This is a genomic window from Lysinibacillus sp. IITD104, assembly GCF_036698265.2.
In the GTDB taxonomy this organism is placed as follows: domain Bacteria; phylum Bacillota; class Bacilli; order Bacillales_A; family Planococcaceae; genus Lysinibacillus; species Lysinibacillus boronitolerans.
Genome location: NZ_JBAHYH020000001.1, coordinates 3,012,094 through 3,111,334 on the forward strand (window position 1 = coordinate 3,012,094; position 99,241 = coordinate 3,111,334).

Sequence of the window (99,241 nt, forward strand, 5' to 3'; positions counted from 1 at the left end):
TTTTTGGTAGGGAGCTTTTTTCTGTTATTTTATTGGAATTCTGACAATAGCAGTCGTTTCTAAATGTTTTGATGAATCAATTGAAATATGACCATTATATTTCGTGACAATTTCTTTCACAATAAATAAGCCTTGTCCTCTTATTCTTCCATTCTCATGTTTTTTCGTTGAAAATCCTTGATTAAATATTTGATCAGGATACGCAATATTTGGCCCTGTATTGGTAATTTTAAATTCATACTGTGCCTCATCTGCTGTACAGCAAATTTTAATTTTACGTTGTTCCTCAGGTAATTCAACAGCTGCATCAATCGCATTATCAATTAAATTGGATAGAATCTTGATTAAATCTGTCGTTTTAATCCTATTAAAGTCATTTTGAGAAAGCGTAAAATCCATATCAATATGAAGATTTTGAGCCGTTAATTTCTTCGTTTGCAATAAGATGGACAAACCTGGATGATCAATATTTAATTTTAATGATTTAATGGCTTGAACCTCTTTCGAAAGTGAGGATAAATATTGTTTCGCCTGATCTGTTTTTTCTAATTGCAATAAACCATGTAACACTTGAATATGATTTGTAAAATCATGACGTAGTGACGACACCGAAGTAATCAATGTTTTGATTTCTGCTAAATACGTGTCCTCTGTAGCGCCAACTTCCTTCGCTACCTCTTTTTGATACCATCTTTGTAAAAAGAAAAAAGAACCGATGACTATTAAAATAAGTACACCATTAAAAATAAAATTAAATAGGTTGTCTTCGATGACTTTACCCTTGATACCATTTAGTGTATCTGCACTAATGTCAATGCCTAAATACCCGATAATTGTTCCATTATCATCTTTGATGGGTGCACCAACAGATAAATAAGACCCATGTTCAGAATCATGAATTACCTCTGTAACATAGGTTTCACCATTATAGGCTTTTTCAACATGCTTTGCAGGAACAGTACAAACCACTCCTATACCGAAGCCCTCTTTCATTTCTTTTGGCATCCCTGTAATCATGGCTATTGATACTTCAGGATTGTCCACCTTTAAGGTGTATACGAATAGTGCACCTAGTTTTATCCTTGCGTCGTTTAAATAATTTCTTACTTTCCAATAATAATCATTTTCCTGTGGATTATTTAAAAATTGCTGATAGGCATCGGTATCGATGGATGCAGCAATAGAACGGGCTGCCTCTAAACTTTGATTGGCAATCGACTCTTCAACGGTCTTTTTTATTTTTACATAGGATGTAAAGATGTTTAAACTTGTAAACAAACATAATAAAATCGTTGATAGAATTAATATTAGTTTTATTTTTCTATTTTTCATAAAAAACGGTACTTCCTCATCTATAAATATTCTAGAATATTATTATATTATAATTAACTCTATTTTTTGTTTGTAAAGCAAACATTGCTTGTATATCCTACATAAATTAAAACACAAAATCAATTTTTATTTTATTCATACCCAAAATTACACACTGTAACAAATAGTTTAATAATCCTTGACAAGAAAGTAAACTAAAAAGAAAAGTAATAACTTTTTATGTCTCATTTCCTATTTAAATGGAAAATTGAAAAAACCACTAAAGCAAAGGTATCAAAAAAAGATCAGGTATCGACAATACCTGATCTCATCACAATATGCTTATTTTTTTCTTGAAGTCCGCGTTTGATCTTGCGGCTTTAGAAAGGTAGGTCGTTTACTATAGCCCTTTGGAGATAGTCGCAATAGGGACTTACGTATATTGCCCTTTTCAAAATCGGCACTAAAGTTTACGTATGGCACTCCCAAGACTCTCATATTCGCAGTGTATAAAAGGATGAAAAACACGGATATAAAAAAACCAAATAATCCAAAAAACGCCGAAGCCATAATAATGATTAATCGAAAAATACTCATAGCCGTCACAAAGGATTGATTGACCAATGTAAATGCAGCGATGCTAGAAATGGCAATCACAACTATCATTGAGGGGCTTGTAACACCTGCTTTAATCGCTGCATCCCCAATAATTAGTCCCCCTACCACACTAACTGAGCCACTGATTGCACTAGGAAGGCGCAAGTTAGCCTCTCGAAACAATTCAAACATAAATAGCATCATTAAAATTTCTAGAATGGTTGGAAAGGGCAATCCTGACCTCGATTCTACAACCGTAGCAAGTAGAAGAAACGGAAGCTGCTCTTGATGATAAGTCGTCAATGCAAGCCAAAAACCTGGCAGTAGCATACTAATTAATATCCCTACAATTCTGAGTAATCGTTCCAATGAGCTGACAATGATTGGGTACTCATTATCCTCTGCCGATTTAAAGAGCAACATAATATTTGTAGGTGTAATTATGGCATAGGAAACACCATCAATCATTAATAGTATTCTTCCTCTAATTAATGCCTGCATAGCAAAATCAGGTCTTCCAGTATAATCATGTCTTGGAAGAATTGTCGCTGTCTTTTCGACTGTTTCCATTAATAAGTCACCATTGATAACAATATCCGTATCAATTTTTTGTAATTGAAGTTTAATTTGTTCCAGCATATTTAAATTCACAATGTCTTCCATATAAAGTATGGCTACTGTTGTTTTAGAACGCTTGCCAATTTCTAATGTCTCTACACTAAAAGAATTAGTAGGTAATCGTTTTCTTAATAAAGCAATATTAATAAAAACATCCTCTATAAAGTCATCCCTTGGCCCCTTAACCACTAGTTCGAGTGTTGTTTCTCCAGGCTCTCGATTGGGTCTTTTTGAAATATCACTAGAATAAAGTAACTGATTTTCTTCAAAATACAATAAGACATGGCCTTTATAGACCCTTGTCACTGCATCCTCTTTCGATAAAATCTTTTGTAAATAGGGAATGTGTAAATGCTGTTCGATTTCTTCCTCTAGCATGTCCTCCGTGACATTACTTAACAAAGATTGAACACGTTGAACAACCACAGTTTGAAGTATTTGCTCATTGACCATTGCATCACAAGTTATCAAATGTACTGTATATTGCTGAAAATTATATTGTTGGAAAATCACGTCAGCAGAGCGTTGAAATAGTGATTTCAACATTTTCAAATTAATCAATTGTTCCATTGATGAAATACTTCTCATCTCCTACTGAGCCAGCTCAAGATTAGTACATTTATGAAAACAATCACCTTCAATAAATACACTTAAGCATATTTTTCCCATGGTTGTTCAAAATATTCAAAGAAACAAATGTTGTGACGAGCTTTTCACTTAGTCCTTATCCAATCATTTTCTTGAGATTTGCCATCTCAATCGCAGACATTGCAGCATCATAGCCTTTATTTCCAGATTTCGTGCCTGCACGTTCAATTGCCTGTTCTATATTTTCAGTAGTGACAATACCGAAAATAACAGGTACATTCGTTGATAAGGACACATTGGCAATGCCTTTTGCCGATTCATTACAAACATAGTCATAATGTGTTGTAGAGCCACGAATAACAGTACCTAAACCAATAATAGCATCATATTTCTTTGTTTCTGCCAGTTGTTTCGCAATAAAAGGAACTTCAAAAGCCCCTGGCACCCATGCGACATCAATAGATGCTGAATCAACCCCATGACGAGTTAAACCATCCATTGCTCCATCCAATAACTTGCTAGTAATGAACTCATTAAAACGACCTACAACTACTGCAATTTTCAAATCTGTTCCAATTAATTGTGCTTCAAATGTTTGACCCATTGTTCTTTCTCCTTTTTACATAGAAATTTTAGATTTTTTTGTTGATAAGAGCTTACGATAAGCAACCAATGCTTCTATTGATATCATTTTTAAGCCATGATGTGCAGCGAATTTTGTCAGCTCTTCAAACCGAAGCATGTGTCCATCATCACCCATGATTTCGCAAATAACACCTGCAGGTATACTCTGACAAAGCGTCGCTAGATCAATCGCCGCCTCTGTATGCCCTCTTCGTTCGAGCACACCATGCTCTTTCGCAATCAGCGGAAAAATATGGCCTGGTCGACGAAAATCAGTCGGCTTAGCTTGCCTTTCTAGCATCCTTTGTATGGTTAACGCACGCTCAAAGGCGCTAATCCCTGTCGTTGTTTCTACATGGTCGATGCTTACCGTAAATGCGGTTTGATGATTATCCGTATTGTGCTGAACCATTGGATATAAATCTAGCTTTTGTGCAAGCTGCTGCGAAATCGGCGTACAAATTAAACCTCTACCATTGGTTGCCATAAAGTTGATTGTTGCTGGTGTGATGAATTCAGCGAGTGCCAGAAGATCTCCTTCATTTTCCCGATCCTCATCATCAACCACCACAATCATATTGCCCTGCCTTAAATCCTCTAGGGCTTCTTCAATTGAATGTAGCACGACTATCAACTCCTATTCTGTGATTTAAAAACCATGCTGTGCTAAATAATCTCGTGTAATCGCTGGCGTTGTTTGCCCTTTTTTTAATTGCCCTATAATGTATTTACCGACTAAATCGGTTTCGATATTAACGATAGCTCCAACTCTCTTCATACCTAAAACAGTTTCTTTGTAAGTATGAGGAATGAGTGAAATCGTGACACTATTGGCTTCAACATGAAAAAGGGTTAAGCTTGTGCCATCAATTGTTATGGAACCCTTTGGGATACAAAAGTTGGTTAGTTCTTCTGACATTTCGATATCAATATAAACGGCGTTTGCTACTGATCGTTTTCGCAAAATTTTGCCGACTCCATCAACATGACCAGCAACAAAATGACCACCAAATCGTCCATTAGCAGGCATGGCACGCTCCAAATTAACAGAATCACCTATTGCCAGCTGCTGTAAATTTGTTGCTTTGACTGTTTCAGGCATAACATCCATCGTAAACTGCTGTTGAGTAAAATGTGTCACCGTTAAACAAACGCCATTGACCGCTATACTGTCACCAAGCTTAACATCCTCCGTTATCTTGGCTGATTGAATCGTAATTTTCATACTGTCCCGATCGCTTTGCACGGCTTTTATGATACCAATATCCTCTACAAGTCCTGTAAACATTCCATCACCTACTCTACTTTATTAGCACTTCTATCCTTTACTTTTAAAGTTGATCCACCTGTTTTTGTGCCTTATCCTTCTCCCTTCTCTCGTTAGCAATAAAAAATAAAAACCCCTTTCATCAAAGGGGTTTTGGGAGTATAAGACATCAACAAATAAGCCTACTTGAAAACAATTTTTTCATAGACTGTCATCTCATTTGTTCTTCTCCCATCCAGACTATCACTGTCGGTTTTGGATTTGCACCAAATCAGCTTGCGCTCACGGACTTTGAATTGCTTCATCACCGCCGATTGGGAATTTCACCCTACCCCGAAGAACATCTTCTATTCAATTGTAGCTAAATAAAAAAACTTCCCAAAAGATGATTGGGAAGTGATGTAATAAATGCATAGTCAAATAAACCTTCTAAACTAGAATCAATTTAAAAAGTTCGCATTTTTACCCTTCTCCCATCCAGACTGTCACTGTCGGTTTTGGATTTGCACCAAATCAGCTTGCGCTCACGGACTTTGAATTGCTTCATCACCGCCGATCGGGAATTTCACCCTACCCCGAAGGATATTTTTATTTAGCTAGTTTTACGATAACACTATTTTATAATATTATCCATCCTTCTTTTTAAAATTTTTCCGCAGCATCAAATTTAAGCAGCTCTAACGAGACTTAATAAATGTAACAGACATGATAAAAATGATGACATTTAACCTGTTTATGGAACTTCTTCATCCAAAAAACGTTCCTTTACAAGTGACTATTCAGTCTAGCCGTTTGGAGGTCATTTACTTGACATTTTTAAAAAATATATCGTTTAAGCAAGGTATTTTCTATGCCCTATTAGCACTCTGTTGTGGGCTTTCAATTTTTTTCATACATCATAATGAACAATTTTATGATCGACCGATAGCGGAAATAACGCAAGTGGCTGTAACAGAATCGGAACCGATGACAGATATGTATGAAAATGAGGATTATTTGTTTACACAGGAAATCACGGCCATTATCAAAAATGGACAGCATAAGGGGCAATCCATTTACCTGACGAATGACTATTCTTCCTCTGGTGCTTTTGATCAAGAATACCATGTAGGCAATGAAATCTTTGTTACAATAGATGATCGCGCCACACAATCAGCTTTAACAGGTACCATCCTCGATTTAAAACGTGATCAAACCATGGTAATGATTGCATGGATTTTTATTTTTACCCTACTCATTATAGGTAAAAGACAAGGCTTATTTTCTATCATTAGCTTAGGTGTCAATGCTGTGATTTTATCATTCGCATTAGATCTTTATGTGAAGCATGGGAGCGTAAGCCTGTTAGTAGTCAGCGGCATTTGTGCCCTGCTATTTACGATTATTTCGCTCCTACTTATTAGTGGATTGAATACAAAAACATATGTAGCCATCGTGTCCACACTTTTAGGCACTGTTATAGCGCTTATCATAAGCTCTATTGTAATGTGGTTGACAGGTGAAAATGGCCTTCGTTATGAAGAAATGCAATTTTTAACACGTCCCTATCGTACCGTCTTTATGGCAGGTTTATTTATTGGCTCACTCGGGGCAGTAATGGATGTTTCGATTACAATGGCTTCCTCAATTTTTGCTTTATATGAGCAAGATCCTACAATCTCTGTCAAAGCACTTAAATCTTCAGGACATGAAATCGGTAAAGATATCATGGGTACGATTACAAGCATTTTATTCTTTGCCTATCTTTGTGGCTCCATACCTATGATTATTCTCTATTTAAAAAATTCCTCCACATTAGGACTTACATTGTCCTTGAATCTTTCTTTAGAATTAGCCCGTGCCTTAGCAGGGGGTATTGGTGTTGTCCTTACGATTCCTATCAGTCAGTATACCGCTATATTTTTCATTAATCGAAAGAGGGTTCAAGAATGAATGTTATCGTCTTATTAGCAGTTATTTTATTTGCGTTGATGGTGATAGTAGGAGGTAAACAGGGAGTACGCTCATTTCTTTCTTTATTCCTCAACTTTGGTGTGCTCTTTGTCACCATCTTTTTAATGACAAACCCTAAAAATAGCCCAATCATCTTGACGTTCATAGCCTGTACGATCATTAGCTGTATTAGTCTTTTCTATATCAATAAAACAAATAGTAAAACCATTACAGCCTTTATCTCAACAATGGTGACGATTGTTGTATTACTGCTATTTATTACCTTAATAACGGATAAGTCGATGATCCAAGGGTTTGGTGAAGAATCAACTGAAGAAATCAGCATCTTTTCTCTCTATATTGGTGTTAATTTTGTGCAAATTGGTGCATCAGTTATTATTATGAGTACGATAGGTGCCATTATGGATGTGGCTATTTCTATCGCTACCTCCATGCACGAGATTTTTTATCGCAACCCTTCAATTAGTAGAAAAAAACTATATACAGCTGGGTTAAGTATCGGGAGAGATATATTAGGAACCGATACCAACACGTTATTTTTTGCTTTCTTTGGTGGCTATTTAAGCTTATTAATCTGGTTCAAGGACCTCTCCTATTCGATTGGCGAGATTGTTAACTCCAAGGTTTTTAGTGCCGAAATGACAACCATTCTTTGTGCAGGTATCGGCATTGCACTCATTATTCCAATAGCCTCCTCTATCAATGCCTATTATTTAATTCGAACACGCGAAAAAACAGAAAAACTTTCGTAAACAGTTACGAGCACCTATCATGCATATGTGATAGATGCTCGTTGTTTCTTCTCTTATCACTCAAAAAATGAATGCTACGTCAAAAAAGTTTGTCCAAAATTTACGCCTGGTACTATACTTGTTGTGATTGGCCATGGACTTTATGAGTTGGGATGGTATTAGCCTCTGTCCAAACAAATACGCTGAATGCCTTACCTAGACAATGCTTTCCAGATGGTATTGCGATTACACAAACCACTCAGCAGGTATCTGGTGCAATTGGTATTGCTGTAATGGTATCGTTGTTCTCAGCAAAACAACAGCAGCTCCTAAGTGACATAACAACTAATACGCAAGAAGCAGCGGCATCAGGTTCAGCCTTTGTCTTTACTATCAGTTTTGTATTGGCAATAATGAATGTCATACTCTCTTTCTTTTTGAAAAAAACACAATAATGCCGAGGTGTCTCAATGTACTTTTGAGACACCTCCTTTTGTTGTACCATTTTCATTGCAATCGCCGCATTTTCTGATAATATTTACCATAAGATGTTTACGTACGCTCAAAATGGTTGTTATTACAAGAATACTAGATCGCCCATTCCATGTAACATTTTTTAGCATAGAACGTCAATACAACGAGATGAAAAAGGAGAAAGTTTGCAATGAAGCATATTATCTTTGATTTTGATGGGACGCTGGCAGATTCTACTGCCGTGTTTGCATCAGCATGGAATACTTTAGCCCAAAAATATAAATTTAAAGGCATTGAATTGAAGGAAATTGATACATTAAAAAAATTATCAATTTCAGAACGCAGTAAATTATTTGACTTCCCAATGTATAAATTGCCTATGATTTTACCGCAATTTTATAAATTGTATCGTCAATCATTAAATGATGTTCATCTTTTCGAGGGAATGAAGGAAGTATTAATAGAGATTGATAAAAGAGGCTATAAAATCCTGATTATTTCCTCAAACTCTAAAGAGAATATTTTAGAATTTCTTAAAATGAACGGTATTCATTGTGTAGCAGATGTACTTTGCTCCAACCGCATTTTTGGTAAGGACAAAGTAATGAAAAAGTTTTTAAAGGAAGCGAATGTCGACTCGTCTGACGTCGTATACATTGGAGACGAGCAAAGGGATATTGTTGCGTGTAAGAAAGCTGGTGTACCAATTATTTGGGTGGAATGGGGCTATGATGCCAAAGAGGTCGTGCAAAATGACGAACCGGAATACAGTGTCACAACACCACAGGAAATTTTAGAGATCATTTAATCATGAAAAGGATAATAGCACTTGTCTATTATCCTTTTTATATAACTATCCTTTGATGTCACTAATTTGCATTAGCTTTTCTGCTGTACGATTAACCCCTTTGTAGGCATCTGTTAATTCATGCATACTCGCAGCAAACTGCTGTGTAAACGCTGCAATTTGATTAGATGATGCATTGACCTGATCGATGGATTGTTTAATGTTTTCTAGTTGCACAGTTATACTATTAGCACTTTCTGTACTACTCTGGGACATTTTTTGTATTTCAGACGCGACCACCGCGAAGCCACGCCCATGCTCACCTGAACGTGCCGCTTCTATCGATGCGTTTAGACCAAGGATTCTCGATTTCATAGCTAAATCTTTTACTAAATTGACAATCACATTAATTTGTTCAATATCACCTGTCATCGTTTCTGAGAAATTAGATAGCTCTTCCAGACGATTGTAGACATCCTTACTGGCAATGGCTAATCCTTCATTTGTAGCTGTCATTTCTTCTACAGCACTTGAAAGCTCGGTTGCCAATTGACGCATACTATCCATTTTTTCGTTCGAAATAATGGCACTTACTACGCCAATAATACGTCCTCCTTCAAAAATAGGCTGGGCAGAGGCGATATAGGCCATACCAAAACCTTCTGCACTACGCTCCTCTTTCACAAATTTCCCTGAACTTAACGCTATTTCTGTTGCTGTACCTCGATATTTATGTACTGGGTCACCAACCCCAACTTTTAAATCAACCTTTTTTCCTGGTTTGTAGGCAAGCACGCTTTCCGTATCTGCCACGATGACACAAGCATCCTCTGGGTAAGTTGCTTGGTATAAATCAATCGAATCAATTGTTGCTTGTAGTTTAGGATGCATTGTCTTTTCCTCCCTAAAATTTTCTGAACTGTATCAATTTAACTATAGCATGCGATCCAAAAAAAGACACCAACGTGCAGTGGTGTCTCGATACAACATTATGATTTTTTCAATAATTCTACATATTTTTCTGCCGTTCGAATTTCAATTGTTAGAGAATTGTCCTTATAGCTTGCCTTAATTAAAAATGGTACATCATTTGAGTTTTGAAACCTAAAATCTAACGTATCATAAGAAACCGTAGCATCTCTTCCTTTTGGGACATATCCTACATCTAACGAATGATGATGGCGCTCAACATATTTGATGGGAATTTGGTCAACTGCATTAAACAAGGTGGAAGAAGTTTGACAGATTCCACCACCAATTCCCATGACTACCTTCTTATTAATAATTTCAGGTGCGGGTTGATAGCCATTTGCCTCATCTCTTGGACCTACAATTGTATTAAAAGAAAAATAATCGCCACTTCCTACGATCACATTATGAATGGCTCTGGCAGAAAGCTCTATATTTTTATTTCTTCCTAAATCAGCACGATTGAAATAAGTTGTATAAGATGCAACAACCACTTCCTCTAATAAAGGAAGATCCTCAAAATAATAGCCACTTTCTGTTATATAGAGCGGCATTTCTACCTGACCCCCAGTCGCAGAAGCTTCGATAATACGCTCCACTAGCTCACTTTCCTTTAAAATGATTTGCGGCTTCCCCTTGATCACTTGCCCGTTTTCATCCAAACGATCAAGCATCATACGCTGATCATAGCCATTTGATGTGTCCGTTCCTCTCGCCCATTCCCTTGCTAATTGCTCTAGATGTTTTTGATAGGCTTGTGGGTCTGTATCAAAGCCAAATTCCTTTGGAGATATCGTTTTAAGTACCTTACTCGTAGTTGGATCAACAACCTCTACAATAGGATCAATCATTTGTTCTTGTTCATATGTAACAGGTTGCTGTACTTCCTCACGTTGTTGAATTTCTTGTTCTAGCTTGTTATGATGGACTGCTTCTTTTTCACAACCAACTAGACCCATCATACAGATAACGCAGCATGTAGCTAACCACTTGTTTTTCAACCATAAACACCACCTCTATCTTCATACTACAGTGACATCTTATTCGTCTATTGCTCATAGTGTGTTGTTTTTTGGTTATTTTTATTTGTCAAGACAGCAAAAACTCGCTACATTATCCTTACGCCTGACATATCTCCAGATAGTTTGAGGTTTTGAAAGATGAACATCAACGTGTAAAGTTCTTTTTACATCCCAATTCCTGTACTTGACTAACACTTTAAAATTTGCCGTTGATATAGGAGGAATGATTCGAGAAAAAGAGCATCTACTAGCTATCCCAAAAGCCAATAGATACTCTTTCTTTTTCAACTCTATTTTATAAACAGACTTTTATTTTTGAATAAACATTTGTGTCCAGTAGTTACCGTCCTGTACATAGCCTACACCAATATGCGTGTAGCTTTTATTAAGGATATTGGCACGGTGCCCTTCACTGTTCATCCAGGCCGTTACAACTTCCTGTGCGGAGCGTTGGCCCTTCGCGATATTTTCGCCAGCAGATTTATACGTAATACCGAAGTTTTTCATCATTGTAAAAGGTGTACCATACGTTGGACTTCTTGTATGGTCAAAGTAATTTTTATCGTGCATATCTTGCGACTTATATTTAGCTACCCTTGATAGCTCCCAATCTTCTTGCAAAGCTGCCAGACCTACTTTTGCCCGTTCTGCATTGACAAGTTTCACAACCTCTTGTTCAACTGTTGCCTGTCCTTTTACAGGGACGTTAATTTTTTGTCCTGGAGAAATTTGATTTGGGTTGGCAAGTTGTGGGTTGGCATCAATTAATTCCTGTACACCTGTTTCTGTTTTTAAAGCTATTTTCCATAGAGTATCACCAGATGTCACTGTATAGGATTCGGCGGCCATTGCCGCAACTGGCACTAATAATGAAGTTGCTACAACTGAAGCTAGTGCTGCTTTTTTTATTTTTTTAAACATGTTAATCATCCTTCCTAATTGCTCTACCATTATCGTAAATAGTTTCTGAGCCATAATCATCACAAAATATTTGGAAGGATTTTTACAATTGTATGACAAGCTCACCATATGTTTGATTAAAGCCCTTTATCTCGCTATTCTTTACCATTCGGCTTGTCATCAAGTTGCAATATGATTGTAATTGGCATACATTACTAATAGATTCAGCGATCAATAGCTGCACAATATATCCTATTTTGCTAATTGCTTACGCTGTAATCGATAAATTAAGAGAATATAGAGCCAATCATAAAAGAGCGTTGCTACAGAAATAATGGTAATTAATGGTGTGCGGAAGTATAGATAAAAGCCAACCGCTGCAAATAATGTACCCACCATCTTACAAACTGCTATCCCCATTGATTGACCAGCTAAATTCCCTCTTTGCAATAATAAAGCAATAAATAGTCCCGACATCATAAGATTTTGGAAGAATGCTACATACTTACCTTCGAAATCTTGAAATTCATAGACTATACCTAAAATGATCAGCATGCTAAAGATTAACGTGATCAAAAAGGAGAAATACAATAGCTTTTTTGATAGCATCTTACGATATTCATTTGGAGCATAACGTAAAAATTGCATCAAAATAAAGACATCCAATACAAACCAAATCAGCGTAATATAGCGTTGGAGGTCATTTTGTGGGTAGAAAAAGGCAAAGATAAATTCCCATGAAATATTGGCACAAATAGCAACCATAGGCATGCCATAGCTTTTATCTTGCCATCCCTTATAAATAACAAGTATATATGTAAAAATCCAAAAAAGACCCATGCCTACTTGGCAAATTAATAATATATCTTGGTCACTCAACATACACGCTCTCCCCCTCTCTAGCATTCCTTCTACTATATGAGGAAATCAATTCTTTATGTCTAAAAGTTTGCTAGACGGGTAAAGGAGTAGCTAAATATTAAATGACGGCAACCTATACATTCCATAAGCAATCCTATATAGTAAAACGAGGTGATTGAATGAAAATAAAAATGTATATAGATAATGAGCAAATTATCGCGGGGACTACCTTAAAAGATGAGATGGAAGTAGAACACAATAATATGGCTTTGCATAGTTGCCATGATGTTCAAGCTATCATTGACAATCGTCAACATTTAGCCACGACATTGAACTGTGATTTGCAAAATTTTATTTGTACAGAGCAAACACATAGTGCGAACTTTCATAAAGTCACATTAGCGGATCAAGGACGTGGAGCTGCGCAAATGGATACAGCGGTGAAGGATACAGACGCGCTTTATACAGTAGAGCCTAACTTACTATTATGTAGTTTTACGGCTGATTGCGTTCCAGTTATTTTCTATAATGCTGTGAATGGACTTGTCGGTGTGATTCATTCGGGATGGCAAGGAACAGTCAAAGAAATAACACCCAAGCTGTTTCAGCATTTAATGAATGAAGAACAGTGTCGACCTGAGGACTTTCATGTTCAAATCGGGATGGCGCTGAGTCAGCAGAAATTTGAGGTAGACGCAGATGTTTATGAAAAGTTTCACAGTCTTGGTTATGCCGAAGAATTTATGTATTACAATGCAGAAACGAAAAAATACCATATTGATAATCAGCAGACAGTTAAAAGGCAATGTGAGCTTGCGGGTATTCCAGCGAATCAAATACAACTTGATGAAACCTGTACATTCCTTAGTCCCGATGGCTTTTCTTATCGTCAAGATAAACAAGCTGGAAGACATTTAAGCTTTATTATGCGAAAAACACAATAACAGCAAAGACCCTTCTTATCGAATGGGTCTTTGCTGTTATTTTAAAGTACCTGTACTAATAATGGACGTTTCTACATGGACGTTCACGTCTAATTTTCTAATAAGCTCTCTTGTTTTTTTCGATGTCCATTTTCCATGATGATACATTCTAAATTCTTCACTTAAGCCAGCTGGGTCTACCTCTGTTTTATTTAATCGCGCTAAAAATTCACTAATATCCTGTTCAAGCTGTTTATTTACATCTTTTTCTAGATCACTAATACTTTCAACTGTAAATAAATGTGATTCTCTTTCTCCCTTATATTCGCTTAGCGTACCCTTTATTTTTAAGAAAATCGTTAATTTGGGTGATTCCATATTTTTATTACTCTCTTTTTTCACACTGCTCTCGATTAAATCAATCATTACCTTTTCTTCCCCATGTCCCGCATTTAAATCAAGATGCAAAGGAGCAAGGTTTTTCTGTCCACTTAAAGCTTGAATAACTAGTGCCTCCTCAGGTTTAATTAATTCATGCATCTGATTCCCTTTAAATATGGCAACGCCTTTAATCTCTAATTTTTCCCCACGTTTTTCAACATAAGGTAATACTGTATCAACTACTGGATTGGTAATCGAATACATAAAATCATGTATATTGGTATTTGGATTAAAAGCAGTATTTATACTAGGCTCTAATAGATTGTTCAAATAGAAAGTAATACTCGGCTTATCAGGATAATCCCCTTTTAAAATCGCTTCCGCATTATCCTTCACAACAGCTATCAATACTTTATTACCTACTTCCGCATTGCGATACAAATGCTGAACGATTTTTCGAACATTCCCTTTCCGTGCAAAATCTTCATTTACTAAGACAACTCGCAATTGATTGAAGACTACTTTCTTATCGGATTGCTTTTCTATTTCCACGATGCCGCTTGATACTAAATCTGTTGTGATCGAAAAAATTTGTGTGTCTTTCTCTGCTTGTGGAGAATATTGGGGAATCGCTACTGTGAGTCTCATCTGGTCTTCATCGATATAGTCAAAAGCCATCGAGTCTACCATCCCAACATCCTCTAAAGGAACTTTTAATTCTTTTTTAGAACAGCCTGCGAGTAAAACTACAATCAAAAAAGAAATGATGCATAGACGCTTATTTTTCATATCTGCACCTGCTTTTTCCGAATAACATATATCAGGATTAAAAACACTGGCCAAATGACCAGCACATAGCCCACATAATTACTTGCCATAAATAATTTCTCTTGGAATTCACGCGAAAAGGGCATTTTTATAATAATAAAAATGATACAGGCGATGATATACAACTGATAACTTTGTTGCTTTTTCTTTTTAAGGAGGGCATCCACTCCCCGTTTTGCACACCATACATAGGCTGTGACCGAGGATAAGATGAGGAAAACCCAAAGCGTAATGCCAATGATATCGATTCGTTCAATAAAGGTAAATTCTCCTGCCTTAAATAGGTTTAATACTGAAAACTCTACATTTTTTAATTGCCACTCTGAATAATACATGACGCTAATAGCTGTTGTGATAAAGCATAAAAATATACTAATCCAAATACCGATTAAGGAATGACGAAATGCCTTTTTTTGATCGATGATATATGGAAAATAAAATAGAATTAATTCGTAACCAAGGATCGAAAAATACCCTTGCTTTAACGCTTCATAAAATTCCTTAGGCGTAAAATTAAATAGAGGCAAAAAATGACTTGGATCACCTTTTTCAATGGCCCAGCGCGTAAAATAGAATAATCCAATAGTAATAAAAAATGTCATTATACAAAACCGTGCAATAGATTTAATACCCCCACTTACAATGTAAATAAGTAGCAGTAAAAAGCAAAGGACAGGCATGGTGATGGTTTGTTCCTGCAATGCTGTACTTTGAATTAAGTGCATATAATTACTAATAATCCCTGCACTAAAAATAATAAATTGAATAATGACGAGTAGATTTATAAATTTTCCGAGCCATTTTCCCAATAATATTTCATTCATTCGAAATAAATCATCATTGGGAAACTTCGAACAAAGCCATACCATCGCAAATAGTGTCAGGCTAGCAATCACACCAAAGAGAAGAGGCATAAATGATTGTGTGTAGCCCATAGGACTTAATTTCTGAGGGAGCGAAAGGATACCGGTACCAATCATAATACTTTGCGCTAAGAAGATGACATGATAACGATTTAACACCTTTCCTTTTGTTGTATTCAAAGTTAACCACCTCATTCCCATTCTGACACTATTTTTTCTGTGCTTTTGAAATACCAGTTTTACTTCTTATATATTTAGTTGGAAATCGCATGACACTATCCAATAAATCGCTTGGCTTTCTTGGAATGGCAGGTGTCATATAATGCGTTCCTAAAGATTTGAGACTTAATAAATGGTGGATTAACCACGCAAAGGCGAGCATCTGTCCAAACAAGCCGAATAATCCTGCTGATAAGATAAAAATATAACGGATAAATCGGCTCGTATTACTCATTAAGAAAATTGGCGGTAAGAAGGAAAGTAGCGCAGAGGTAGCGACTAATACAATGAGTATGTTACTGAGTAATCCAGCTTCTACGGCCGCAGTACCAATTACAATACCTCCTACGATACCAATTGTTTGTCCGACCTTGGCAGGCATTCGGGAGCCCGCTTCTCGCAACACTTCAATAATAAGCTCGATAAATAACACTTCAATTAGTGGTGGAAAAGGTACTTTACTTCTTGATTCTTGAAGATTTAGTAATAATTCATATGGCAAAATTTCTGGATGAAAAGTTAAGGCTGATATATACATTGGTGTAATCATGATCGTTAAGAAAAAACCAAAAAAGCGCAGCATCCTTAATAAAGATGCTGTTGTCCAACGGTTGTAGTAATCCTCAATTGACACGAACATTTCAAAGAAAGATGTGGGACAGACAATAGCTAGTTGACTATTATCCATAAAAACGACGATTCTCCCATCCAGAAGATAACGGCAAATACTATCTGGACGGACTGTCATATAGTATTGAGGAAAGGGCGATAATGGATTATCCTCTATTAATTGCTTCAACACGGATATATCTGTAAATAACGGATAATCTACCTGGTCAATACGGTTTCTTAGATCATCTAAATTTTCATGGCTCACGATATTATCCATATACATAATTGATATTTTAATATTGGCTTCAGACCCAACAATTCGGTTTTCATTTTTTAGCATAGAGCTTTGAATACGTCTTCGCACTAACGAAATATTCGTTTCTAGTGATTCCGTAAATGCATCCTGTGGACCAATTACAGTTGACTCTGTTTCCGTATCCGTAATGGCCCTTGTAGGCGCACTATACGTATCAATGCTTAATAGGGCATTGGTTTCGTGGAAAAAAAGAAGGGTTTGCCCCGCATTCAATTTTTTAACGACACCCTGCACATCCTTCGGGTCAACATATTGAGCCATTTGGTGTATTTGTTTCAAATTATTAGCTAATGGAATCGTCACCATGGTTTGTAAGGTCATTTTCTCGATAAGTGAGGAGAAATAAATGACCGTCACATCCCCTTCCTCTGTAGCGATCATTTTCAGTTTTACATCATCGACTTCGTTAATCTCCTGCTTTAATTTAGCGACAATCTGCTCGGGTATCTCGTTCATTTGCGCTCCACCCCTTTGTTCCGATAAATACCAGTTCATATTATTCAGTTTTATTAGTTTGTCTTTTTTTCATTTAATTATGTAAAAATTGTGCTAGCAAAAATAGCCATACAAAAAGGATGCATCCCAATTAGAGATACATCCTTAAAGGTTATTCTATAGAATCTTTGCTGTATCGGTTTTTACCAATACCAAATACATAGTAGCTAATTGTTACGAGAATTAAGAAAATAATGCCCACTATTAATGACACGCGTGTATCATCATTGAACCACATGCCGACTAGTACCATGATTAAAAAGATAATGGTTACATAGTTTGTAATCGGTGCGAACGGCATTTTGAAAGGATGCTTTGCTAGCTGCGCTCCCTTTGCTTTTCTAAAACGAATTTGACTTATTAAAATGATGAACCATGGAATCATCCCTGGTAAAACACTTGCACTATACACATAAACAAATAAGTTTTCAGGGGCTATATAACTTAGGATAACACCCATGACTAATCCAACTAGTACACCCGCTGTTCCAAATAAAGGCACGCCATTACTAGAAAGCTTAGCGAAAAATTTTGGTGCTTGTCCATTCATAGCAAGAGTATATAACATACGTCCAGCACTATAAATTCCACTGTTACACCCTGACATTGCCGCTGTGATGACGACGAAATTAATAATACCTGCAGCAGCTGTGATACCCACCTTAGCAAATGTCGCCACGAAAGGACTACCAATTGTGCCAAGCTCATCCCAAGGATATACTGTAACAATAACAAAAATTGCCCCGATATAGAAAATTAAAATACGCCAAATAATGCTTTGGATGGCATTGGTAATCGTTTGTTGAGGATTCTTTGCTTCACCTGCTGTAATCCCAATAAGCTCCACCCCTTGATAGGCAGCAACGACTAAAGATAAGGCAAAGAAGAAGCCTGTCCAACCACCCGTAAAGAAACCACCGTGACGCCACAGATTAGATAAGCCTATTGCTATCCCATCATTGCCAAAGCCAAAGAAGATGAGTCCGACGCCTGCAATAATCATTAAAATAATTGTAACGATTTTAATCATCGCAAACCAAAATTCAAATTCACCAAATGATTTGACAGATATGAAGTTCGCCACACCTAAAATCACCATTGCAATTAAACCAGGTATCCAAGCTGGTAATTCCGGATACCAATATTGCATATACGTTCCTACTGCTATAATTTCAGACATCCCAACAATAACCCATTGGAACCAGTTACTCCACGCTGTTAAATACCCTGCTAAAGGATGAATATATTTATAGCCAAATGTGGCAAAAGAGCCTGTACTTGGCTCCATATAAAGCATCTCACCCATTGCCCTCATAATGAAAAAAATAAAAATACCTGCAATACCATAGGCAAGGAGTACAGAAGGTCCTGTCCATTGAATAGCACTTGCTGAGCCCATAAATAGCCCTACACCAATCGTACCACCAAGTGCAATCATTTGAATATGACGTGCTTCTAATCCTCTTTTCAATTCCTTATTGGCCACTCCATAACGCCTCTTTCCTGATGCAATTTCTACGTTGACTATCCTTTAAAAATCATAAACAATTATTCTAAAAAAGACAAATGTATTTTTAGGAAAAACAAAAATTAATGATAATTTGATAGTTTCAGCAAATTGCCCTCTTTTATTTCATAAAACTCCGAAAATTCACTCTTTTATATTTTATTTCACAAAAGTAATTGACCCAATTATCAAAAGGATATAGCGCCACAGATGAGACTCTTGAGCGAACGCGAGTGAAGCGGCTCATCGGATGCTGACGGAATGGAAAGCAACCCCTCTCTTAGCCAAAAAATCTTTTTCTGCTATAGACACGATTTTTTTGCTCAATCCGTCCCTTTAATACAAGGAAAACACAAAAAACTCTATTCCCAATTTAACGAAAGGAATAGAGTTTACGTCTTTATTGCAGTAATGTTTGTTCCTGTAATTTTGCAGAGAAGTATTTACGTGCATCTGCTGTTAGAATTTGTAGCAATGTCACTTCTTCTTGACGAGCAAATTCTACAAACATCCCACTTAAATTCTCGTAGACATATTTGATTTTAAAGCCACTATCTAAATAATGATCTACTTTTTGAATTTCTTCTGTGCTTTGTTGGAATTCAGACATGCCATCACCTCACCTTCTTTTGAAAATGTCTTGATGTTGTCTCTCTTACTCGGCACCCTTCATCTCTAACAGAGGATCTGGTTGCTCCACCAGTTCATCTTCATCTGGGACCGCCGTTGGAGCTGCTGGTTGGCCAAATATTTCGTCTAAATTATGTCCGACTGTAATACCTAAATATTTTGCATCGCTTGGATCATCTAGCTCAGCTTGTGGATACTTTTTAAACCACCAATACTTCGCTAATACATAATATACAATCGCCCCTACAGCGAACCCTACTAAAGAAGAGTAAGTTGAAAAAATATTGGCCACTGCACCGCCGATTACCCAGGCGATTAACCCAGCCATATTAAAGCCCTTATAATATTTAAATTGCCCGTCTAATTCATAAAGCTCTTTTACATGTACGCGCCGTTTACGAATCAGGTAGTAATCAGCAAATAAGATCCCTACAATCGCTGTTAAAATACCGCCAATGATTAATAGGACATTGACCATGACATCAAATAGACTCCAAGGCTGTGCAAGAATACCAATAATCCCTGCAATCACAACCCCTACCCAGAATGGCACTTTCGGTCCACCGATATTAGAGAAAATAGTAGCTGCTGGGACAACGTTGGCAGAGGTATTTGTCGACCATTGTGCTAATACAATCATCAGCAATAGAATCCCAAGAATAAAGCCGCTTGCACTTTGCTGTAAGGCATTAATTGGATCTGCCGATGCAACTGCCATATAGCAAACTGCACCAATTGTCACAATGAATGTATTTGTAATAGGCATGACAATTAAAGAGCCTACAAGCTGTGTTTTATTACGCTTGAACCAATTACGCTCATTTTTAGGTGCCTTAAAGAATCGGGACAAGGACGGCATATCAGCTGCTAGTGTTGCCCAAAAGCCCATATTTGCCATCACTACTACCATAAAGGCGGTAAAAGCATCGAAGCCTGTTGTTGGGGTTTCCACCCACGTCCAAATATTTTTCCCCTGAGATGTTGCATTATCTGCCAATGTGTAATACATCCAACAAGAAATTAAAATAATGACAGGGGCTGCTAAATCAGCAAAGCGCTCAATGGATTTAATACCAAGAGATGTATTAAAGAGTTGAAGCGCTGCAAACACAAGGAAGCAGATAAACCAATTATCAAAGCCAAACAATAAATTTAAAATTCCGTTTATTGCTAATGCACCAAAATACGTATTCAAACCAAACCAACAGGCAGCTGTAACACCACGTACAAGGGAAGGTATATGCGTACCGAATGTGCCAAATGGTGCGCGCATATAAACAGGGAAAGATAATCCATGCTCTATGCCGATATCACCAATTAACGTCATAAAGACTCCGATTAAACAAGAACCTACCAATGTTGCCACAATCACCATTGGTAAGGATAAATTCATGATAGCCGAACCACCAATGGCAAAAGCCGCTAATACAATTGCCATTCCTATCCAAATCACTGCAAAACCAAATGTTCCAATATTTCTTTGTTGATGTGTCACTGGAAGTAAATCTGGGGATTTTAAATAATTCCCTTCACGTTCCATAATGTTTCTCTCCTTTTTTTCTAATTTCCGTGACAACCTACTTGAAGTGCCTTCCTTCACCCAAAAATGCTGAAGGAAGGTGGAATTTCGATTTTAATCTTTATTCAAAATTGAACATAGGTGCTTTATTTTGATAGACTGCTCAGAAGTGATTGGCGTTCATTCCATGTCATTGACGGAATTGTGGATGGACGTTCAACCATTGAAATGGCGCCATCGACAGGACAAACAATTGAGCATAAATTACAGCCTACACAGTCTTCCTCACGAACCTTTAGCATTGGACGACCATCCTCCGTATAAAGGTCAATACATTGATGGGATGTATCCTCACAAGCAATATGGCATTTATTGCAATTAATACAAACATCATTATTAATTTCTGCAACAATTTTATAATTTAAATCTAAATCACCCCAGTTTGAATACCTTTGCACAGAGCGACCAACTAAATCCATGACTGAAGCTAGACCTTTCTCATCTAAGTAGTTATTCAGCCCATCAATCATATCCTCCACAATACTAAAGCCATGATGCATTGCTGCTGTACATACCTGTACGCCTGTCGCACCCATTAGGATAAATTCCGCTGCATCTTGCCAATTGGAGATCCCCCCAATGCCGGAAATCGGTACATTGACTAATGGATTACGGGCACATTCTGCAACCATGTTCAGTGCAATTGGTTTAACCGCTGGGCCACAATAGCCCCCATGAGCTCCTTTGCCAGCCACATGTGGTATGGTATTCCAAGAGTCTAAATCAACACCTGCTAAACTGTTAATCGTATTGATCATACTAACAGCATCTGCGCCACCTCGTGTTGCCGCTTCGGCCGTCACGGTAATATCCGTAATGTTTGGCGTTAGTTTAACAATGACGGGTGTACGTGCCGCTTCCTTTACCCAGTACGTTTGTTTTTCCACCAATTCAGGGACTTGACCAGAGGCAGAACCCATGCCTCGTTCTGCCATCCCATGTGGACAACCAAAGTTAAGCTCAAGACCATCAACCCCCACATCTTCTACTCGTTTGACAATTTCATGCCATTTTTCTTGCTTTGGTTCCACCATTAACGAGGCAATAATTGCGTGATTAGGAAATTTCTTTTTCGTCTCATAAATTTCTTGTAAATTCACTTCTAATGGCCGATCCGTAATTAATTCAATATTATTAAAGCCTGCCACACGTTGACCATTATAGCTAACGGCTGCAAAACGGGAAGACACATTTAAAATCGGTTCTCCTAACGTTTTCCAGACTGCGCCACCCCAGCCCGCTTCAAATGCACGCTGTACTTGATAGCCTGAATTCGTTGGTGGAGCAGATGCTAGCCAAAATGGATTCGGCGATTTGATACCCGCTAAATTAATGCGTAAGTCTGCCATATAAGTTCCCCCTCTATCCGTACTAACAATCTTTTGTCAACTGAAAGCATAGTGCCAGATACAGGCTGTATGACCACCATTTCAAAACATCGAATCATGTATTCTTTCAGATGGGGGATTAACAGCCTGTAAAAACCCGATTGGTGAATCTAACAATCAGTGGAGCCTCCACTGATTGAAGGTTCACTTTATCCCGTATTAACAGGCTGTATGACCATCATTTCAAAACATCGAATCATGTATTCTTTCTGATGGGGGATTAACAGCCTGTAAAAACCCGATTGGTGAATCTAACAATCAGTGGAGAAAGAGCCTCCACTGATTGAAGGTTCACTTTATGCAATCTCACTTGGTTTTCTTAAGCGTTCATGAATCTTATATGCTGCATCTTTTCCTTGCTGTACAGCGGTCACTACCATCGCTTCACCCTGTCCATTGCCAAAGACAACATCTCCACATGCAAATACCTTGTCATTGGACGTTTGCATTGTTGTCTCATCAATATCGACAACACCATTTGTATGAGCTAAACCAAAGGCCTCAATTAACGATACAAAACGAGTTTGCCCGATGGCTTTAATAACAGCATCCACTTCAATGATAAAATTAGAGCCCTTTACTTCTTCTGGACGTTGTCGACCATCAGGACCCGCCTCACCGAGCTTCATTTTCACACATTCAATCCCTGTCACCTTACCTGTTTCATCGCCGATAATTTTCTTTGGTGCCGTTAGCCATTTAAATTCCACGCCATCCTGCTTGGCAAATTCATACTCAAATTTGTATGCCGTCATTTCTTTTTGTGTTCTTCTATAAAGAATTTGTACATTGTCTGCGCCTAAACGTACCGCACTTGTAGCACTGTCAATCGCCGTGTTTCCAGCACCGATTACAGCTACCCGTTTCCCTACAATATCATTTGTAAGCGGTCCCATTTTTGTTTTTCGAATAAACTCAATAGCATCATGTACCCCTTCTAAATCTTCACCATCAATGCCCAGATTCGGGACAGCACCCATGCCAACAGCTAAAATCACACTATCATAGTGCGCCAAAATTTCATCAGCAGAAATATCCACACCTACAGCTGTATTCGTTAGAATGTCCACCCCGAGCTGTTCAATCTGCTCGACTTCCCAATCTACGACATCATTTGGTAATCGAAACGCTACAATTCCATAGCTTCCTAAGCCACCAGCCTTTGCTTCAGCCTCATAGATAGTTACTTGATAGCCTAAGCGACTGAGTTCACGTGCTGCCGACAAACCAGCAGGACCTGCCCCTACAATGGCTACTTTCTGTCCATTATGTGGACCTGCCTTAAATAGCTGAGCATTGGTTTCCATTGCCCAATCCGTTGCATAACGTTGTAACTCACCAATTTTAATTGGCTTTGTTGAAGAATTTAAGACACACGCCCCTTCACACAGTTCTTCCGTTGGACAAACTCTTGCACAGCTTGCACCAATTGGGTTTGCTTCTAATATAGTCGTCGCAGAACCCTTCATATTACCAGATGCAATTTTTTTTATGAAATTTGGTATTTGAATACTTGTTGGACACGCTTTAATACATGGTGCGTCGTAGCAATACAAACAACGATTAGCTTCCTCAATAGCCTCATTCTTTGTCATCTTACCTTTTAATTCTACAAAATTACGTCTAAGCTGCACGGTCATTGCATTTTCTTGAATCGGAGCCATTTCCACATCCCCCTCATGTGTTCATTTTTTCCAATACCCTAATTACGAAACCGATTGCTTTGCTCTCCAGTCAAAACAATCGGTCCTATCCTACAGGAAGCTAAATGTTTAGTGCTTCCGCAGCTACCGTTTTTAATGGACGTTTAATGTATCGCCCGCTGCCAAGTACCCCTACAAATTCTTTATTTTTAATGACATATTCCCCACGTACGAGTACACTAACAGGCTCACCTGTTACCTCCCAGCCTTCATATGGGTTATAGTCCACATTCATATGATGTGTTTTAGCCGAAATTTGGCGCTGTGCATCTGGGTCAAAAATGACGATATCCGCATCTGAACCAATTGCAATCGTTCCTTTTTGCGGGAATAAGCCAAATATTTTTGCGGCACTAGTAGAGATCATATCAACAAATTCATTGATGGAAATTCTACCTTTTGCCACGCCCTCTGAGTATAAAATACTGAAGCGGTCTTCAATGAATGGTCCGCCATTTGGAATTTTCGAGAAATCATTTAAGCCTAGCTGCTTTTTACCCTTAAAGCTAAAGGAGCATTGGTCTGAGCCGATTGTCTGAAGCTGTTTCGCCTTTAAGGCATTCCATAAATGTTCCTGATGATATTTAGGTCGAAGTGGAGGTGACCAAACATATTTGGCTCCCTCAAAGCCAGGTTGTGCTAGTGCTGATTGATCGAGCGTTAAATACGGTGGACAAGTTTCACCATAAACATCATAGCCCTTCTCACGGGCAGCGATAATTTCATCTACCGCTTCTTTACATGTCACATGCACCACATAGAGCTTCGCACCAGCTATATGAGCTAATTCGATAGCACGCTTTGTTGCTTCGCCCTCCAATTCAGCTGGACGAGTCAGTGCATGATAGATGGGTTCCTTATGTCCTGCACGTCTTGCTTCCTCTACTAGCTCATCAATAACAGAGCCATTTTCACAATGGACCATCACAAGCGCACCGAGATCCTTGGCGATTTTAAAGGCTTTAAATAGTGTACGATCTGTCGCTTGGAATTCTTTTGCATACGCCATAAAAACTTTTACAGAGGTAATGCCCTCTTGCTCCAATAGCTGCGGTAATTCGGCTTCGGTTTCAGGTGTTAAATCACCAATCATCAAGTGGAAGCCATAGTCAATAGCTGACTTTCCTTTTGCCTTGTCATGCCATTTCTCTACGGCTGTCGATAATTTTTCTTCCCCTGCTGTTAAGCAGAAATCTAAAATAGTAGTTGTCCCACCAAAAGCCGCTGCAATGGTGCCTGATTTCCAATCATCATCTGTCACCGTGTTATTGAATGGCATGTCTAAATGCGTATGGGGATCAATGCCACCAGGCAATACGTACTTGCCTGTAGCATCAATAATTTCAGCGCCAGCATCCGTTAAATTTTGTCCAATTTGAACAATTTTACCGTTATCAATTAAAATATCTGCCTCAAATACATCAGCAGCTGTTGCTACTCTTCCACCTTTAATGATTTTTTTCACTATGCCTCTCACCCTTCATCACAAAATTAGAGAATGCTTGATAGTTAATGCAGTGTATATGTTTCGCCCATACTAAACTTCGTTTGTAGCGTTAACACCGTTTCCAATAAAATATCTGCGCCCTTTACACAATCTTCAAAGGCTGTTTCCTCTTCTTCACAATGACTCTTCCCTTCAATACTTGGAACAAAAATCATCGCGGAAGGAACCATACTTGCCATATACTGTGCATCATGTCCAGCGCCACTAAACATACGATGAGATGAATAGCCAAAGCTTTGACAAGCTCTTTCTACTTCATTGCAAATCGCACTATCAAAATACACGGTATCCCTGCCCCATAACTTGACAGGCTGAATATGGCATCCGCCTGCTGTCTCTGGAAGCGCGTTGAGAATATCCTCAACCTGTTGCATGACCTCTGGTTTCTGGTGACGTGAATCAATTGTAAATGTTACCTTATTTGGGATGACAGTATGAATATTCGGGGAAACATTCATACGACCAAAAGTAAAAACAAGTTGTTCGTCAATTTTTCCTAATTGCTCATATAGCTCTGTAATGATGGTCGATGCCACAATCATCGGGTCTTTACGCATTGACATTGGTGTTGTACCTGCATGGTTTGATTGCCCACTAATTGTAATTTCATAGCAGACCATGCCTAGTACACCCTCAACCACACCAATTTCCTGCTGTTTTGCTTCTAATACTGGCCCTTGTTCAATATGCAATTCGATATAAGCAAGTGCTTCCTTCAGACGATTGGCTTGCTCTCCCTCATAGCCACTTGCTTGTAAAGCTTCTTGAAAACGTATGCCATGTTTATCTGTGGATTGTAGCATTTTTTCTTTGTCGAATTTCGAGGTGATAACGCCTGAACTCATCATGGCTGGATCAAAACGTGCCCCTTCTTCATTCGTGAAATTGACAATCGTAAGTGGAATGTCCACCTCGATGTCATTTTCCTTTATTGTTCGAATGGCCTCGATCGCTGTTAGTACACCTAACACGCCATCAAATCTTCCACCTTTTTCAACTGAATCTAGATGGGAACCCATGACAATGGGTGGCACATTTTTTTTGCCAGGGAGAGTGGCATAGATGTTGCCCATATCGTCCACCTGGATAGCCATCCCTAACGCTTTGCAACACTCACAAAAATAGTTTCTTGCTAATACATCCTCATTCGAAAGAGACAAACGTGTGACGCCACCATTTTCAGTGGCTCCAAATTGACTAAATTGTTCAATTAACTCTTGCAATCGTCTACTATTACATTTATACATATGCAAGTCCTCTCTTTCACAGTAGTTAATAAACATTCTAAAATAGATAAAATTTGTGAGATATGGATAGTAAACTAAAAAAATATGTGCAACTGCACATCATATATGGTAAGTTATGTTCATAATTAAGGGGGGGAAGTATGGGGACGATTCGTAAAATTGTAGAGGGAGTTCAATTCCCAATGCTCACATTAGTCGCTGGACATAGTGGTACGTATCGCAGAGTTACTGGTATTAATGTTGTGGAAAGCAGTGATTTAATCATGTTTTGTAGACCCAATGAATTGGTCGTCACAACAGGCATTCATTTAGATGCACAGCAAGATTCCTTGGAACAGCTTGTCAAACAGGCTTACACGAAAAAAGTAGCTGGCTTTATCATTAATACAGGACCATTCATTCCTAATATTCCAGAAGCCGTCATCTCTTTTGCCAATCAACATGATTTCCCTATTTTTCAAATGCCATGGAATTATCGCATTGCGGATCTATTAAAAACTACCTTTCAATTTATTGCCAATCACCATCAAGAGCTTTCTATCGAAGAAAAGGTTCTTTTCAATCTACTATTTCATTTCAAACAAAACGCTAACACAATGAAAGATCAACTAGCACAGCTAGGATTTCCTCAAGGAAGAGAACTAGCGATCATAACTTGTACAACTATTGGCTCTCAGGCAGCTATTGATCGTTATGAGGTGATGATCCAATTCGCTTTTCAAAATCGCTATCAACGCTTCTTAAAATTAAAGCATAAAAATCACCTCATCTTTTTAATTGATAAAGCACAAATCAATACACCTAATATACCCTTCTCAAAAGTTGTGGAAGAAATCTATGAAAAAATCACGCTAAAAAATGGTTACTTGGATATTATTATCGGCAAAGGTAACTTTCATAAAGAGCTAGAAAATGTTCGCCAAAGCTATGATGAGTCCTTAACCGTCATCCATTTAGCACAGCTTCATAACAATCGTTATTTGTATAAATACAAAGAAATCGGTGCCTATAAAATATTGATGGCTGTGAAAAATCAGCCCCTAATGAAATCGTTTAGTCAGGATATTTTAGGACAGCTTTATCGCTATGATGAACTACATGGGACAGATTATGTACCTTTTTTACGTATTTTTGTTGAGGAAAATGGCAGTACAAGCAGGATTAGTGAACGTCAATTTATACATCGAAACACCGTCCTCTATAAAATCAAGAAAATTGAAATGCTATTAGATATGGACTTAAGCAATCCCTTTACGAAGACTAATTTGTATATTGCCTTTTTAATTGAAGATGTCTTAATGCATCAGTAGCCTGTTACGCCTTTAAATTAACTGAATTTTCTTTCTCATTAAATACTCCTTCTAAAATTCTTGAAGCATACATATAAAGTACAAATGGGGTCGACTGTGCATTTTTGTTGTCCACATCTGACGAAAACATATGCATGCTAATCAACTACCTGTTCAGAAGGAGTGAAGCTTCGTGACAAATGTAACAAGTCCCAATTGGCAAGTAAAAGATGAACAATTTGTATGGCACTCTATGAAGCCATACAATCCAAAAGCAACAATGATTGTCCAATCCTCTAAAGGGGCATGGATTACCGACATTGAAGGCAAACGCTATTTAGATGCAATGGCAGGTTTATGGTGTGTAAACGTTGGCTATGGACGAGAGGATATTGCCAAAGCTGCCTATGAGCAATTGCTAGAAAATACGTATACACCCTTATCTGTTGGGCATATCCCTGCTATTCAATTAAGCGAAAAAATTAGTGAACTTTTAGGGGATGATTATGTTGTCTTCTTCTCCAATAGTGGCTCCGAGGCAAATGAGGCGGCCTTCAAAATTGCTAGACAATATCATCAACAAAAAGGTCACGTCAATCGAACAAAAATTATTTCTCGTTACCGTGCCTATCATGGTAGCTCCATGGGTGCACTAGCAGCAACTGGACAAGCTCAACGAAAATATAAATATGAGCCACTGGCACCAGGTTTTTTACATGTCACACCACCTGACACTTATCGTGCCAATGAAGACCATATTCAAAGTAAGGACCCTTGTGCATTACCATCCGTCCAAGCAATCGATCATGTCATGACTTGGGAAATGTCAGATTCCATAGCAGCAGTCATAATGGAGCCTATTATTACTGGCGGTGGTGTAATTATGCCCCACGACAGCTACTTACAAGGAGTTAAAGCTGTTTGTGAGAAGCATGGCGCACTACTCATTGTCGATGAAGTAATTTGCGGTTTTGGTCGTACAGGCAAAGCTTTTGGATTCCAAAACTACGGCATCCAGCCAGATATTGTGACAATGGCGAAAGGCTTAACAAGCGCTTATATGCCACTATCTGCCACAGCGGTTCGTCGTGAAATTTATGAGGCGTTTGCTGGAACTGAGGACTATGACTTTTTCCGTCATGTCAACACATTTGGTGGATCACCAGCTGCATGTGCCGTCGCATTAAAAAATATTGAAATAATGGAGAAGGAAAATTTATTTGCCCACTCGGCTACACTAGGTGCTACATTACTCACTACATTACAGGAGCAATTAAAGGAGCACCCGAATGTTGGTGATATTCGCGGGAAAGGCTTATTAATTGGCGTAGAGCTAGTGCAAGATAAAGTCAGCAAAACACCACTCGACATTACTCTTGTGAACAAAGTGATCACACAATGTAAGGAACAAGGGTTAATCATTGGGAAAAACGGTGTAACCGTTGCAGGCTTCAATAATGTGTTAACCTTATCTCCTCCTCTGATTATTTCCTCAGATGAGAAGAATTTCATTGTTGAAAAATTTGTGCAAGCCTTACATTCTATTAAACTGTAGGAGGAATAGTCAGATGGTAACGAATACAGACATACAGGAGTTAGGTCATTTTATCAATGGGCAAACAGCTCTAGGGAAAAGCGGTCAGTTTTCAGATGTTTACAATCCAAGCACTGGTGCTGTCATTGCTCGTGTTCCTTTGGCAACAAAACAAGAGGTACAGGAAGCAATCACTGCTGCCCAAGCGGCTTTTCCTGCTTGGCGCGCCTTATCCGTTGGTAAACGAGCTGAAATTGTCCTTAAATTCCGCCAGCTCATAACAGAAAATATCGATGAGCTAATTGATATGATCTGCACGGAGAGTGGCAAAACGATTGAGGATGCCAAGGGCGAAATTACACGCGGTTTAGAATCTGTTGATCTAGCTATCAATGCCCCACATTTACTTAAAGGAGAGTATTCTGTGAATGTTGGTGGTCATATCAATGCTTATTCTCTGAAAGAACCATTAGGCATAGTAGCAGCTATCTCACCATTTAATTTCCCTGTCATGGTACCACTAGCAATTACAAGCATGGCGGTGGCTGTAGGAAACTGTGTGATTCTGAAGCCGTCAGAGCGGGTTCCTTGCTCTGCTTTATTTTTATCAGAACTGTGGAAAGAGGCGGGCTTACCTGATGGGGTTTGGACAGTTATTAATGGGGATAAAGATGCTGTTAATGAGCTATTATGTCATCCAGCCATTGAAGCGATTTCCTTTGTAGGCTCTACGCCAGTTGCAGAAGCCATTTATGCTACAGCCTCTAAACATGGGAAGCGTGTCACAGCACTAGGCGGAGGTAAAAATAATATGGTGGTTATGCCAGATGCTGACTTAGAGCATGTAGCAAATGCTTTTTTAGGGGCTGCCTATGGAGCTGCCTCCCAGCGTTGTATGGCACTGTCAACCATTATTCCTGTTGGTGAGGATACAGCGAATAAATTAGTGGGTATTCTTGCCGATAAAATTGCCAAATTAAAAGTGGGTCCCTATACAGATGCCGAAGTTGATTTTGGACCAGTCATCACGCAACAATCAAAGGACGCCATCATTGGCTATATTGATCGTAGCCTAGAAGAAGGCGCTACACTGGTCTGCGATGGACGAAATCCGGAAATTGCCAAACAATCGAACGGCTTCTATCTTGGACCTACATTACTCGATCATGTAAAGCCTGGAATGGAAATTTATGAGCAAGAGGTTTTTGGGCCTGCACGTAATATCGTCCGCGTGGCAACCTTAGAGGAAGCTATCGCCCTTATTAATGCCCATGAATTAGGAAATGGTGTAACCATCTTTACGAACAATGGTGCAGCCGCTCGAAAGTTTACTACTGAAATTGAAGTAGGTATGGTAGGCGTTAATGTACCGATTCCTATTCCAGTAGGCTATCATAACTTTGGTGGCTGGAAACGTTCGAGATTTGGGGAGGGGCATATGTTTGGACCTGACCAAGTACGTTTCTTCACTAAAGCGAAAACCATTTCAGAAAAGTGGATAGAACAAGGGAATGACGTTACCTCATCCTTTGCATTTCCAAGTAATCAAGACTAATCATAAAAAACAAATATTCGCGTAGTCAGAAGCTACGCGAATATTTATGCTTGCTATTGAAAAAACTGACAAGCCAACAGGATCACCAATTTTTACAGTTTAACTACTTGTTCTTTTTTTTCACTTCTTTTTCTCTTACTTCAGAGAAATCTGCTTCTTCCCCAGCCTCCATGCCATAGCTAGGATTTCTATCCATACGAGTGAATGTATCCACATCCTCCTCGTCTTCAAATCGCTTTACAAGAATTGGAATCGAAATTAGCCCAGCAAGACCAACGAGTGCATAAATCCAACGAGATAAGACCGCCGTTTGTCCACCAAATAAATAAGCAACTAAATCAAATCTAAAGAATCCAATGAGTCCCCAGTTGATTGCACCTATAATAACTAATACTAAGGCGATTCTATATAGCACGCTCATGTGTACACCTCCTTTATCATCAATACTCCAAGCTATATTTCTTAGCAGGGAGGTGTCATAAAAAGCGATAAAATGACAAAGACTAGTCATTACAACCGCCGTTTTGACGGTCTTATTTTTTGCAATAACAACTTTTTTATACTGTGTACAAATGGCGTAATGACGTACTCTGATGAACGGTATTACTTGGATGGATTTTTATGTGTTTGCTCATGCTGAAGCAGCCATTCTTTGCGCCACATCCCGCCTCCATAACCTGTCAGCGTTCCATTAGAGCCGATAATTCGATGACACGGCACAACAATGCTGATATTATTTTTACCATTCGCACTGCCAACAGCCCTTACAGCTTTTTCATTGTTAATGGCAATGGCGATATCCTTATATGAAGCCGTTTCACCAAAGCCTACACTCGGTAATGCATGCCATACAGCCTGTTGAAAGTCTGTACCTTGAAATACATAAGGAAATGAGAACTCCTGGCGTACACCTAGAAAATACTCATGCAATTGCTTAACACACTCTAGTAAAACTTCAGGTGTGTCATGCTGAGGAGTGTTGACGACCTGCTCTCGCTCTGCAAAGTTAATGGCATCAATTGCTGTATCATTTCCCTCAACTTCTATAATTCCAATTGGTGATGGATAATCTAATTTATATCGTTTCATACAGTGACCTCCATAAACAAAAGGTGGCATACGCTTGCCAGCCTTGCCAATGTTTCGCGTAGTTCTTCATTTCTTCCATCGTTGGTTTTCGTTCGAATGCTAGTTGTATTTTTAAAGCATTATGCAGACCAACATCTGCTATCGGAAATGCTGTCGGTTGTTGCAGACATTTCATAAGCACATAATCTGCTGTCCATGCACCAATTCCTCGAATGTCCATTAAACTTTTTTTCATGGCTTCGTAGCCCTCTTTTTGACATAGCAAATCTTTTGTCAATTGACCGCTTGCTATACTTTTGGCAATATCAATAATGTATTCTGATTTCCTCCGTGTAAATTGGAGGTTTCTCAAATCATCTACCTGAATAGCCGCTATTTTCTCTGGCGTTGGAAACAACCAATAGCTTTGCCCTTCAAAGTAAACATATTCTCCAAAATGCTCGACAAATCGCTTTTTTAACGTATAGGCAAAAGTTAAATTTATTTGTTGACCAATTATCGCCCAAGCGATTGCTTCAAATAAATCAGGAATCCCGATTAACCGTAATCCGCTATATTTTTTCACAAGTGGCTTTAAGATTTGATCGTTTTCAGCCATCTGGTAATACCCCTGCAAATCCGTTGTTAAATCAAACCACTCTGCGACATATTGTGCGATGATTGCCTGTTCATGGCTAGATGGCTGTTTCATTGGAAATGTGACTATTATTTTATGATCTTGCTCAGTTATTTCACATAAAATAAATTGGTCATTCATCTTCAATAATTTGTAGAGCACATCATCCTTTATATGATGAAGAATTTCGTGAGGTGAACGCTTTAAGAACTGCAAACACTCTCTATAATTAAATGCTTGTGGTAACTCGATAACTAAATAACCACCTTTGTTCGTCCATTTCATATCATGTCCCCCTGCTACGATAGGTTACGATATTCTGTAGGTGAACAATTTTTCAGTCGTCGAAAAACTTTATAAAAGTTGGATGGACTTTGAAAGCCTGCTTCATAACAAATTTCTAAATTTGTATAGTCTGTATGTTTTAATAGATGGGCAGCCTTATCAATTCGAATTTTTTCTAAATATGTTCGGGGCGTCTCAGCTGTCTCTTGTTTAAATAGTCGTTCTAGATGAAAGGGACTGAGGCCAACATGCTCCGCCATATCCTGTAAAGTCACTCTTTGCTTATATTCGTTAATGATAAAAGTTGTGACACTTTTAATTAATTGCGTATGTGGGGAATGTTCGATTTCAGGCTGACATCGTTTACATGCCCGATAGCCAGCCGCCTCCACCTCTTGGATATCTTGTTAAAATTCAACATTCATTTTTTTCGGTTTTCTGGATTTACAGGAAGGACGGCAATAAATCTTAGTAGTTTTAACCGCTGTATAAAAAAGTCCATCATAGGTTTGATCACAAGCTATAATTTTTTCCCACTTCTCCTCAAAAGATAAATGGATTGCATTGTCCACGATTATCTCACCTCATTCTTATTGGCTATACATATAACGAAGAAGTATCTTGGTCTTTTAATAATTGTGCAGCATGTTGTGTTAAATGCGCAATTATTTTATCTGAAAGTGCGTTGCCAATACTAAAACGCTTTACCCCTAATTCTTTTAATAGCTTGACATTCGTTAAACCAGGTAAAGAAAGAAGATTAATGGGCGCATTTACATTACAAGCCATCGCTTTTATTTCATTGACATCTGTTAAGCCTGGGATAAATACACCGCTTGCTCCACTTTCGATATAAGCTTTTGCTCTTGTCATTGTTTCCTCAAATGGTCGCTCCAATTGAAAATACGTATCTGTTCGGGCATTTATAAAGAAATTTTTATAACCATGATTATCTAATTCTTTCCTCACATTTGTTAACAAATGACAGTGTTCAATTATGCTTCTTAAGCCTGCTTGATGTTTAAGGGAATCTTCAATGTTAATCCCTGCTACCCCCACATCTGCCGTTCTTAAAACATTGTCGATAATTTCCTGCTCATCATGGCCATACCCCGCTTCAATATCTGCTGATACGGGGATATTCACTTGCTCTGTAATGGATTGAATAATGGTGAGATGTCGTTGAAAATCGATCTGTTCACCATCCGCATAGCCAAGCGAATTCGCTATGCCCCAGCTTGTTGTCCCAATAGCTTGAAAGCCTGCCTTTTCTAATGTTAATGCGGATAACACATCCCAAGCATTCCCAATAAATAATAGCTCTTGTGAAAAATGTAAATCATGAAATTGCTGAATTTTTGACATAATATAAGCCTCCATACTGTTTATTAGACCTTATATTATCAGGAACTATCCGTTTATTTCGTCCTCAATCTTGCTGTTATGGTCTGTACTATTTTTGTGATATGGATAAGCCGTCAATGATGAATAAGACCAACTGGTAGGTGCTATCGTGTTACAGATGTAGCAGAGCTATTGAAAAATAATGTACGAGCCGGAGACATCGTTGATAGAAGGGGTGATGAAGTGTTTTTAGTCATTTGTCCATATACTTATTAAAGGATGTTGTGCAGCTATCTGAAAATCTAAGACTGCATCTTGTATAGCATTCGTTTCCAGTTGTTGGTCACAAACCAAGTAGCTTTGGTGTGATATGCTTTGTGAAGGATGATACATTCATTCCTTAATATTAAGATGTGATAAAGCTATATTTCAGGAAGAAGGGCTGGAACAAGTCACGATCCGAAAGTTTGCTGATAAAGCAGGCTACAACAGTGCTACTTTCAACAATTATTTTTTAGAAATATCGCATCTTCTATTTTTTGCAACAATGAGATGCATGCAAGATTATACCAATGAGTTGCTCGTTACATAGAAAGAGACAAAGTTTATGATGCTGAAATCGCTATGAAATATATTACAGAGATTGTTCGTAATGCCAATCTTTTTGATGAGCAAAATAAAAACAAACAACAATAATTATGCAAGTAATATAACATTGCCACTCTTCAAACGTATGTAAGAAACCCCTTCTAGCAATGCTAAAAGGGGTTTCTGTTATTTTTGCCAATGATTTAGTTCCTTTAACAATTCGGGTAGCTGCAATTTCTTGACATCGATAGGTGGCAATGCCTTAATAAACTCTTTCCCATATGACTTACTAGTAATGCGTCGGTCTAGGACAATAAAAGCTCCTTTATCCTGTGAAGAACGTATTAATCGACCAAAGCCCTGCTTAAACCTCATGATCGCTTCTGGTAAGGAAAGCTCAGTAAAGGAATTACGGCCTTGAGTAGCTAGATGCTTTGCCCTCGCCTTAAAAACAGGCTCTTCTGGTGAAGAGAATGGTAATCGCACGACAATGACAGAGGCCAGTGCATCTCCTGGAACATCTACTCCCTCCCAAAAACTGTTTGTGCCAAATAGAACGGCATGACTAAATTTTTGGAATGATTTTAGAATACGCATACGGCTACCGCCTGTAACACCTTGTGCAAATAGCATGTAATCATCTAATAGTTCACTATCTTGGATAAGCTCGACTGTTTTTCGTAGCATATCCTGTGCTGTAAAGAGTACAAAGCAACGCCCTTCTGTCATTCGAACAGTCCGCGTAATTGCATGGGCAACAGCCTCAATGTATTCTTCTTGGCTGACGTGCTGAATATCTGGCATATCGGTGACGATAAATGCCTTAGCCCCAGCATAGTAGGCTGGTGGAGCTTGTAGTTTCAAGACTTCAACATTATCAGAAATGCCTAACTGGCGTGTAACAAAGCGCTCATTGCCTGGTACCGTTAATGTGCCTGATGTCCAAACAATACTTGCTTGCTGACGTAATGGTGCTAATACTTTTTCAATTATCGGCGTCACATTGACAGGCTTCTTAAAGACATGGAGACTGCCAGGGACACTCCGTACATCAAATTCTAACCAAACAGAATTGCCTTCCTGTGGTGACAGAAAAATATCGTCCCATTCAGCAATTTTTATCTTCACTTCTCGAATCCAATATTGCCATTCAGATAATACATATTGATCGTTTTTATCTAGCTGCTCAATCGCATTTTCGAACGAGTGCGTAATGCTCGTAGCAAGATCCAGCCATTGCTGGGTTAGTTTGCTTACTTGTGCAAACGATTCTTTCGCAAGTGAAACATCCTCTAAAAACAAGGTGCATTTACTACCTGCTTGTTTCCCTTTCATTTGTTGCTGCAATTTTTGAATAGTTCTCTGGATTGTTTCATCAAATGTCCGCTGCAAACGTATAAATTGTGCATCTAGATGCTGTAAATTTTGCATGGCCACTCGCTGTTTTTTCTTCGCTGCCTGGCAAAACTGTTGAAATAGAGCCGTGTCCTCCATCGTACCAATTTGTCCAAAAATATACTTCCACTGTGTATACGAGAAGACCACTTCATCCTGCTGCATAGCAGCCTGAATAAATTGATGCGCCTCATCAATAATCCAGCCATCTATTTCAGTAAAGAGTGGTGTTTGACGCACTAAATCACTTAAAACCATGGCATGATTCGTTACAATACAGTCAGCAACTACACTGTTCTTTAAAGCTTGCTCATAGAAATCAAAGCCCTTTGAAGGCTTGTCATTCGGTATTTTTCGGATTTTCTCTAAAAACAGTTGTCCACCACCAGAAACATTGAGCTCGCTCAACACACCTGTCTCTGTTTTGGTCAACCATACAAGTATTTGTAAAATAGTAAATGTATCATCATAGGATTCATCAGCATGTGCCATACATTGCTCAAAACGTTCGAGATCAATATAATGCTGCATTCCCTTCAACACACACAAATTCACTTTTGTCCCAAGGATTTTTTCGATCTTTGGTAGTTCTTCCTCTACAAGCTGTTCTTGTAAATAGGAAGTATACGTACTAATGGCTATCTTTTTATTGACAGCACGAGCAAATAAGATAGCTGGAAGTAAATAGCCAGCCGTTTTACCAATACCTGTAGAAGCTTCAATCACGCACTCCTGTTGTTCATGTAATGCCTGCCAAATCGTGTCCATCATGTCAAATTGTGCAGGACGTTCCTCAAAATTCGGCAGTGCCTTTGACATTAAAGCTATTTTCTCATCTACGGATTGAGGGTAGGCAATCGTTTCTGTCACATGCTCATGCTTATTTCGGCCATTGCCAATCGCAAAATTACGGTAATAATGCACATTTTCGCGGCCCGTTGTATGCTGGCGCTTAATTTGCAACGCCTCAAAAAAAAGCTGAGAAATATTCGATTTCAAGCGAAATGAACGCTTATGCATCTGTTCAAGCGTTAGCTGTGGTAAACTTAGTAGCTCCTTCCAGCAATGCTTGAATAGCTCTGCTGTCGCGCGTGCATCGTCATCCGCTCGATGTGCATTTGCTAGCTCAATATTTAAATCAGCCGCTAAATCGCCTAGCTTAAAACCAAGGGACATAGGGAATAAAATTTTAGCCAGCTCCACTGTATCCATTTTTTTACCTTGCCACTTTGGAAGTCCAGCACGTTTAAACTCTGCTTGTAAAAAGGATAAGTCAAAATCTGCATTATGTGCGACAAATACACAGTCAGCAAGTAGCTCATATATGTAATCCGCATGCGCTTCAAATGGGAAGGCATCCTTTACATCCTCATTCGTTATATGCGTTAAATCTTGAATGAAGGTTGGAATAGCTTTCCCCGGATTAATAAACTTCGTATAGGTACGCTCAATTTCCCAATCCTTCATAATAACAATGGCAATTTGAATCATCCGGTCCCCATTGGCTGGTGAATGACCAGTTGTCTCCAAATCTACAATTGCATATTTTTGACTTTCCATCATACATCTCAACTCACAGTTCACATTAGATAAGTTGAATTTTATCATATAATGATCGCCGCGGCATCCTTTCTCCTCCTTTGTTGACTAACCGCATTCATACAAAAAAACGCAACCTTAGAGAAATCCCCTAAGGTTGCGTTGTGGAATCGTTATTAAGCGTTTACTCCAACAATGTTAAGCTTATTGTTTTTTGGCAACATCAACAATACGACCCTCTGTTGTTGTTTTCACTTCTTTAAGTGATAGTAATTGCTCTTGAAGGTTTTCCCAATCAGATAAGCCTAAATCTGTAACACGACCTTCTTCATATGCTTTAGCAAACATATCGAAGCCGTCTCCACCTTTAGCTGTGAAAGCATTTGTCGCCACTGTATACGTTTTACCATCTTCTAAAGCAACATATTTACCAGTCGCTTTATCTAAATATTCGATAGAAACAACACGTGAGCCTACTTCTTTTGAAGAGTCATATTGTAGTTTTGCTCCACCAATGTGTAAGAAGCCACCGTTTTCTTTTGGCGCATTTTTCAAGGATACTTCAAATGCTGCTTTAAGCTCTGCACCTGTAACATCCATTAATGCTAAAGTGTTACCAAATGGTAATACTGTAATCACTTGACCAACAGTAATATTGCCCGCTGGAATTGCAGCACGAATACCACCGCCATTTTGTAATGCCATTACAACTGTTTTATCTGTATATTTTTGTGCCTTTGCTAGCATACCGTCTGTAATAATATTTCCTAAAGCTGTTTCATTGCTACGAACACTGTTTAGATTGTCTTCAGTTGCACGTGGATTCGCTAATTCCTCAGCAATTTTAACACCGATCTCCTTGTTGCTAACTTCATTTACTTTTGCTGTAAATGGCTCAAGGATTTTCACTAACGCTTCATCTTCTACTACTTTACCAAGATCGATTAATTCTCCTTCATACTTCGTGACAATACCATTGCCATCAAATGTTACATCAAGTGTACCTAAATAATTTACATATTCATTAGCTTGTACGATTAATGTAGCATCTTTTGCTTCACCAACTGTATTTGTATCCACAACAAATGGTTTTTCTAGTTTTGTATGGTCATGGCCACCAACGATGACATCAATCCCTGGTACATTTTTAGCTAATAAAATATCATTATCTACATTTGGATTATCATTATAGCCAATATGTGTTAAAGCGATAATTTTGTTGACACCCATTCCTTCAAAGGCTGCCACTGCTTTTTTCGCTTCATCAATATAATTTGTAAATGTTATTTTATCAGGAGAAGCAATATCCATCGTTTCCTCAGTCGTTAAGCCGAAAATACCTACTTTTTCTCCATCAATTTCTTTCACAATACCAGAATAAATTTTACCATTCTCAGGCTCACTTGAAACTAAATCTGTAAATAAGCCTGTGAATTTAGCATCTGCTGAGAAATCAGTATTAGCATCTACAAATGGGAATTTAGCCCCTTTAACAAAATCAGCTAATGCTTGATGGCCTTCTGGTGATGAACCTAAATCAAATTCATGGTTACCAAATACCATTGCATCAAAGCCAATTTCATTTAATAATGCTAGGTCTGCTTTACCGTGGAACTCGTTGAAGTATAGTGTACCACTAAATGCGTCCCCAGCATGTAACGTTAAAACATTTTTCTTCGTTTCACGTTGTTCTTTCACTGCTGTCGCTAATTTTGGTAATTTATCTGCACGAGCATGTGTATCATTCACATGTAAAATCGATAATGAGAATGCATCTTCTGATTCAGGAGTTTCTGGTTTTTCTGGTGTTTCTGGGTTTGATTTTGTTAGAGCTTCTGCAATGAATGTTGCCAGTTGTCCACGTGTAACTTTTTCACTAGCCGCATGATTTTTTGCACTTTCTAGCTCTGGTAATGTTGGAATTGATGCTAAGATTTTTGCTAAATCACCATGTGTAATTGTTTGGTTTGGACGGAAAGTATTATCTCCATAACCTGTAATGACATTTAATCCTACAAGGGCTGCAATTGAGCCATAATAAGGATTTGATGTACTAATATCCGTAAATTTTGGATCCACTACTTCTTTTGTATCCAATTTTAATGCGCCTGCAATCATTTTTGCAGCTTGTCCACGTGTGACATTTGAATCTGGTTTGAATGTACCATCTGGGTAACCACTAATAATCCCTGCTGCATAAAGTGTAGCAATGCTTTCAAAATCTGCATGACTTTCCTTTACATCCGAAAAAGGACTTGCTGCTGATGCTGGTACTACCGCTACCGCTGTTACAGCTAATGCTGCCGCAGTAACTGTTAAAAATTTGTTACGTTTATTTTCCATGACAAATGATACCTCCACTAGTAAAATGATGTACTAACAACTAAATTCTACATAAATATGACGCAAAATACTAGAACATTTGTAAAATTATAATTTTATAAACTAGTTTAATAGTAATAAAAGCAAATTTTTGCCAGTAACTTTTGGTATAAACGTAATCGCAAAAAAGGAGGATTGGCTATTGCTTTGCCATCCTCCTTTCTAGTATTAATTTAGACTATTGCTGAATTCACATCACCGTTGCCTCTGGCTCGTGTGCGATCATTTCCTTAATCGTGTTGCCCTCTCCCATGATGGCTACAGTTGGTTGATGGTCTTTAGCCTCATGATTATCTACATACACATAGGAAATAATGATGACAATATCACCACGCTGTACAAGTCTTGCTGCTGCGCCATTGACACAAATGACACCTGACCCTCGTTCACCAGCTATAATATATGTTTCAAAGCGAGCGCCATTATTATTATTAACGACATGTACTTTTTCGTTTGCCAGCATACCTACTGCATCTAAAATATCTTCATCTATTGTTATGGAGCCTACATAGTTTAAATCTGCCTGTGTCACTGTTGCACGGTGGATTTTACTATTCATCATCATACGAAACATTTTATAATCCCTCTTTCACAGTAAAAATACAATTATCAATTAAACGTGTTTTACCTATATAAACAGCTGCTGCCAACAAGACTTGCTGTGTTGTAGCTGTCACTGGTGTTAAATCGGGGTAGGCTAATAATTCAATATAATCAATTCGGCCATGTGTTCTTGCCTGAATATGAGCTTTTGCTTTAGCAAGTGCGCTATCAGCATCACCATTCGCTAAAAAGCTATCGCGTGCCAACTGCAATGCTTCATTGATCGCTGGAGCCTCTTGTCGCTCTGACCCACTTAAATAGACATTACGTGAAGATTTTGCTAAACCGTCCTCTTCGCGTACAATTGGGACAACACGTATTTCTAAAGGGAAATTAAAGTCACGTACCATCGTCGCAATAATCGCAACCTGCTGCGCATCTTTTTGCCCGAAATAAGCTCGATTTGGCATTGTTAAATGAAATAATTTAGAGACAACCTGTAAAACACCATCAAAATGACCAGGGCGACTCGCACCACAAAGAATCGTGGCCTGCTCACCTGCATGTAGGCGAATCCCTCCATCTTGGGGATACATTTCTTCCACACTTGGTGCGAACACAATATCCACACCGACAGATTCAGCTAATGCAGTATCTCTAGGCAAATCACGAGGATAACTTTCAAAATCTTCATTTGGTCCAAATTGCGTTGGATTGACGAAAATACTCATTACAACGACATCATTTTCTGCACGAGCTGTTTGTGCTAATGTTAAATGACCCTCATGTAAATAGCCCATTGTCGGAACAAGTCCAATCGTTTTTTGAGACTGCTTAGCTGCTTGAATTTCTTTGGCTAATGCCTGTATCGTCGTAACGACCTTCATCATTTAACGCCTCCATATAGCTGATCTAACGCTTCCTCTTTCATTGTGAAGAAATGCTTTGGAGCAGGGAAAGTACCCGCTTTCACCGCTTCTACGTAACGAATCATACCCGTGCTTACCTCTTTGCCCATATCAGCAAATTGTTGAACAAATTTCGGTACATGGTGCGAACCGTAGCTTAGCATGTCATGATACACGAGCACTTGTCCATCAGCCTCAACACCAGCGCCTATGCCGATGGTTGGAATAACAAGACTAGCTGAAACGATCTCTGTCAGCTGATGAGGAATACATTCTAACACGACTGCACATGCACCAGCCGCTTCGCATTGTTTTGCTTCTTCAAGCAGTGTAGCAGCCTGTTCAGCTGTTTTTCCTTGTACCTTATAACCACCAAGCACGCCCGCTGATTGAGGCAACAAGCCTAAGTGAGCTACTACTGGAATACCAGCTGACGTTAATTTACGAATGACAGGTATAACCTCTCCTGCCCCCTCAACCTTTAAAGCATCTGCTCCTGTTTGCTGCATCATCGAAATGGCTGTTTTTAGTGTCTCATTGACATCGCCATGATAAGAACCAAATGGCATATCAACGACCATAAACGTATCCTTTGCCCCTCGTCTTACTGCTTTTGCATGATGAACCATATCCGCTACAGTCACAGGCATTGTAGAATCATAGCCAAGCACGACCATTCCAAGTGAATCCCCGACTAGTATCATCTCAACACCAGCTTCTTCCGCGAATTTAGCAGCTGGATAATCATAGGCTGTTACCATCACGATTTTCTCGCCTGCCGCTTTCATCTTTAAAAAATCTGTTGTCGTTTTCATTTTGTAGTCCTCCTTTTTTAAAGGAAGAAAACAGAAAAACCCTTCTGTGTCGAAAATGGACAGAAGGGTAGTGTGTCGTTCAATGATAAAAAGACCCCATAAAGAGGCAATAGCTTGCAAAATGAAAGCTATATTTGAACGTATCGTTTTCTTCCGTCCCTGTCTAAAAGATCAAGGCAGATATTTGGTAGTATAGTCTATTGCGTTTTTGAAGGTGCCGTTCACAATGGATACTGCCCTTCGCACATACTATAACAGATTTTCCTACTAATCTTCAAATATTATTTTCTTACAATATCTTCGTCTAACAACATTGGAAAAAATTTTCTTTTAGAATTGACATTCCATGTTATACGTCATATACTATCCCCATACTATATGCCATATAATATAAAATGAAGTATAGGTATTACATGTGAGGTGAAAAGATGACATTTCAGCTTGGTTCAGCTTTACTTGATGCTTGTGTACTGGCTATTGTTGAGAAAGAGGACGCCTACGGTTATTCTTTAACACAGCAGGTACAATCAGTCATGGAGATTTCAGAGTCTACACTGTATCCTGTATTACGCCGCTTACAAAAAGCGCATTACTTAACAACGTACGATCAGCCTTATCAAGGTAGAAATAGACGCTATTATCAAATTACAGAGCAAGGACGTATACGATTATTAGAGCTATTAAAAGAATGGCAAATGTATAAGGAAAAGGTTGATTGTGTACTTTTAGGAGGGAATTTAGATGGATAGAGCAAGCTATTTGAAACAGCTACGAGGAAAATTACGTCGGCTTCCTGCGCATGAGTTAGACGCTGCGCTTGCCTATTATGAAGAATACTTTGAGGAAGCTGGAGAGGAAAATGAACATCAGGTCATTTCACAACTTGGCTCTCCTTCACATGTCGCCTCACAAATATTAGCTGATTTCGCATTAAAGGATTTAGAAACCTCCTCGGCAAAATCAACAAAAAAGAATATGTCTGCCATTTGGCTCATTATTCTAGCTATACTGTCTGCGCCCCTTTCATTGCCATTACTTGCAACAGCCATTGCACTCATTTTTTCATTTGGCGCAGTCATTATCAGCTTAATCTTTGCTATTGTCGCAACTGTTATGAGCATTTTTGTCGGTGGCGTTGTGGCGATCATTTCAGGTTTCTTAATTTTAACAGAGCATTGGCCGACTGCACTGCTTTTTATGGGTGTCGGGTTAATCGTAACGGGCTTGGGTGTCCTACTGTTCCCAATTGTTGCTCGTGTTATCAAGAAAACCGTTGTTGTCTCTGTTGAAACATTAGGCAGACTATTCCACAAAATGACAAAGAAGCGAAAAAAGGGGGACTTCTAAAATGACGTCAAAAAATACCCTTATTGCCATGACAATGATTGCATTAGGCATTCTACTTGCATTGATTGGCTATTTTTCAGGGGGTCGCTGGCTGATTCTAAAAGATTCAGAGGGGCTTTACGTCCCAAGTAATACTAAATTAATAAGTCAGTCACATGCTTTAGATGCATTCACAAGTATTAATATCGTAAATGATTATGGAGATGTGGAAATTGTTGCAAGTGATAGTGACTATAAATTAAACACAAAGGTCCGTGAGCAAGAAGATGTAACATATCATATTGATAACGGAACTTTAACCATCAAAACAATGGCAAAGAAAAAGGATGGTATTCAATTTGGATTCGGTAACCTCTCTTCCCCTTCAATCAAACTCTATGTGCCAGAAGATACAAAAATAGAGGCAATTGTGATAGACAGTAATTTTGGCGATACAGCCATTCATGGGCTACAGTATCAGCAGCTTCATCTCATCCAGGATTTTGGAGATATTACTTTCAATAACACGACTGGTGACAAAACAGAGATTAGGCAGTCCTTTGGTGATTTGACGCTTCAGCAACTTACTAGTAACGGCTTGACTATTGAGAGCGAGCATGGAGATATCGATATAGATGGCACATTAAATGGCCAATCAACCATTACCTCAAGTTTTGGCGATACAACGCTTCACTTACAAAACAAACAAAGTGATGTAGGCTATGCTCTCAAAACAGATTTCGGTGATGTGACCATTAATGATGAAGAACAAAGTGGCACCGTGACTCAAGTAACGAAGGGTGAGCACCAACTGAATGTTTCCTTATCACATGGTGATATAGATGTATCACTAAAATAAAGAATAGACAATAAAAGAAGCTGCAAGTATGAACGTTACTCGCAGCTTCTTTTTATAATAGTTTGATGTCTCCCGCATAGATCGTGCGAATCGTTCCATCATCCTGCGTCAGCTGTAGGACACCATCGTCTGTAATGCCACTTGCAACCCCTTCAAAACGTTCGCGTATCGTCGTTACCTCAATACGTTGACCAATTGTACAGGACAATTGCTGCCATAGTGTTTTTAGACTCGCAAACCCCTCTTTGACATATAGCTCTGTAAACTGTTCTAAATAGTGTAAGATAGAGGCCACAAGTGCTGCACGATTGATTTCTTCCCCTGCCTCTAATCGTAATGAAGTGGCAATATCCGCGATTTCAGGTGAAAAGTCAGCTGCTGCTTGGTTCGCATTTATGCCAATTCCAACAAGTAAAGCTTGCACAAGATCCGCCTCAGCCTGCATTTCTGTTAAAATACCTGTACATTTTTTTCCATTAATCAATAAATCATTAGGCCATTTAATCGCTGGCTCTACATGTTTATATAAGGTTTTAATGGCCATCGTGACAGCTACTGCCACCACAAGTGTATAGGATGAGGCCTGTTGGGGCGTAACATCTGGCCGAACAATAACGGTCATCCAAATACCTGTCCCATGTGCAGACTCCCAAGGACGAGCCATACGACCACGCCCCGCTGTTTGCTCCTCACCAATGATAATCGTACCGTGTGGGGCTCCTTCCTGTGCAAGCTTATGTGCAATCGTTTGTGTAGAATCAACTACATCATAATAATGGATCTCACGTCCAAAATGCTCTGTCTTTAAAAAAAGCTCAATCTGTGTAGGGCTCAAGCTATTTGGTACGCCTGTCAATACATACCCCTTTTTCTTAATTGTTTCAAATGTATACCCTTCCTCTTGTAATGTTTGCATATGCTTCCAAACAGCGGTTCTTGAGACACCAAGAGAATCTGCTAACTCCTGACCTGAAACCGCTTCTCCATCAGCAGCCAATATTCTTTTTAAAATTTCGTCCTTTATGGAATTTATCATCTTCACATCAATCCTTTAGTTAACTGTACTCTTGTTATGTAACTTATTTTGTCTTAATCATACTGTAAATTAACGTAAATGACCACCAACGATGGGGAATTTAATAAAAGCCATCTCCCGAAAATGAGAGACGGCTTTTGACTATCATGTATTTGGCTTTAAGTAAGATCCTGCTGCTCGAGCCAGCTTTTAATCTGTTGACGATCATTTTGAAGCTCATGATGAAGAATGGCTGTCAGCAGATCCTCCAATGTGGCTTTTACCCACGGTCCACCTTTTTTGCCAGACCATTTCAGTAAATCAGCCCCATTCACCACTAATTCTTGCTTATGTTGAATCGGTAGCTTTGCCTGTAATTCTCGAATAGATTGTTGAGGGATTGAAGCATCTAATTGGAGAAGTCGTGCAAAATATTGCGCAGCCACTAGTTCTTCCTCTGTATAGATAAAATAATGACGATTTGTCCAACCATCTTTTAAAGCCTCAAAAGCGGTTAAAACGGATTTAATAAACGCCATTTCCTTATTAGATAATCGATAATCGCGCACTACCTCACGCCATGCCGTTCCTTGTAGTAAGGCAAAGTATGCCCAACCAAGAAGAGCATCCTGTGTTTGGAAATTACGCCATTGCGCAGCTTGAAAATCACCTGTTAAATAGGCCGCTAATCCGCTGTCCTCTAGTTTGTGTATACCCCCAAAAACGGTTTGTCCTACCCAAAGCTTATCAAGCTCTGCTTTAATGCGTTCTTTTGCAATAAAGGTCAAATCAGCAGCCCTTTGCTGTATGGCTGCTAATGTATTCGCCTCAATCGTAAAATCAAGCTGTGCAGAGAAGCGAATCGCTCGAAGCATCCGTAGAGCATCTTCTGCAAACCGTTTTTCTGCCTCTCCTACCGCACGGATCACGCGCTTTTCAATATCTTGACGTCCACCATAATAATCTACAAAAGAGCCATCACGACGCATGGCAATGGCATTCATCGTAAAATCTCGGCGTTGTAAATCCTCTTTTAGAGATCGAACGAAATGGACATTCTGTGGTCTTCGATGATCTGTATATTCCCCATCTGTCCGATAGGTAGTCACTTCTACAGGTCCAGCGGGTACGATAACAAGTACCGTCCCATGCTGAATCCCAATATCTACAGTTTTTTGAAACACAGTTTTTACTTCTTCAGGCAAGGCATTTGTAGCCACATCTACATCATGGGCAGGACGATCGAGTAAAGCATCTCTTACAGCTCCACCAACAATAACCGCTTCAAAGCCTGCTTGTTCTAATTGTTCAATGACTGAATAGGCTGCTTGCCATTCTTTATTGTTTTGCATGATTTCTTTCCGCAACCTTCTCGTACAGATTTTCATATTGTTCCACAATTTTGGATGAGTGGAATTTTTCACTTACTGCACGGATGGCCGCTTCTCGGAAGCGCAGTAATTGTTCCTCATCTTGCAATAAATGGGTTGCATACTCCGCAACTGCATCTGTATCCCCTAATTCCACGATATAGCCATCTACGCCATGCTCAATGACTTCAGGAATACCACCTACATTTGATCCAATACAAGGTACACCACAAGCCATCGCCTCTAATAACACCAGTCCAAACGATTCTTGCTGTGATAATAATAGCTTAAGATCACTAATCGCATACAGTTCAGCTAAGTTTTCTTGTTTCCCTAAAAATAAAACATCCTTCATATACGGACTTCCTTTTACTTGGTCCATGACACGATGCTTTTCTGGGCCATCACCTACTAATAAGAGCTTTGCTTTCATGTTGGCACGGATTTTCATAAAGGCGTCTACAATGTGTGGAAGGTTCTTTATTTTACGGAAGTTTGATACATGAATGAGGACTTTTTCATCTTCTTGTATACCAAATTGCTCTTTTAAGTTTCCTGAATTTCGTGGGAAGTATTCCCGTTCGTCCACAAAGTTATAAATCGTTTCAATTGGTTTTACTGTATCAATCAGTTCATAGGTTTGTTCTTTTAATGCCTGTGACACGGTTGTCACAATATCAGATTTATCAATCCCATACTTAATGGCCTGTGAGAGCGTAGAATCTTGCCCAAGCACCGATATATCTGTGCCATGAAGGGTTGTCACGATGCCAATGTCTCGGCCGCTCATTTCACGGGCTAGTACCGCACATACTGCATGTGGGATGGCATAATGCACATGTAGCACATCCAACTCTTCATCCTTGATGACGTCTGCCATTTTACTCGCTAATGCAATATCGTATGGAGAATATTGAAATACTGAATAATTATTAACTTCGACTTCATGGAAAAAGACGGTTGGATAAATTTTATTCAATCGAAATGGTACGCTTGAGGTGATGAAATGAATTTCATGTCCTCTTTCTGCAAGCATTTTGCCTAATTCTGTTGCAATGACACCAGAGCCACCAACTGTAGGATAACAGGTAATGCCTATTTTTAGCTTTTTCATTCGATGATCATCCTTTCTGAATCACGTCTTTTGTTAATTGCGTCTTTCTTGTATCAGTCTCCAATCCACAAAGCCTTCCTGTAGGCCTTTTAGTAATATTTCTGCTGTTCCCATATTTGTTGCCAGTGGCACTTGGTAAACATCACAAAGACGGATTAGTGCAGAAACATCTGGCTCATGTGGTTGTGCTGTTAAAGGATCACGGAAAAATATCACCATGTCCATATCATTATTGGCAATCATTGCGCCAATTTGTTGGTCGCCACCAAGTGGCCCTGAACGAAAACGTGTAACTTCCAAACCAGTAGCTTCGATGACACGTTGTCCTGTTGTGCCGGTAGCATATAGTGTGTGTTCTTGTAAAATATTTTGGTAAGCAATAGCAAACTGTACTAAATTATCTTTTTTACGATCATGTGCAATCAATGCGATTTTCATATAGCTTCCATCCCAATCTTTAGATGATGTTTTCTAAACCATAAACAAGCTGATCCATTTTCATAACCTCTTCTATGCAAAATGCAACACCCGACATAAAAGAATTACGGTTTAATGAATCATGGCGAATCGTTAGTAGCTGCCCATCCCCTCCAAATAATACTTGCTGGTGTGCCACTAAACCAGGTAAACGTACGGAGTGAATGCGCATACCGTCAAAATCTCCACCTCTTGCACCTTTAATGGTTTCTTTCTCTTCTAGATGTCCTTGTGCCTTTGGCGTACGGACCTCTTGTATTAACTGTGCCGTTTTCACCGCTGTCCCAGATGGTGCATCAAGCTTCTGATCATGGTGCATTTCTATAATCTCTACATCTGGTAAGTATTTGGCTGCTTCTTTTGCAAACTTCATCATTAGGATAGCACCAATCGCAAAGTTTGGTGCAATAATGCAACCTAACTCTTTTTCTTTGGCCATGGCTGATAATTCCTCTAGTTGTGCATCTGTAAATCCTGTTGTACCAATTACTGGTCGTACATTTAAATTCAGTGCTTCCTTTGTATGTTTGTAGACTGCATGTGGATTAGTTAAATCCACTAGTACATCTGGTGCAGTTGCTTCTACAAGATCATGCATTTCTGTAAATATAGGCACTGTATAGCTTGCTGGAAACATATCTAAATCAGCTAAAGTTTTTCCTACTTCCTTATAATCTAGTACAGCTACTAATTCCATTTTGTCATGTTTCATGACCGTATGTACAGCCTCAGCTCCCATTTTTCCTCTTGCTCCCGCAATAGCTACACGAATCGACATCATTCTTCATCCTTTCTAGTCCAACGATCCTTATCTCTAGTTTCAAATTTATGTATGACGCGTAAAAGTGCTTCATCTAGTTTAATACCTTGGGCATTTGCAAAACAGACTAGTACAAAGAAAAAGTCTCCTAGTTCCTCTTCAATACTGTTTGTATCCTCTGTACTCTTTTTCTTTTTCTGTCCATAGACATCCTGAACTTCGCGTGAAAGTTCACCTAATTCTTCTGTTAGACGTGCAAGTAATTCGAATGGTGGAAAATATCCTTCTTTAAATTGACCTATATAGTCATCGACACGTTGTTGTAATACTTGCATTGTTAGTTGATCTGCCATAAAAATCACACTCCTATTTACCATCGTATAAAATTTACACCATTGTTGTCAAAACCAATAAAATGTCAGATAATAGATAACACTACTTCATTTGTTTGGAACTACAGGAGGTCAAATGCTAAAACAGATTAAAATTCGTAATATTATCGCGATTATGCTCGGAGCAGCCGTTTTCAGCTTCGGCTTTGTTCACTTCAACATCCAAAATCAACTGGGTGAAGGTGGACTAAGTGGGATTACACTCATACTATATTTTACATTAGGATGGGACCCCGCCTTAATGAACCTGTTATTAAATATTCCCATGTTTATCATAGGTTATCGATTACTTGGAAAAAAATCATTTGTCTATACGCTTGTCGGCACTTTATCCGTATCTCTTTTTCTAAAAATTTTCCAAAAATATCAATTTAGTATCCATTTAGAGGATGACATGTTGCTTGTGGCACTTTTTGCTGGTGTCTTTGTTGGATTGGGACTTGGGATTGTCTTTCGTTTCGGTGGCACTACAGGTGGTGTCGATATTTTGGCACGACTAGGGCATAAATATTTTGGCTGGAGTATGGGGAAAACCATGTTTGTCTTCGATGCCATTGTCATCATCCTTTCTTGGCTGACGTTCTTGGATGCCCGTTCGATGATGTATACATTAGTAGCCGTATTTGTTGGAGCCCGTGTCATTGACTTTGTACAAGAAGGTGCCTATGCGGCTCGTGGTGCGCTCATCATATCGGAAAAGTCTGGAGCCATTGCTGAAACAATCGCTCTTCGAATGGAGCGTGGTATCACAATTTTAGAAGGACATGGTCATTTTACCAAACAACCTAAAGAGGTAATCTATTGTGTGATTGGTCGCAATGAAGTTGTACGGTTAAAATCTATTGTGCATGAAGTTGATCCTCACGCATTTGTTTCCATCATTGAAGTACGAGATGTGGCAGGAGAAGGCTTCACACTAGACGATCAAAAGCAACCCCTTCATTAAGCATACGAAGATAAAAAACTTGCTATAGTGGTGCACCACTATAACAAGTTTTTTCTTAGTCGTCGCTACGCATATTGGTAAAAATTAAAATTAAACGTAATAACTCTAGTACAGCTACAGCTGCCGCTGCTACATAAGTTAATGCTGCAGCACTTAATACTTTTCGTGCTGGTCGTTCTTCTTCATTTGTAATAATGCCAAGTGAATTCATTTGAACTAATGCTCGCTTGGAAGCATCAAACTCTACCGGAAGTGTCACTAATTGGAAAACAACACCTGCTGCTAATAATATGATACCTAATAGCAAGAAATTCGTACTACTTGCAAAAATACCAATCATTACGAAAATCCAAGACGCATTTGAAGAAATATTTGCCACTGGGACTAGCTTACTACGTAATGTAAGCATCGAATAAGCTTCTTTATGTTGGATGGCGTGACCTACCTCATGGGCAGCAACCGCAGCACCTGCAACACTTGCTTCATAAAAGTTACTTTCGGATAAAGCCACTGTTTTGGTTGCCGGATTATAATGATCAGACAACACACCTTGCGTTGGCACAACTCGTACATCATATAAGCCGTTTGCATCTAAAATCGCACGCGCTACCTCTGCACCAGTTTGCCCCTTCATTGTACGTTGCTTTGCAAATTTATTATACGTACCCTTTACCTTCATTTGAGCATAAAGTGGAAGCAGCATAATAATCACAAAATAAACAATATACATGCTCGTTGACAATTTTCTAACCCCTTTCTACCTCGATACTATAATTCTATAATTTATACCCTAATTCGGCAAATATTTGCGCCACCTAATTGAGAAAATGGCAAGTAAAATACATGCAATTGATAACCAGAATGTAAAGTAACCAATATAGCTTGTGTAATTGGCTAAATCTCGATACATAGGCATTTGCCCAAATACATAGTCAATGACATCATTATGCAGTGTCCAAACAGCTGCTATCACAACATGCCAATAAGTGAAGACATATTTCCTCATATATAGTACAGCTTGTACAGCCATGGCAAAATGTGAACCAACTAGCATCCACCCCTGCCAGCCAATAGAACCTGTTTCAATTAATGTCCAAATATTCATCACATCTGCCCATAAGCCATATTTCACCAACGTAACAAGGGCAAGTACTTCCATTAGTGGCCAGCTTTTCCCCATAATCCAAGCAAGCAACACAAAACAAAAGAATAAACTGGCTGTCGGACTATCCGGAACAAAAATATAAAAAATAGGCTCCGTGATGGCGAGCTGCCACCCATACCAATAATAGCCATAAATTGTACCTAGTAGATTAATAATTAGCAGTGCAATCAAGAATGATTTATGGGTCAGAAGGTACCAAATATTTGCTCTTGTTAGTTGCATAATGTTAACTCCTTCCGATAAAAACAATCCATTATTTATGTATAGTTGTGAAATTCTAGAGCTTTACTCTACCTTTCAATTGTATCTCACCATCAATATGTGTTAATTTATTGTTTTAATTCGCTTACTTGTTTCAAGAATAAATGTTTTTTCGACATCTTTCGCTAAAATCCTTTATACAAGGGAACCTTTTTGTATGGCTTCCAGTCCCAATAGTATAACAAGGTAGAAAAAAAAGAGCCAGTTTCCTGACTCTTTTACTATTACTCTGCTTTTAAGCTTTCGATGAATTCAGCAAGTTTTTGAAGATCTTCATCTGAACCTGTCCATAATCCTGGTGGCATTTTACCACTTTCAGAACCATTATGAGCAATGTCCTTAATTTGATCAGCTGTTAAACCAGTGTTCATTAGAGATGGCGCACCAGCTCCACCTTCTAAACCTTCACCGTGACATGTAATACATGCAGAACCAGCATAGATTTTATAACCTTCTGATTCTTTATCGAACTCAACTGTTTCTACGATTGCACCCATAGCTTTTTGAGCTTCCCAGTCGTGGTTAACAACTGACTCCCAAGTTAGGTAGAACATAGCAGCTAAAGTTAATAACATAAACGCTGTTGGCAATGGACGTTTAGATGGACGACGTTCTGGACCCTTGTCTAAAAATGGCATTAATAATAGCGCTCCAAATGCAAGACCTGGAATTACAATAGCTCCGATTACATTGTATGGACCAGAAGCAAATGAGTATTTTAAAAGTTGATACATAAATAAGAAGTACCAGTCCGGTAGTGGTGTATATGCTCTAGTTGGATCTGCCGGCCCTTCAAGTGGTGACGGGTGAGCGACAGTTAGTAATAAGTATCCAATTAAAAATACAGCACCTACCATCCATTCCTTCAGTAAGAAGTTCGGCCAGAAAGCTTCCGTCTTACCTGGATATTCGGAATAATCCTTTGGAACGTTCGGCATTCTGTGATTCGCTTTAATACGAGAATCGCCGACAAATTTCATTCCTTTTCCGCGATGCATAGTGTCCCCTCCTTTTAAAGATCATCGAACCGTCAAGACAATTACAACGGTCCTGAAATTCCTTGACGACGAATCATGATAAAGTGCGCTGCAAGTAACCCAAACAATACTGCAGGTAAGAAGAATACATGAATCGCAAAGAATCGAGTTAACGTTTGAGCACCAAGAATCGTTGTGTCACCCGCTAATAATACTTTAATCATCCCACCGATAAACGGTACAGATGCTGCAATTTCGATACCTACTTTAGTAGCGAATAATGCTTTCATATCCCATGGTAATAAGTATCCTGTAAAGCCAAGACCCATCATTACACCAAAAATACCTACACCAACCATCCAGTTTAACTCACGAGGTTTTTTATAAGAACCTGTGAAGAACACGCGAAGTGTATGTAAGAACATCATTACGATAACTAATGAAGCCCCCCAGTGGTGCATACCGCGTACGATTTCACCAAATGCTACTTCGTTTTGTAAATAATAAACTGATTTCCAGGCATTCACAACGTCTGGTACATAGTACATTGTTAGGAACATACCAGATAGAATTTGAATTACTGTGATGAAAAATGTTAATCCACCAAAGCAGTAAACGAATGCTGAAAAATGATGTGCAGGGTTAACGTGCTCTGGCACTTCGTGGTCGGCAATATCACGCCAAATCGGTGTAATATCTAGGCGTTCATCGACCCAATCATAAATTTTATTTAGCACAGTTGTCGTACCCCCTTACTTATTTAACTAGAGTATTTGCTTTTGCTGGACCAATCATTAAATAGCCATCTTGTTCTTTTACTTCAAATTCATCCAACGGACCTAGAGGTGGTGTACCTGCAATGTTTTTCCCGTTTTTCTCATAACGACCTGCGTGACATGGGCAGAAGAATTGTTCTGGGTGTGCAGAATCTCCATTCCAGTCAACCATACATCCTAAATGCTTACAAACTGGTGATAGAGCAATGATTTGATCGCCATTTTTATATACCCACGCTACGTTTGTAACGTCCGATTTGTACCATGCATCAACTTGTTCGAATGAAAAGTCAACTTTAACAGGTTCATCAGTGAGATCAGCGATTTTATGCTCTGTTTTTACAAAATCTCCACCATCATGTTTTTGTAACACTGGATCAATTGCGAATCGAAGCATTGGCATTAACATGCTTGCCGCCATAAATCCACCTACACCAGTAAGTGTATAGCTTAGAAATTGACGACGTGAAACTCGATTATTACTCATTATTTTCCCCCCTCTAACTTAAAGGTCAGTCCAACGGACATACTTTTACAAATAGTAATACTAGGACATATATATGATATATCAAGTCCATAGCTTGGTCAATATAGCATTCTGTGGAAAGCTGGAGAATGTGAACATTTATTGAAACTAATTGTTAAATCTGTGCCCATTTAGTCGAAAGCATTGGAATCACTTGACGCAATTGATCTTCTAGAATGGATTTTTTCACACTGGCATCCATACTTTCTAACGGAATCGCTGGTAACCAAATCATATTGACTACCTCTCCACTCTTTGTCCAATAATGGTCACAAGTAATGAAGAACACATGCTTAAATCCAGCATTATGTAATTGTGCTTCTAATTGCTGTGGTAAATCATCGTTTTTTAAAGTTGTCATATAAGAAAATGGTGGCATGACTAGTAGTCGTCCTTTAAACTGCTGCTCTATAAAAGAAGTTAAAGACATGACAAAATCTACCTCGGCACCACTTTGTTTCATTTTTTCAGAAGAGAGATCAATGGATACAAGTGGAACAATCGCGGTATCAATAAAATCTTTTTGTGCCATAAACGATGTAACATCGTTTGCATTAAAATACATTCAACAAACCTCCTTTTATCGCAAATAAAAATGTCCTTTTCCACTCTACAATAGGATACCCAATTAAAAGTGAAAACAATCATTCACTAGTAATGTTACCATATTGAAATGGATAAAGGACATTCAATTTTTACCTATAATTAACGTAAATTAGCCGTTTCCTTCAATGCTTGTAACAAATTAGACAATTCATAAAAACGCGCTTCATCTCCCTGGTCGAGGGCTTCATCAATTTGTGCGAGTAATTTCTCTTCTTGGAATACGAGTAAGCTATTGGAAAGCAGCTCTTCTGCCAGTATACGATCTTTTTCACTGACGAGCAGTGTTTCTGGCATATAAGGGTTTTCTTCAAGAACTGCTAAGTATTGTGCACTTGGTGGTATATTAGGAAAATTCAATTGTATATACATATCTTCTTGTTCATGTAAGCGTAAATCATGGAAAGACTTCTCAGCATCTGCCGTCATCACATTGCCTTTATAGAAACGAAAAGGCACACCTGTTGAGTCTACTGTCGACATCACCATTGCCCTAGGACAATAGTGAGCTTCTTCCACAAAGCGGATTCTTTTTAATAAGTCATCATTACTTAATAAGTAATTTAAAATCCATACACACTCACGACGTTTCAATTGATAATTTTTTAAAAACCATCGAACAAATGCTTTTTTATCAACAACTGATACAGAAGCAGTCATACCCACTCCCTCCTTTACTCAAATTCTAAGGTTTCTAACTTCTCCTGCCACTCTGGTTCACCCGGTTGAATGTTGATTAATTGTCTAAGAACCTCTTTTGCCTCTAAACGCTTTCCTTCTTCTAATAAAAAGTAAACATATTTTTCTAAAAATGTTGCGTCTTCCTTAAAATCATTATATGCCAAACGGTAAAATTCGTATGCACGGTCGTACAATTCTAAATTTTCATATGCCTCTGCCGCAAAAGGGTATAAAGTGCTCCATTCAAAATCATTTTGCTGTAATGTCTCAAATAGCTCGATTACATCCTCATGGCGCTCCTGTTGACCAAACACAGAAATAAGTGCCAGTACCGCTTCCATATATTCAGGATCGAGCGCTATAGCTTCTCTCAGATATTGCTCAGCTTCTTCTGGCAAACCATTTTTCAAGGCCATTTTACCAGCGAATAAATAAAGTGATTTATCATATTCATCACGCTTTAACCCCTCTTGAATGGCCGCATACGCTTTTTGATTATCCTCTGTCATTGCATAGCTCTCCGCAAGCAATAAATAGGCTGAGAAGTAATCAGGATCTAATTCTTTCAATTCCTCTAGTTGTTTAATAGCCATCTCGTATTTTTGTGACTGGAAGGCTGAATAAGCAGCTCCAAATAAAATATCGGGCTTTACTTCATCTTCAAGGGCTTTGACATAATAATCGAATGCCGTCTCATAGGCTGCCCCTGCACGATAAACCTCCGCTAGTCGTTCGACAAGTGGAATACCAGCAAATTCATTTTGCTGCTCATATAAGTCCTCATACAGTCTTGCTGCCTCTAAAAAACGGCCTGTTTCAAATAAAAGCTCGGCTTTTGCAAAATGCAATAATGGCTCGTCTGGTAAAATCGCTAGTGCTTCATTTATACGCTTTTCTGCAACCTCAAATAACCCTTGCATTTGATAATAATCGGCTAACACCAATAACGCTTGTGGATATTCTGGGGAGGTTTCTTCAATTTCTAATAATAAATCTAATGCTTCATCTTCATTACCAAGCTCCATTAGGACATTGGCATGATCTATTTTTAACTGTGCTTCTTCTGGGAATAAAAATTGCAAATGCTCCAGCACACGGTCAGCTTCCTTCATGTACCCATACTGCATAAAAATCTCCGCTAGTGCATAGATCTCCTCGGGTAGCTCCTTCATTAAAAATGATTCTAGTAGCTGATCTATTAATGCTAAATCCCCTTGTTCAAGTGCTTGCATCATTTCAGTCATCGCATTGTTCACAGTCATTCACCTATTCTTTCGTTGATACCTTTATGCTACAAAACATTTACTTCTGAAACAAGAAAAAACTCCCCAAAAGCTTGGAGAGCCTCTCTTTAATTGTTACTTCACTGCCTCAATATGCTCAAAAAACGATGGGTAGGATACAGCAATACATTGTGCATCATCTAGTGTAACAGCTCCATCTGTTATTAAAGCTGCAACAGCACCCATCATGCCGATACGATGATCGCCATATGTTTGAAGGTTTGCTCCTTTTAAAGACGTTGGTCCCTCAATAATCATACCATCTTCTGTTGCTTCGATCTGGGCACCAAGTTTCTTCAATTCAGTCACAACAGCCGTGATACGGTCAGTCTCCTTCACCTTTAGCTCCTCGGCATCTTTAATGATCGTTTGACCATGTGCTTGCGTAGCGAGTAATGCAAGGATTGGAATTTCGTCAATTAAACGAGGAATAATGTCCCCCTCAATTACTGTACCAGTTAAAGAAGAGGTCGCGATTTGGATTGTTGCTGTAGGTTCAGCTTGATTATCGTCATTCGGCGTTACCGTCATCGTGGCGCCCATTTTTTGCAGCACCTCAATAATGCCATCACGTGTTGGATTAATGCCCACATTGTTTAGTGTTAGCTGACTATTTTTGCAAATGGCTCCTGCCACTAAGAAAAAGGCAGCCGATGATATATCTCCTGGCACAGAAACATGCGTCCCATTGAGAGCTTGTCCTCCTTCAATGGATACTACGCCATTATCTACTTCTACATGTGCACCAAATTGACGCAGCATTCTCTCTGTATGATCTCTCGAAACATCCATTTCTCTAACAATGGTTGTTCCTTCAGCACGCAAGCCCGCTAGTAAAATAGCAGATTTCACCTGTGCACTTGCTACAGGCATCTTGTAATCAATGGCTTGTAATTTTGTACCTTGAATGGCTAGTGGTGTATATTGCCCATCTGCACGCCCTGTAATTTGTGCACCCATCTGACGCAGTGGATCTATAACACGTCGCATTGGTCGTTTTCCAATGGATGCATCTCCTGTCATGACAGAGTGAACAGTAGAACCAGCTAAAATGCCTAGCATTAAGCGTGTTGTTGTACCAGAGTTACCCGTATATAACACTTCTGTCGGCTCCTGCCAGCCTTCCATCCCTGGACTATGAATGGTTACATTTGTCCCTTCCACCTCAATCTGAACGCCAAGTTTCTGGAAGCAATCAATTGTACTTAAACAATCTTCACCTAGTAAAAACCCCTCTACTGTCGTTGTTCCACTAGCAATGGCACCAAACATCACAGAGCGATGGGATACAGATTTATCGCCTGGAACGGTTAAAGAGCCCTGTAAAGAAGGCTTGTTGTATTGCAATACTTTTTCACTCATGAACTTTATTCCCTCCAATATGAAGATAGAAAGCGCCGAAATGCCGACGCTTTCTTATGCTAAGAAATATACGTTTCGAAATTTGCTCGTTTTTGAATACAGGCTGCAGCACGTTCGCGATCATTTTCACTTTGGAAGCTAATGACTAGAATACCGAAAACATCTTCTCGTGATTCAACAATGCGTAGATTCGTAATACTAATTGCTTCATCCGCTAAAAAGCCCGTCACTTCAGAAATAACACCTGGATAGTCAGGAACATCAACATAGAGGTCGAATGGTGTATACATAGCCCCTGCACTAATCGGTAATTCATCTCTCAGTTCTTTAGCAACTGCAAAATAGTTTTCAATATCCTGTGAAGAACCCTCCATTAGCAGTTTCTTAATGCGCGTCATTTCTTTTTCCCAGCCATCTAATTGCGTGAGGAGCTCCTCGCGATTTTGCAGCGTAATATCTCGCCATAAGATGGGGTTCGAAGAGGCGATTCGTGTCACATCACGAAAACCTCCTGCTGCAAGAGAACGTGTCATTGGGTACTCCCCATTTTCGCCACCTAATTGATGGACAAGTGAGGCCGCGATAACATGTGGAAAATGACTCACCACCGCTGTCATGTGATCATGCTCACTGGCAGATACACTGACTACTTTTGCATGGGTAAATTTCAGCAAACTTTCAAGCTGTGCCATATGAACAATTTCTTCCCCAGCGAGTGGCGTAAGCATGTAATATGCGTTTTCAAAAAGATGCGCCTTAGCAGCCAGCACACCGCTTTTATGAGACCCCGCCATTGGATGTCCACCAATAAACGTTATCCCAAGTTCTCGTAATTCGCTGGCTTTTTGCATAATTAATTTTTTTGTACTCCCTGTATCTGTTACGATGACTTTATTTTTCAATGGCCATGATTTTAATTGCTCCATCCAATCCAGTGTTGCATTAACGGGTGTCCCGAAGATAATAACATCAACCTCAGCCGCAACAGCCAGTGGATCTGCGACAATATCATGCACAATATTTAATGTTTTCGCATGCTCACGTGTTTGTGCGTCCATGTCATAGCCAATAATTTTTGTTTCAGGTGCTTTTTGCAAAGCAAGGGCAATAGAACCACCGATCAATCCAAGCCCTATAACGAGTACTTTGCGTGTCATGCAAATACCCCTTGTTGTTTTAACACTTCATCAAGTTGGCTAAGTAATGCTGCATTTTGAGCCTCTGTTCCAATTGTCACACGGATAAATCCTGGTAACCCTAATGCATTACCACTGCGCACAATAAAGCCTCTTTTCATCAGCTCTTGGAAAACAACATCACTATCAGCATGAGTATCAAAGAAAATAAAGTTTGTATCAGATGGGAAGTATTTTAAATTATGCTTTTCACAAAATTCTACATATTGTTTTTTGCCTATTTCATTAGCTTCACGGCAGGCTTCAATATATTCTTGGTCACTGAGCGCAATGGCAGCAACAGCTTGACTTAAGATTGTATTATTGAATGGTGCACGAACAGGATCTAGCTTAGCAATAACATCAGGTTGGCCAATTGCATAGCCAACGCGGAACGAAGCTAAGCCATAAGCTTTAGAGAATGTACGCAGTAAAAGAACATTCGGATATTCATCAATGATTGGTAACGTATCCTTGTGGTCTGGATGTGTAACATATTCAATATATGCCTCATCAAGCACGACAAGGACATCGCTTGGAACCTTTGCAAGAAAGGCACGCAATGCAGCATCAGGAATGACAACGCCAGTCGGATTATTTGGACTACATACCCAAACAATAGAAGTTTGGTCATCAATTGCAGCCAACATTGCCTCTAGATCATGTGCTCCATCTTGACAAGGCACTTTACGTACTTCAGCACCTTCAATTTCAGCATTGTGCCAGTATTGAGAGAAGGAAGGGTCGGCCATAACTGTGTTTACCCCTGGATACAACAGAGCACGAGTAATAATAGCAATGATGTCATCAGAGCCGTTACCAAAAAGAAGCTGTGTCTCTTTCACACCTAGATGATTTGCCACAGCAGTACGTAGGTTTTGTGCATAGCCATCTGGATAAAGTGCATGATTCACTGCATTATTTTGTAAATAAGCTGTTACCTTAGGTGAGCACCCGAATGGATTTTCATTCGACGCCAATTTAATAACTTCCTTTAAGCCATATTCACGTTGTACTTCTTCAATTGGTTTACCTGGCTTATATGCTTGCATACCGTCCAATTGTTGTTTCCACTTCATCTAAAACATCTCCTCTACTTATTTAGCCTGAGCCAAATCTGGTCTTAATTTTACTGCATCATTGAGATACAAATGCTTTACATCTTTTTGGGCTACCTCTACGTTTGCATGTATTAATACACGAATACATAATGGTAACGCTTCTGGCACATCCATTTCATGTGTACACATAACAGGGACATATTGCCAGCCATCCATCAAGCGTACTGCACGAGCAGGAAATGCTGAGGTAATATCTGGCGTTGTTGAAATGAGGATCGATGCGATATCATCAATTTCCACATTATTTGCAGCCACAACCTCACGCACTAATCTTGCTGTCTCATCCCATACAAGCTCTGGCTTGTCAGATTCAATTGTTATTGCTCCTCTAAGTCCACGAATCATACAAGCACCTCCGCTAATAACTGTCTATATTCAGCATCTATTTCTTGGCATTCTTCTAAATCAATAGCTTTGACAAAAGGCTTTCCAATTTTCTCCAAAAGAACAAATTGTAAAATGCCATATTCCGCTTTTTTATCTTTCATTAGGTAGCTAGATAATTGTTCAAATGAATAATCACTCACAGCCTTAAAAGGATAGCCGTTTTTTATCGCAAACTGTAAAAAGGATTGGGTGAACGTTCGATCAATTTCTCCATATCGTTCACTCAATAGAAGACAATAGACGAGTCCAATCATAACCGCCTCACCATGAGCCACTTTGCCATAACCCGCAGCTGCCTCAATTGCATGTCCATATGTATGGCCTAGGTTTAAAAACTTTCGAACGGATTGCTCTGTTTCGTCCTCAGCAACAATTTGTGCTTTCACTTCAATTCCTTTTTTTAGTTGCTTTGCTAGTTCATTTTGATTAAAATGGATCACCGAATCTCCTGTCATTAATTCCTCCAGCCAGTTCGGGTCAGAAATCATGGCATGCTTAATTAACTCTGCTGTTCCCGAACGTACCTCACGCTCTGATAAACTTTCTAAAAGAGCTGTATCATATATCACGCCTTCTGGTTGATAAAATGCGCCAATCATATTTTTTCCTAGTGGATGATTAATGGCAGTTTTTCCACCAACTGCGGAATCATGTGCTAGAATAGTCGTTGGAATTTGAATAAACGGAATCCCACGCATATAAGTTGCCGCAACAAAACCTGTTAAATCGCCAACTGCTCCTCCTCCAAAAGCAAAAATGAAGGATTTTCTGGAGCATTTTTGCTCTAATAAAAATGTTTGAGCAGCGTTGTATTGATCAAAGGTTTTGCACGCTTCTCCACCTGGCAAAATAAAGACCTCAAAGTGGTATGGGAAATTTGCTTTGAAGTACTCTCCCTGTGCTGCCCAAACATTGACATCAGTAAACACAAAGAGCTTATCCGCTTTTTGAAGTTTATCAGCAAATGCCTCCACAGCTTCAGTTAGAAATTGATGCCCAAGAACAACTTCATATTGATGCGATTTTGTTGCTACTGGTACACGCATAACTTAGAACCCCTTTGTATATTGACGATGCTCGTCAATTTGAGCTTGTAATTGTGGTAGTTGATCACTATGGAATTGCTCTAAAATTGCATTCGCTATTTCCCAGGCAATAACATGTTCTGCAACTACAGACGCTGCTGGTACTGCACAGCTATCAGAGCGCTCAACACTCGCTTTAAACGGCTCTTTTGTTTCAATATCTACACTTTGTAATGGTTTATATAAAGTAGGAATTGGCTTCATCACACCACGTACAACAATTGGCATACCTGTTGACATACCGCCTTCTAAGCCACCAAGTCGATTGGTTGCACGAGTATAACCTTCTTCTTCAGACCAGATGATTTCATCGTGTACTTCAGAACCTTTTCGACGTGCCATTTCAAAGCCAAGTCCAAACTCTACTCCTTTAAATGCATTAATAGATAGCATAGCAGCAGCAAGCTTTGCATCCAGCTTACGATCATAATGTACATAAGAACCTACACCTGCTGGCATGCCTTCTACAATGACTTCTACAACACCACCGATCGAATCGCCGGCCTTTTTCGCTTCATCAATTGCCTCAACCATTTTCGCAGAGGCGATTGGATCTACACAGTAGCAAGGATCCGCTTCGACAATTACACGAATTTCTTCTGTTGTTTTTCCTTCTATTAAAGAAGTATCGGCTTTAATTCCCACTATCTCTGTAACATGTGCAACAATGGAAATGCCTAGTTCATTAAGTAACGCCTTTGCCACAGACCCAACTGCTACTCGTACAGTTGTTTCACGCGCAGAGGAGCGCTCTAATACATTCCTTAAATCACGGTGACCATATTTCATGCCTCCAACTAAATCTGCATGACCTGGTCGAGGACGTGAGATTTGACGCTTGATATCTTCAGGGTTTATATCATCAGCTAATGGCTCTGCTCCCATAATTTTAGTCCAGTGCTTCCAGTCATCATTTGTGACAACGAGTGCAACAGGAGATCCAAGTGTCTGACCATGACGAACACCAGCTACAATCTCCACTGTATCTGTTTCGATTTGCATGCGGCGCCCACGTCCATGACCTCCTTGGCGACGTTTTAAATCGTGATTAATTTTTTCTGCTGTAATGGGTAAGAGTGACGGTAAACCCTCAATAATTGTCGTTAATTGAGGTCCGTGAGACTCACCTGCTGTTAAGTAACGCATAAACACTTTCTCCCTTCAACTCGCTAAAGTATGTATTTTTCACTATAACATATATTCTTTAAAAAAACAGTCCTTTTACGAATGTCTTTTAAGTAGTTACCATTTTCATAGATCTAAATGTGAATATTCTGAATGAAAGTTATAAAAAACACCTAGCTAAATTTTATAAAAAATACGCCTTTGCTTATGATAAGCGAAAAGCGTATGAATTATCTATGTTTAATGCTTGGTCAACTTTATGTACAATTGTGTTATTTGTACAAAGCTTTTCATCCATATTATTAATTATTTTTCCGATAGAAGAACGTGTCTTCTACATCAAATTCATAACGTGCTGGATTAAAAATTTGTTCTGTCGATCCAACAAATAAAACGCCATCCTTGCGCAGTGCTTTACTAAAATTATTATAAATTTGATCTTTCGCTTCTTCTGTAAAATAAATCATGACATTGCGACAAACAATTAAATCATAATTGCCGTCATAAGCGTCATTCAATAAATTATGTTTCTTAAAGGTTACACAACGCTTAATCTCATCCTTCACCCGATAGAAGGAGCCTTCTTGCTCAAAATACTTTGCTTTAATATCACTTGGCACCTCTGCTAAAGAGCGTTCAGGATAGACACCTAACTTCGCCTTTTGTATCACATTCTCATCTAAATCAGTGGCAATAATTTGAATTTGAGATAAAGGCACCAATTGAGATAAAACCATTACTAAAGAATAGGGCTCTTCTCCTGTCGAACAAGCAGCACTCCAAATTTTTAAACGCTTATTAGTTTGTAAAAGTTTCGGAAATATTTTCTTTTGTAATACTTCCCAGCGCTTTCCATTGCGATAAAATTCAGAAACATTGATCGTCATTCGATCTAAGAATTCATTCATTAAATCACGATCTTGTTCGAGTGCCTTTAGAAAGTCTACAAAATTACGATAGCCCTTTTTCTCATAAAGAGAGGTTAATCGTCTTTTCATTTGCGCTTCTTTATATAACGCTAAATCTATTCCTGTTTTGCGCTTAATACCTTCTATAAACTGTTCATAATCAGACATATGGTCATCTTCCCCTCTAGCGTCGTATTACCATTATAGCGGAAAAGCCCCAATCCTGAAATAGTCTTTCTCATGTATGCAAATCTACTTTCTTACGTTTTGTTTTTCCTCTAAAAGTAATACTTTCGACTGTTCTAATTCAAGTCTCATTTTTTCTGTTTCAATCGTATAAGTTTCTAACCTAAGCTTTTCTAATTCTACTTCTTTTTCAACAGCCTTCAGTTTTATTTTTTGTTGTCTCGTACGAGCGTCTGTAAAAATTCCAGCTAGAGAAATAATGACGCCCCCAATTATCGCTACAATGGCAATTGACAATCCGTTCACTTCCTTTCGTTATTTTGATTATACGGCAAAATGGAAAAAATAGTTTCATTTTTCAGGAATTTATTCCAATAAAAAATGAAGGTAGTTTTTCACCACCCTCATTCTATCCATTATCGTTAGACTTGTATGCGATACTCTTTTAAATCTTCTCGTAATTTAGCCTTCAAGAATTTACCTACAGACGTTTTTGGTACCTCGTCAATGAAGACAATATCATCAGGAACCCATGATTTATGGAATTGGTGCTGTAGACTCTCTAATAACTCTTCTTTTGTAATCGAACCCTTAAACTCTGGCTTTGCTACGACACAAGCTAATGGTCGCTCCAACCACTTTTCATGTGGAATGGCAATAACAGCTGCCTCAAAGACCTTTGGATGGGACATTAATGCATTTTCAAGCTCTACTGAAGAAATCCATTCGCCACCACTCTTAATTAAATCCTTTGTACGGTCGGTAATTTTTATATAGCCATCTGTTGTCATCACAGCAATATCGCCTGTATAGAGCCAGCCGTCTTTAAAGGCCTCTTCCGTTCGTTCATCCTGATAATACTCATTAGCAATCCATGGTCCTCTAATCGTAAGCTCTCCCATCGTTTTGCCATCCCAAGGCACTTCACCATTTTCATTGACAATCCTTGTATCAATAAGTGGCATCGTCATACCTTGTGTAATCCGAACATTCATTTTTTCATCAGCCGTATAGTCCTGCATATGTGTTAAATACGTGGATAGGCTTACAAGAGGTGAGGTTTCCGTCATACCGTAACCTGTCATGTACGGGATATTAAGTTCTTGCTCAAAGCCTCGGACAAGACCAATTGGTGAAGCAGAACCTCCACAAACAATTAATCGCATAGACGATAGGTCACGAGGATTTTGACGCTGCTCCTGTAGAACGCCCAGCCATATGGTCGGTACACCTGCTGTCAATGTAACTTTATATACATCAAATAATTCTAGCAATAGCTGTGGTGTAAACATAGGTCCCGGTAAGACCTGTGTAGAACCAAATGCTACACTGGCAAATGGTAATCCCCATGCATTCGCATGGAACATTGGCACAACAGGTAACACCACATCCGACTCACAAATTGCAATACTGTCAGCGAGACCAGCTGTTAAACTATGAAGTACAATACTGCGATGTGTATAGACTACTCCCTTTGGCATGCCCGTCGTTGCACTGGTATAGCACATGCCTGCAGGTGTATTTTCATCTAAATCTTCTGGGAATGTGAAATGTTCATCTGCCTCCGCAAGTAGCGATTCATAGGAAAGAGCATTTGGAATCGGTAAAGTTTCTACTGCAACAGCATCACCCATAATAATATAATGCTTTACCGTTTTCAGCTGAGAGACGATAGGTGCAATTAGTGGCACCAGATTATCATCTATTAATAATATTTCATCCTCGGCATGATTGATGACATAGGCAATATGCTCAGGGGATAATCGAATATTAATCATATGCAATACTGCTCCTGCACATGGTACAGCAAAATAAGCTTCCAAATGGCGATGGTGATTCCAAGCAAATGTGCCCACCTTCATTCCTCGATCCATCCCTAGTTTCGTCAAAGCATCGGCTAATCGGCGAGTCCGTTTGACATATTCTTTATACGTAAATTCGTGAATAGTAGTGGCACTTGTTCGAGAATAGATTTTCTTTGAGTGAAAAAATCGTTCTGCACGATTCAAAAAACTTGTTAATAATAAAGGTGTATCCATCATATGCATGATACCGCTTCCCTTCATCTACGATTTTAGAAACAATCAAAACAAAAACTATTTGAACTAGATTTTGCCGTTACCTCGGTTGCATGCGAATGGCACCATCTAGTCGAATGACCTCTCCATTTAACAAGCCATTGTGGATAATACTTTCAACCAAAAGAGCATATTCCGAAGGTTTACCAAGTCGTTTAGGGAATGGTGTCATTTGAGCAAGAGCTGTTCGTGCAGGCTCAGGTAACGAAGCAAACATTGGTGTTTCAATTAATCCTGGCGCTATGGTCATCACTCGGACACCGATTTCCGCAAGCTCTCTTGCAATTGGCAACGTCATGGCTGCTACGCCACCTTTTGACGCGCTATAAGCAGCTTGTCCGATTTGCCCATCAAATGCAGCCACAGACGCGGTATTAATAATGACGCCACGCTGTCCATCCTCATTTGGCTCATTATGTTGCATTTTTTCTGCCACTAGACGGATGACATTAAACGTGCCAACTAAATTAACAGCAATCACTTTTTCAAATAACGCAAGGGCGTGTATACCACGCTTCGAAATAACTTTACTCGCATCTGCAATGCCAGCACAGTTCACTGCAACATTGATCTTGCCAAAAGCTGCAATAGCCTGCTCAAGGCCAGTCGCCACCTCCTCTTCCTTTGTGACGTCTACTCGTGCATAAAGGACATTTTGACCTAATTCTTCCACTAGAGCTTGTCCACGCTCATCATTCAGATCAAAAATAATCGCTTTGCCACCCTGCCCTACCAATTTCCGAACGGTTGCCTCTCCTAACCCAGAGGCACCCCCTGTTATGACTGCCACCACTTCATGTTCTTTCATCAGACATATCCCCTTTTACATTTTTTCAATGATTGTGGCATTGGCCATTCCCATTCCCTCACAAATAGCCAACAAGCCGTAACGATAATTCTCTCGCTCCATGCGATATAGCATAGTCGTTAACAATTTCGTACCAGTTGCCCCTAATGGATGTCCCAGTGCAATTGCACCACCATCAGGATTGAGCTTTTCTGGGTCTCCTCCTATTTCATGCAGCCATACGAGCGGCACAGGTGCAAAGGCCTCATTTACCTCATATGTGTCAATATCCTCTATATTGAGACCTGACCGTTCTAATGCTTTTCTAGTAGCCTCGATTGGCCCTGTCAGCATTAATGTCGGATCAGAGCCCACGACCACTCTTGTTACAATTTTAGCGAGTGGTTGAATGCCCAGTTCTCTTGCTTTATCCAATGCCATCACGACTACAGCTGAGGCCCCATCACTCATTTGGCTCGCATTGCCCGCAGTAATCACACCATTCTCCTGAAAAACGGTTTTTAATCCATTTAAGATGTCAACGGTAGTTTCTGCTCGAGGACCCTCATCAACGGCAAATGTTGTCACTGTGCCATCCTCTTGTGGAACTTGAATAGGTAGTATTTCAGCTTGGAAATGACCCGCTTCAATCGCGGAAATTGCCCGTTGATGGCTTTGATAAGCATAGCTATTTAGCTGATCTTTCGATAAAGACCATTGGGAAGCAATTTTCTCTGCTGATAATCCTTGATGAATAATATCATAATTTTCCTGTAAGCGTTTACCAGCATGTGCGTGTTGCATGTTTGAGCCCATTTGTACTCTTGACATACTTTCTACGCCACCAGCAATGACAATGTCCATATCTCCCGCTAAAATGGCCTGTGCCGCGAAATGCACGGCTTGTTGGCTTGAACCACACTGACGATCGATGGTTACTCCTGGCACACTATCTGGAAAACCAGCCATTAATAAAGAGGTACGCGCAATATTTGCCCCTTGTTCAGCTGTTTGCGTCACACATCCCAAAATAACATCGTCTACTTGTTCCTTACCAATGCCTGCACGCTTTACAACCTCCTGTAATACATCCGCTGCTAAATCATCTGCTCGAACTTGACTTAACGCGCCCTTACTTCTACCTACAGCAGTTCTCACAGCTGCTACAATCACCACTTCTCTCATGTCCATAACCCCTTTTTCACGTCATCCTCATAGTTTATTGACGAGTCTACTAAACTATTCCTAACTTAATTATCAGAATATTACATTATTTATTGTACATGAGTAAGAAGTTTTTAACAATTCTATATTGGAGTGATTCCTCCCCTTTTTGCGCAATAAAAAAAGCAATCTCATAAATTGAGATTGCTTGATCTATTCGAAATTAAACTAACTCTTCACCGAAGAATAAGCCGATTTCGCGCTCTGCAGAAGCAAGAGAGTCAGAACCATGGATGATGTTGTGAGAAACAGTTGTTGCGTAGTCACCACGGATTGTACCTGGGTTAGATTCTTCAGGTTTTGTTGCACCCATCATTGTACGAGCAAGCTTGATTACGTTCTCGCCTTCCCATACCATAGCGAATACAGGACCAGAAGTGATGAAATCAACTAATTCACCGAAGAATGGACGCTCAGCATGCTCAGCATAGTGCTTTTCAGCTAATTCTTTAGGAATTACCATTAATTTAGCACCTTTCATTACAAAACCGCGACGTTCAAAACGATCAACGATGTCTCCTACTACTTGACGTTCAACGCCGTCAGGCTTAACCATTAAAAAAGTTTGTTCAATTGCCATGTTTAAAACACTCCTTAAATTCGTCTAACAGGTTTTACACCTACCGATAAATATTAACAAAAAATGAGCCTTTGTACAACAAAAAGCTAGAATTTGCGCTTACCCATGAACAATGCAACATCACGTAATTTTTTCTTAACGGGATGTTTTGGTAAAGCATCAATTTCCTGTAAGGCTTTTTTCAAATATTTATCACTCATACGATTAGCTTGCTCAATTGCATGAGATTTACGCACATATTGCAACATATTTTGACGTTCGGATTCTGTTAACGTGCCTGCAAAAACTTTAACTAAGTAAGGTTGCATCTCCGGATCATCTTTCAATAATAAAATCGGTAAAGTAATATTGCCCTGCAGTAAATCACTACCTGCTGGCTTCCCTAGTTCTTTATCGGTTGCCATAATATCTAAAACATCATCGATAATTTGGAAGCTCATGCCCACAAAGTAGCCGAAGCGCTTTAAATGCCGAACTGTTTTAGCATCAACCCCAGCTGCCACAGCCCCTAGCTCACAGCTTGAAGAAATAAGTAATGCTGTTTTGCGTTTGATTCTTCTAAAATAATCTTTTAAACCTTGATCTAATCTAAATTTATCTTCTATTTGAATGACTTCACCATTACAAATCTCCACCATCGTACGGGCTAAAATTTGATGAACAAGTGGGTCTTCTAACTTTGTTATATATTCTAGCGCACGTGCGAAAATAAAATCGCCTGTGTACATCGCTACCCTGTTATTCCACTGTGATTTGACAGTCGGGCGCCCTCTTCGCATATTGGAGTCGTCAATGACATCATCATGTACAAGCGATGCCATATGAATGAGTTCTAAAGGTACTGCTACATCCTTCATCTTCTCAATGTCATAATCACCAAATTTTGCGCCTAGTAACACAAAAATTGGTCGTATCCGTTTGCCACCAGCTTGTAATAAATGGAGAGAAGCATCGTTGATCAAATATGAAGACGAGTCCACCGCTTTTTCTAACTCTCGTTCAATGATATCGATATCTGATTTCAAATCGGAATAGAGTAGTTTTAACTTCATCTTTTCCACGTGTGAAAACCTTCCCCCATTAACGTACCTTTTTAAAGCCCATATGCATTGCCGCAGCCCCGCCACTGTATGCTTTGTACGTTACTTTTTCTAATCCTGCCTGCTGAAACAATGCCGCTAACTTCTTCATACCTGGGAAATCATTCGCAGATTCCTGAAGCCAAGAATACTCCTTATAGCTTTTCGCAAATATTTTACCAAATATCGGCATTATATATTTAAAATAAAAACGGAACAGTTGACGATAACCAGGAATTTCAGATTGAGATGTTTCTAAACATACAACCATACCACCTGGTTTAACAACACGATGCATTTCCTTCAATACTTGTAAATAATCAGGTACATTACGAAGACCGAAGCCAATCGTCACATAATCAAACGTATCATCTGGGAAAGGTAATTCCATCGCATTTCCATGAATTAGTTCAATTTGTGGGTATGGCTCTACCTTTTTCTCGCCAACTTTTAGCATGTTTTGACTAAAGTCAAGCCCTTTTACTTCTCCACTTTCACCAACAGCCTCTGCCAATGCGATCGTCCAGTCTGCCGTGCCACAGCATACATCAAGTGCTTTTGATCCAGGTTTGACTGCCATGTGCTTCATCGTATCGTTACGCCAGCCAACATGCATCTGGAAACTAATTACACCATTCATTTTATCGTAGTTTTCCGAAATACTTTCAAATACTTCGTGAACGTGTTCTTCTTTCGTTTTAGCCATTTTGAAAAACCTCTCTTATCTGTTAGTAGAAGCAATGGATGCCTCTACATGTGCATGTAAAGCTTGTTTGATATCACTTTGTAAAAAGGTTGCCTGATTAATAATCTGTGATAGCTCTGTTTTTAAATGCACAATTTTCCTTTGGATGACGCTATTAAAGGTTGCGCCATTACGTCTGACACTTTCTTCTAGTGCCTTACCCATTAAAGACATTTGACCACGTTGATAAGCTGTCCATTCTTTTTCTAAACGCAAGATTAATAAGCTTTTTTCTACAAGCGGTATATATTTACCGAAAGAATAAAGATCAAAAAATTGAGCAATTAACCCAGATTCTATCGTACTCATCGATGCATACCACTGTTCGATTGTTCGTTGTTCATTTTCATAAACTTTAATTTGTTGTTCACAACGTACCACAATACCTTGTGACAGGTTTCGAATCAATGCGACATTCCCTGACATCGCTAATATTTCATAATAACGACCACTATAAAAATCCCCAGCTAAAACGGTAAGCTGCTGTTCTTTTGATGTTGCGTCTAATTCTTTTATATGATCGTGAGCCGCTAATGCTGCGTACACTATGCCAACAGTAATTGCAGCCTCTTGTTGCTCTTGTTGCCACTCTTCACCATTCAAAAACGGGATTAACAAATAAAACAATTGATTTTCATCTAGCACAGGTACACCTGTGTATTTTTGCAAAGTTCTATGACGAACATCCATGAAAATCTCTGTTTTTAACTGTGCAATTGAATTTTGAATGTATGTTGCATTCATAGACCTTACTCCATTTCACTTTCAGATACGTTAGCCCTATACAAGGCTGAACGCTTGCTTACTGAGTCATTATAGCATACGCAACGATGCGGAATAAAAAAAATTTGCTTTCTTCATAGGACAGGCAGTAAAGCTTTCCCATAATTAAATGTAGGAATGCTAACTGCCCATAAACCTTATACTCAGTTTTTCACATCTAGTGTTTTTATATGTGCTTGTTGTACGCTAAACAAAATTAAAACTATCGTCAGAAACAAATTTTCTTATTTTTTCGCTTCGCTATTGATCACGCCATGTGCTGTATGAATTTGCGCTTTACCGCGTATTTTCATGGCAGACGTGTGTTCTGTAAATTGTGCAATCATTACTTCGCCGGCATCTAATTTCTCTGAATGATGGAATTTCGTATCTGTTCCACGTGTTAATCCAATGACATGTACACCATCTTCTTCTGCTTGTATAACAATATAATCTTGTGACATCTTTGTACACTCCTTAAATCCGACAAATTCTTAGTTCATCATAACATAATTAGACACGCAATTTAAGACATTTGAATAAATGACAGCACTTCTCTACGTTTCACTTCATCTTCCTCATAAATACCGCGTGCAACAGAGGTCACCGTTTTGGAACCAGGTTTTTTCAATCCACGCATTGTCATACACATATGCTCAGCCTCGATCACAACATAAACACCCTTTGGCGCAAGCATCTCCATAATCGTGTCCGCTACTGAAGAGGTAATACGCTCTTGTAGTTGTGGTCTGCGGGCAATCGTCTCCACTGCACGTCCTAATTTACTCAGCCCAGCAACAACACCGTCATTTGGTATGTATGCAACATGTGCTTTGCCATAGAAAGGAACTAGATGATGCTCACACATCGAATAAAATGGAATATCTTTGACAAGCACTAATTCTTCATGATCCTCATGAAACACCGTTTTAAAATAATCCTTAGCATCCTCATGTAAGCCGCTGAACATTTCAGCATACATTTTTGCTACACGCTTCGGCGTATCCAATAAACCTTCACGATTTACATCTTCACCTACTGCTTCTAAAATCATTTTTACCGCTTCTTCTATTTTCAATAAATCAATATTCGACATTCAAAAAACCCTCCTGCGTATCAAAACATTACACATTTCCCTATGCATCGTAGCACATCCAAAAGGTAAGCGCAAAATGACTTACCTGATTCATCAGAAATTCGCTTCTAGATTAGCAAATCACTGTATATTATTATGTAAAATTTAAATTTGAAGTTAAAAAGAGCAGCCTTCATGTTCGTTAACATGAAGGCTGCTCTATGTAACTACTAGACGTGTATTATTTTACCGCGTCTTTAAGCGCTTTACCTGGTTTGAAAGCAGGCACCTTGCTAGCAGCGATTTCGATTTCTTTACCAGTTTGTGGGTTACGACCTTTACGAGCCGCACGTTCACGTACTTCAAAGTTACCAAAACCAATTAATTGTACTTTGTCACCCTTTGCAAGAGCATCTTGAATTGTATCAAATACAGCTTCAACTGCTTTAGAAGCGTCTTTTTTAGAAAGACCTGCAGCTTCAGCAACAGAGTTTACTAATTCTGTTTTATTCACACCATTCACCTCCTCTCAAAGGGTCATGAACCAATTCTGTAAAAAGAGTAACACATAGAAAACCGCTACGCAACTGTATTCATACATGATTATAACCAAAAAATCAGTTTTTCACCCAAAAAACAAAAATAAAAGGACTTTTCGCATAAAAACGAAAAGCCCTGCGTATATTTTTTGCATTTTTTCTGAATTTTATCACTATAAAATAAATGTTACTAAACCACGATCCCCTTCGTTGACCATACGTTCAATCGTCTGACGCATACGTTTTTTGGCAGTAGATGGAACTGCATCCATTTTATAACGAATTCCTTCTTTTAATACTTCATGCAATGGTGTGCCAAAAAGTTGTGTATTCCAAAGGGCATCACGATCATGTAAATAAGCATGATTTAAATCTTTTAGAAGTTGCTGACTATGGAACTCTGAGCCAATTAACGGTGCAAATTCTGACTCCATGTCAACTCGAATAATATGATAGGATGGTGCTTTCGCCTTCATTCGTACGCCAAAGAAATTATTCTGTTTAATGAGCTCTGGGGCTGTTGGCTCAAATTCCTGCATCATTGGCAATGTCACACCATAGCCTGTCGTATCAGCATCGTGAATAGCACTTTTAAAGCGTTTTTGGGCCTCTTTTGCCTCTGCTGCCTCTTTGATAAAGAGTAACCAATCTTTTTTCGTTTCAATTGGTTCCTCTAGCCATTCATTACAAACTGATTTATACAGTTCACCCTGGAGGGATACCCGAATCACTGCCGTTCCAACACCTGCATCTACATGAACTACTTCACTTTGGTCAATAAAGTCAATGGCTTTAAAGGCATCCGATGCCTGTTGCACATCTCGAATTTTCATTACAGAGGAAAGGACTTCCTCCATTGAATCAATCAATGCAACATTTAATGGATGTGTGGCATCTAATACATCCAGCCAGTCTGGTTTCTCCACCTCAATTGTACGAATTGGGAATTCAAATAACGCCTCTTGTAAAATATATTGAATATCCGTTTCTCTCATTTGATCAATGGACATCGCAATAACAGGAACATTGTAACGTTCAAACAATTCATTACGAAGCTGAACTGTTTCTTCTCTTGCGGGCATTTGGCAATTGAGTAGGATGACAAATGGTTTGCCGATGTCTTTTAATTGCTCTACAATTTCCTCTTCCGCCTTTTCTGCTGCCCGGCGACTGATTCCGTTCACTGTACCATCAGTCGTCACGACAATACCAATATTCGCATGATCGCGAATCACCTTATCTGTGCCAATTTTAGCGGCTTCCTGAAATGGAATAGGCTCCGTATGCCAAGGCGTATGAACAAATTTTGGTCCATTTTCGTCCTCATAGCCTTTTGTGCCATCAATAATATAACCAACACAATCTGCTAATCGAATTTGGAATGGCATTTCATCTTCACCGACCACAATACGGGTTGCTTGGGCAGGCACAAACTTCGGCTCAGCAGTCATAATGACTGGCCCCGGAGAACTTTGTGGCAACTCATCTTGTGCTCGCATTCTTTCCGTTTCATCCACAATGTTTGGTAACACGACTGATTCCATTACCTTTTTTACAAATGTTGATTTACCTACACGTACTGGACCGACAACACCAATATAAACATCGCCATTTGTGCGCTCTGCAATTTCTCTAAATACTGCTTCACTCAAGGTTTCTGCCTCCTTTATCTACGCTTTTTCACTATATGCGAGCCTGTAGACAAATATGAAAAAGCCCCTCACAAATGTAAGGAGCTTGTTTGCTATTTTTCTTTTTTCTCGGCGGCTTCTGCCTCTTGTTTTTGTCGTTCTTTCGCTTTTTTGACATCCGCATTATACGTTTCCATATCATAGATCGGCTCTCCATTCTCGTCCACTGTATATGGAATCGAATAGGCAGGTACTACAGGATATTTGTCGACAAGCAATTGGCGAAGATCATCACCAGGCTTTACATTCGGCTGATCCTCTTTTAAAAGCTGGCCTAAATCCACAGCATAGTCTACATGTAATTCACCATCACCAGTCATGAAAAGCGGTAACTCGACGCCAGAATAGGGACTTTTTACAGTTACCTCTGTTTTATAACCCAAATCTTTATAGTTGATCTGATAAACATTATCCGAAATTGATCCTTTTATTGGTAAATACTGTGTAGATAGTTTACGAATACCTATTTCACGTATACGCTCTGCCGCGTTTAAATCTACTAATTTGACTGATGCCTCATTTTCAGGATCCCAAATGATATATTGATATATTCCACCTTTTTCATAGGCATTCCCTGGAATTGTCGTCAAATACTTCGGCATAAGTTTTTCAAAATCGATTAAATATTTGATATAGATATCCGTATCTAGCTCACTATTTTTAATTGGTACTAGCCCACCTGTTGCTTCACGGTATTCATCTACGGCACGTTGAACTGCCGCTAGTTGATCGACATCAGGCGTGACCTTAGCCCTCTTTTCGTCTTCTGGGTACGCACATCCTACTAGCAATATGGCGGTTGCAAATACCAACAGCAAAGCACTTAGTTTTTTCATGTTACTGACACCTCATTATTTTTTATGCTGGCCAAGTGGCAACTACAAGTACCATTAAAAATGTGCCAAGTCCAAACAGTATGTATGCACATAAATTTACGACTGTTCGTAAAAATACATTTGAAATCTTATTTCGAGCTAAATAAATTAAGCCGACTGATATAATCATAAATGCGATGCAATAAAACGACACCCACATTACATCAAGTGCAGGCATATGAGCTAACGGGCCCATTTCAAATAACCACCTTTCTTTGAATGTCAAGACACAATCAAAGTATATTATACTATGTGCTTTTGCTAAAAAGAAATAGTTGTCCCATAACTATCAAGAAATGGACAACTCTTTTAGCATGTATTTCTATTCAACTAGTTGCACACAATAAGGCGTCTCAACAGATTCGTTGAGACACCTTATTTATGTCCGTTTTATGACAAGTCTAATCAAAAAATTAATATTAATGCTTCATATCGTCTATTTCTCGTTTTTTCATACGCATCATTAAGGCATCTACTGCCACTTTCGGTTCAACATCATTAAATAGCACACTATAGAGCTCTGTTGAAATCGGCATGGCTACATCATATTTTTCTGCTAATTGATAGGCTGCCTTCGTGGTACGGACACCTTCTACGACCATGCCCATTTGATCCAGTACTTCTTGTAGCTTCATACCTTGCCCTAACATATTTCCTGCACGCCAGTTTCGTGAGTGGACACTTGTACAGGTTACAATTAAATCCCCCATACCTGTAAGCCCTGAGAACGTAAATGGATTACCACCCATTTTTACACCTAACCGTGAAATCTCTGCAAGACCTCGCGTAATAAGTGCCGCTTTCGCATTGTCTCCATAATTTAAGCCATCAGTAATACCTGCCGCTAAAGCAATGACGTTTTTCAACGCTCCCCCTATTTCTACACCAATGATATCCTCATTTGTATAGACGCGGAAGAACTGATTCATAAATAAATCCTGTACCTTTTCAGCAGCATCAATATTGGCACACGCTGCCGTAACTGTTGTAGGATGATGCAACACCACTTCTTCTGCATGACTTGGCCCAGAAAGAACAACAATTTCTTCCACATACATAGCAGGTAAGCTCTCTGCTAAAATTTCAGATATTCGTTTTAAAGAGTCAGGCTCAATTCCTTTCGAAACATGGACAAACAACACTTTTTTTGTTAATTCAGCCGTTAGTTTCTCGCATACTTCACGAATCGCTTTTGTTGGAACAGCCACAACAATGGTCTCTGCATGAGAAGCTACCTTCGCCATATCACTCGTCGCATGTAAATTTACAGGTAAAATGGTTTCTGGTAAATATTTTTTATTCGTATGCAGTTGATTGATTTCTTCTGCCTGCTCAGCTCTATGTGTCCATACAAGCGTATCATGTCCATTTTCCGCTAGTACCATTGCCAGTGCAGTACCCCATGACCCTGCCCCTAACACACAAACTTTTTCCATAACAAAATCCTCCCTTTGTTGGGTTGTCTATAAGTAAGTTCTTTCTTGTAAAAAGACGCCACCCAACAATAATGTCGGGTTGGCGTATTGTATGTGTATAGCTATTGCCTTAAGCACGCGCACGTGTAATTAAACGAATTGGCGTTCCTTCAAAGTCAAATGTTTCGCGAATGCGATTTTCTAAGAAGCGTTCGTATGAGAAATGCATAAGCTCAGGTTCATTCACAAAAACAACGAATGTTGGTGGCTTAATTGCTACCTGCGTAGCATAGTAAATACGTAAACGACGCCCTTTATCTGTCGGTGCAGGATTACGTGCCACTGAGTCCTCAATCACTTCATTTAAAATAGAGGACTGAATACGCATCGCATGATTCTCGCTGACACGTTGGATAATCGGTAAAATTTGATGCACACGCTGTTTTGTATTCGCCGACACAAAAATAATTGGTGCATAGTCTAAAAATAGGAAGTGCTCACGAATTTGCTGTGTAAAGACATTCATTGTTTTTTCATCTTTTTCAATGGCATCCCATTTATTCACAACGATGATTACAGCTTTTCCAGCCTCGTGCGCATAGCCAGCAATTTTCTTATCTTGCTCCTGAATGCCTTCTTCTGCATTCAGTACCACTAAAACAACATCTGAGCGTTCAATGGCACGGAGCGCACGTAACACAGAATATTTCTCTGTTGTTTCATAGATCTTTCCTTTTTTACGCATACCCGCCGTATCAATAATGACATATTCCTGTCCATCATACGCATAAGGCGTATCAATTGCATCACGTGTTGTCCCAGCAATATTACTTACAATAACACGTTCCTGCCCTAGGAAAGCATTCACTAAAGAGGATTTCCCAACATTCGGGCGACCAATTAAAGAGAATTTAATGACATCATCACCGTATTGTTCTTCATCTTCTTTCGGGAAATGTTTCGCACATTCGTCCAATAAATCCCCTAAACCTAAACCGTGGGAACCTGAAATAGGCCAAGGTTCACCGAAGCCAAGTGCATAAAAATCATAAATCATTTCACGCATATCAGGATTATCAATTTTATTGACCGCTAATACGACTGGTTTTTTTGTTTTGTATAGAATTTTAGCAACTTGCTCATCTGCTGCCGTTACCCCTTCACGACCATTTGTCATGAAAATAATAACGTCTGCTTCATCAATAGCGATTTCAGCTTGTTGACGAATTTGTTCTAAAAACGGCTCGTCTCCAATTTCAATGCCACCTGTATCAATAATATTAAAATCGTGTGTTAACCACTCTGCCGAACTATAAATACGGTCACGTGTTACGCCTGGGATATCCTCCACAATCGAAACACGTTCTCCAACGATACGATTAAAAATCGTCGACTTACCTACGTTCGGACGACCTACGATGGCTACTACTGGTTTCGTCATCTGTACTTCATCCTTCCAACTTCTTGTCTTTCGCTATTATACACGAAAAATGCCATTATATCATATCATATCCATAATGTAGAACGCTATGTATGGCGATAAAAGGTGTTACCTCTTTTTTTGAGCGTGCTATCAGGTGTTCTAAAGGTTTTATCGCCTTTTTAATTACTATCCTCTACTTTAGGATTCTTATCCGTCACTTTAAAGATTCTATCCACTACTTTTAAAGTTTTATCCTTCATTTCTGAAATCTTATCCGCTACTTTTAAAGTTTTAACCGTCATTTCAAAGACTTTATCCTCTCCTCAATCGCTATCCTTCACTTTCAAAATCCTATCAGCCATAAAAATAGCGAGGATACATTCATGCATCCTCGCTTTATACATTATTTAAAGTTTTTCAGTTTATCGCCAATGACATCACCGAATGAGAAGCCTGTGTTCTCTTCAGGTAATTCATAGTCGATCACTTCTTCTGCTTCTGGATTTTCTAGTAGTTCTTTAATACTTAGGGCTAGACGGCCTTCTTCAGCATTGACATCAAGGACCTTCACCTGTACTTCTTGTCCCTCTTTTAATGCTTCATGTGGCGTGTTAATGTGCTTATGCGCAATTTGCGATATATGCACTAAACCTTCAACGCCTGGGAATACTTCCACAAATGCGCCGAATGAAGTAAGTCGCTTTACTCTGCCGTCTAAAATAGTGCCTTTTGCTGCACGTTCTTCAATATTTGACCATGGTCCAGGAATAGTTTCTTTAATAGATAAAGAAATACGTTCATTTTCTGGGTCCACTGACAGAACTTTTACTTTTACATCTTGTCCTTCAGCTAAAACCTCACTCACATCACTCACATGCTCATGTGATACCTGTGAGATGTGTACAAGGCCATCAATACCACCTAGGTCGATGAATGCACCAAATGACGCGAGACGCTGTACTTTACCATCCAATACATCGCCAGCTTTTATTTGATTAATAACATTTTTCTTTTGTGAAGCTTTCTCTGCTTCAACTACTGCACGATGAGATAAAATAAGGCGATTCTTGTCTTTATCAAGCTCAACAATTTTAAAGCTTAATGTTTGTCCCTTATAGCCTTCAAAATCATCGACAAAATAGTCCTCCACAAGCGATGCTGGTACAAAGCCACGTACACCTAAATCTACGACAAGACCACCTTTAACAATATCCTTAACTTCCGCTTCAAAAATTTCCTCAGCGGCAAATTGCTGCTCCAGTGTATCCCATGCTTTTAAAGCATCCACTTTACGTTTTGATAGGACAAAGTTTTCTTCTTCTACCTTTGTAATCATCAACTCTAATTCATCTCCAACTGAGATGACATCAGACGCTTTCTCAATGTGTAAGCTTGATAATTCACTAATCGGTACAATACCATCAAATGGAGCACCTGGAATTGATACAGATACTGCCTTTTCATCAACCTGCGCGGCAATGCCTTTGACGATATCACCCTCGTTAAACGTTTGTTCTGCATAGTTCATTTCTTCAGACATATGTAACCCTCCTTCGCATCTTCCCTTACTATTTTATTCGATATTGAAGACAAAGACAAAAATAAATCCTTTAAATTCAAAAAATGTCTGAAATTTTAGGATTTATAGCATTTTTTCTTCTGCTAATTTTAAAATAGCTTGTGCTGCATCATCAATGGACAATGCTGTTGTATCTAAAAATATAGCATCTTCAGCTTGAATCAGTGGCGATGCTTCACGCTCACTATCCTTTTTATCACGTAATGCAATTTCTTCCTGAAGTTTTTCAAGAGAGGAGTCAATTCCTCTTTTTTGATTATCAATCAAGCGTCGTCTAGCACGCTCCTCTACAGTTGCAGACATGAAAATCTTTAGCTCTGCATCCTTCAAGACATGTGTAGCAATATCGCGGCCATCCATGACAACACCACCATTAGCTGCAAGCTTTTGCTGTTGGGCAACTAATAGCTCACGAACCTTCGCATGGGCGGCTACTTGTGAGACTGATGAAGTGACCTCATTAGAGCGTATTTCCGCTGAGACGTTGTGACCATCTAAATAGACAAGCTGTCCTTGTGGGGATGGTTTTAATTCAATTGTGCTTACTTCAAGCATCTCTGCTAATTTTGCTTCATCATCTAAATGTATGTTTTGTTGCATCGCTTTATACGTAACTGCTCGATACATTGCACCTGTGTCAATGTAAGTAAATCCAAGTGCTTCAGCAACAATTTTCGCGATTGTACTTTTGCCTGCACCAGCTGGCCCGTCTATCGCAATTTGAATGTTTTTCTTCATATTCTTCCCTACTTTCTGCACCTCTTATTGTATCATATAACCTCAAAAAAGCCCTCTACTAGGAGAGGGCATCATCAAAATATTCGTAAGACATTAAACATGAAAAGGATTCATTTCTTTCCGTCGATTAACTAATTGACGTTCAAAGCAAAAACGGACAATATGCTGTTGATCGACATCATCTGTATCTGTTAATTGGATTGTCGCAATGCGCTTATCCTCTTTTTCAAAAATACGGACGATCAGCGCTTCTGTAATGACATATTTAACATCTCCATTGGCAAATGGCAATACAATCGTTAATTTTACTTCATCACCCTCATTGAAAGCTACCTGACCTTTCAACAAGACTGCGAGGCCTCCTGCACTAATATCCACAGTCACGAGCTGATATTTATAATCTTTCAACTGAATAGCCACATCTACTGGTGTCTCCACACGAACGTATTCTCGTCGTTGAATTTTTATAAACTCTTCTGGTGTTGGACAATGCAACATAATCATTGGTATATTACCTGCTTTACGGCCAACTACCTCTGTATTAAAGGCAAAGGATTGCTTATCCTCAGTGCGAAAAGTTGCTCTAAATTCTGAGCCATCTATTAAAAATGCCGTTTTCTTTGTTGCCATATTAACCGGATAATCAATATAGAGAATATTATCTTTTTGCTCTACAACTTTACAGCGGAATTTCTCCAAACGCTCTGTATAAGTTGGTTCGAGTTGTAATTGTGTACCAATTTTTATTTCCATGAGCATCTCCCCGTTGCGAAAAATATAGTTTAATTATCTCATGAGAAGCTGATTTTGGCTATAAAAATTGGTAGTATTTTCATGTCCAATTGATACAAAGCGGAGGTATCCTTGATTAAGTTAAATATTCCACTTTTAATACATTATGGTTTTCCGCATCAATGACAATTCTAAATGTTTCCTGCGTATTACCATCTCGCAATGCAATAACCTCATAGCAAAGACGTTGCTCAAACTGCCCATTATCTGTGTAGATATTTTTTACCTCTTGTACTTGAATGTCGTCTTGGAAGAATGTTTTCCAATCAATTGGCTTAGCTGTTTGCTTTTTAATATTCTCTTCTTGAATATACTCCATTGCATTTGCACCCAACAGCTCACCTGTATCTTTCGCTACTTTCAATTGAACACCATCGGCATAGATTAACGCATTATCTCCAGGATGGACACGAGCAAATGTCACATGCCAAGCCTGATGATTTTCACGTGATTCCACATAGGCTACATCTTTCATGCCTAATCTCTTCACATATTCCTGCGCTTTTTTCAAGACTTCCTCTTGTGATAACTTGGCTTCATCAACAGGACGTTCTACTAAATAGGATAATAAATGTCCGCCCTTTTCTGTTAAATCAACATAGCCTAATCGAATCCCTTGGTGGAATTGGATATGATAAAAAGGATATGGGGCTGTATCACTACTTTTTGTAACTGTAAATGTAGCATCTTTAATGACTGGGAATAAGTATTTCACTTTTTCTAGTGCTTCTTTTTCGGTAATAACCGCATCCTGTAAAGCCTTTAACTCAATTTTTTTCTGCCAATCAGATTCAGATAAAGTTAATGGGAAATCCTTTTCACCGTAGCCTTTTAATGTATCTTTTACAGTATCAAATTGGGTATTTGGATTTTTATTATCTACTTGCTGTAGCCAAACATCCATTTTCCCATCATGCTTATAAAAATCGACGGTTGCAGCAGTCCATTCATCGGAAAGGGATTGTAAATTCGTTGAAACCTGGGGCATTTTTTTACGCCAAGCCTCATAATCACCTGTTTTTGCTGTCCTTTTTGCTTCATCGCCTAGTCGCCCTAGATAGTTCATCCATTCACTTGATAGTTCTTGTCCAATTGGAATATTCGCAATAGAAGAACGAACTTCTGAGCTTAAACGCCAAACCGAGTCTAGTTCATTGTGAATCGCCTGCTCGTCTTGAAACAACAGGGATTGTGATACTGAGCGTTGAAGATGGGAAAGCTTCTCAGATGCATCCGTCAACTTATCTGTATATTGTGCTAGCACGGTACGTTGTAAATCTTCTTTATCTCCATGTAAATCAATGCTGTATGCCCCTAACCCAATAACGGCAATCGTTAAGACCACGAGCCAAGTTTTCATCTATTTTCCTCCTTTCTATGAACAGAAAATATGCTCTCCAATTTGTTTGATTTGTGGACGTGACCAAATCCATTTGCTCGTTGCTGTTTTTGGATTGAAATAATACAATGCATTTTCAGAAGGGTCCCAGCCGTTCATTGCATCAATAACTGCCTCTTTTGCTCGTTCATTTGGCTCAAGCCAAATTTGTCCATCTGCAACGGCCGTAAATGCTAACGGTTGGAAAATGATACCTGAAATCGTATTTGGGAAATCTGGGCTTTCCAAACGATTCAAAATAACTGCAGCAACTGCTACTTGTCCTTCATAAGGTTCTCCCCTTGCCTCTCCATATACTGCATTCGCCATTAGCTGTAAATCACGCTCAGTATATTTGGGAGGAACTTGTGTCTGTGTTCCATTATTATTACTACTTCCACTACTATTGCTACTGCCACCACTAGTATTCTTTTTCACTTGCTGATCAAGTGGCTGCCCACCATAATAAGTAAATTGATTTCCTGCATTTAATTGAGCTTTCACCCATTTTTCGTCATAATCTGAATTGCCCGTTAACGCTTTCTTTGTCTTAGCGCCTGCAATTCCGTCTACTGGTAACCCATAATTTTCTTGGAAATTACGTAAAGCCCAGTATGTGTTGTAGCCAAATTTGCCATCAATTTTACTCTTATAAAAACCTAAGTATTGTAGCCTTGCTTGCAATTCAACGACATCATCTCCATAGGCACCCCGAGTAATTTGCTGATCGCTAAATGCATTTGCATCATTTTGAGGAATCGCAATTATACTAATTCCTAATATCAAAGCAAAAAGTATGCTTACTAAACGCACTTTTATCACTCCTTTTTTTTATAGCTTGAAACAAAAGGAGTAATTTATACATGATAAAAATGAAATAAAGCGTAGAAATCTTTGACGATTTCTACGCTTTATATTTTCTTTTGCATGTGAAGATGCTGCACCAGATGATAATGTGCAAGCTTCACTTTGCGCAAGCCAAACCACCATAAAAACAACATAAAAGGAATCATTAAATAAACCCAGTGACCTTTGAATGATAATATTGTATTGTATAGAATGTGAAGTACGACTGGTGCACAAAGCGCCATAGCAATCATCTCTTTTGTCTTAACAAGTTTCGAAAACTTAGCCCGTCCATAATAATAGCCCATTACGACACCAAACAAAGCATGACTTGATACGGGTAATAAGGCTCGCATAAATGCCGTGTCCAAGCCAAATGAAAGTAAATAAAGAACATTTTCAATCGTAGCAAACCCAAGTGAAATGCTTGCCCCATACAAGATCCCATCGTAAGGGTCATCAAATTCTATATGATTATAGATGGCAATTAATAGCACAAACCATTTAAAAAACTCTTCAATGACACTTGAAAATAGTACGTCTTGAAGATAAAGATATCGAAAAACCCCTTCCTCTGTTAATACATACTGTAAAAACATGATTGGGAACGTTAAAAATGCGCCGTATAAAAACGTTTGTAGTAAAGTTCTTCTTGGCTCCGTAGCCATCTGATTGCGCAAATAGAAATAACTAAAAAGCGCTAGACCGGGAGCAATGGCAGCAGATAATAAAATGATCATGATGCCGGCTCCTTTCAACAATAGACTGCTATTATTATACCATGTAATGACAAAAAAATTTTTTAAAAGGAGATTTATTTTTTATGAAAAAAACAATTTTATTAATTCATACTGGCGGCACAATCTCCATGGCGATGAGTGCTGAAGGAGCGGTCATGCCAAATAAGGAAAATCCTCTAATGAAGGAAAGTAATAAACTAGCTTCACTAGCAAGCATTATCGAAATAGAAGCTTTTAACCTTCCTTCTCCACATATTACACCGAAAGAGATGCTTTTATTGCGTAACTTGATTTTGGAACAAATTGACGCACAGCCAATTGACGGTGTGGTCATCACACACGGTACGGATACGTTGGAAGAAACCGCCTATTTCTTAGAGCTAACTACGAACTTAGCCATTCCGATTGTGCTAACAGGAGCAATGCGTTCATCTAACGAACTTGGAGCAGATGGGATTTATAATTTAGTAGAGGCAGTCCGAGTAGCTGTTGATGAAGAAGCACGTGATAAAGGTGTGCTTGTTGTGATGAATGATGAGGTTCATCTTGCTGTTAATACAACAAAAACAAGCACAAGTTCAGTAAATACTTTCCAATCTCCGCAATATGGACCGATTGGGCTTATTACAAAATCCCGAATCTTATTCCATCACGCACCAATTCGTCGACAATATGTAGATGTTAACAATTTATCCAAGCGTGTCGCCATGCTAAAAGTATATGCTGGAATGGAAGAAGATTTATTGGATGTCGTGCTTGCATGTAAATATGATGGTGTTGTGCTAGAAGGACTAGGTCAAGGGAATGTCCCGCCATCTGTTGTAAAGGGAATTGAAAGCCTTATACAGCGAGACATCCCAGTTGTACTTGTTTCCCGCTGCTTTAATGGAATCGCAGAAGGTGTTTATGGCTATATGGGTGGCGGTAAAATGCTAGAAGACTTAGGCGCCATATTCGCCACAGGTATTAATGGTCAAAAGGCACGCTTAAAATTATTAATAGGCCTTAACACAACTGGCTCGCCTTTAAATTTAAAGGACTTTTTCCTGTAACGTTAAAGTCTCGATCACCTGTTCATAATAGCCCAGTATCTCGCTAAGTCGAGCAAAAGCTTCATCAAAATCTGGTTGTATCACAGAAAATTGAATGAAATTCTTTTGGCGTAAATACTGGCTTTCACCATGAACGAATAGCCCGTTTAATGCTAAATCAATAAGTAGGTTGGCATAATTATTAGGCAATTGAACCGTTATCAGCATCTGATATTGAGTAGTTGGATATTGAAATTGCATGATTGGTAGCTGCAGCAGTGATTGAAAGCGTTGCTGTAGCTGCCCATAACGTGCTGGATAGGCTTGCAATGCAGTCTCCACATTGCTCAGTAATACAGCAGGTAATGTAAATGGTATGGCACCTTGCTGATAATTTGCTAAATCAAGATAAGCGGGTAGATCGGCAGATGAGGGTGCAAGTGATTGCGAAAATACAAATGCTAGCCCACTTAACGCACCAATGGCCTTACCACTCACAGCTGTAGCTAAATAGCAATCCTGTAAAGAAAACGGCATGGCACCGAACGAACTAATACAATCTATACATAACTTTACATTGTATTGTTTAGCAAGCTTTTTAAGAATATCTAAGTTATTACAAGTTCCCGTGGAGGTCTCACCATGTACTGCCAACATCCACTGATAAGAACCCGTCTCAAGCTGTGAAGCCAGTTCTTTGTCATCAAATACCGTTCCCCATTCTTTTTCTACCACATCATAATGTAATGACCAACGAGCAGCTTGCTTCTGTAAACGCTCGCCGAATTCTCCATTTGTGAGAATAAGCCCTTTTCCTAATTGCTGTGCCTTTAGTTGCGCAAGCATCACTTCATTTGCTAGCGTTCCCGTTCCTACGATTACACCAACATGATTGGACTTCGATAAATGCAGCAACCTCTTCTGCACTCGTTCATAAAGCGCATAAAAAGGTAATGAACGATGCGATAAATCTGAATGAGCAATTGTCTCTAATTGCTTCACCGGCCCAGGATAAAATGTAGAGGGTTCCGTCGTTAGTCTATGTTGTAATGATTGTTCAAATTCATGTCTAGTGAGCACCATCGGTAAAAACATCGCACCCTCTTCCCCGACAGCTGGTGCAAACTGCTGAAAACCCATCTGCTTATATAGTTTTTCCTCTCTCGTTGTACCTGAAATCACTGCCGCAGAATAGCCTTTTTCGTAGGCAAATGTAGTTAAGGCCTGAGTAAGCTTCAATAGAACTCGACCCGTTCGATAACCTTTCTTCACGGAAAGCAAACGAATTTCACAAAGCTTCTCACAATTTTCCTTCGATAAATACTGCTCGACCTTACCAATCTTTTCATCAATAGAAAATGGTCGTTGATCTCTAAACGCCACCATGCCAATTAATTCTGTTTGCTTATAAACAACGACATAGGTATTCTCCTGATGAAATCGATCTACTTTTTTTCGCGATGCATTTACCTCATGCTGAGGAATTTCTTCTACAAATGTTTCATAATTCAATCGAGCAATCGCCTCAAATTCTTCATTTGTCTTGGCAATTTTACACCAATACATTTCCTTCACTTCCCTCTTTTCAATGATTCCTGAATATTAGACATATGCTTAATAAGCATACACACGATTGCCATGATTAAAAATCCATATGGCTCTAATTTCCCTGCTTGAATAATTGCGGCTATATAAAAAACAAAGCCCCCAACCATGCCAAGTGTCAGACTTCTAGTAAATGCAGATATAAGTGCTGTACCAATAATCATCCATAAAAAAAGACTTGGCGATAAGGCGAGACCCACACCAATAAAAGTAGCTACACCTTTCCCTCCATTCCATTTCAGCCAAATCGGAAATAGATGCCCTATTATCACCCATGCAGCTCCGCCAATAAGGACCCATTCATCCAATTGCCACATGCGTCCTAATCCGACAACAAGTACACCTTTTAATGTATCGCCAAGAAGAGTCAAAATAAACGCTGTTTTCCCAATCACACTTCCCGCATTACGCGCGCCTAAATTTTTACTACGCTCTTCCTGCAAATTGACACCGTATATCTTACCAACGAAATAAGCCGTCAAGATGTTTCCTATTAAATAACTCAAGAGCCAATACAAGCCAATCATTGAGTTTCCTCCTTGCTAAAAAGGCTGTATAAGCTACATGCCTATACAGCCTCGATCGTTATTTTTTTCTCTGCTCAATAGTTCGAGCGATACATTCGCCATGGAAACGACCATTTTCAATAAAAATTTCATTGGCATTATTTCCTGCTGCAATAACACCTGCAATGAATAGTCCTTCAACATTGGTTTCCATCGTTTCAGGCGTAACATAAGGACGACCCGTTTCTTCCTCTATGTCCACTCCCATCGCTTTAATAAAGGAGTGATCAGGATGATAGCCAGTCATAGCAAAAACGAAATCATTTTTTACTATTTTCTCTTGGCCCTCTACTTCTAAAACAACTTCGTGCTCACGTATTTCCAATACATTTGTATTAAAAAGCATGTCAACTTCTCCAGTTTTGACTACCCCTTCAAATTCGGGCAATACCCATGGCTTGATGCTTGGAGAGTATTCGCTGCCACGATAGGCTACAGTTACACGAGCACCGGCTTTATTTAATTCTAACGCGGCATCTATCGCTGAATTTTTGCCGCCTATAACTAGAACATCCGTATCAAAAAATTCATGGCCCTCTTTAAAGTAATGGAAAACTTTTGGTAACTGCTCACCATGGATATTTAAATAATTCGGATGATCATAATAACCTGTTGCAATGACAACATAGGGCGTTTCATATATTTCCTTATCGGAGGTAACCGTGAACAAATCATTATTTTTTACAACACTTTGTACTTTTTCGAAGCGATTAACTTGTATATTTTTTAAACGGACGACCTCTCGATAGTAGACAAGGGCTTGATTGCGTTTCGGCTTACGTCCTTCAATAATAAATGGTACATCACCAATGGCTAACCGTTCACTCGTACTAAAAAATGTTTGATGTGTAGGGTAATGATAGATGGCATTGACGATATTTCCTTTTTCAATCACAATAGGTTGTAAACCAATATTTTGCAAAGCTATTGCTGCTGCTAAGCCGCATGGGCCTCCTCCAACAATAATTGCATCTGCTTGCTGCATTTCTTGACACTCCAATCGAATTTGAACAGCAAAAATTGCTGCTCCATGCTTTCACATTATCATAGAATAGACGATACTTTTTTATTATACGCCTTCTCACACGTTTTGGTTGTTTATTTACTCGAAATATCAATGTCAATTATATGACATTGGGGCTTTGCACCAAATCGAAAAGGTACTAATGTCGTCCCATAGCCATTGCTTACTAAAGTCATGACACCATCACGCTGACGATAGGAACCATTTGGATGGACACCATATGGGCCGAATCGAATTTGCCCTCCATGTAAATGTCCCCCCATCATTAAATCCGCACGGAACTTTGTACGAACTTTCGCAAAAACCTCTGGATTATGGGCGATAAAAACAACTAAATCCTGCTCTCCTATCTTTGCAAAAGCTTTTTCAAAACTATATTCTTTAACGGTTGTATCCTCAATAGCACTTAACCAAAAGCTATTTTTAAGCGGAAGCTGTACGGCATCATTGACAATAATTTGAACATGGTATGCCTGTAAAATGTCCTTCAGTCTTTCTTCCCCAATTTCTCTGTCATTATTGCCCCAAATAAAATAGGTTGGTCCAAGGGACGTTAATAATGATAAATTTTCATGAATACGATCAATCGGTGTACGGCTATCCGCAAAATCACCGCCAATAATTACTGCATCAAAATGATGTCCCTGTAACTGTGCAATCATTTTCTTACTTATTTTACGTAAATGAACATCTGAAATAAAAAATAATCGTACCTTCTCCTGTTCACCCTGTAATGAAAGCTGGTGAGACAATACATTATTTTCATGTGCCACCTTCCACATATAAAGTGGAAGGGCGATGACTACCAAAAGAAATAGCCCTAAATATAGCATTTTCTCACTTCTCCTTACGACAGCAAAAAGGCGATTCTTCTTAAAAAACGAATCGCCTTTTTGCTAAATCAGACGTACGTTTTGGTGTGAACGTTTGTCTGTAATTTTATACTAGAAAACCTATATAACGATAAAAAAATTCTATTAAGGTAACTTAATGACTTGCCCAACCATTACAGTATTAGAGGACATCCCATTAGCAGCACGAATTTTAGCTAAAGTCGCTTCACTGCCATCGCCATAGTGATTTAATGCAATTCGGTATAAGTTCTCATTTGCTTTTACAGTATGTGTAGTTGCTTTAGCATTTTGTTTTGCTTCTTCCGCTTTTCTAGCCTCTTCTGCTTTTCTTGCTGCCTCTGCTTGTTGTTGAGCTATTCTTGCTTCTTCAGCTTTTCGAGCTTCTTCGGCTTTTTTTGCTTCCTCTGCCTTTTTCGCCTCTTGAGCCTTTTTCGCTTCTTCAGCAGCTTTTTGCTCAGCTGCTAATTTTTCAGCATCTTTTTGAGACTGCTCCTGAGCCTTCTTATCCCCCTGAGCGTCTTGACCCTTATCTTCTTTATCCTTATCTTTATCTGACGCAGATGCTTCTGAAGGATCTAATTCGACAACCTGTTCAGCTGTATCCTTTTCGGCTTGTTCAATCGTTTTTCCTGGTTCATAAAATTTCCAAAAATAGATAAGAATCGTTAATGGTATCAGGATAAAAATAACAAAAAGAATCGTCATTAATGGTGTTTTACGTTTCGAATCTTTTGGCTTTTTGTTTTTATTACCGTTTTTATTCATTCTGGAAACTCTAGATAAGGATTGCTGTTCTTTTTGCTCATCTTCAAATGATTGACGATGCTCTTCTATTTTATCGCGATAATCTTCTTTATTCATTCGCCTTTCCCCCAACCTTACTACGCTTTCTATCATCTCTATTATGACGAATTTTACGAAAAAAGTAAATGACCGTCAGTTTTAGTCTAATTACCCATTAATAGTTGTTGCAATCGACTTTCCCACGTTGCCATTTCTACTTTCTTTTTCTCTTTTAAGCGTACTTTCTTGATTACATCATAATGGATTCCACAATTTTCACAACAGTTTTCCGGTTTTTTCTGCAATTTTTGCCCAAAATACCCGACTAAATGTTCACGAATACAGTCTTTTGTCTGTATGATTTGAAGCATTTCATTCACTGCATTGTATTTCTCTAGTGCTAAATGATTTAATCGGACCTTCACTTGTTCCGAAGACTCTCGTTGTAGCCAATAATCTAACACACGGAAGGCTGTCTCACTTAACTCCCCATTTTTCAACATTTGGATTGGCTGTATTTGCTGAGATAGCAGTTCCTGATAGCGGTCAACATGATGTAAAGTTGGTAAATCACCTGTCACAACAAATTTAGCCAGCTCCTCATCACCTTCAGCATACAGTAAAATAGCAAGTGCAGAGTGACCATCCCGCCCTGCTCGTCCAATCTCCTGCATATAATTCGCGATATTGGCTGGCATTGATTCATGAATAACCTGCCGTATATCAAGCTTATTAATGCCCATGCCAAAAGCATTTGTTGCAACGATCCAATCAAGTTCTCCAGCTATAAATTGCTGTTGAATAAATTGACGGTCCTCCGCCCCATAGCCAGCATGATAGGCAGCAACACGAACGCCAGCTTGTAATAAGGCTTCGCTATATTGTTGCGCACGTTTACGTGAGGAAACGTATAAAATACCAGGTCCTGCCGTTTCCGTAACATGGTGCAGGAGCCATCTAGCTTTATCAGTCTTATCCTCCACTACTACACGACCTAGATGAATATTCGGGCGGTCAACATTATACATAAACTCGAATGGAGCTTTGAGAGATAAAGTTTCCCGTATATCTCGAACAACCTTCTTTGTTGCCGTAGCAGATAATGCCAAAATTGGCGGACGATTTTCTCTCGATAGCCAGTCACCTATTCGTAAATAATCTGGTCGAAAATCAAAGCCCCATTGGGAGATACAATGTGCTTCATCTACTACGATTAAACCTAGCTTCATCTGTGCCAGTTTCTCTTGTACCTGTTGCTGGAGTAGCATCTCCGGGGAAGTAAAAATGAAACGATATTGCTCTAAATAATGTAATACATAACGTTTCTCTGTTAGTGATAAAAAGGAATTTAAAGCTACCACCCTCTTTTCCCCAAAACGCTTCAGCTCTTCAACTTGATCCTGCATTAATGACAGTAATGGTGAAACAATTAGTACAGGTTTCTCTAAAGTATAGGCTGGTAGCTGGTAGCAGAGTGATTTTCCCATTCCTGTTGGCAATAACGCAATAACATCTTGTTCTTGCAGTAAGGCCTCAATGACTTCTTTCTGTCCTGGTCGAAATGATGAATAACCAAAATGCTTATGCAATAATTGTTCAAGTTCCATTTATACTTCTCCTTTCGCAAGGACAAGCCTTAATTGAAAATAACTCATATCGTTTAAAGCTTCATGTAATATTTTCAATTTTTTTGTTTGATACTGCTTCGATGCCTGCCACACTTTTTGGGCTTCATCATAGGAGACGAATGGGCCAATAGAAAAGTTCGGTTCATACATGGCTAATTCTACAAAATGATCTTCAATTGTACTTTGTTTTAGTTTTCTCATTTGGACAATTTGCTCCATTGAATAACCTTGTTCATATAATTGTGCGGTTTGTTGTGCAGAATCTGTTAGCAATATTTTAACTTTTAATCCTTCTGCCACGTGCCCTAGTAATGGATAATCATCGATTTTTTGATGCACTTCATTTAATAATATATGTAGGGTTTCAATAAAAGCTAATTGACTATCTAGTACGGTTTCCTTCCGTTTATCTGCAAGTTGTTGCCATGTCCATCCTGGTAATTGATAACCACTTAAACGATACAGAACAAGCTGTTTGCTTGCATCTGACACAGGGAGAATAGTTAGCAAATGAGTACATTCTGTCAATAATTGCTGCTGTATATGACCTTCCTTATAATGATGCTCCTGTAAAAATGATCGCACCCACGCTTGAATCATTGTATCTCTACTAATCGGTGAAAAGGTACGAATGGCTGCGGCTTGATGTGACAAACTTTGTACAATGAGAGAGAGTCTCGCAAAAAACACATGCTCATTTCCCCGATAGTGCCAACCATCAAAGAAAAAGGTTGGCGTTTGTTGTGCACGTTGTAATCCGAGCGTTTCCATGTAAAAATGACCAGATTCCTGGACGTTTAACCAACTATTCTGCATAAATAAGTTGACAGCCTCATCAAAAGTAGTACGAGATAGTTTTGGCAATAGGCCAAAATATTGATGCAATTGAAAAAGACCAATATCTTGAATTGTCTGGCCTGAACGCTTCCCTCTTAGGACATGATAGGCAGCCGAAATCGTCCGCTCTTTATTGAGTTTTTGAAAGATTTGCAATAGAATTTGATGAAACATTGACGCAAATTCCTCCAATTTAATAGTATTTAAGTTGAAATGTAAGATAAACATCTTTAAAATGAGTATGAAGCTTTGTAGGAACATCATTAAAGGAGAGAATAAAATGGCTAAATACACAATAGTTGATAAAGATACATGCATCGCTTGTGGCGCATGTGGAGCCGCAGCGCCAGACATTTATGATTATGATGATGAAGGCATTGCCTTCGTTATTTTAGATGATAACATGGGAACTGCTGAAGTTCCAGAAGATCTATTAGAAGATATGCAGGACGCTTTTGAAGGTTGTCCAACAGACTCTATCAAAGTAGCAGATGAAACATTCGATGGCGACTCATTAAAATTTGAATAGTCTTCAGTAGATGTATATCTTAAATGGCATCCTTCAGGGGATGCCTTCTTATTGATTAAAATATTGGCTAACTTTTGCATCAAGATAATAGGCATATGGTCCATTGCTATACATACCAATCTATTGGAGGAATGTGAATGTTTGAGCAGTTACAAGTTGAGCATAGTTTATTTTATATTGATCAAGACCATATGAATAGATTTAAAAATCTTGCAGCAAAGTGGCAATCAATATTTCCAGATGTTTGTGCAAAATGTTTGAATACAGTGGACGCCTGGGCAAACGTGTTAAATAACTGGGTTTTCTTAAAATCACAGCAGACCGATGAGCTCATTCTCAACCCTTCTAAGGCTATCTATTATTCCATCAATACATTCTTAATAGATGAGCTCCAAAAAATTCAAATAATTCAAAAAATAAAAGAATGCGACAATGATGATTTTCAGTATTTTGCTGCCTTTCACTTAGGAAATGCCATCGATTTATGGGTGTACAATACACTTGAAAAAAGTGCAGAATCTGATTTATTACAGCCACAAAATCGAATACCTTATTATCTTGCCTTTTTAGACGATGATTTTCAAACTGACAATGCTTTATTCCATAAGAATCAAACAAGAGCAATCAAAATATTGGCACAGGTCATTCGGTCAAAGAATTGCTTTAGAATCACTGTCAGTAGTGCTGTTAATCGAGCAGTAGATATGTATGATCATTATGTAACACAATAAAATAGCACACTTTTCAATTCGTCTCTACTGTCAAGAGATGAATTTTTTTTGCTCTCTAAACTACTTCTCTTATCATCTTGTTATTGCAACGATATTTTATGTATGATAAGATTTTAGTAGTTGGTACTAATAACAGATATTATCTCACAAAGGAGTTCTTCATAATGATGGATAATTTATTACAATTAAAAGATAAGAACATTGTTGTCATGGGCGTAGCAAATGATCGCAGTATTGCTTGGGGCATTGCAAAACGTTTATTTGACGTTGGGGCAAATGTCATCTTCACGTATCGTCAAGAACGCTCATTAAAGAAATTACAAAAACAATTAGAAAATATCGGACAATCTGATTCTCTTGTTGTTCAATGTGATGTGAATAGTGATAACAGCACCAAAGCAGCTTTTGATGAAATCGGCTCAAAGGTTGGCGTTATTCATGGAATTGTCCATTCAGTGGCTTTTGCACATGCAGAAGATTTACACAACCGCTTCCTTGAAACAACTCGAGAAGGCTATGCATTTGCACAAGATACAAGCGCCTATTCACTTATTTCGACGGCAAAAGCAGCTCATCCATACATGACAGAGGGTGGCTCTATCGTTACGATGAGTTACTTAGGTGCAGAACGAGTTCTTGATGGCTACAATGTGATGGGCGTAGCAAAAGCTGCTTTAGAGGCTTCTATGCGCTATCTTGCTGCTGATATCGGCCAAGATAATATTCGCGTCAATGCTATTTCAGCTGGCGCTATTCGTACACTAGCTGCAAAAGGTGTCCCTTCCTTTAACACAATTTTACACAAAATCGAAGAAACAGCTCCTTTAAAACGGAATGTTCAACAAGACGAAGTAGCAGATATGACGATTGTCATGCTATCTCACCTATCCCGTGGTGTCACTGGTGAAACAATCTACATCGACGCTGGCTACAATATTATGGGTTAACAAATAAGAAGTATGGAGGATGTATCATCCCCCATACTTCTTTTTGTTGTTTATAGCATTGTCCATAAACTTTGGATCAACAAAATTAAGCCTGCTGCTACTAATAGAATATAAATTAATGTTCTAAACAACTTTTGATTTAATCGAGTAAATAGCATTTGTCCAAAAATAAGCCCTAAGAAAACAATTGGCAAGGCGTACATACTATATACCCAAACCATTCCACTTGTGCCCTCAAAAATAACTTGAGAAAGTAGGCTAATAAGATAGATAAAAATATAATAGGCTAGTGAAACAGCTCTAATGGTTTCTTTATCTCTATGTGTGCTCGCAAAATAGAGTAACAGTGGTGGTCCAGCCATCCCAATACTGGTTGTGAACATACCTGATATAAAACCAACGCCATAATCTCTACTCCCTGTTTGTTGAATAGAGAGATTTTTAATCAACAGAATCGTAAGCCCTATAAGAAGGATAGCGATGAGCAGCTTAAATGTCGTCACATCGACTAAGGCAAAGAGTAGACTACCAAATGGAGCACCCACAACACTACCGATCATCACCTTTTTAAGCAAAGCTACGTCAATATCATGTCTCACCTTCCATACGAGAGAGAACGAAATAACAAGGGACAGAATTATATTTATTTGCATCGCCTCTTGTGGAGTAAATAGCAACAGTAAAAAAGGCGTTGCCATAACAGAAAAACCAAATCCTGTACTTGTTTGTAAAATAGAAGCTGCTAGAATAATGAAAAAATAGAAAAGTAATTCCTGCAAAATGACACCTCACATCATGTTGTGATACGTTGTCTAACAATAAATCTTTTTAATAAAAATGATAGGCCACAAGCAATGAATAAAAACAGCGCAATCATCGCTATAACACCCATCCACCCATATTTCATCCAAAAAAGGCCACCTACTGTTCCTCCAACACTTGAACCAAAATAATAGAAAAATAAATAGAGAGAAGATGCTTGTGCTTTATCGTGGGATGCTCGTTTGCTCACCCAGCCACTTGCGATTGAATGAGCTGCAAAAAAGCCAAAGGTAAAAACTGTTATCCCTATAATCTTTAAAGTAAGGAGCCCGTTGAGCGTTACTATAGCTCCTGCTAACATAATGGCAATGGCCAGTAAGAGCATTCGTTGGCGACCAAAACGATCGGCTAAACTGCCAAACCATGCTGAGCTAAATGTCCCAACTAAATAAATGACAAATATCCATCCTACAATTGTGGCACTTAAATTATAGGGAGGAGCCATTAATTTAAAGCCAATATAATTATAAAGCGTGACAAAGCTTCCCATTAAAAGAAACCCCATCCCATAAAGACACAGCATAGAAGGATCTCTTAAATGTTGCAGTAGGGTTTTGGTCAATGCTTTTAATTGTAAAGGTCGCGCGCTGAAATGTTTGGAGCTTGGTAACATCCAGACAAACAATAAACTAACTAGCAGGCTAATTCCTCCTAGTACTATCATGCCTGTATGCCAGTTATAATGGTCCGTTAAGGTACCAATAATAACTCGTCCACTAAGTCCCCCAACTGAATTACCGCTAATATATAAGCCCATGGCAACCCCTAAGCTTGCTGGTTCCATTTCTTCTCCCAAATAAGCCATAGCGATTGCAGGTAAACCAGCAAAAACGATGCCTTGTACAACACGCAAAACTAAAATTGTTTCAAAGTTAGGTGAAAATGCAAGAGCTAGTGTCAGGACAGAAGCTGCAAAAATAGAAATCGTCATCAATGATTTTCTTCCCCATGCTTCTGATAACGAACTGACAATTATTAAACTCACCGCTAATGCAAAGGTAGTTACTGAAAGAGATAAACTTGCTACAGCTGGTGAGACGTGAAATGCTTCTGAAAATGTTGGTAGTAATGGCTGCGTTACATATAGGTTAGCAAACGTAATAAAGCCTGCTAAAAATAAGGCCCAATTCGCTTTATGAAACGCCCTCGTACCCTTTTGTATATAGTCCATGAAACTCTCTCCTTAACTTCTTCCCCATGCTACTATTATTCTAATACAATATTTCGCAAAACACACGTCTCCTCGTCAAAAATTAGACAAAAAAGCTATTATTTTCACCTATGAATCACAAAAAATAATTGACAAATAAAAGCATGTCAAATTTGTATAAACGTCTTTTAATAAAAAATAAATAGCTATTTTGACTTGGCAAATATTGTGCTACAGTAAAAGTAATCATCTAGAACCATTGTCACAATGATGACAGATGACACAACCATTTTCATTGACTAGACTTGGAGGAATTTTTATGAAAATTATTGAAGCATTAGCCCTTGCAACACCTTATATTCATCTAGCATTAAAGCAAGAAGCCATTGTAGCTGTTGTCGAAAAGGAAAGTGAGACAGTCGTTAAATATTTAGCAGGTAAACGTGTGGATTCCGGTTATCACGATGGACAAAAAGTTAATGCCAATGACCAGAATGTTTTCATCGCCTTTAATGGCCAAAATGCAGATGTGGTGATTCCAGAGGATGTTTACGGCGTAGCAATCAATGCTTTTTCATTCCCCATTCGTGAAAATGGTCAAGTAGTTGGTGCATTAGCTTTTGGATTACCAATAGATAATGAGCTCAAACTTGAAGATTATATGGCTACGATGGATAAGATCGTCAACAGTCTACAGGATAAAGTACATACAATTGCTTCCCATTCCGAGGAGTTAGCGGCCACTAGTGAGGAAATTAATAAGCAAGCACAGCATGCCCTAGAGGATTCTGAAAAAACAAATGCCGTGACAGATTTAATTAAAAGTATTTCTCGCCAAACTAATTTACTAGGTTTAAATGCATCCATCGAAGCTGCACGTGCTGGACAGCATGGTGCAGGCTTTAATATTGTGGCACAGGAAGTTCGAAAATTGTCCTTTGAGACATCTAGCGCAACGGAAAATATAGAGTCGTCCTTACGGAATATCAATAGAAATCTAGATAATTTAAAACAAAATATGGGACAAATCAATGATGCCACAAATGAGCAAGCACAGCTCGTACAAGATTTCAGCGAAATTATAGAAGAATTAACCGTACTTAGCCGAGAAATGAAAGGCTTTATGCACGATGCGTTAAAATAATAATGAGGTGAACAACATGCAAATTACCATTAACCAAGATTTAGCTTTACGGATGATCGCACCTGAGGATGCAGAGAAGGTTTTTGCATTAACGGATGCCTCAAGGGAATACCTGAAAGAATGGCTACCATGGCTAGATAATACGAAAGAACTCGCAGATACAAAAGCCTATATTGAGGGCTGTATGAAGGGGCATGAAGCGAACAGTAGTCTCTCCCTAACTATTCTCTTTAAAAATGAAATTGTTGGCATTGCAGGCTTTAACGCGATTAACCCGAGCAATAAAATCGGCACTATTGGCTATTGGTTGAGCGAAGGAGCACAAGGACATGGCATCATGACGAAAACGGTAAAAGCTTTATTGCAATATGCCTTTGAAACATTGAAGCTTCATAAAGTTGAAATTCGTGTTGCGGAAGCCAATCACAAAAGTCGCGCAATCCCAGAACGTCTTGGATTCATGCAAGAAGGAACCATTCGAGCTGCAGAATGGCTCTACGATCATTATGTAAATCACGTGATTTATGGCATGCTTGTCAGTGAATGGCAGCAACAACAATAAAAAAAGCGACCTGATGAAAT

99 protein-coding genes, 2 pseudogenes and 2 riboswitches are annotated in these 99,241 nt (G+C 38.9%); of the genes and pseudogenes, 19 read left to right on the forward strand and 82 right to left on the reverse strand.

From position 1 onward, the window contains the following. Window positions 1-24 precede the first annotated feature (24 nt). The 5 genes and pseudogenes from V1L66_RS15415 to ribE (V1L66_RS15435) form a co-directional block, all read right to left on the reverse strand. The gene (locus V1L66_RS15415) at window positions 25-1,332 is read right to left on the reverse strand and encodes an ATP-binding protein (RefSeq protein WP_333006967.1); all 1,308 of its coding nucleotides are present in this window, start codon (window positions 1,330-1,332) and stop codon (window positions 25-27) included. A 321-nt stretch (window positions 1,333-1,653) separates the two neighbouring features. Then, window positions 1,654-3,096, reverse strand: a complete 1,443-nt coding sequence (locus V1L66_RS15420; RefSeq protein WP_333006965.1) for a spore germination protein — start codon at window positions 3,094-3,096, stop codon at window positions 1,654-1,656. Window positions 3,097-3,250: 154 nt separating this feature from the next. Further along, complete coding sequence (ribE, locus tag V1L66_RS15425; RefSeq protein WP_016995511.1) at window positions 3,251-3,718, reverse strand: 6,7-dimethyl-8-ribityllumazine synthase; 468 nt, start codon at window positions 3,716-3,718, stop codon at window positions 3,251-3,253. Window positions 3,719-3,757: 39 nt separating this feature from the next. Further along, window positions 3,758-4,363 (reverse strand): annotated as a pseudogene (ribB, locus tag V1L66_RS15430) (3,4-dihydroxy-2-butanone-4-phosphate synthase); the annotation flags it as partial. Window positions 4,364-4,387: 24 nt separating this feature from the next. Then, window positions 4,388-5,026, reverse strand: a complete 639-nt coding sequence (ribE, locus tag V1L66_RS15435) for a riboflavin synthase (protein ID WP_258859238.1) — start codon at window positions 5,024-5,026, stop codon at window positions 4,388-4,390. Between the two features lie 198 nt (window positions 5,027-5,224). After that, window positions 5,225-5,350: riboswitch (FMN riboswitch) on the reverse strand. Between the two features lie 116 nt (window positions 5,351-5,466). Continuing rightward, a riboswitch (FMN riboswitch) is annotated at window positions 5,467-5,592 on the reverse strand. 220 nt (window positions 5,593-5,812) lie between these two features. On the opposite strand from ribE (V1L66_RS15435), the gene V1L66_RS15440 reads away from it, so the two are divergent. The 4 genes from V1L66_RS15440 (at window position 5,813) to V1L66_RS15455 (ending at window position 8,971) form a co-directional block, all read left to right on the forward strand. Then, a complete protein-coding gene (locus V1L66_RS15440) occupies window positions 5,813-6,937 on the forward strand; it encodes a YibE/F family protein (RefSeq protein ID WP_333006962.1) in 1,125 nt (374 codons plus the stop codon). Next, a complete protein-coding gene (locus V1L66_RS15445) occupies window positions 6,934-7,710 on the forward strand; it encodes a YibE/F family protein (protein ID WP_333006961.1) in 777 nt (258 codons plus the stop codon). Before V1L66_RS15440 ends, V1L66_RS15445 begins: the two co-directional genes overlap by 4 nt. Window positions 7,711-7,862: 152 nt before the next feature. Next, window positions 7,863-8,144, forward strand: coding sequence for a hypothetical protein (locus tag V1L66_RS15450; protein ID WP_016995507.1), 282 nt, complete (start codon window positions 7,863-7,865; stop codon window positions 8,142-8,144). A 209-nt stretch (window positions 8,145-8,353) separates the two neighbouring features. After that, window positions 8,354-8,971: an HAD-IA family hydrolase gene (locus tag V1L66_RS15455; protein ID WP_016995506.1), complete on the forward strand. Its 618-nt coding sequence runs from the start codon at window positions 8,354-8,356 to the stop codon at window positions 8,969-8,971. 45 nt (window positions 8,972-9,016) lie between these two features. Here V1L66_RS15455 and V1L66_RS15460 read toward each other — a convergent pair whose 3' ends face one another. The 4 genes from V1L66_RS15460 to V1L66_RS15475 form a co-directional block, all read right to left on the reverse strand. Further along, window positions 9,017-9,841 (reverse strand): methyl-accepting chemotaxis protein, encoded by an 825-nt coding sequence (locus V1L66_RS15460; RefSeq protein WP_333006959.1) that lies wholly within the window; start codon window positions 9,839-9,841, stop codon window positions 9,017-9,019. A gap of 98 nt (window positions 9,842-9,939) precedes the next feature. Beyond that, window positions 9,940-10,920, reverse strand: coding sequence for a VanW family protein (locus V1L66_RS15465; protein ID WP_312124559.1), 981 nt, complete (start codon window positions 10,918-10,920; stop codon window positions 9,940-9,942). A 330-nt stretch (window positions 10,921-11,250) separates the two neighbouring features. Continuing rightward, on the reverse strand, window positions 11,251-11,862 hold the full coding sequence (locus V1L66_RS15470) for a CAP domain-containing protein (protein ID WP_409072229.1): 612 nt from the start codon (window positions 11,860-11,862) through the stop codon (window positions 11,251-11,253). A 231-nt stretch (window positions 11,863-12,093) separates the two neighbouring features. After that, window positions 12,094-12,723, reverse strand: coding sequence for a hypothetical protein (locus V1L66_RS15475; RefSeq protein WP_312124557.1), 630 nt, complete (start codon window positions 12,721-12,723; stop codon window positions 12,094-12,096). A gap of 158 nt (window positions 12,724-12,881) precedes the next feature. On the opposite strand from V1L66_RS15475, the gene pgeF reads away from it, so the two are divergent. After that, complete coding sequence (pgeF, locus tag V1L66_RS15480) at window positions 12,882-13,646, forward strand: peptidoglycan editing factor PgeF (RefSeq protein WP_258859230.1); 765 nt, start codon at window positions 12,882-12,884, stop codon at window positions 13,644-13,646. A 36-nt stretch (window positions 13,647-13,682) separates the two neighbouring features. Here pgeF and V1L66_RS15485 read toward each other — a convergent pair whose 3' ends face one another. The 10 genes from V1L66_RS15485 to V1L66_RS15530 form a co-directional block, all read right to left on the reverse strand. After that, entirely contained in the window at window positions 13,683-14,795 is a 1,113-nt protein-coding gene (locus V1L66_RS15485; RefSeq protein ID WP_258859229.1) for a Ger(x)C family spore germination protein, read from the reverse strand. Beyond that, entirely contained in the window at window positions 14,792-15,877 is a 1,086-nt protein-coding gene (locus V1L66_RS15490; RefSeq protein WP_258859228.1) for a spore germination protein, read from the reverse strand. Before V1L66_RS15490 ends, V1L66_RS15485 begins: the two co-directional genes overlap by 4 nt. Window positions 15,878-15,905: 28 nt before the next feature. Continuing rightward, a complete protein-coding gene (locus tag V1L66_RS15495; protein ID WP_312124556.1) occupies window positions 15,906-17,300 on the reverse strand; it encodes a spore germination protein in 1,395 nt (464 codons plus the stop codon). 151 nt (window positions 17,301-17,451) lie between these two features. Continuing rightward, on the reverse strand, window positions 17,452-18,825 hold the full coding sequence (locus V1L66_RS15500; RefSeq protein ID WP_333005948.1) for an amino acid permease: 1,374 nt from the start codon (window positions 18,823-18,825) through the stop codon (window positions 17,452-17,454). A gap of 421 nt (window positions 18,826-19,246) precedes the next feature. Continuing rightward, window positions 19,247-19,456: a hypothetical protein gene (locus tag V1L66_RS15505; protein WP_016995612.1), complete on the reverse strand. Its 210-nt coding sequence runs from the start codon at window positions 19,454-19,456 to the stop codon at window positions 19,247-19,249. A 45-nt stretch (window positions 19,457-19,501) separates the two neighbouring features. After that, a complete protein-coding gene (locus V1L66_RS15510) occupies window positions 19,502-21,016 on the reverse strand; it encodes an NCS1 family transporter (RefSeq protein ID WP_333005944.1) in 1,515 nt (504 codons plus the stop codon). A 125-nt stretch (window positions 21,017-21,141) separates the two neighbouring features. Next, window positions 21,142-22,404 carry an NAD-dependent dihydropyrimidine dehydrogenase subunit PreA gene (gene preA / locus V1L66_RS15515; protein ID WP_016995346.1) on the reverse strand — a complete coding sequence of 421 codons (1,263 nt, stop codon included), beginning with the start codon at window positions 22,402-22,404 and terminating at the stop codon, window positions 21,142-21,144. Window positions 22,405-22,739: 335 nt separating this feature from the next. Further along, the gene (locus V1L66_RS15520; protein ID WP_333005942.1) at window positions 22,740-24,107 is read right to left on the reverse strand and encodes an NAD(P)-dependent oxidoreductase; all 1,368 of its coding nucleotides are present in this window, start codon (window positions 24,105-24,107) and stop codon (window positions 22,740-22,742) included. Between the two features lie 100 nt (window positions 24,108-24,207). Beyond that, on the reverse strand, window positions 24,208-25,611 hold the full coding sequence (gene hydA, locus V1L66_RS15525; RefSeq protein WP_333005941.1) for a dihydropyrimidinase: 1,404 nt from the start codon (window positions 25,609-25,611) through the stop codon (window positions 24,208-24,210). Window positions 25,612-25,655: 44 nt separating this feature from the next. After that, complete coding sequence (locus V1L66_RS15530) at window positions 25,656-26,900, reverse strand: Zn-dependent hydrolase (protein ID WP_312124552.1); 1,245 nt, start codon at window positions 26,898-26,900, stop codon at window positions 25,656-25,658. Between the two features lie 140 nt (window positions 26,901-27,040). Here V1L66_RS15530 and V1L66_RS15535 point away from each other — a divergent pair, with 140 nt between their 5' ends. The 3 genes from V1L66_RS15535 to V1L66_RS15545 all read left to right on the forward strand — a co-directional run bounded on the left by V1L66_RS15535 (window position 27,041) and on the right by V1L66_RS15545 (window position 31,278). Beyond that, the gene (locus tag V1L66_RS15535; RefSeq protein WP_312124551.1) at window positions 27,041-28,210 is read left to right on the forward strand and encodes a PucR family transcriptional regulator ligand-binding domain-containing protein; all 1,170 of its coding nucleotides are present in this window, start codon (window positions 27,041-27,043) and stop codon (window positions 28,208-28,210) included. Between the two features lie 172 nt (window positions 28,211-28,382). After that, a complete protein-coding gene (locus V1L66_RS15540) occupies window positions 28,383-29,744 on the forward strand; it encodes an aspartate aminotransferase family protein (RefSeq protein ID WP_333005940.1) in 1,362 nt (453 codons plus the stop codon). 13 nt (window positions 29,745-29,757) lie between these two features. Then, entirely contained in the window at window positions 29,758-31,278 is a 1,521-nt protein-coding gene (locus tag V1L66_RS15545; RefSeq protein ID WP_333005938.1) for a CoA-acylating methylmalonate-semialdehyde dehydrogenase, read from the forward strand. 103 nt (window positions 31,279-31,381) lie between these two features. Here the strand turns inward: V1L66_RS15545 and V1L66_RS15550 are convergent, their stop codons facing one another. From V1L66_RS15550 to V1L66_RS15570, 5 genes and pseudogenes are all read right to left on the reverse strand, one after another. Further along, window positions 31,382-31,699, reverse strand: coding sequence for a DUF378 domain-containing protein (locus V1L66_RS15550; protein ID WP_333005936.1), 318 nt, complete (start codon window positions 31,697-31,699; stop codon window positions 31,382-31,384). Window positions 31,700-31,881: 182 nt separating this feature from the next. Further along, a complete protein-coding gene (locus V1L66_RS15555; RefSeq protein ID WP_016992599.1) occupies window positions 31,882-32,367 on the reverse strand; it encodes a methylated-DNA--[protein]-cysteine S-methyltransferase in 486 nt (161 codons plus the stop codon). Continuing rightward, window positions 32,354-33,268: a DNA-3-methyladenine glycosylase gene (locus V1L66_RS15560; RefSeq protein WP_016992600.1), complete on the reverse strand. Its 915-nt coding sequence runs from the start codon at window positions 33,266-33,268 to the stop codon at window positions 32,354-32,356. Before V1L66_RS15560 ends, V1L66_RS15555 begins: the two co-directional genes overlap by 14 nt. A 14-nt stretch (window positions 33,269-33,282) precedes the next feature. Further along, a pseudogene (locus V1L66_RS15565) lies at window positions 33,283-33,840 on the reverse strand (bifunctional transcriptional activator/DNA repair enzyme AdaA). A 25-nt stretch (window positions 33,841-33,865) separates the two neighbouring features. Then, the gene (locus tag V1L66_RS15570; protein ID WP_016992602.1) at window positions 33,866-34,633 is read right to left on the reverse strand and encodes an isocitrate lyase/phosphoenolpyruvate mutase family protein; all 768 of its coding nucleotides are present in this window, start codon (window positions 34,631-34,633) and stop codon (window positions 33,866-33,868) included. Between the two features lie 436 nt (window positions 34,634-35,069). Here V1L66_RS15570 and V1L66_RS15575 point away from each other — a divergent pair, with 436 nt between their 5' ends. Further along, entirely contained in the window at window positions 35,070-35,204 is a 135-nt protein-coding gene (locus V1L66_RS15575; RefSeq protein WP_238542775.1) for a hypothetical protein, read from the forward strand. Window positions 35,205-35,386: 182 nt separating this feature from the next. Here V1L66_RS15575 and dinG read toward each other — a convergent pair whose 3' ends face one another. The 5 genes from dinG to panB form a co-directional block, all read right to left on the reverse strand. Beyond that, a complete protein-coding gene (dinG, locus tag V1L66_RS15580) occupies window positions 35,387-38,158 on the reverse strand; it encodes an ATP-dependent DNA helicase DinG (RefSeq protein ID WP_258859216.1) in 2,772 nt (923 codons plus the stop codon). 180 nt (window positions 38,159-38,338) lie between these two features. After that, the gene (locus tag V1L66_RS15585) at window positions 38,339-40,477 is read right to left on the reverse strand and encodes a 5'-nucleotidase C-terminal domain-containing protein (protein ID WP_333005935.1); all 2,139 of its coding nucleotides are present in this window, start codon (window positions 40,475-40,477) and stop codon (window positions 38,339-38,341) included. Between the two features lie 229 nt (window positions 40,478-40,706). After that, window positions 40,707-41,090 (reverse strand): aspartate 1-decarboxylase, encoded by a 384-nt coding sequence (panD, locus tag V1L66_RS15590; protein ID WP_036077669.1) that lies wholly within the window; start codon window positions 41,088-41,090, stop codon window positions 40,707-40,709. Between the two features lies 1 nt (window position 41,091). Further along, complete coding sequence (gene panC / locus V1L66_RS15595) at window positions 41,092-41,946, reverse strand: pantoate--beta-alanine ligase (protein WP_258859242.1); 855 nt, start codon at window positions 41,944-41,946, stop codon at window positions 41,092-41,094. Beyond that, on the reverse strand, window positions 41,946-42,782 hold the full coding sequence (gene panB / locus V1L66_RS15600; protein WP_036077671.1) for a 3-methyl-2-oxobutanoate hydroxymethyltransferase: 837 nt from the start codon (window positions 42,780-42,782) through the stop codon (window positions 41,946-41,948). The genes panC and panB overlap by 1 nt, the downstream gene beginning before the upstream one ends. Before the next feature lie 428 nt (window positions 42,783-43,210). On the opposite strand from panB, the gene V1L66_RS15605 reads away from it, so the two are divergent. From V1L66_RS15605 to V1L66_RS15615, 3 genes are read left to right on the forward strand one after another with little or no spacing between them, the layout of a single operon-like run. After that, window positions 43,211-43,531, forward strand: a complete 321-nt coding sequence (locus tag V1L66_RS15605) for a PadR family transcriptional regulator (protein WP_004232706.1) — start codon at window positions 43,211-43,213, stop codon at window positions 43,529-43,531. Further along, window positions 43,524-44,129 (forward strand): HAAS signaling domain-containing protein, encoded by a 606-nt coding sequence (locus V1L66_RS15610; RefSeq protein WP_333005934.1) that lies wholly within the window; start codon window positions 43,524-43,526, stop codon window positions 44,127-44,129. The genes V1L66_RS15605 and V1L66_RS15610 overlap by 8 nt, the downstream gene beginning before the upstream one ends. 1 nt (window position 44,130) lies before the next feature. Then, the gene (locus V1L66_RS15615) at window positions 44,131-44,967 is read left to right on the forward strand and encodes a DUF4097 family beta strand repeat-containing protein (protein ID WP_333005933.1); all 837 of its coding nucleotides are present in this window, start codon (window positions 44,131-44,133) and stop codon (window positions 44,965-44,967) included. A gap of 52 nt (window positions 44,968-45,019) precedes the next feature. On the opposite strand, the gene V1L66_RS15620 is transcribed toward V1L66_RS15615, so the two are convergent. From V1L66_RS15620 to V1L66_RS15645, 6 genes are all read right to left on the reverse strand, one after another. Further along, window positions 45,020-46,003, reverse strand: coding sequence for a biotin--[acetyl-CoA-carboxylase] ligase (locus V1L66_RS15620; protein WP_258859213.1), 984 nt, complete (start codon window positions 46,001-46,003; stop codon window positions 45,020-45,022). Window positions 46,004-46,161: 158 nt separating this feature from the next. After that, on the reverse strand, window positions 46,162-47,334 hold the full coding sequence (locus V1L66_RS15625) for a CCA tRNA nucleotidyltransferase (protein ID WP_333005932.1): 1,173 nt from the start codon (window positions 47,332-47,334) through the stop codon (window positions 46,162-46,164). Next, on the reverse strand, window positions 47,321-48,466 hold the full coding sequence (gene bshA / locus V1L66_RS15630) for an N-acetyl-alpha-D-glucosaminyl L-malate synthase BshA (protein ID WP_016992614.1): 1,146 nt from the start codon (window positions 48,464-48,466) through the stop codon (window positions 47,321-47,323). The genes V1L66_RS15625 and bshA overlap by 14 nt, the downstream gene beginning before the upstream one ends. A 33-nt stretch (window positions 48,467-48,499) precedes the next feature. Then, complete coding sequence (gene mgsA / locus V1L66_RS15635) at window positions 48,500-48,904, reverse strand: methylglyoxal synthase (RefSeq protein WP_004232690.1); 405 nt, start codon at window positions 48,902-48,904, stop codon at window positions 48,500-48,502. A 19-nt stretch (window positions 48,905-48,923) separates the two neighbouring features. Beyond that, window positions 48,924-49,721 (reverse strand): 4-hydroxy-tetrahydrodipicolinate reductase, encoded by a 798-nt coding sequence (gene dapB, locus V1L66_RS15640; protein ID WP_004232679.1) that lies wholly within the window; start codon window positions 49,719-49,721, stop codon window positions 48,924-48,926. After that, complete coding sequence (locus V1L66_RS15645) at window positions 49,721-50,056, reverse strand: nucleotide pyrophosphohydrolase (protein ID WP_333005930.1); 336 nt, start codon at window positions 50,054-50,056, stop codon at window positions 49,721-49,723. Before V1L66_RS15645 ends, dapB begins: the two co-directional genes overlap by 1 nt. A 115-nt stretch (window positions 50,057-50,171) precedes the next feature. Between V1L66_RS15645 and V1L66_RS15650 the strand changes: the two genes are divergently transcribed. Next, window positions 50,172-51,041 (forward strand): YitT family protein, encoded by an 870-nt coding sequence (locus tag V1L66_RS15650; RefSeq protein WP_333005929.1) that lies wholly within the window; start codon window positions 50,172-50,174, stop codon window positions 51,039-51,041. 55 nt (window positions 51,042-51,096) lie between these two features. Here V1L66_RS15650 and V1L66_RS15655 read toward each other — a convergent pair whose 3' ends face one another. The 38 genes from V1L66_RS15655 to prsW form a co-directional block, all read right to left on the reverse strand. After that, on the reverse strand, window positions 51,097-51,771 hold the full coding sequence (locus V1L66_RS15655) for a zinc metallopeptidase (RefSeq protein ID WP_036077718.1): 675 nt from the start codon (window positions 51,769-51,771) through the stop codon (window positions 51,097-51,099). Between the two features lie 60 nt (window positions 51,772-51,831). Beyond that, complete coding sequence (locus V1L66_RS15660; protein ID WP_016992616.1) at window positions 51,832-52,428, reverse strand: DUF1405 domain-containing protein; 597 nt, start codon at window positions 52,426-52,428, stop codon at window positions 51,832-51,834. Window positions 52,429-52,691: 263 nt separating this feature from the next. Next, window positions 52,692-53,465, reverse strand: a complete 774-nt coding sequence (locus tag V1L66_RS15665; RefSeq protein WP_016992617.1) for a menaquinol-cytochrome c reductase cytochrome b/c subunit — start codon at window positions 53,463-53,465, stop codon at window positions 52,692-52,694. Between the two features lie 41 nt (window positions 53,466-53,506). Then, window positions 53,507-54,181 carry a menaquinol-cytochrome c reductase cytochrome b subunit gene (qcrB, locus tag V1L66_RS15670; RefSeq protein ID WP_004232663.1) on the reverse strand — a complete coding sequence of 225 codons (675 nt, stop codon included), beginning with the start codon at window positions 54,179-54,181 and terminating at the stop codon, window positions 53,507-53,509. A 19-nt stretch (window positions 54,182-54,200) separates the two neighbouring features. Beyond that, the gene (locus V1L66_RS15675) at window positions 54,201-54,707 is read right to left on the reverse strand and encodes a ubiquinol-cytochrome c reductase iron-sulfur subunit (RefSeq protein WP_016992618.1); all 507 of its coding nucleotides are present in this window, start codon (window positions 54,705-54,707) and stop codon (window positions 54,201-54,203) included. 154 nt (window positions 54,708-54,861) lie between these two features. Next, window positions 54,862-55,311, reverse strand: coding sequence for a DUF2487 family protein (locus V1L66_RS15680; protein ID WP_036077688.1), 450 nt, complete (start codon window positions 55,309-55,311; stop codon window positions 54,862-54,864). A gap of 140 nt (window positions 55,312-55,451) precedes the next feature. Next, window positions 55,452-56,009: a ReoY family proteolytic degradation factor gene (locus tag V1L66_RS15685; RefSeq protein ID WP_004232655.1), complete on the reverse strand. Its 558-nt coding sequence runs from the start codon at window positions 56,007-56,009 to the stop codon at window positions 55,452-55,454. Window positions 56,010-56,023: 14 nt separating this feature from the next. Then, window positions 56,024-57,292 (reverse strand): tetratricopeptide repeat protein, encoded by a 1,269-nt coding sequence (locus tag V1L66_RS15690; RefSeq protein WP_128568264.1) that lies wholly within the window; start codon window positions 57,290-57,292, stop codon window positions 56,024-56,026. A gap of 96 nt (window positions 57,293-57,388) precedes the next feature. Next, window positions 57,389-58,675: a 3-phosphoshikimate 1-carboxyvinyltransferase gene (gene aroA / locus V1L66_RS15695; RefSeq protein WP_016992622.1), complete on the reverse strand. Its 1,287-nt coding sequence runs from the start codon at window positions 58,673-58,675 to the stop codon at window positions 57,389-57,391. 59 nt (window positions 58,676-58,734) lie between these two features. After that, a complete protein-coding gene (locus tag V1L66_RS15700) occupies window positions 58,735-59,832 on the reverse strand; it encodes a prephenate dehydrogenase (protein ID WP_036077692.1) in 1,098 nt (365 codons plus the stop codon). Continuing rightward, window positions 59,829-60,929: a histidinol-phosphate transaminase gene (gene hisC / locus V1L66_RS15705; RefSeq protein ID WP_016994407.1), complete on the reverse strand. Its 1,101-nt coding sequence runs from the start codon at window positions 60,927-60,929 to the stop codon at window positions 59,829-59,831. The genes V1L66_RS15700 and hisC overlap by 4 nt, the downstream gene beginning before the upstream one ends. An 18-nt stretch (window positions 60,930-60,947) precedes the next feature. After that, the gene (gene aroH / locus V1L66_RS15710) at window positions 60,948-61,316 is read right to left on the reverse strand and encodes a chorismate mutase (protein ID WP_016994408.1); all 369 of its coding nucleotides are present in this window, start codon (window positions 61,314-61,316) and stop codon (window positions 60,948-60,950) included. Beyond that, window positions 61,313-62,404 (reverse strand): 3-dehydroquinate synthase, encoded by a 1,092-nt coding sequence (aroB, locus tag V1L66_RS15715; RefSeq protein ID WP_016994409.1) that lies wholly within the window; start codon window positions 62,402-62,404, stop codon window positions 61,313-61,315. The genes aroH and aroB overlap by 4 nt, the downstream gene beginning before the upstream one ends. A 3-nt stretch (window positions 62,405-62,407) precedes the next feature. Further along, complete coding sequence (aroC, locus tag V1L66_RS15720) at window positions 62,408-63,589, reverse strand: chorismate synthase (RefSeq protein ID WP_016994410.1); 1,182 nt, start codon at window positions 63,587-63,589, stop codon at window positions 62,408-62,410. A 281-nt stretch (window positions 63,590-63,870) separates the two neighbouring features. Further along, entirely contained in the window at window positions 63,871-64,644 is a 774-nt protein-coding gene (locus V1L66_RS15725; RefSeq protein WP_333005928.1) for a protein-glutamate O-methyltransferase CheR, read from the reverse strand. A gap of 84 nt (window positions 64,645-64,728) precedes the next feature. Next, window positions 64,729-64,959 (reverse strand): hypothetical protein, encoded by a 231-nt coding sequence (locus tag V1L66_RS15730; RefSeq protein ID WP_048389827.1) that lies wholly within the window; start codon window positions 64,957-64,959, stop codon window positions 64,729-64,731. Between the two features lie 125 nt (window positions 64,960-65,084). Continuing rightward, complete coding sequence (locus V1L66_RS15735) at window positions 65,085-66,710, reverse strand: long-chain fatty acid--CoA ligase (RefSeq protein WP_048389825.1); 1,626 nt, start codon at window positions 66,708-66,710, stop codon at window positions 65,085-65,087. Window positions 66,711-66,780: 70 nt separating this feature from the next. After that, window positions 66,781-67,548: a 3-hydroxyacyl-CoA dehydrogenase gene (locus tag V1L66_RS15740; RefSeq protein WP_333005927.1), complete on the reverse strand. Its 768-nt coding sequence runs from the start codon at window positions 67,546-67,548 to the stop codon at window positions 66,781-66,783. A 15-nt stretch (window positions 67,549-67,563) separates the two neighbouring features. Then, the gene (locus V1L66_RS15745; protein WP_258859207.1) at window positions 67,564-68,712 is read right to left on the reverse strand and encodes a thiolase family protein; all 1,149 of its coding nucleotides are present in this window, start codon (window positions 68,710-68,712) and stop codon (window positions 67,564-67,566) included. Between the two features lie 202 nt (window positions 68,713-68,914). Beyond that, window positions 68,915-69,331: a nucleoside-diphosphate kinase gene (ndk, locus tag V1L66_RS15750; RefSeq protein ID WP_258859206.1), complete on the reverse strand. Its 417-nt coding sequence runs from the start codon at window positions 69,329-69,331 to the stop codon at window positions 68,915-68,917. Window positions 69,332-69,417: 86 nt separating this feature from the next. Beyond that, window positions 69,418-70,392: a heptaprenyl diphosphate synthase component II gene (hepT, locus tag V1L66_RS15755; RefSeq protein WP_016994416.1), complete on the reverse strand. Its 975-nt coding sequence runs from the start codon at window positions 70,390-70,392 to the stop codon at window positions 69,418-69,420. Between the two features lie 19 nt (window positions 70,393-70,411). Then, complete coding sequence (locus V1L66_RS15760; RefSeq protein WP_036079853.1) at window positions 70,412-71,116, reverse strand: demethylmenaquinone methyltransferase; 705 nt, start codon at window positions 71,114-71,116, stop codon at window positions 70,412-70,414. Between the two features lie 15 nt (window positions 71,117-71,131). Beyond that, window positions 71,132-71,899, reverse strand: a complete 768-nt coding sequence (locus V1L66_RS15765; RefSeq protein WP_258859205.1) for a heptaprenyl diphosphate synthase component 1 — start codon at window positions 71,897-71,899, stop codon at window positions 71,132-71,134. A gap of 263 nt (window positions 71,900-72,162) precedes the next feature. Continuing rightward, window positions 72,163-72,381 (reverse strand): trp RNA-binding attenuation protein MtrB, encoded by a 219-nt coding sequence (mtrB, locus tag V1L66_RS15770; RefSeq protein ID WP_004232621.1) that lies wholly within the window; start codon window positions 72,379-72,381, stop codon window positions 72,163-72,165. 62 nt (window positions 72,382-72,443) lie between these two features. Further along, window positions 72,444-73,013: a GTP cyclohydrolase I FolE gene (gene folE, locus V1L66_RS15775; protein ID WP_205442354.1), complete on the reverse strand. Its 570-nt coding sequence runs from the start codon at window positions 73,011-73,013 to the stop codon at window positions 72,444-72,446. Between the two features lie 220 nt (window positions 73,014-73,233). After that, window positions 73,234-73,506, reverse strand: a complete 273-nt coding sequence (locus V1L66_RS15780) for an HU family DNA-binding protein (protein WP_004232618.1) — start codon at window positions 73,504-73,506, stop codon at window positions 73,234-73,236. 198 nt (window positions 73,507-73,704) lie between these two features. Continuing rightward, on the reverse strand, window positions 73,705-75,183 hold the full coding sequence (gene spoIVA / locus V1L66_RS15785) for a stage IV sporulation protein A (protein ID WP_048389809.1): 1,479 nt from the start codon (window positions 75,181-75,183) through the stop codon (window positions 73,705-73,707). Window positions 75,184-75,275: 92 nt separating this feature from the next. After that, window positions 75,276-76,058, reverse strand: a complete 783-nt coding sequence (locus tag V1L66_RS15790) for a hypothetical protein (RefSeq protein WP_258859204.1) — start codon at window positions 76,056-76,058, stop codon at window positions 75,276-75,278. Window positions 76,059-76,080: 22 nt separating this feature from the next. Then, window positions 76,081-76,293 carry a DUF2768 domain-containing protein gene (locus tag V1L66_RS15795; RefSeq protein ID WP_004232605.1) on the reverse strand — a complete coding sequence of 71 codons (213 nt, stop codon included), beginning with the start codon at window positions 76,291-76,293 and terminating at the stop codon, window positions 76,081-76,083. Window positions 76,294-76,516: 223 nt separating this feature from the next. Then, a complete protein-coding gene (locus tag V1L66_RS15800; RefSeq protein ID WP_258859203.1) occupies window positions 76,517-77,533 on the reverse strand; it encodes an NAD(P)H-dependent glycerol-3-phosphate dehydrogenase in 1,017 nt (338 codons plus the stop codon). Between the two features lie 109 nt (window positions 77,534-77,642). Then, the gene (gene der / locus V1L66_RS15805; protein WP_112117660.1) at window positions 77,643-78,953 is read right to left on the reverse strand and encodes a ribosome biogenesis GTPase Der; all 1,311 of its coding nucleotides are present in this window, start codon (window positions 78,951-78,953) and stop codon (window positions 77,643-77,645) included. Window positions 78,954-79,114: 161 nt separating this feature from the next. Continuing rightward, entirely contained in the window at window positions 79,115-79,237 is a 123-nt protein-coding gene (locus V1L66_RS15810) for a hypothetical protein (RefSeq protein WP_258859202.1), read from the reverse strand. A gap of 101 nt (window positions 79,238-79,338) precedes the next feature. Next, window positions 79,339-80,475, reverse strand: coding sequence for a 30S ribosomal protein S1 (gene rpsA, locus V1L66_RS15815; protein ID WP_016993346.1), 1,137 nt, complete (start codon window positions 80,473-80,475; stop codon window positions 79,339-79,341). A 102-nt stretch (window positions 80,476-80,577) separates the two neighbouring features. Next, a complete protein-coding gene (gene cmk, locus V1L66_RS15820; protein ID WP_036079867.1) occupies window positions 80,578-81,252 on the reverse strand; it encodes a (d)CMP kinase in 675 nt (224 codons plus the stop codon). A gap of 93 nt (window positions 81,253-81,345) precedes the next feature. Next, complete coding sequence (locus tag V1L66_RS15825) at window positions 81,346-82,005, reverse strand: flagellar brake protein (RefSeq protein WP_036079870.1); 660 nt, start codon at window positions 82,003-82,005, stop codon at window positions 81,346-81,348. A 115-nt stretch (window positions 82,006-82,120) separates the two neighbouring features. Continuing rightward, window positions 82,121-83,404, reverse strand: a complete 1,284-nt coding sequence (locus tag V1L66_RS15830; RefSeq protein WP_016993344.1) for a PepSY1/2 domain-containing protein — start codon at window positions 83,402-83,404, stop codon at window positions 82,121-82,123. A 15-nt stretch (window positions 83,405-83,419) separates the two neighbouring features. Beyond that, window positions 83,420-84,235: a spore cortex-lytic enzyme gene (sleB, locus tag V1L66_RS15835; RefSeq protein ID WP_048389795.1), complete on the reverse strand. Its 816-nt coding sequence runs from the start codon at window positions 84,233-84,235 to the stop codon at window positions 83,420-83,422. Window positions 84,236-84,333: 98 nt separating this feature from the next. Then, complete coding sequence (gene prsW, locus V1L66_RS15840) at window positions 84,334-85,008, reverse strand: glutamic-type intramembrane protease PrsW (protein WP_004232588.1); 675 nt, start codon at window positions 85,006-85,008, stop codon at window positions 84,334-84,336. An 83-nt stretch (window positions 85,009-85,091) separates the two neighbouring features. Between prsW and V1L66_RS15845 the strand changes: the two genes are divergently transcribed. After that, window positions 85,092-86,060 carry an asparaginase gene (locus V1L66_RS15845; protein ID WP_258860450.1) on the forward strand — a complete coding sequence of 323 codons (969 nt, stop codon included), beginning with the start codon at window positions 85,092-85,094 and terminating at the stop codon, window positions 86,058-86,060. Here V1L66_RS15845 and V1L66_RS15850 read toward each other — a convergent pair. From V1L66_RS15850 to V1L66_RS15880, 7 genes are all read right to left on the reverse strand, one after another. Then, window positions 86,040-87,605, reverse strand: coding sequence for an aminotransferase class V-fold PLP-dependent enzyme (locus V1L66_RS15850; RefSeq protein WP_333005924.1), 1,566 nt, complete (start codon window positions 87,603-87,605; stop codon window positions 86,040-86,042). The two genes, V1L66_RS15845 and V1L66_RS15850, sit on opposite strands and share 21 nt — an antisense overlap. A 5-nt stretch (window positions 87,606-87,610) precedes the next feature. Then, window positions 87,611-88,171, reverse strand: a complete 561-nt coding sequence (locus V1L66_RS15855) for a glycerol-3-phosphate acyltransferase (protein ID WP_333005923.1) — start codon at window positions 88,169-88,171, stop codon at window positions 87,611-87,613. Window positions 88,172-88,229: 58 nt separating this feature from the next. Then, the gene (locus V1L66_RS15860) at window positions 88,230-89,195 is read right to left on the reverse strand and encodes a YpdA family putative bacillithiol disulfide reductase (protein WP_048389790.1); all 966 of its coding nucleotides are present in this window, start codon (window positions 89,193-89,195) and stop codon (window positions 88,230-88,232) included. 113 nt (window positions 89,196-89,308) lie between these two features. Further along, complete coding sequence (locus V1L66_RS15865; RefSeq protein WP_333005922.1) at window positions 89,309-90,067, reverse strand: metallophosphoesterase; 759 nt, start codon at window positions 90,065-90,067, stop codon at window positions 89,309-89,311. 144 nt (window positions 90,068-90,211) lie between these two features. Then, window positions 90,212-90,949: a LysM peptidoglycan-binding domain-containing protein gene (locus tag V1L66_RS15870; RefSeq protein ID WP_036079881.1), complete on the reverse strand. Its 738-nt coding sequence runs from the start codon at window positions 90,947-90,949 to the stop codon at window positions 90,212-90,214. 86 nt (window positions 90,950-91,035) lie between these two features. Next, entirely contained in the window at window positions 91,036-92,478 is a 1,443-nt protein-coding gene (locus V1L66_RS15875) for an ATP-dependent DNA helicase RecQ (RefSeq protein ID WP_016993336.1), read from the reverse strand. Then, entirely contained in the window at window positions 92,479-93,510 is a 1,032-nt protein-coding gene (locus V1L66_RS15880) for a helix-turn-helix domain-containing protein (RefSeq protein WP_333005921.1), read from the reverse strand. 106 nt (window positions 93,511-93,616) lie between these two features. Between V1L66_RS15880 and V1L66_RS15885 the strand changes: the two genes are divergently transcribed. The 3 genes from V1L66_RS15885 to V1L66_RS15895 all read left to right on the forward strand — a co-directional run bounded on the left by V1L66_RS15885 (window position 93,617) and on the right by V1L66_RS15895 (window position 95,543). Continuing rightward, window positions 93,617-93,865, forward strand: a complete 249-nt coding sequence (locus V1L66_RS15885; protein WP_004232564.1) for a ferredoxin — start codon at window positions 93,617-93,619, stop codon at window positions 93,863-93,865. 137 nt (window positions 93,866-94,002) lie between these two features. Further along, window positions 94,003-94,596 carry a hypothetical protein gene (locus V1L66_RS15890; RefSeq protein ID WP_258860446.1) on the forward strand — a complete coding sequence of 198 codons (594 nt, stop codon included), beginning with the start codon at window positions 94,003-94,005 and terminating at the stop codon, window positions 94,594-94,596. Between the two features lie 164 nt (window positions 94,597-94,760). Further along, window positions 94,761-95,543: an SDR family oxidoreductase gene (locus V1L66_RS15895; RefSeq protein WP_333005920.1), complete on the forward strand. Its 783-nt coding sequence runs from the start codon at window positions 94,761-94,763 to the stop codon at window positions 95,541-95,543. A gap of 50 nt (window positions 95,544-95,593) precedes the next feature. Here the strand turns inward: V1L66_RS15895 and V1L66_RS15900 are convergent, their stop codons facing one another. Beyond that, the gene (locus tag V1L66_RS15900) at window positions 95,594-96,322 is read right to left on the reverse strand and encodes a sulfite exporter TauE/SafE family protein (protein WP_016993331.1); all 729 of its coding nucleotides are present in this window, start codon (window positions 96,320-96,322) and stop codon (window positions 95,594-95,596) included. Window positions 96,323-96,336: 14 nt separating this feature from the next. Next, entirely contained in the window at window positions 96,337-97,536 is a 1,200-nt protein-coding gene (locus V1L66_RS15905; protein ID WP_333005918.1) for an MFS transporter, read from the reverse strand. Window positions 97,537-97,834: 298 nt separating this feature from the next. Here V1L66_RS15905 and V1L66_RS15910 point away from each other — a divergent pair, with 298 nt between their 5' ends. Together V1L66_RS15910 and V1L66_RS15915 are read left to right on the forward strand one after the other, a co-directional pair. Continuing rightward, the gene (locus V1L66_RS15910) at window positions 97,835-98,659 is read left to right on the forward strand and encodes a methyl-accepting chemotaxis protein (RefSeq protein ID WP_016993329.1); all 825 of its coding nucleotides are present in this window, start codon (window positions 97,835-97,837) and stop codon (window positions 98,657-98,659) included. Between the two features lie 16 nt (window positions 98,660-98,675). Continuing rightward, window positions 98,676-99,221, forward strand: coding sequence for a GNAT family N-acetyltransferase (locus tag V1L66_RS15915; RefSeq protein WP_258860443.1), 546 nt, complete (start codon window positions 98,676-98,678; stop codon window positions 99,219-99,221). Window positions 99,222-99,241 lie beyond the last annotated feature (20 nt).

Coding starts and splice junctions, on each gene's coding strand:
- V1L66_RS15415 (WP_333006967.1), bottom strand. CDS start 1,332: ATGAAAAATAGAAAAATAAAACTAATATTAATTCTATCAACGATTTTA.
- V1L66_RS15420 (WP_333006965.1), bottom strand. CDS start 3,096: ATGGAACAATTGATTAATTTGAAAATGTTGAAATCACTATTTCAACGC.
- ribE (WP_016995511.1), bottom strand. CDS start 3,718: ATGGGTCAAACATTTGAAGCACAATTAATTGGAACAGATTTGAAAATT.
- ribE (WP_258859238.1), bottom strand. CDS start 5,026: ATGTTTACAGGACTTGTAGAGGATATTGGTATCATAAAAGCCGTGCAA.
- V1L66_RS15445 (WP_333006961.1), top strand. CDS start 6,934: ATGAATGTTATCGTCTTATTAGCAGTTATTTTATTTGCGTTGATGGTG.
- V1L66_RS15450 (WP_016995507.1), top strand. CDS start 7,863: ATGGTATTAGCCTCTGTCCAAACAAATACGCTGAATGCCTTACCTAGA.
- V1L66_RS15455 (WP_016995506.1), top strand. CDS start 8,354: ATGAAGCATATTATCTTTGATTTTGATGGGACGCTGGCAGATTCTACT.
- V1L66_RS15460 (WP_333006959.1), bottom strand. CDS start 9,841: ATGCATCCTAAACTACAAGCAACAATTGATTCGATTGATTTATACCAA.
- V1L66_RS15470 (WP_409072229.1), bottom strand. CDS start 11,862: ATGTTTAAAAAAATAAAAAAAGCAGCACTAGCTTCAGTTGTAGCAACT.
- V1L66_RS15475 (WP_312124557.1), bottom strand. CDS start 12,723: ATGTTGAGTGACCAAGATATATTATTAATTTGCCAAGTAGGCATGGGT.
- pgeF (WP_258859230.1), top strand. CDS start 12,882: ATGAAAATAAAAATGTATATAGATAATGAGCAAATTATCGCGGGGACT.
- V1L66_RS15485 (WP_258859229.1), bottom strand. CDS start 14,795: ATGAAAAATAAGCGTCTATGCATCATTTCTTTTTTGATTGTAGTTTTA.
- V1L66_RS15495 (WP_312124556.1), bottom strand. CDS start 17,300: ATGAACGAGATACCCGAGCAGATTGTCGCTAAATTAAAGCAGGAGATT.
- V1L66_RS15505 (WP_016995612.1), bottom strand. CDS start 19,456: ATGTCTGAATTCCAACAAAGCACAGAAGAAATTCAAAAAGTAGATCAT.
- V1L66_RS15510 (WP_333005944.1), bottom strand. CDS start 21,016: ATGGAACGTGAAGGGAATTATTTAAAATCCCCAGATTTACTTCCAGTG.
- preA (WP_016995346.1), bottom strand. CDS start 22,404: ATGGCAGACTTACGCATTAATTTAGCGGGTATCAAATCGCCGAATCCA.
- V1L66_RS15520 (WP_333005942.1), bottom strand. CDS start 24,107: ATGGCTCCGATTCAAGAAAATGCAATGACCGTGCAGCTTAGACGTAAT.
- V1L66_RS15530 (WP_312124552.1), bottom strand. CDS start 26,900: ATGTATAAATGTAATAGTAGACGATTGCAAGAGTTAATTGAACAATTT.
- V1L66_RS15535 (WP_312124551.1), top strand. CDS start 27,041: ATGGGGACGATTCGTAAAATTGTAGAGGGAGTTCAATTCCCAATGCTC.
- V1L66_RS15545 (WP_333005938.1), top strand. CDS start 29,758: ATGGTAACGAATACAGACATACAGGAGTTAGGTCATTTTATCAATGGG.
- V1L66_RS15550 (WP_333005936.1), bottom strand. CDS start 31,699: ATGAGCGTGCTATATAGAATCGCCTTAGTATTAGTTATTATAGGTGCA.
- V1L66_RS15555 (WP_016992599.1), bottom strand. CDS start 32,367: ATGAAACGATATAAATTAGATTATCCATCACCAATTGGAATTATAGAA.
- V1L66_RS15560 (WP_016992600.1), bottom strand. CDS start 33,268: ATGAAATGGACGAACAAAGGTGGTTATTTAGTTATCGAGTTACCACAA.
- V1L66_RS15570 (WP_016992602.1), bottom strand. CDS start 34,633: ATGTCAAAAATTCAGCAATTTCATGATTTACATTTTTCACAAGAGCTA.
- dinG (WP_258859216.1), bottom strand. CDS start 38,158: ATGATGGAAAGTCAAAAATATGCAATTGTAGATTTGGAGACAACTGGT.
- V1L66_RS15585 (WP_333005935.1), bottom strand. CDS start 40,477: ATGGAAAATAAACGTAACAAATTTTTAACAGTTACTGCGGCAGCATTA.
- panD (WP_036077669.1), bottom strand. CDS start 41,090: ATGTTTCGTATGATGATGAATAGTAAAATCCACCGTGCAACAGTGACA.
- panC (WP_258859242.1), bottom strand. CDS start 41,946: ATGAAGGTCGTTACGACGATACAGGCATTAGCCAAAGAAATTCAAGCA.
- panB (WP_036077671.1), bottom strand. CDS start 42,782: ATGAAAACGACAACAGATTTTTTAAAGATGAAAGCGGCAGGCGAGAAA.
- V1L66_RS15605 (WP_004232706.1), top strand. CDS start 43,211: ATGACATTTCAGCTTGGTTCAGCTTTACTTGATGCTTGTGTACTGGCT.
- V1L66_RS15610 (WP_333005934.1), top strand. CDS start 43,524: ATGGATAGAGCAAGCTATTTGAAACAGCTACGAGGAAAATTACGTCGG.
- V1L66_RS15615 (WP_333005933.1), top strand. CDS start 44,131: ATGACGTCAAAAAATACCCTTATTGCCATGACAATGATTGCATTAGGC.
- V1L66_RS15620 (WP_258859213.1), bottom strand. CDS start 46,003: ATGATAAATTCCATAAAGGACGAAATTTTAAAAAGAATATTGGCTGCT.
- V1L66_RS15625 (WP_333005932.1), bottom strand. CDS start 47,334: ATGCAAAACAATAAAGAATGGCAAGCAGCCTATTCAGTCATTGAACAA.
- bshA (WP_016992614.1), bottom strand. CDS start 48,466: ATGAAAAAGCTAAAAATAGGCATTACCTGTTATCCTACAGTTGGTGGC.
- mgsA (WP_004232690.1), bottom strand. CDS start 48,904: ATGAAAATCGCATTGATTGCACATGATCGTAAAAAAGATAATTTAGTA.
- dapB (WP_004232679.1), bottom strand. CDS start 49,721: ATGTCGATTCGTGTAGCTATTGCGGGAGCAAGAGGAAAAATGGGAGCT.
- V1L66_RS15645 (WP_333005930.1), bottom strand. CDS start 50,056: ATGGCAGATCAACTAACAATGCAAGTATTACAACAACGTGTCGATGAC.
- V1L66_RS15650 (WP_333005929.1), top strand. CDS start 50,172: ATGCTAAAACAGATTAAAATTCGTAATATTATCGCGATTATGCTCGGA.
- V1L66_RS15655 (WP_036077718.1), bottom strand. CDS start 51,771: ATGTATATTGTTTATTTTGTGATTATTATGCTGCTTCCACTTTATGCT.
- V1L66_RS15660 (WP_016992616.1), bottom strand. CDS start 52,428: ATGCAACTAACAAGAGCAAATATTTGGTACCTTCTGACCCATAAATCA.
- V1L66_RS15665 (WP_016992617.1), bottom strand. CDS start 53,465: ATGCATCGCGGAAAAGGAATGAAATTTGTCGGCGATTCTCGTATTAAA.
- V1L66_RS15675 (WP_016992618.1), bottom strand. CDS start 54,707: ATGAGTAATAATCGAGTTTCACGTCGTCAATTTCTAAGCTATACACTT.
- V1L66_RS15680 (WP_036077688.1), bottom strand. CDS start 55,311: ATGTATTTTAATGCAAACGATGTTACATCGTTTATGGCACAAAAAGAT.
- V1L66_RS15685 (WP_004232655.1), bottom strand. CDS start 56,009: ATGACTGCTTCTGTATCAGTTGTTGATAAAAAAGCATTTGTTCGATGG.
- V1L66_RS15690 (WP_128568264.1), bottom strand. CDS start 57,292: ATGACTGTGAACAATGCGATGACTGAAATGATGCAAGCACTTGAACAA.
- aroA (WP_016992622.1), bottom strand. CDS start 58,675: ATGAGTGAAAAAGTATTGCAATACAACAAGCCTTCTTTACAGGGCTCT.
- V1L66_RS15700 (WP_036077692.1), bottom strand. CDS start 59,832: ATGACACGCAAAGTACTCGTTATAGGGCTTGGATTGATCGGTGGTTCT.
- hisC (WP_016994407.1), bottom strand. CDS start 60,929: ATGAAGTGGAAACAACAATTGGACGGTATGCAAGCATATAAGCCAGGT.
- aroH (WP_016994408.1), bottom strand. CDS start 61,316: ATGATTCGTGGACTTAGAGGAGCAATAACAATTGAATCTGACAAGCCA.
- aroB (WP_016994409.1), bottom strand. CDS start 62,404: ATGCGTGTACCAGTAGCAACAAAATCGCATCAATATGAAGTTGTTCTT.
- aroC (WP_016994410.1), bottom strand. CDS start 63,589: ATGCGTTACTTAACAGCAGGTGAGTCTCACGGACCTCAATTAACGACA.
- V1L66_RS15725 (WP_333005928.1), bottom strand. CDS start 64,644: ATGTCTGATTATGAACAGTTTATAGAAGGTATTAAGCGCAAAACAGGA.
- V1L66_RS15735 (WP_048389825.1), bottom strand. CDS start 66,710: ATGCATATGATGGATACACCTTTATTATTAACAAGTTTTTTGAATCGT.
- V1L66_RS15740 (WP_333005927.1), bottom strand. CDS start 67,548: ATGAAAGAACATGAAGTGGTGGCAGTCATAACAGGGGGTGCCTCTGGG.
- V1L66_RS15745 (WP_258859207.1), bottom strand. CDS start 68,712: ATGAGAGAAGTGGTGATTGTAGCAGCTGTGAGAACTGCTGTAGGTAGA.
- ndk (WP_258859206.1), bottom strand. CDS start 69,331: ATGGCAATTGAACAAACTTTTTTAATGGTTAAGCCTGACGGCGTTGAA.
- V1L66_RS15760 (WP_036079853.1), bottom strand. CDS start 71,116: ATGGCTAAAACGAAAGAAGAACACGTTCACGAAGTATTTGAAAGTATT.
- V1L66_RS15765 (WP_258859205.1), bottom strand. CDS start 71,899: ATGAATGCAACATACATTCAAAATTCAATTGCACAGTTAAAAACAGAG.
- mtrB (WP_004232621.1), bottom strand. CDS start 72,381: ATGTCACAAGATTATATTGTTATACAAGCAGAAGAAGATGGTGTACAT.
- folE (WP_205442354.1), bottom strand. CDS start 73,013: ATGTCGAATATTGATTTATTGAAAATAGAAGAAGCGGTAAAAATGATT.
- V1L66_RS15790 (WP_258859204.1), bottom strand. CDS start 76,058: ATGAAAAAACTAAGTGCTTTGCTGTTGGTATTTGCAACCGCCATATTG.
- V1L66_RS15795 (WP_004232605.1), bottom strand. CDS start 76,293: ATGGGCCCGTTAGCTCATATGCCTGCACTTGATGTAATGTGGGTGTCG.
- V1L66_RS15800 (WP_258859203.1), bottom strand. CDS start 77,533: ATGGAAAAAGTTTGTGTGTTAGGGGCAGGGTCATGGGGTACTGCACTG.
- der (WP_112117660.1), bottom strand. CDS start 78,953: ATGACGAAACCAGTAGTAGCCATCGTAGGTCGTCCGAACGTAGGTAAG.
- V1L66_RS15810 (WP_258859202.1), bottom strand. CDS start 79,237: ATGACGGTTAAAACTTTAAAAGTAGCGGATAAGATTTCAGAAATGAAG.
- rpsA (WP_016993346.1), bottom strand. CDS start 80,475: ATGTCTGAAGAAATGAACTATGCAGAACAAACGTTTAACGAGGGTGAT.
- cmk (WP_036079867.1), bottom strand. CDS start 81,252: ATGAAGAAAAACATTCAAATTGCGATAGACGGGCCAGCTGGTGCAGGC.
- V1L66_RS15825 (WP_036079870.1), bottom strand. CDS start 82,005: ATGGAAATAAAAATTGGTACACAATTACAACTCGAACCAACTTATACA.
- V1L66_RS15830 (WP_016993344.1), bottom strand. CDS start 83,404: ATGAAAACTTGGCTCGTGGTCTTAACGATTGCCGTTATTGGGTTAGGG.
- prsW (WP_004232588.1), bottom strand. CDS start 85,008: ATGATCATTTTATTATCTGCTGCCATTGCTCCCGGTCTAGCGCTTTTT.
- V1L66_RS15845 (WP_258860450.1), top strand. CDS start 85,092: ATGAAAAAAACAATTTTATTAATTCATACTGGCGGCACAATCTCCATG.
- V1L66_RS15850 (WP_333005924.1), bottom strand. CDS start 87,605: ATGTATTGGTGTAAAATTGCCAAGACAAATGAAGAATTTGAGGCGATT.
- V1L66_RS15855 (WP_333005923.1), bottom strand. CDS start 88,171: ATGATTGGCTTGTATTGGCTCTTGAGTTATTTAATAGGAAACATCTTG.
- V1L66_RS15860 (WP_048389790.1), bottom strand. CDS start 89,195: ATGCAGCAAGCAGATGCAATTATTGTTGGAGGAGGCCCATGCGGCTTA.
- V1L66_RS15865 (WP_333005922.1), bottom strand. CDS start 90,067: ATGCTATATTTAGGGCTATTTCTTTTGGTAGTCATCGCCCTTCCACTT.
- V1L66_RS15870 (WP_036079881.1), bottom strand. CDS start 90,949: ATGAATAAAGAAGATTATCGCGATAAAATAGAAGAGCATCGTCAATCA.
- V1L66_RS15875 (WP_016993336.1), bottom strand. CDS start 92,478: ATGGAACTTGAACAATTATTGCATAAGCATTTTGGTTATTCATCATTT.
- V1L66_RS15880 (WP_333005921.1), bottom strand. CDS start 93,510: ATGTTTCATCAAATTCTATTGCAAATCTTTCAAAAACTCAATAAAGAG.
- V1L66_RS15885 (WP_004232564.1), top strand. CDS start 93,617: ATGGCTAAATACACAATAGTTGATAAAGATACATGCATCGCTTGTGGC.
- V1L66_RS15890 (WP_258860446.1), top strand. CDS start 94,003: ATGTTTGAGCAGTTACAAGTTGAGCATAGTTTATTTTATATTGATCAA.
- V1L66_RS15895 (WP_333005920.1), top strand. CDS start 94,761: ATGATGGATAATTTATTACAATTAAAAGATAAGAACATTGTTGTCATG.
- V1L66_RS15905 (WP_333005918.1), bottom strand. CDS start 97,536: ATGGACTATATACAAAAGGGTACGAGGGCGTTTCATAAAGCGAATTGG.
- V1L66_RS15910 (WP_016993329.1), top strand. CDS start 97,835: ATGAAAATTATTGAAGCATTAGCCCTTGCAACACCTTATATTCATCTA.
- V1L66_RS15915 (WP_258860443.1), top strand. CDS start 98,676: ATGCAAATTACCATTAACCAAGATTTAGCTTTACGGATGATCGCACCT.